This window comes from Marivita cryptomonadis, assembly GCF_002115725.1.
GTDB lineage: Bacteria > Pseudomonadota > Alphaproteobacteria > Rhodobacterales > Rhodobacteraceae > Marivita > Marivita cryptomonadis.
Map to the genome: position 1 here is coordinate 1 of NZ_JFKD01000003.1, position 115,343 is coordinate 115,343.

The window sequence follows — 115,343 nt, forward strand, 5'->3', positions numbered from 1 at the left end:
ATGCACGATCTCGAAGGGTTTCACCGCGTTGCCGCAGGCGTCGCATTTCACGGCGTCCTGACCGATCCCCTCGACATGGGTTTCCGGCCAGACCGTGTCGCAGACCGGGCAGCGCGCCGCGACATAGGGGTCTCCCAGACAGAACCCCTCGGGCGAGCTGTCATGCCCCGAGGCGGTCGCGATCGAGGTCACGGTGATGTCCCGGATCCGGATGGCCACGGCATCGCCCACCTCGGCCCCCTGCACGAAGACAGGCGTCGTCACCTCATGCCCGCCACGCAAGCGCGGCGTAATCATCGGGCCCCAGCAGCCCGGGGCCGTGTTGGCGATAATCGTGCCGCCGTTCTCGATCGGGCCCAACATAGGGGCCTGTGGGTCTAGAACCGAGTTCGTGAATTCCGAAACGACAACGCTTCTGCGTGACGTGGGCGTGCTGCCATCGGGCATGGGTGTCTCCCTTTTGTTGTTCTTCATGGATGCGAAAAATTTAGCGTGAGATCAGAGGCCTGCAAGGACAATCCCGATCACCGCCTGTAATTGGTAGGCCCCCTCCGGATAGGCCGCACAAGCGGATATGCCCGTCTCCTGCGGGACCAAATCCACACGCGCCGAGCTTCCCAGTGACGAATCAGTAAGGCCAAAACCGAGGCCATCAGCCTCGGATTCCCACCATCAGTTGACAGACAGCCCCGGACCTTGTCTGCGAAACCCAACCCGAGTTCCGCTTTCGCTCCGGAAATAGCCACCCCGGCGGCCGCGCCTCTAGGGGCATCCTCGTTTTTCGGATCACCTAACATGCTAACCTGGCTGGCAACTCGCCCTGAGGATGCGGCCTGTGGGACCTGCGGAAATCAGAAGACTAGCCAATGGGTTTTTATTGTTTCACATCAGATACTTATGAATAGATTCCGGGTGGCGCATGCCAGCCCGATCCTGTATTCCTTGGCTCAACCGAAGGAGAACGTAATGCGAACCACAACCCTGCCTCACGGACCATGATCCGCCTCCCGTCAGTTCAGGCCCGGACACAAACCCGGACCTCCTGACGGCACTGAACCTCACCTGCATCGATACCCCACAGGAACGCGCCTTGGCGCGACCGATCCCCTTTTTTTTTCGCAAGGAGCCGCCCATGATCCAGACACCATTCCAAGCGCAGCCCTCGGGCTTGCCCTATCACGGAGGCGGTCATGGATAGCGCCCGCCCCACACCCGGACTTCATGAAGCGCTGGCGTATCTGGACTCACTTAGAGCGGGCGACCTGGCCCCCCAGGCAGATGTCCCTGAGGACGACGAGGACGCGTCCTATGATACCCTCGACGCGCTCGTCGATCAGCAGGACGCGAAGCCCACGCTTCGACCTAGCCCAGATGAGGCGTTGACCGCGATTGCGATCATGCGCCTGTGCCACGCCGCAGAAAGCGCCGGGCCGGACCTTCTTTGCCCCAGGCCGGGCCTTCTGTCTTTGCTCTTTGTCTCATCTCACGAGGATAGGAACCGGGTCGCGCGGCGACACCCGGATCTTTGGCGACGACTATCCTTGCCGTTCCCTGCTCTCATGATCGAGGATCCCCTGGGCCGGGTCGGGGCAGCGAAAGATTTTCATGCCAGGCTGGCAGGAAGGCTCCTGTCAGGCAACGGGGTGCTCGCCATTGTCTCAGGTATGGCGCAGCTCCCGCCCGAACTGGAGACGCTGGTCACAGCGCGCGCGACCCTGCCACCCATTACGCGGCGCATGCTTGCCCTGATCCTTGAGTATCTTCACCCGGGGCACGATGTGGATCTCCCGATATCCGAAAATCAGCTCGGCAAGCTGGCCCCAGTCGCGCTGGCCCCCGTGCTCGCCGCCGAGACCCTCGACACAGCCCTCACCCAGCTTCGGCGCCTCGAGGATGTCGCACGGTCCCCCAACGGCGGCCCCGGCCTCGATGACGTCTATGGTCAACCGGAGGCGGTGGATGCCCTGCGCCAGGTCGTGTCAGATCTGGACGCCTGGCGGGCTGGAACGCTGCCGTGGCGCGAGGTCACGAAGAGCTTCCTGCTGACGGGCCCACCCGGCACCGGCAAGACGATGCTGGCAGAGGCGCTGGCCCGATCCGCCGGTATCACCCTCGTGAAGACGTCTTATTCCGACGTTCAAAAAGCGGGGCATCAGGGCGACGCACTGAAGGCGCTCAATGCCGCTGCCGAGCAGGCTAAGACAGGCAGTCCATCGGTGTTCTTCATAGATGAGATAGACAGTTTTTATAATAGAAATCAATCTAGTAACGGATACATCCTCGGCATGGTGAACGGGTTGCTCACGCTCATTGACGCCCTCTCTGCGACCGAAGGCGTGGTTCTCGTAGCCGCGACCAACGATCGCGCACGCGTGGATCCGGCCATCGTCAGACCCGGCCGCTTCGATCGACACATCCGGGTAGGTCGCCCGATCCGGTCCGGCATCACGGCGATGCTGTCAGCCGCCGTGGCGGACGTGATCCCGGGACCGGACCTCGACCGCGTGTCCGAACAACTTGTCGGCCTGTCCGGGGCCGAGGTCACGGCTCTTCTCCGTGAAGCCCGTACCGCTGCGCGCAAGGCGGGGCGAGATCTCGCGCTCGAGGACCTTCAAGCTGCGGCCGACCGCGTACAGCCTCAGCTCGGCGACGCGCTGATGCGGCGCATCGCGCTCCATGAAGCGGCCCATGTGGTCGCCGGTCACGCGGTTGGTCTTCCCGCAGCTACGCTGGCACGGATCAGCCCTCGCGGCGGAGAAGTCGTCCGGCCGCATCTGAATGCGATGACCGCACGGGACATAAAGGGGATGATCGCTGCGGTCCTCGCCGGGCGGGAAGCCGAGGACATCTTCTTCGGCGACGTGACCAGCGGAGCCGGGGCTGGCTCTAACAGCGACCTTGCACAGGCCACCTCCCTCGGCATCCGGGCGGAATGCGCTTTCGCCTTCGGCCCGTCCTTGTCCTGGATCTCCCCGGACACCCCGCCAACCCTGCTGCCGACTGAGGTCCGGAACCGGGTCGAAGCCCGGCTCCAGGCCGGGCAGGAGGAAGCGCGTAAGATCATCGTTCAACATCGCGGGGCGGTCGAGCGGATCGCTGCCGCGCTCCTTGAACACCGCGAACTCGATGGCGCCGCCTTGGCGGGGCTGCTGGACGGTGTGGAGGTCCAGGCTGACGGCGCGGTGCAGCATGTAGGTGGTCACGATGCGTGATCGGGTCGCCCACCCCAGGAAAACTTCGGGAGCGAACGGCTCGGAATCTGTTGAAGCCGGGCGTTCGCCTCGGGGTGTTCGAATACACCTGCGGCATCACCCTGCCGGTCGGCGGGTGGTCAAGCCCCGGAGTGCGCCTGATGCGGGTCAAGGTGAGCGTCACGTTGAGCAGCCACCTCGTGGATGAAGCCCGTCGCCTCGGGCTCAACATGTCGCGCATCATCGAAGCCGGCCTGCGCCTCGAAATGACGGCCGAACGCTTCCGGCGACAAGCCGACCGGGCCGGGGACCGAGAAGGCGACGGGACAGGATCCGGCACCGGGGAGACGTAGCCGACCACGCGCCCGCGTACGCTGCGGTCGCTTCCGTTCACCGACGACCAGGCCCGGTTCGACCATTCAAACGAAAAGTCGCAACTGAGGTTCTCTATTATACATCGATAAGCAGCCCACGGAGGCCAACATGTCAGACCTGTTCAAAAACCGCGCCGCAGCGAAAGCCCGGTCCCGCGAAAGGGACGAAGAGCGCCTTCGCCGAGGTGAGGTCACCCCCTCCCAGCTCCACCAGGAGAACCTGGTGTTCCGGGGGTTCAAGAAGGGAGAGATCGGCCTAAAGCCGAAATACATGCGGAAGATCAAGCAGCAGTACGAGAATGTCAGGGGTAATACCTCAAAAGATTGATACGAAACTGCAGGGCCAGTAGGGTAAACAAGTATTTTCGATTCAGAAAAGCTTGAATGGCATGAGTAGTGGTAAAGTACGCCGCCGTGGGGCATCGAGATGACCACCCTGCCCATTTCAAGCCCCACTCCTATGCCGCGGGAGACGCTTTATTCCTATCTGTCGCGACTCGCGGCATTCTGGCGCACAGATGTCCCGGAGTTCGCCTATGACATGGGCGCACCGTTCAGGCGGCTGTTGGAACAGGATGAGGCGCTCGAAACCTTTGCCAATTGGGCGAAACTCTCCCCTGATCGCATGGACGAGTTGCTGTCCTGGACCGGTACTCGGACAGGGAACGTCCGGATGGAATTCCGAGGCGAGATCTATGTTTCAAGAGCGCTTCGCAACCCGATCATGCGCGGATGCCCCGTCTGCCTGCGCGAGGACGCCGCGGGAACGACGGGGCCGGCCTATGCCGCGATGATCATGCGGGGGGACTGGCAGTTGCGCGAGGCGACGCTCTGCGTGCGCCACCGCCACCCGCTGGTACCTCTCTGGCAGGCCACCGCCCCTCGAGATCGCTTCGACATCGGCGCCCGCCTGCGCGAGATTGAGGCGGATATCCTGTCTGGGACGTTAGACCGACCGCTGCGGGACCCATCCGCCTACGACCTCTGGCTCGATCGGCGGCTTCACGATGGAACGGACACCACATGGTTCTCGGATCACACCGTTTATATCGTGACCACCCTGTGCCGCCTGCTTGGGCTGGCCCTGCTGAAAGAGGATACCCTCGAGGATGATCAGGTGTCCGACCGGGCGCATGCGGCCGGCTTCGATGTGGCGGTTGCAGGAGAGGCGGCGATCAGGGCCGCTCTCGAACATATGGCGGCGCGGGCAACCGGCGCTTTGGATGAAGCTGGTAAGGCCTTCGGACCGCTCTATTCGCGGCTGAACCGGGACTACCTTAATGATCCGGGGTTTGACCCGTTTCGCAACATTCTGCGCGAATGCGTCCTGGAAAACTGGCCCATAGCGCCCGGGGAGATGGTTCTGGGTCAGGTGGTTTCGGAAAGGCGCTTATATTCCGTCACGACGGCGGCGACGGAGATAGGGATCGGCACGAAAGTTCTGGAGCATTTCCTTGTGGAGGTCGGGGCCATCGCGGCCGATGATCCGCGACCCCAGAGCCGGAGGTTGTTCGATGCCAAGGCCTATGCCGGGCTTATGGCGGAAATCCCCACCCTTGTCGGGCCGATCGCTATGCGGACCGCGATGGGGGCCACCCGGATGGAGCTTGCTGCCCTGGCCGAGGAGGGACTGCTCATCCCCCGGACCCGGGTCGAGAAGGTGAAGAACCCGTGGCGCGTCTCGGACGGGATCACCTTTGTGGCGGAGCTATCCGCCGGGGCCCGCCATGTCACTGAGGATGACAAGGAATGGGAGACCCTGCTTCTTGCATGTCGGCGCGCCGGGGTCCCCTTGTCGGAGCTGATACGGGCCATTGGCGACCAGCGTCTGACCGTCGGACAGCGCGCAGGTGTGACCGGCTTCCATGGGATCGTCGTACCGAAATCCGAGGTGGACGTGCTGGCCGCTCCGGCCCGGACTGTCCGGGATGAGTTTCTGGAGGAGGTTCCGGGCAGCGTCACCGCGGCAGAATTCGGACGATCCGTCGGGCTACGCGATGGCGGGGTGTTTCAGGCCATGATCGGGGCCGGTCATGTGAGCGCCTATCGGATCATCAATCCCCGGACGGGTCGCCCGCAACACCGGATGACGCCGCAGGATATGGCGGCGTTTCACCTCCGCTTCATGACCCTGACGACCCTGTCCGCCGAGACGGGTCAGCATCGCAATACCCTGAAAGGCCTTCTCGCCGCCCGCAGGATTTCCCCGTTCGCGCCCGATGGGCAGGATTTCGGCGCGGTTTATCTGAGGGCGGATGTCGCGGCGATCATGCGATGACCAGCCCTCAAGTTAAAGGTCAGCCTTGGATGGCTTACCTCGATCAAATTCCCGACTTTTGCCGAAAAGTCGGCGTTTGCGCGCCTGACGACACCTGCTTGGAAAAATGGCGTTTGGCGATCCCTGAAGGACTCGAACCCTCAACCTGCTGATTAGAAGTCAGCTGCTCTATCCAGTTGAGCTAAGGGACCGCTGCGCGTTATTTGCAGGTTTTGTCCTTGCGGAGCAAGAGAGGGTCATAGAGTTCGTGTCATAAAAACGCTGAGCGGGTCTTCTGCGTAGCCGCCAAAAGGGGGGCAGTAGGTGAACCCATGACGTTCGTAAAGCCGCCGCGCCGTCGCGAACGGTGCTTCAGAGCCCGTCTCCAGACTGATCCGGGACATTCCAAACTCGGTTGCTTCCGTCAGCATTTTTTGCATCAACGCTGCGCCAACGCCTCTGCCCCGCGCTTCGGTACGGGTGTGCATGGACTTCAACTCACCATGGTGCGAGTCCAGCGGCTTGAGCGCGGCGATACCCAGAATAGACGCGTCATCACGCAAAGCGTATACTCTCGCGCCTGCGGCAAATAAATCGTCGGCGCTCATGACATGGCAGCTTTCGGACGGCGTCTGAGCGCGCATCAGGTCGAGATGCCGATGGACAAGCTCTGCAACATCCCAAGTCAGCGCAACGACCGGCTCAATCCGAAAACCCGAGGTCACGTAGCTGGGCAAAGTCGTCTCCAGACACCTGAATTTCAAATTCCAAAACCAGAACACAAAGCTATCGCAGGTTGGTTTCGGAGTAAAGGCATGGCGACAGCCGGGACAGGTTTCGCCCTTTCAGAACCTACCATTTGTGCCCTTCCAATTGCCGACTGGCGTAAGTCGTCAATAGTCACATCATCAGAGCCAACCGTACTTTCCAGCCCTGGCTCAATGACCAGTGCGTGCAGATTGCTTACACAACATCCGCGACGCGTTCCCAGAATGACGCTTTGCGGGCGTGATTTGTTTTCAGTCGGTTGAGGTATTCCTCGTGTATCGGGTGCACTCCATAGTCCGGTATCGCCATATCCACTGAGGTACAGGACGCGAGGTGGCGGGCGGCGTGGCCGTAGCGGCCTGAGCGGGCTTTGGTAAGGGAGAAGTCAATCATTGACCGCCAGAGGAGGACGGCAGCAAGGGGGTGCGTTGCCACCAAAGCATCTGCCAGCGGGGTCAGGATGTCGTAGGCCTCGCCGTCAATCTCGGCATGGCGGGACAGGACCAGCTGGGACGCGAGGGACATGTCCTGAACTTGCAGACAGTAGGCCAAGGCTGCGTCGATCACCGGAAATGCGAGCACATGCTGGCGGGCGGCGTCTTCGGCCTCGATGTCCTCGAAATCCGGCAAGAGCTTGAGGTGCCGGCGCAGCGCGTCCGGGCAGAGGCGCGTTTCGAACCGCGCCCACAGAGCATTGCGGAGGTCGTCCTTGCGGCCCAGCGCCTCAAGGCAGGCGAAATGCGCCTCGTCAAGATCGGCGGTGTCGAACCAATGATCGTTCGGCAGGGCACCTTCGACAAGCCCAAGCGCCTCTTCGGCGCGGCCGGCGGCCAGAAGGCGTGTCGCGGCCTCGGGGGCGATGGTGTGGAAGGTCAGTTGCTCGGGCGTGTAACGGGCCAGCCAAGCGTCTACGTCGCCTTGCAGATCGGCGACGTCCTGCAGGATCATCTCGACAGTCCGGTCGCGGGCGACCCGAGCGCGGTCTTCGCGCTGTGCAGGGTCGGTGATGAACGCGTAGAGGATCAGATCGGACTCGGTCAGCGGGGCAGACCGCGCAGCCTCCGACTTTAACTTGAGATGCGCCAGTCCGACGTCACCCAACGCCTCTGCCACGGCGTGGACGGCGTGATCGAACGCACCATAACCATCGACAGAGATCGCATCGAACACATCTTCTGCGAGACCTTTCGGGTCTTTGGTCATGGATGGCGCAAGACGAGCGATCGCCTCCATCGCATCCCGCATTGCGTCACCGATCGTGCCCCAACTGTCGTCGGTGCGCTCGTGGATGCTCGCCGCGAGTTGAAGTTGCGCCCAAAGCAGGTCGAACGCGAGGTCCGGCGCATCAGGCGCGATGCCCGTCTCAATCAGCTGCGTGAGATCGGACAGTTCCTTGGCCAGCGTCTTTTGCGCCTTGCGGGAGATGAAGCTGCGCCCCCGCCGGACCTGCGCAAACCGTTTGCGTACGTCCGCGGCGATGGTCTCGGGTCCCTGTTCCGCGACAAGCGCCATGCGCACGCGCCGTTGGCGGGCAGCGTCACCCTTGACGCTTTCCAAGAGCAGGTCGGCCAGAACATCCGCACCAAGGGTCAGCAAGTTCGCCTTGTTCAGAGCTTTTCCCGCCATCTGGGCACTCCTTTGCCTCAAGTCTCGACCAGACCCCAAATATAGAAAAGGCGCCCATTGGGCGCCCCATATCTAGCTCAAACCATCGTCTTCGCGAAATCTTGGCCCGATTCCGTGCTAACTTTGCCCCGATTTACAAGTTCAATGCGTCCAAGCACCCTTGCGATCCACCGCAAAATTCTCGGCGTAGCCACGGGCGCGGATGTTAGGTTTACGCTTGTTGGGCGCGAACTGAAGCACCTCGATGCCATGATCCTTGGCATAGGCCTTGGCGGCGTCTAGCGTGTCGAACTTAAGTCGCACCTGGCTTTGCGTGTCGGAGGACGACGTCCAGCCCATCAACGGATCAATCTCGCGCGGGCTTTCGGGCGCAAATTCCAAAATCCAGTGGCGCGTTTTCGCAGTGCCAGAAGACATGGCGGTTCTTGAGGGCTGATAAATCCGGGCGCGCATGGGTCTCACCTTTATGGTCTGTGGTGCAGATATGCTCAAAAACGACCCGATCCGCAAGGTCACGATAGTGTCGCAGGGTTTGGACAATCAGTGCAAGCAGGGCCTTATTCGCCAACAAGAAGCGGGGAGCGAGGGGTGGGTGTGTGCCTCCCGAAACCGAATGAAGCCAACTGCTTGCACGATTAAGGTACTTATTTCGCACAGCTTTGGAAGAAAAAAAGCAGCGGCTGCAGATGACCCCCGAAAACCGGAAAAAGCCACCTTGGTGAAATGTAATGAATTCAAGACACTATGGTGTAAACTTTGGTATATACGACCATGGTTGCATTTCCGGCCGCAACCGCCCATTTTGACTTTCCCCCTTTCGACTGCACCTCTTGGCGCAGCAACCGATTCCTTCAGGTGATCCATGTCCGATATTCAGATTCTTCACGCACCTGCCCCGGAAGTCCCTGCCCGCGAAAAGCTGGAAGGGGGCATTCGCTTTCGAATGAATACCGAGTTCGAACCCGCGGGTGATCAGCCGACCGCCATCAAAGAACTATCTGCAGGCGTCTTGGGCGGTGAGCGCGACCAGGTTCTGCTGGGTGCAACAGGGACCGGCAAGACCTTCACCATGGCCAAGGTGATCGAAGAAACCCAGCGTCCAGCGATCATCCTTGCGCCGAACAAAACGCTGGCGGCGCAGTTATACGGCGAGTTCAAGGGCTTCTTCCCCGACAACGCGGTCGAGTATTTCGTCAGCTACTACGACTATTACCAGCCCGAAGCCTACGTTGCGCGCAGCGATACATATATCGAGAAGGAATCGCAGATCAACGAACAGATCGACCGGATGCGCCACTCGGCCACCCGGGCGCTGCTCGAACGCGATGACGTGATTATCGTGGCGTCGGTGTCATGCATCTACGGTATCGGCTCGGTCGAAACCTACGGGGCGATGACGCAGGATCTGCATATCGGCAAAAGCTATGACCAACGCGCCGTTATGGCCGATCTGGTGGCGCAGCAATACCGCCGCAACGATCAGGCATTCCAGCGAGGATCGTTCCGGGTGCGGGGTGACAGCCTCGAGATTTTCCCGGCGCACCTTGAAGACCGGGCGTGGAAGCTGTCGTTCTTTGGAGATGAATTGGAAAGCATCACCGAGTTCGATCCGCTGACCGGCGAAAAGACCGACACTTTCGAACGTATCCGCATTTATGCCAACAGCCACTATGTGACGCCGAAACCGACCATGCAGCAGGCGATGATCGGGATCAAAAAGGAATTGCGTCAGCGGCTTGATCAGTTGGTAAATGAAGGCAAGCTACTTGAAGCGCAGCGGTTGGAGCAACGCACGAATTTCGATCTCGAGATGCTTGAGGCGACGGGCGTGTGCAACGGGATCGAGAACTATTCACGCTATCTGACCGGCCGCGCACCGGGCGAACCCCCACCCACCCTCTTCGAATTTATCCCCGACAATGCCATCGTGTTTGCGGATGAAAGCCATGTATCGGTCCCGCAGATCGGTGGCATGTACAAGGGCGACTTCAGACGCAAGATGACGCTGGCTGAACACGGGTTCCGTCTACCCTCTTGCATGGACAACCGCCCTCTCAAATTCGAAGAGTGGGACGCGATGCGCCCGCAATCGGTCTTCGTGTCTGCCACCCCAGCCAAATGGGAGATCGAGCAAACCGGCGGCGTGTTTACTGAACAGGTGATCCGGCCTACCGGGCTTTTGGATCCGATGGTCGAAATCCGGCCTGTTGAAATGCAGGTTGATGATCTTCTCGACGAAGTGCGCAAAGTCGCGGCTGACGGCTATCGCATATTGGTCACCACTTTGACCAAGCGGATGGCCGAAGATCTGACCGAATACATGCATGAACAAGGCATCCGCGTGCGCTATATGCATTCGGATATCGACACGATCGAACGGATCGAGATCCTGCGCGACTTGCGTCTTGGGGCCTTTGACGTGCTGATCGGGATCAACCTGCTGCGCGAGGGTTTGGACATTCCCGAATGCGGTTTGGTCGCCATTCTGGACGCGGACAAGGAAGGCTTCCTGCGCTCTGAAACCTCACTGATCCAGACCATCGGTCGTGCGGCACGGAACGCCGAAGGCCGCGTGATCATGTATGCCGACCGGATCACCGGGTCGATGGAGCGAGCGCTGTCCGAGACCGACCGCCGCCGCGCCAAGCAAATCGCATATAACGAAGAGCACGGCATCACGCCCGCAACGATCAAAAAGAATGTCGATGACATTCTTCAGGGTCTCTACAAAGGCGATGTGGACATGAACCGCGTCACTGCCAAAGTCGACAAGCCATTGGCTGGCGCGAACCTGCAAGCGGTTCTGGACGGGTTGCGCACGGACATGCGCAAGGCAGCCGAGAACCTCGAATTCGAAGAGGCAGCGCGGTTGCGGGATGAGGTCAAGCGGCTTGAAGCGGTCGATTTGGCGATATCCGACGATCCGCTGGCGCGTCAGTCAGCAGTTGAGGCAGCGGCAGATGCGGCGGTGAAGTCCTCGGGGCGATCCACGGCCGGGCGACCGGGCCAGCGTGGTGGGAATGTGCAAAGGCGCAAGAAAAGGTAACGTCATGCGACTGCCGATCCCTCTGCAATAACGATTGAGGCCTGTCTCGGTCCGGAGTAGTCCTATCCCAACGCCGCACGGTCCATTCGGCCGATGCTTGAAATCAAGGTGATCCTTCATGCGACGTTTTCTGTCGTGCCTCGCCGCAGCCATTCTATCGGTGGCCTCCAGTAGTCCCAGTGCGCAAGCACAGAATTGGAGCCAACGCGCGACGACCCTGAGTGACAGTCTTACCAATGAGGTGGTGCGCCGCTTGCGAAACGATTTCCGGCAATGTGGCGAGCTTCTTAATGTCTATCGCTATGATTGTTACAGTAAAAGTTATCGGAACGCGGCCATCAAACTCTCTGGCATTCCAGATTATGGACCAGCACATGATGCCCTGCGTCTTGTCGAAACGCGCATCGTCGCGGTGATCGACGCCAATCTGGACCCGACGCGCCCAGCGCTGCGCCAAGGCTTCAGGAGTTTCGACGCGGTCACCGAAGCCGCACTTCCCGAGGTGAAGCGCGAAACGCTCCGCGCTATGGAAGACGCGCAGACAATCCTCTTGCGGTCACCCTCAGCGAGCCAGCAGACACACTTCGCAAGGATCGCCGCTGTTATCGACTCGAACAAAGTATTGTTGCGGTCAGCGTTATTAAAGTTGGGTCATGGAGTGACACAGTTCGCTGGCCTGCTGGGCCTCAAGCGGACATACTGATCGGCATGCCGCAATCAAGCGTCAGATGAATGGCACAAACGGCACGCCACAGGCGCTCAAAGCCAACAAACTTGCAATCGAAATCCACACACGCATAACGCCTCCTAGTGCCGGACGGTTTCGTACGGCCTAAGGGATGCAGGATCAGAAGTCGAACAGGTCTTCCAGAAACCCACCGCGTTTCTTTTTTTTGCCGTAACCTGTGTCCTGATAACCCATGGCGTGACCGCGTGTGGGTTGAGGTGTCGCCGGCGGGGGCGGTGGCGGCGGAGCGTAACTGGCGCTGCGTTCGATGATCTTGTCCAGCTCGCCGCGATCCAGCCAGACACCCCGGCATTGCGGGCAATAATCGATCTCGACACCAGAGCGTTCGGCGATCACCAGAGCAGTTCCGTCGATGGGACATTTCATTAGGCCGTCTCCTTGCGTTGGGCCACCACGACATATGCACTCTGGGTCAAATATCATCCCCGGTGCGACCGTTCTTCCTAATCCGACTGGCACAATGCGAACCGTACGCTACCATACGGTCATGCGTACGGTTGCTTTTGCCTTTGCCCTTTTGACTGCGCCACTCTCTGCAGCGGCGTGGGAGTTTTCACCCGTGCCGATCTGCACTTTGTTCCACCAAGATGCGGATGTGGCGGTCATGGTCACCTATGACCCGGCTACCGGGGAATATGCGATCCAACTGTCGCGCGAAGGTGGTTGGCCGGATGCTGCCGTGTTTTCCATGCGGTTCGAGGGCCAACGCGGATTGACCATTTCGACCACGCGGCATGTGATCGAAGTCGAAGACACACGCACCCTCACCGTCCGAGACCGCGGCTTTGGGAACGTTCTAAACGGGCTCAACTTCAATCAGCGTGCAGTTGCCGTTCTGGGCGATCTGGAAGTGCCCGTCTCGCTGGACGGCGCAGCCCCCGCGGTAGAGGAGTTTCGCGCCTGTCCGACAGATCAATTTGTACGCAGTGCGTGGACAGCTGCGATACAGGCTTCCTGACCGCCGCTTGCGGCGTGTGGGCAGACAGGCTTAGAAGACGCAATGACCCGCCTGCCCATCGACCCCGTTCTCCCCGAACTCATCGCGCATTTGCGTGACCACGGTCGTGCCGTTTTGCAGGCCCCGCCCGGTGCGGGGAAAACCACGCGCGTGCCGCTTGCCATGCTCGACGCTGGATTGACCACACAGCGCATTGTCATGCTCGAACCACGCCGCCTCGCTGCGCGTGCTGCAGCCGAGCGGATGGCCGAAAGCCTTGGCGAGACCGCAGGACAGACGGTTGGGTACAGGGTGCGGGGCGACAGCAAAGTGTCGGCCAAAACCAGGATCGAAGTGGTGACCGAAGGCATCCTGACACGGATGATCCAGTCGGACCCCGAATTGTCTGGCATCGGCGCAGTCATCTTCGACGAATTCCATGAACGTTCCCTGAATGGCGACCTTGGTCTTGCCCTGTGTCTTGAAATCCGTGGCGTGCTGCGGGAGGACCTGATCCTTCTTGCGATGTCCGCAACCTTGGACGCTGAACCCGTCGCCCGGCTCATGTCCGCGCCGATCGTGACATCGGAAGGACGCAGCTTTCCCGTAGAGACCCGCTGGTTAGACAAACCGATCAGCAAGTCCATCCGTTTCGAGAACGCCATGGCGGACCTGATCAGCCATGCGACCAAGGCTACCGAGGGCGGCGTTCTGGCGTTTCTTCCCGGAGAGGGCGAAATCCGACGCGTTCAAGCAGCCCTTGCCGGGCGTTTACCGAAAGACTGCCAGCTTCAGCCGCTCTTCGGCGCGTTGCCTTTCAAGGCACAACAAGAGGCCATCCGACCGCAAAGATTAGGGCGCAAGGTTGTGCTGGCCACGTCGATCGCGGAAACTTCGCTGACCATCGAGGACATTCGAGTTGTGGTCGATGGCGGGCTGGCGCGGCGATCACGGTTTGATCCGGGGTCTGGCATGTCGCGGCTGGTGACCGAGAAAGTGACCAAGGCCGAAGCCACCCAACGCGCCGGGCGCGCCGGACGGGTGGCAGAGGGCGTGGCCTTTCGACTTTGGACCAAGGGCGAGGATGGGGCTTTGGACGCATTTCCCCCGGCCGAGATCGAAGCTGCAGACCTTGCCGGGCTTGTTCTTGAACTTGCCCTGTGGGGCGCGCAACCGGGCGACCTGTCCTTCCTGACGCCCCCACCCGAAGGCGCGTTTGCCGAAGCGCGATCCCTGCTACGCATGCTAGGTGCTCTGGACCGCGAGAACCGCATCACAGAGCATGGACGTACGCTGGCCGCCTTGCCCCTTCACCCCCGTCTGGCGCATATGATCGGCATCGCCGGGCAAGACGCCGCACCGCTAGCCGCTTTGCTGTCCAACCGGGATCCGGTGCAAGGTGCCGGGGTTGATCTGGCCTTAAGGATCGAAGCCCTGCGCGCACAGGCGCGGTTCGAAGAGCGCCGCAACGCTGTCCTCAACCGTGGCGCGATGGATCGCATACGCGACGAAGCCAAACGTTTGACTCGTGCCGCCCCCAAGACGGGGGCCAGCGAACTGAGCATCGCGGAAATGACGGCACTTGCCTATCCCGACCGGATCGGATTGCGGCGTAACGGTGACGCCCCGCGGTATCAATTGTCTGGGGGCAAAGGTGCGGTGATGGACAGCACAGATGCTTTGGCCGGGGCGCGACTGATCGTGGCAACTGATCTTGATGGAAATCCACGTGAGGCGCGTATTCGGCAAGCCATTCAGATTTCCGAAAGCGCTGTGCGGGCCTTGTTTCCCGACCAGATCGCTTGGGTCGACATCTGCGAGTGGTCAAAACGCGAGCGCCGCGTGGTGGCACGCCAGCAGGAAAAGCTTGGTGCGATTGCGCTGGACGACCGGGTGTGGAAAGACGCTGCGGCAGAGCAGATCGCGTTGGCGATGCTGGACGGTGTGCGCGACTTGGGGCTGCCCCCCGCGATGAGCGATGCCGCGCGTCGGTTCACAGCCCGTGTGCGCCTTGGTTGTGCGGCCGGAATGGCCTTGCCGGACATGTCAGACCCTGCCTTGATGAGCAGCCTTGGAACATGGCTCTTGCCGCATCTGGGCTCTGTGCGCAGTGCCGATGATTGGAAGCGGTTCGATCTCTTGCCGGCTCTTCGCGCAATGCTGGATTGGGGACAGATGCAAGATCTGGATCGGCTTGTTCCCGGCAAGTTCACAACACCTTTGGGACGCGAAATTCCCATCGACTATTCAGGCGAACATCCGGAAATCTCGTTGCGCCTGCAAGAGTTGTTCGGTCAGAAGACGCACCCGCGTGTCGGCAAGACGCCGCTGCGGGTCACCCTGCTGTCCCCGGCGCACCGTCCGGTTCAAACGACGCTTGATCTGCCCGGTTTTTGGGCGGGCTCTTACGCAGATGTGCGCAAGGACATGCGCGCGGCCTATCCAAAACACCCCTGGCCCGAAGACCCGACCCAAGCCGACCCAACTTTGCGAGCCAAGCGCAAACACAAAACCTGAAAGCTGCGGACCTTACACGCGATGCTTGCTGAACCGCGCGATCCGCCGTACATGCCGCTCATGCTTGATGATGCTGACGACATACACCCTCTGTTCTACGGTGCGCCAAAAAGCACCGAGTTCAAAAAGCTGCGTAAACGCATCGTGCAAAATGTGCGCGAGGCTGTCGAGCATTATGGCATGGTTACGCGCGACCCCGAGAGAACGCCGAAATGGCTGGTGTGCCTGTCCGGGGGCAAAGACAGCTACACGCTTCTTGCGGTGCTGTACGAATTGAAGTGGCGCGGATTGCTGCCCGTGGATTTGCTTGCGTGCAATCTGGATCAAGGGCAACCGGGCTTTCCTGCGACAGTTCTACCAGATTTCCTTGAAAAGATGGGCGTTCCGCACCGGATCGAATACCAAGACACCTACTCCATCGTGATGGACAAGGTGCCTCAGGGCCGAACCTATTGTGCGCTGTGTTCCAGATTGCGACGCGGAAACCTGTACCGCATCGCCCGCGAAGAAGAGTGCGATGCCGTGGTGCTTGGCCATCACCGCGATGACATTCTCGAGACCTTCTTCATGAACCTGTTCCACGGGGGGCGCCTTGCGACAATGCCCCCGAAACTGGTGAACGAGGACGGGGATCTTTTTGTTTATCGCCCGCTTGCCCATGTGGCCGAGGCCGATTGCGAGAAATTCGCCCGTGCGATGAAGTATCCAATCATTCCCTGTGACCTCTGCGGCAGCCAGGACGGGCTTCAACGCCAGCAGGTGAAAGCCATTCTGGACGGCTGGGAAAAAAACAGCCCCGGTCGGCGCCAGGTGATTTTCCGCGCCCTTACAAACGCGCGTCCTTCGCATTTGTTGGACAGCGAGCTTTTTGATTTCAAAGCACTTTCGACGCGACTGGCTGACGATGGTGAAAATTCTTCGGACATTCCGAAGCTGCGTTAAACCTCCGCTTACCTAAATTGCGCGATCCTGCCCGAAACACATCTTTTGGGCGGGCCTTCAATGCGACCGAATTTGGATTTCTCCGGCTTTTGGCCTGCACTGAAAAAAGGGGGGACCGGCGCGCAAATGCTGGCGTTTCTGCCAGCGCTGTGCCTTTCAGCATTTTGGATCGGGGGAGAGGCGTTTTTGGTCTTTTTTTCGATTGCAATTCTTTTGGCTTACGCAGCTTTCGGGGGTGTTGGTCGCCATTTCGATCCTGGCAGCAACGAACGTCTGGCTGCGCCTTCGCTCTTGGGCGTTGCGCAGGAGTTTCTTGAAATCGCACAGCATAATGGACAGACAACCGCCTGTTTTCAGTTCGTGGTTCCCGAACTGGATCAGATATCCAAACGCTTCGGTGAAGAAAGGGCTGCGGATGCACGCGCCTTAATGGTATCGCGGCTGCGGTCTTCGCTGCGCGCAGCGGACCATGTGTTCCATGATGAAGGGTCTGGGTTTACAGTCTTGATTGCGCCGGGTTTTCGATTGCGTCTCGACGACCTTCTCGGCCTCGGAAAACGCCTGCGCTCTGCAGTGGAAACGCCTTTGGCAATCGAAGGTGTATCGCACGCATGCTTGGCGTGTATTGGAATTGCGTCTTCGCTGAACTTCGGGCGCAATGTGACGGCCGAGACGTGGCTCCTTTCGGCAACCGAAGCCGTGGAAGAGGCAAGAGTGTCCGGGCTTGGCACAACACGTCTCTGGTCAGACCGGTTGTCTCGCCACCACAAGTCTCGACATACCTTGCAGGACGAAATCTCGGCAGCCTTGGATCAGGGGATGATACAGGCGGTTTTTCAGCCACAGGTCAATCTGCGCACAGGTGACGTGATCGGGATGGAAACGTTTGCCCGCTGGGATCACCCCACCCGCGGCGTCCTTACTGCCACAGAATTTCTGTCGGCTGCCCGAAACAGCCAGCAGATGTCACGACTGGGTCGCACGATTTTTTTGCAGGCAATGACCGCCTTGTTGGATTGGGACGCCTCCGGGTTCGACATAAAGACCATCAGCGTAAACCTTTCCGAAGACGAATTGCGCGATCCAGACCTTGCCGCGCGCATCAAAGGGGATCTTGTCCGCGTCGGACTGCCATCGACCCGCATGATCCTCGAAATTTGTGATCGAGTCTTGGCGGCAGAACGCGACGCCGTTGTTGAACGCAACCTCCGCGAACTGCACGCGCATGGTTGCGCGTTCGATCTTGACCGGTTCGGGGCAGAAGATTGCGGCATCGTCGCGCTTCAACAGGTGCCGCTGATGCGCGTCAAACTCGACAGCGATCTTGTTAGAAATGTCGATCTATCTGATGAAAAAAGGCGCGCGGTTTATGCGCTGCTTGGTCTGTGCGAACGGCTGGACATCCCAGCCGTCGCCACCGGAGTGGAAACGCTACAAGAGCAAGGTGTTTTGCGTGATCTCGGCTGCACCTACGCACAAGGCAACGTGTTCACCACTCCCGCAAGCGCTTCGGAGATTGGTCACTGGCTGGCCGGACGGCAAACCAAAAACCAGAGCGCGACCCGGGGGTGATTCACCGCATCAAATAAATGCGCAAACCGAAACACGACCTGTCACAAGCTGCTGAACAAATGCCGCACCGCACCGGTCTTTACTGTGAATCCGCTTGACGTTCAGGCACAGTGCCTGTTGAACGCAGCGGTAATCCAAAAACCACAGGCGGCGGCCCCTATGGACGATCAGAACAAGAACCTTTTAGTCGCAACAGCGCTGAGCTTTGCGGTAATTCTGGTATGGTTTGTCTTGTTTCCGCCGCCCGAACCGACGGTCAATCCGGATGCAGCCGTGCCCACCGCAACCGAGGGCGCGACACCGACGATTGCAGCAACCCCGGACGCCGCACCCGGAAGCACGGGCGCCACCACACAGGCAAGCCCAACAGTTGTCGAGGACGCACCTCGCGTTCCTATCGAGACTGATCGCGTTGTGGGTTCGATTTCGCTTGTCGGCGGGCGGATTGATGACCTGTCCCTCAAAAACTACCGAGTGAGCCTTGCCGAAGATGCGGATGTTGTTCATCTGCTCAACCCCGTCGGATCCGAGCGCCCCTACTATGCTCTTTTCGGCTGGGCCCCCGGCGGCGGGCTGACCTTGAACGACGTGCCCAGTGTCACCACGAACTGGAGCGTCGAATCCGGCGATACACTGAACGCGGACAGCCCCGTGACACTGCGATGGGACAGCCCGAACGGGACCGTGTTCCGCCGCACCATCGAAATCGACGAAGATTTCATGTTCACGGTGACCCAATCGGTCGAAAACACCAGCGGCGACGCCCTGACCATGGCCCCCTACGGCCTGATTGCACGGCATGGGGAACCGGCCGATCTGAAGAATTTCTTTATTCTGCACGAGGGTGTTGTCGCGATGGCGGACGGCACTCTGGCCGAGATCGATTATTCCGACATGACCGACTTTGCCGTTGATCCCGCTGAGGGAGCCCGCGCAGAGGTCACGCAGGTTGCTGAAAACGGCTGGATCGGTTTCACTGATCATTACTGGATGACGACGATCATCCCTGAAAACGGGACCGCGTTCCGGCAGGTTGCGAAATACAGCGACGCCAGCAACATCTACCAGACCGAGGCCGTCCAGCCCACAATCACAATCGGCCCCGGCGAAACGCGCGAAGTGTCCACGCAACTGTTTGCCGGTGCGAAAGAATGGGAAACCATTCGCGAGTATCAGCAATCCGGCGTGGATCGATTCATCGACGCGATTGACTGGGGTTGGTTCTTTTTCCTGACCAAGCCTATCTTCTGGCTGCTGCACCATCTGAACGTGCTGATCGGCAACATGGGCTGGGCGATCATTGGTCTGACGCTGATCATCAAGGCCGTGCTGTTCCCGCTGGCCTATAAATCCTACGTCTCGATGGCGAAGATGAAAGAACTTCAGCCCGAGATGGAGAAGATCAAGGAACGAGCGGGGGACGACCGTCAAAAGCTCCAGCAAGAAATGATGGAGATGTACAAGAAGGAAAAGGTGAATCCGGCCTCTGGCTGTTTGCCGATCCTGCTTCAGATCCCGATCTTCTTTTCGCTCTACAAGGTGATCTTCGTCACGCTTGAACTGCGTCACGCACCATGGCTGGGCCCGTTTCAGGATTTGTCCGCGCCTGACCCGACATCGATCATGAACCTGTTTGGCCTTTTGCCATGGGCCGCACCGACACCCGGATCCCTTTTGGCGCTGGTCTTTATCGGCATCCTGCCTCTGCTTCTAGGAATCTCGATGTGGTTGCAGCAAAAGCTCAACCCCGCACCCACGGATGCGACCCAGGCGATGATCTTTGCGTGGATGCCTTGGGTGTTCATGTTCATGCTTGGCGGTTTTGCCAGCGGTCTCGTGGTTTACTGGATCGCCAACAACACGATCACCTTCACCCAGCAGTATCTTATCATGCGGTCGCAGGGCTATAAGCCGGACGTGTTCGGCAACATCAAATCTGGCGTCAAGCGCAACCCGAAAACGGGCCAAAAATGACAGCAACGGTAACCGAGATCTGGCGACACCCGATCAAGAGTCACGGTCGGGAAAAGCTGGACTCGGTGACGGTTCAAGCTGGTGGAACGCTTCCATTCGACCGACTTTGGGCCGTGGCGCATGACAGGTCCAAGGCTGATGGGTCAGAATGGGTGAGTTGTGGCCATTTCTGTCGGGTTGCAAAGCTGCCCAGCCTGATGGCGATCAGCGCTAAGTTCGACGCAACATCCGGGCGTGTCACACTCAGCCACCCAGACGCGGATGATCTGACTTTCGATCCTGATACGGACAGCGAAGAGTTCATCGCGTGGACCAAAAGTCTGGTGCCGGAAGATGCCTTGCAACCTGCGCGACTGGTCAAGGCCCACGCGCAGGCGTTCACCGACAGTGATTTTCCCAGCATCACGCTGTGCAATCACGCATCGCACCGGGCCGTGGAGCAACGTGTCGGTCAGCCCTTGTCACATCTTCGGTGGCGCGGGAACATCTGGATCGACGGTCTCGCCCCATGGGAAGAATTCGATTGGGATGATCGCGAAATCCGCATCGGCGAGACGATCGTCAGAGTTCGAGAAAGAACCGATCGGTGCAAATCGACCCACAGCAACCCTGAAACCGGCAAGCGCGACGCCGATGTCCTGTCTGCATTGGCAAGCTGGGGGCATCAGGATTTTTCAGTACGAGCCGAGGTGATCAACGGTGGCGAGATCAAAGCCGGTGATGAGGTGGCCCGTGTCTGAGATGAAGTTACCCTTCCCACTGGCAGAAGAGCCAGACGAGATCCTCCGCGAAACCGGGCGCAAGCTTTTCGCGGGCGAAGTCGACTTTCTCAAGGGTGTCGTTGCAATGTCCGGCCTCCCGGCTGATGACCGGATCGAGGTTTGCTTTGCGGGACGGTCGAATGTTGGAAAATCGTCGCTGATCAATGCGATCACAGGGCGCAAGGCTTTGGCCCGCGCATCGAACACGCCGGGACGCACGCAGGAAATCAACTATTTCACGCTGGGCGAGGAACGGTATCTCGTCGACCTTCCGGGCTATGGCTATGCCAACGCTCCGGTGAACGTGGTTGAGAAATGGCAAGCGCTTCTCAAGCAGTACCTGTCCGGACGCGCCAGCCTGCGCCGGGCGTTTGTGCTGGTCGACAGCCGCCATGGCATCAAGACCGTCGATGAAGAGATCATGACTCTTCTCGACAAGAGCGCTGTCGCCTTTCAGGTTGTTCTGACAAAGGCTGACAAGATCAAGCCGTCGCAATATGATGGACTGCTGGCGCAGGTGCGCGAAAAGCTGGCCAAGCACCCCGCAGCCTATCCCGAACTGGTCCTGACAAGCAGCGAAAAAGGCGATGGCATCGCAACCCTGCGCAGCATCATCGCCGGGATCGGCTGAGCGCAAAACGGCTTGCCTCGGGGGAAGCCATGTCGCACACAAGGTAAGCGCCGGACACAGGTCCGGTTTGGATCGAGAACAGGCATGAAATCCCGAGATATGAACCACGATTGGATCGCAACCGCCCGCACCCTCTCTGAAGCTCTGCCCTTCATGCAGCGCTATGCGGGGGCCGTTGTGGTGGTCAAGTTTGGCGGTAACGCCATGGGCGACGAAGACGCGATGGCTGAATTCGCGCGCGACATTGTTCTAATGCGTCAGGTTGGAATCAACCCGGTGGTGGTGCATGGCGGCGGTCCGATGATCAACGACATGCTGACCAAGCTAGGCATCAAGTCCGAGTTCGTGCGAGGCAAGCGTGTGACCGACAAGGCCACTGTGGAAGTGGTCGAGATGGTGCTGACCGGACTTGTGAACAAGCGGATCGTACAGGCGATCATGGACGAAGGCGGCCGCGCGGTTGGTCTGTCGGGCAAAGACGACGACCTTATGGTGTGCGAAGCGGATGACCCCGAACTGGGCTTTGTCGGCCGCCCTGTGGAGATGAACCCGCAGGTTCTGCGCGATCTGTTCAAGGCTGGGATCATCCCGGTGGTGGCCCCAGTGGCAACAGGGATGCAGCCCAATGAGACCTTTAACGTAAACGGCGACACGGCAGCCGGTGCAATTGCAGGCGCGTTGCAGGCCGACCGGCTTTTGCTGCTGACCGATGTCAGCGGCGTGAAGGATGCAAGTGGTAACGTCATGACAGCAATGACCCCGGAAGAGGTCAGCGCGATGATTGAGGATGGGACCATCGCCGGTGGTATGATCCCAAAGACGGAAACCGCGCTCAAGGCCATCGAAGAAGGTGTACGCGCAGTGGTTATCCTTGATGGACGTGTGCCAAATGCCTGTCTGCTAGAGCTCTTTACCGAACACGGCGCAGGATCGCTGATCCGACCGAAGCGGTGACCCTCGACCAGCTTGATGCGGCTGCCCGCGCAGTTGGTTTGGCGCTGTGCGGAGCGTTGCATCCCAAACCGGAAGATTCTGCGCCAGACGGCACACAGACGCTTGTTCTTCTTGGCCCTGACGAACCCCGGTTCTGGGACATCTTCATCGCATCGCCTGAATATTGCGATCGCCAGCCGCATCCATTGGACCGCTGGTCGAAGCGGGTCGTAGCGACGGTTTCGGCCCCTCTTAACGGGACGGCAATCTTTCCCTACGACGGTCCGCCCTATGCGCCTTTCCTACGGTGGGCTGAACGCAGCGGGGCAAGCTGGTCTTCCCCCATTGGATTACTCGTACACCGCCGGGCAGGACTGTTCATCAGCTTTCGGGCGGCTCTTGCGTTACCCGTGAGGTTCGACCTTCCTGCCGCAGAGGTTAGCCCCTGCCAGACATGCGACACGCGCCCCTGCGAGACAGCCTGCCCTGTTGGCGCGCTTGCCCCCGGACAAGAGTACGACGTCCCCGCTTGCGTGGCACATATCCGGTCGCCTGAAGGAGCGGCGTGCCGCGAGGGGTGCCTTGTCCGCAGGTCCTGTCCGATCTCAGCAAAGTTCGGACGTCGCGCGGAACAATCCGCTTTCCACATGCGTGCATTTTTGGGAGAGTGACCCGCACTCAAGGAAAGGCCAGCCCCACGTGAAACGACTGATCCTCATGCGTCATGCCAAATCGGATTGGTCAGCTTCGGGCGATGATCACAACAGACCTCTCAACGCGCGTGGAGCGGAGAGTGCGCCAGCGATGGGACGTTGGCTGGCAAATCAAGATTGGTTGCCCGATACGGTCCTTTGCTCGACCGCAACGCGCACACGGCAGACATTGGACCTTTTGGATATCCCTGTGGTTCCCACATTGTTCGAACGCGCGCTTTATCTGGCCGAGGCTGACGAGATCATTGAGACCGTGCGAAGTGCCACGGGTGACACCCTTCTGCTGTTAGGTCACAATCACGGAATTGCGGAATGCGCACAGGGCTTGGTCAAAGAGTGGCCAGATCACCCGCGTTTTGCGGATTATCCGACCTGTGCAACCACCCTGATCCACTTTGATATGTCGGCGTGGAGCGATCTTCGCAAAGGCACCGGGAACTGCGCGGGCTTCGCGATCCCACGCGAGATCATATCCGCCGAATAGTCGAACTAAGCCACCACCGCTCCAACATAAAAAAACGCCCCGGACTTGATCCGAGGCGTTGAATGTGTGTTGTGTGACGAACCGTCAATGACCGAGGATTTGGCTCAGGAAAAGTTTGGTCCGTTCGTTCTGTGGATTGTTGAAGAACTCTTCGGGTTCGTTCTGTTCAACGATCTGACCTGCGTCCATGAAGATCACGCGGTTGGCGACCTGGCGGGCAAAACCCATCTCGTGGGTTACACAGAGCATGGTCATGCCCTCTTCGGCCAGTTCCACCATCGTATCAAGCACTTCCTTGATCATCTCGGGGTCGAGCGCCGAGGTGGGTTCGTCAAAGAGCATGATGCGCGGGCGCATGCAAAGCGAACGCGCAATTGCGACCCGCTGCTGCTGACCACCCGAAAGCTGACCCGGGTATTTGTTGGCCTGCTCTGGGATCTTCACCTTTTCGAGAAAGTGCATCGCCGTCTGTTCGGCTTCACGCTTGGGGATCTTGCGCACCCAGATCGGCGCCAACGTGCAGTTTTCCAGAATGGTCAGATGGGGGAACAGGTTGAAGTGCTGGAACACCATCCCGACCTCGGAGCGGATCGTGTCGATGTTCTTGATGTCCGAAGACAGCACCGTTCCATCAACTGTAATCGACCCTTTCTGGTGCTCTTCAAGCGCGTTGATGCAGCGGATGAGCGTGGATTTCCCCGACCCCGACGGGCCAGCGATAACGATGCGTTCTCCGCGATAGACGGTGAGGTCGATATCGCGAAGGACGTGGAACGATCCATACCACTTGTTCATGTTCTGGATCTGGATTGCCACCTCGTCAGAGACGGCCATGGGTGCATTTGCAGATTCAGCCATTGCTAGGCCTCCTTATCGGTGATCGGTGGCAAGCTGACGCTCGAGCCACTGCGAATATTTTGAGATACTGAAGCAGACGATGAAGAACACGAAGACCGCAAAGCCCCAGAGTTCCCAATAGACACCATTCCATTCTGTGGAGGCGAGGATCGGCCCGCGGATCATACCCACAAGATCAAACATCGAAATCACCGACACCAGCGTCGTGTCTTTGAAGAGACCCACCGCCACATTCACGATCCCGGGGATCGAGATTTTCAATGCCTGTGGCAGAATGATGAACCGCATCGACTGAGCATAATCCAGACCAAGAGAGTCGCCCGCTTCGTACTGGCCACGCGGAAGCGCTGCCAGACCACCCCGGATCACCTCGGCGATGTACGCCGAAGAGAACATGGTGATCATGATGATGACGCGCAGGACAAGGTCGATGTTGGACCCCGGCGGGAAGAAGTAGGCAAGAACCACGTTTGCCACGAAAAGCAAGGTGATCAGCGGCACGCCCCGGATGAACTCAATGAAGACCACACACATCCATTTGATGATCGGCATGGACGACTGACGGCCAAGTGCAAGCATGATACCCAAGGGAAGCGACAGCGACACGCAGACCGTCCCAAGGATCATATTGAGCATAAAGCCCCCCAGATCACGCGACGGGATCGCTTGCAGGGCCAGCACGTCGGGCATGGCGGCGGGGATGACGCCACCGGCCCAGATCACAACCACAGTCGCGACCAGCCCCGCCAGCATTCCCATCGCAAAGCTTTGACGCTCGAACTTTTTGAACGCGAAATAGCCTGCGATCAGTCCGACAAGCACCATCAGCGGTGTCAGCAATGTGCCGCCCCAGATGAGCCAGAAGGCAAGGAACGGATAGATTGCCGTGAAGAGCATCAGCTTGCGCGGTGCTTTTGGGTAAAGAACGGGCGCAATCGCGACAAGCAGCAGGACTACCGCCAGTGTCGGACGCCAGTAGGCTTCGGTTGGATAGGTGAACCCGAACAGAAGCTGGTTCCAGCGCTCGGTCAGAACCGAGAAACACGCGCCCGTCATGCCATCGAGCATCTCGCGGCATTCAGCAAGGGAACTGGTGTTCCAGATCCCGTTGGCGAACCATGGGTAGGCACCGCTGACGATCTTATAAATGAAGAAGATCGACAGAAGGGTCAGGATGGAATTGAACCAGCCCTTGAACAGGTTTTCGCGCATCCATTTAATGACGCCGGCTTCAGAAGCGGGTGGCGGTTGCTCAGGCAACATCGTGTCGCGGACGAAAGCAACGGTCTGTGCATGTGTATCTGACATCTCAGCGCTCCTTCAGCTTCACGGCGTTGTTGTAGACGTTCATGATCGCCGAGATCGCAAGCGAGATGGCAAGGTAGAACAGCATGAGCAGAAAGATCGCCTCGATGGCGCGGCCCGTCTGATTGAGCGTGATGCCTCCCAACGTGCCGGTCAGGTCCATATAGCCCACCGCGATCGCCAGCGACGAGTTCTTGGTGAGGTTCAAGTACTGAGAGATCAGCGGCGGGATGATCACCCGCAGCGCTTGCGGAAGCACCACGAGATTCATGATCCGGCCCGGACGCAGCCCGAGTGACGCGGCGGCTTCGGTCTGACCCTTGCTAACGGCAAGGATACCAGCACGGACGTTTTCCGCGATAAAAGCCGCGGTGTAAATCGACAGGGCGAACCAAAGCGCAATCAGCGAGTTGCGCATGAAGATGCCGCCTTGGAAGTTGAAGCCTTGCAGCGACGGCAAGTCCAACGTGATCGGGCGTCCCATGACAAAAAAGGCAAGGATCGCCGGAATAAAGAAAATCGCCAGCGAGGGCCACAGCGTCGGGATCAGTTGCCCACGGTCATAGAGTGCTTTCTTCGCATAATTGCGGAATGCAAAAATCCCTGCAATCGACGCAAGAAACACGGCAACCACAACACCCGAACCCGGACCGAAGACCGGCGCAGGGGAGTAGAAACCGCGACCTGTGAACGCAAAAGCCCCAAAAACCATCGAGGCCGTTGCATCTTCTCCGCGGAAATCACGGGGCTGCGGCAAGACGGCGATAAAGACCGCCATGATGATGAGGATCCAAATCAGAACCGGAACGTTGCGGAAGATCTCGACATAGATCGACATAAGCTGGCGCACGAGCCAGTTGTTACTCAGCCTGAGAACCCCGACCACCACACCGATCACGGTCGCCATGATGCAGCCAAGGAACGCCACCAGAAGGGTGTTCAAAACGCCAACCAAAGATGCGCGCCAATGTGACGACTGGCTCGTGTAATCAATCAGGGTTTGGTTGATATCGTATCCAGCAGGTTCACCAAGAAACTTGTACGAGATATTAAGACCTGCAGCCTGAAGGTTGGCCAGCAGGTTATAGCCCAGATAGGCAAATGCCAGAATGAGCAGGATGAGCGCGATGAATTGAAACGTATAGGACCGGTAACGCGTGTCGTTGATCAGCATCGACAGCTGAAACGACCCCGACGGTGGGTCTGAAATGGTGGACATTGGTTTATCCCTGTTTTTCCGGATTCTCTTGGCGGCGCTTGTCGCGCTCTGATGCCTGATCCGAAGGCTTTTTGTTTGATTTGAAAAAGGGCGCGAAGTGATCCGCGCCCTTTTCCTAAGTCAATGTCTCAGCGGAACGGCGGTGTGTAGAGCAGACCACCTTCGGTCCAGAGCGCGTTCAGTCCGCGCGCAAGTCCGATCGGTGTGTTTTCACCAATGTTCTTTTCGAACAGTTCACCGTAGTTGCCGCCAGCCATGATAGCCTTGACGGCCCAGTCAGCTTCGAGGCCCAGCATCGCACCAAGTGTGCCTTCGGTGCCGAGCAGACGGTTGATTTCCGGGTTGCTTCCTGCAGCCGACGCCAGCTCCGAGACGTTTGCTGACGTGACGCCCAGCTCTTCTGCCGCGATCAGTGCGTTCAGCGTCCAGCGTGCGATGTCGCCCCACTGGTTGTCACCATGACGAACGAGCGGACCAAGCGGCTCTTTCGAGATGATCTCAGGCAGAACGACGTGGTCGCCCGGGTTTTCGAACGCCGCGCGTGTCGCTGCGAGGCCCGACGCGTCTGTCGTGTAGACGTCGCAGGCACCTTCAAGGTACAGCGGCTGCGCTTCGGCATTGGTTTCGATCGGGACCGGCTCGTAGCTGATGTTATTGGCACGGAAGAAGTCCGCGAGGTTCAGCTCGGTGGTGGTGCCAGTCTGGATACAGACGGTTGCGCCATCAAGTTCTTTGGCCGAGGATACGCCCAGCTCCTTGGGAACCATGAAGCCCTGACCGTCGTAGTAGTTGATACCGACGAATTCAAAACCAAGGTCCACATCGCGCGAGAACGTCCATGTGGTGTTCCGCGCAAGCAGGTCGATCTCGCCCGAGGCGAGCGCTGTGAAGCGGGTTTTGCCAGTTGTCGGAACGAATTCGACCGCAGTCGGATCGCCAAGCACGGCAGCCGCAACGGCACGGCAGACGCCGACGTCGAAGCCTTCCCATTCACCGTTTGCATTCGGCGCTGCAAAACCGACGAGACCAGTGGTCACGCCGCAGTTCAGCTTGCCACGTGCCTTGACGTCGTCAAGTGTGGCAGCGGACGCAACACCAGCCGAAAGGCCGGCCACGGTCATCGCGCCAAGAATTGCAATTTTTTTCATGTTTACCTCTTCCTGTTAGCCCGCACCTATCAGTGCGGTTTCTGACGAACGCATCTGCGCTCATACGACGAAAGTAGGGAACCCCTACTCGCGATACCAACGATTTTGTGGGGATTCATTTGCGGAGGTCAAGCCGCATAGCCTATTTTTTGATCAAAACGGCTCTGTTTACCCTGCGTCAGTCAGACGTTTGCACGCTCAACAATCGCATGAATTCACTGGCGTGCAAAAAGGCAGCCTTCTTGTGTTCAGCCATTTCCGTGGCCTCTTCATCTTCGCCCCATTGTTCTTGCTGCCACGTTTCATCAACGCGCGACGCGGCCCAAAGCTCTTCTATAGGTTTGAACTGCGCCTTGGCGGCAAAGCCGATGACGAGGGACCCACTGATGGCGACCAGATCGTGAAATGCAGCGAGTTCGAATTCAGTCAGGGCGTGAACCCTCTTTCGCAGCGCGGTAACTGCGGCAGTGTCCTGCGGAGCGTGCATGACCCCGACCCTTGGCTCGAGACGGGCATTCATTTGTCTTGCCGCCCAATCCAGCAAAGGGTCCCACATGTCGTTTTGCCGCGCCACAAGTTCGTCGGGCGCTTCGGCGCGATAGCACAACAGATCACTGTCCCCATAATCCGCAAGCATGTCCGCCACGTCCGCATGCTGGACCGCCACCTTGTCGACCGCAGCATTCGCCGTTCTTGTGAATGGCATTGTTCGAGGATCGATCCTCTCGTTCTGAGCGTCGAATTCCTGAACGATTCTTTCCGCGATGGAACGACTGGGAACATGCAGAACGGCTTTGGCGGGCGTGCGGACAGGACGGCCATCAAGTACGACGCCGAATCCGTGGTCTGTGATCAGGATGTCTGCGGATTTCCAAAACCGTTTCGGTGCCCATTCGCTCATGTGCGTCCCCCGATCCAATCTGCCAATGCGGTTTGCAATTCGTCCGTGGTGTTCACGATCTTGTCGGCATCTGCAAGCAGGTCGACAGGGTGATTGCCCCAAGTCACGCCAAAGGCATGAAGACCAGCCGCCTTGGCCATGTGCATGTCATAACTGGTGTCACCGATCATGACGGCGTCCTCCGCCTGAACCCCAGTGTCCGACAACGCTGCATAGAGCATGGAGGGATGTGGCTTTGACGGGTGGGTGTCAGCGACCTGCGTCGTCTGAAAATAGCCATCAAGCCGGTGTTGCATGATGATCCTATCCAATCCACGTCGCGACATTCCGGTGGCCGTCGCCATCAGAGTAAAATCATCAGCTCGCAGCCAGTCCAAGATTTCACGAATTCCGGGGAAGAACACCGCTGTATGATCTTGGCCTGTTGCCATGTGACGGGCCAGCGACGCGGATTTGTATCCCTCGGACAGCGTTTGATGAACGCTATGTGGCTGATCCGGCACAAGCTGAGCCATCAATTCCGGCAGTGACAGCCCCACGCCGTGAAGGATCGCCTCGCGAGATGGCACCGGAAGGCCAACTCCGCTGAAGGCGCTCTCCATCGCGTCCACGATATGCGCCCTGCTGTCGACCAGCGTTCCATCGACATCAAACACCACCAACCGCAGACGGTTTGGCATCAATCGACATCCTCGAACGGATCGGCGGGTACGTCGCGCGGATTCCATTGCAGGAATTCCCAAGTGCGTTCCATGTGTTCCGGCAGCGGCGCGGTTATGGTCAACCGCGCACCCGTGACTGGATGCTTGAGCGAAATGGATCGGGCATGCAGGTGCAGCTTGCGGCTGATCCCACCGCCCAGCATCGCGCCCCAGCCATCGCCAAGGTTTTCCTGACCGGATCCGCCGTATTTGCCGTCCCCGATGATCGGATGCCCAAGCTCTGCCATGTGCGCGCGCAGCTGATGGGTCCGTCCAGTGATCGGCACCATCGCAACCCAAGCCGCACGTTTTGCGAGTGCGCTGAGAACGGCATAATCCGTTGTAGCGTGTTTCGCACCTTCGGTGGTCGCGACATCTTTCGGATGCACGGCCCGCATTTTCTCGTTCTCGCCACCCGCGCCATGACCAGGCGCTTTGACAAGACCGAACTTGATTGTCCCCATCTGCGGGAACGGCACACCCGCCACGGCGGCCCAATAAATCTTGCGGGTTTCCCGCGCGCGGAACGCCTCGGTCAGTGCACCGGCGACCGCGCGGGTGCGGGCCAGCAGCAGAACACCCGAGGTGTCTTTGTCGAGGCGATGCACCAGCCTGGGCTTGTCGTCAAAACCAAAGGTCAGCGCCTCAGCAAGACCGTCGACATGGCGAACCTGCTTGCTGCCGCCTTGTGTCGGCAGACCGGGGGGCTTGTTCAGAGCGATGATGTGATCGTCCTTGTAAAGAACAAGCGACTTAATCATCGCGGCGTCTTTGTCGGACACACTGGGCTTGGGACGCGACTCGACCTCACCGGGAGTCGGGAGCGGCGGGATGCGCACCTCTTGTCCCGTGGCAAGGCGCGTGCTGGCCTTTACGCGGCCACCGTCGACGCGCAGTTCACCCTTGCGGCACATCTTCTCGATCCGCCCCTGTGCGAGATGCGGAAACAGCCGCTTGAGCCAGCGGTCAAGGCGCTGATCCGAATCCCCCGGCCCAACCGTGATGATCTGAACCTGACTCATGCAAAGACACCCCTTGCCACCAATAGCCCTAAGGCCAACCCGCCAACGGACAAAACGACCGAAAGCACGACATATAGCATAGCCGACCCCATCTGCCCGCGTTCAATCAACGTAATCGTCTCGAGCGAAAACGCCGAGAACGTGGTGAACCCACCCAAAACACCCGTCATCACAAACGGCGAAAAAGATGTCAGACCGCGATGCGCGGCTGCAGCCGCAAAAACACCCATGAGAAACGAACCAATGATATTGACCGACATGATCGCCACCGGGAATTCCGTTGGTCCGATCAGGCGCAATACACCCACCCCGGACAAATACCGAAGTGACGCGCCGATGGCTCCGCCGAGGGCGACAAGGGACAGGGTGGTGAACATGCAGGCTCTGTCGCGCGGCCTCTGCAAGAAGTCAAGCAATGCCCCATTGCTCTTTGCAGACCGACCACTAAGGTTTTCTAATCAACATTGGAGGAGCCAACATGCAACGTCGTCATTTCTTGGGCACTCTCGCGGCAGTGAGCGTCTTTCCGCATGACGGCTTTGGACAAACCAGTACATCGCGACTGGTCGCCGGTGTGCATCGGCAGCAGGTCTTGCCTGCGGGTTATCCCGGCACCGAGATGTGGAGCTTTGATGCCGCTTTTCCCGGCACTGCGCTACGCGCCCGTCAAGGCGACAGGCTGGCCGTCACGGTGGAAAACCAGCTCCCACAAGCGACGTCTGTACATTGGCATGGTTTGAGACTGGAAAACGGTATGGACGGCGTACCCGGCTTGACCCAAGCCCCCATCGCAAAAGGCGCATCATTCGACTACGACTTCGCCCTGCCGGACGCGGGAACCTATTGGTATCACAGCCATGCCAAGAGCATGGAACAGATCGAGCGCGGGCTTTACGGCCCCTTGATCATCAACGAAATCGATCCCCCCGACGTGGATCAGGACATCACCCTGATGATCGACGACATCCGGCTGGAACAGGACGGCAGCTTTGCCGCCTTCGACAATTTTCATGACCTCAGCCATGCTGGACGGATCGGCAATCTTTGGCTGGCGAACGGCCAGATCGACCCAGCCTATCCTTTGAAGCGTGGTGAACGGGTGCGGGTCCGATTGATCAACGCCGCCAATGCGAGGGTGTTCACCCTTGGGCTGCAAGGGTTTGACGGCTGGGTTGTGGCGCTGGATGGCATGCCGCTCAACGACCCGCAGGCCTTACCCGAGGAGCTTGTTCTTGCTCCGGCACAGCGCGTCGACCTGATTGTCGATGTCACGACCGATGACGAAGAGGCGTTTCTGATCACTTTTGAACGCGACGGCGGATATGCCATCGCGCATTTTCCGGTCTCTGGTCCGTCCAAAGCGGCGCGGTCGGAAAAGGTGATCCTGCCACCAAATCCAGATTTCCCGATTGATCTGGCAAATGCGCGCACCGCAACGCTGTTGATCGAAGGCGGGGCGATGGGTGGCATGCGCGCTGCCCGTCTCGACGGTCAGGAGTTGGGCGCGCGCGAGCTTGCCGGACGTGGCCTCTTCTGGGCTTTGAATGGCGTGGCCGGGCGACCCGAAACACCGCTGCTGGACCTATCGCTTGGCGAAAGCGCCCGGATCGGCATGGCCAACAACACGGCGTTTCCGCACGGGATGCACCTGCACGGGATGCATTTCTCGGAAGTTCTGGCCGATGGCTCACTGGGGCCCTTACGCGACACGATCCTTCTGAACCCGCAGGAAACCCGCGAAATCGCGTTTCAGGCGCACAATCCCGGGGATTGGCTGTTCCATTGCCACATGTTGGCCCATCATCAGGCGGGCATGGGCAGTTGGATCAGAGTCTCGGCCTGATCCGTCAGTCGTTTCTCTTGGCCCGCAGCTTGGCGAAATAGTCGATGCGCTTTTTCAGGTCACGTTCGAAACCACGTTCGACTGGTGCATAGAACTCGGTTCGGCCCATCGACTCCGGAAAATAGTCCTGTCCCGAAAATCCGTCTTCAGCGTCATGATCGTAGGAATAGCCAGTGCCGTAGCCCTGCTCTTTCATCAACTTGGTCGGGGCATTCAGAATGTGTTTGGGCGGCACCAGTGATCCCGTCTTTTTCGCAGCCGCGCGTGCGCCTTTGTAAGCCGCGTAGACCGCGTTCGATTTTGGCGCGAGGGCAATATAAACCAGCGCCTGCGCGATGGCCAATTCGCCTTCAGGGCTGCCGAGACGTTCAAAGGTTTCCCAGCTTTGAAGACAGATCGCTTGCGCCTGGGGATCGGCCAACCCAATGTCTTCGACCGCCATGCGGGTGATCCGTCTGGCTAGGTAGCGGGGGTCTTCGCCCGCATCGAGCATCCGCGCATACCAATAAAGAGCGGCATCCGGGTCTGACCCGCGCACCGATTTGTGAAGCGCCGAAATCAGATTGTAATGCGCATCCCCCGATTTGTCGTACTGCGCCGCGCGTTTCATTAAGCGCTGCCCAAGCGCCGCACTATCAAGCGGTTTGTCGACATGCCACGCCATCACCTGCTCGATCAGGTTGAGCAGCGCACGACCGTCGCCATCGGCCATATCCAGCAAGTTTTCCCGTGCCGAACTATCCAGCGGTAAAGTCCGGTCCAATTCGGCTTCTGCGCGCTGGGCCAGGCGTTCGAGATCGACCAGATTGAGCCGTTCCAAAACCAGAACCTGCGCTCGACTGAGCAAAGCGGCATTGAGCTCAAAAGAGGGGTTTTCGGTCGTGGCGCCAACCAAAAGGATCGTGCCATCTTCCATATGCGGCAGGAACCCGTCCTGCTGCGCCTTATTGAAACGGTGGATCTCGTCCACAAACAGCAATGTGCCCTGACCCGCTTTGCGCCGTTGCTTGGCCGCTTCAAACACTTTGCGCAATTCGGGAACACCAGAAAAGATCGCGCTGATCTGGACGAAATGCAGCTCGGTCTCATCTGCGAGCAGGCGCGCAATCGTGGTCTTACCCACACCCGGCGGCCCCCAGAAAACAACCGATCCAAGGCTGCCCGCCTCAAGCATCACGGTTAGCGGCGCGTCAGGCCCGATGACCTGCGACTGGCCGATCACTTCGGAAAGTTTGCGCGGGCGCAACCGATCTGCGAGCGGTCGAGGCGCCTCTTTGGGCGCGTCACCCGTGTCGAACAGGTCCGCCACCGATCAAGCCCGGAACCGAAGGATCAGGCGTTGTCCGCCTCGTTCCGCTTCGATCGACACGTTTGGGGCGGCCTGTCTAAGGGCAGGGCCAACATCTGATGGTGACTGAATAACAAAGCGATCCACCCGGCGGATTACGTCACCTGTTTGAAGCCCAACGCGACGCCCCAACGGTCCTGCTTCGATCACCACAATGCCATCCTTATTCAACGGCAGACCAAGCTTGGCCGTAACCGCCGGATTGATCCGCGCCACGTGCAGCCCCGTTAAAACCTCTCCCTCGGACAGCACAAGCGCCTCTCGTGGTGGCAGGTCAGGCGGCGCGATAAGGGCGACAGTAGTGCGAAAAAGCTCACCATTTCGAAGGTACACCATCTCGACCTCTTCACCCAGACCTTCGACCGACATGCGGAATAGCATCTCGGCGGGTGTGTTCACCGGCTTTCGCGCAACTTCGACAACGACATCGCCCACGTCAATGCCCGCAGTCGAGAGCGGGCTGGCACGATGCAACGCGGTAATAATGACACCTTCGGGGCGCAGCAAACCAAGCCCATCGGACAGATCGGCATCCACCGATTGCCCGGTCACGCCGGCCCAAGGACGTTCAAAGGCGGTTTTCCCAGCGCGCGCCTGATCCAGAAACTGTGCGACCAATGCGGCCGGAATGGCAAACCCGATGCCGTTCGACCCACCCGACCGTGTCAGGATCGACGTGTTGATCCCAATCATCCGCCCCGCGATATCAATCAGTGCGCCACCGGAATTTCCCGGATTGATCGGCGCATCGGTCTGAATGAAATACCCACGCCCATTCCCGGTGGCCGTACCGGATCGGGCAAGACCAGAGACGATACCGGAAGACACCGTCTGACCCACACCAAAGGGGTTGCCGATGGCCAAAACCAGCTCTCCAACCTCAACCGTATCGCTGTCGCGCAATGTCAGATACGGCATTGCCTCGGTGTCGATCTTGAGAATTGCGAGGTCGGATTCTTCGTCACCGATCAAAACGCGGGATTGGTATTCACGGCGATCGTTCAGCACTACACGAATATCATCGGCCTGCCCGACGACATGGTAATTCGACACGACGAACCCATCCGGAGACACGATAACCCCAGATCCCAGAGAGTTCTGAACCCGAGGGCGCGGCGCACCGAAGTCTCTGAAAAGCCCACCAAAAAATGGGTCACCTTCAAACGGACTACGCTGTGATTGAACAACGCGGCGTGCATAGATGTTCACAACGGCGGGCGCGGCTTCCTTGACCAAGGGCGCAAAAGACAGGCTGATTTCAGCGGCAGAATCCGGCACACGGGCTGTGCTGTCCGATTGCGCAAGGCCCTGCCCCGCAAGCAGGCCGAACATGACGATGCAAAGAACTTTGATCCCAGTCATGGCGTGGATATGTCGCCGGCCAAAGAGTTTTGCAAGACAGCTTTTCGGGAAACACCAGTGGCAGCCCGTAGGGGAATCGAACCCCTCTTTCCAGGTTGAAAACCTGGCGTCCTAACCGATAGACGAACGGGCCACTCTTGGTGAGCGGTGTTTAGGCAAAGCAGCGCGGCCATGCAAGCGGAAATTGGAAGGTTTTTCGCGGTTTTTTCGAACTTGGCGAAATAAATTTGACCATTCGGTAAAGGTTATACTTTTCAGATACTTAAATGGATCACCGCCCTGCACGCGCCGCGTCTTCCAAGCGCAATTGTACAGACCTCTTGCCACCCCATTCGTTGATTTCCAAACGTCCGGCCAAATGGAATCGTGCACCCCCATGCTGTTCGAGTGCCGGACCAAGTGGTCCATCGTATGCTCCGAAGGAAATCGCGTCTATCCGCGCGCCAAGACCGTCGCCAAAACTGATTTTGAGATGCGAACTCCCGACCCGTTTGGCGAATCCAATCTGCATATCCGGAAAAACAAATCTCGGTGCGGCCGCCCCAGCTCCGAACGGTCCAGCCTCTTCGAGTTGTTCGACAAGCTCCGGCGTAGCGGCACCCGGCATCAGTGGGCCATCCAGTCGCAAATCGGATGCACCCAGTTGGTCCGCACCCTGCTTTGCAAGAATCTCTGACAGGCGCATCATCGCCGGTTCCAGCTGCCCACGCGACAGCGACAGGCCAGCCGCCATCTTGTGACCACCGCCCTTTTCCAGATGGCCTTCGGCAGCCAGCTTCTGGATTGCAGCCCCTAGGTCGATTCCGCTGACCGACCGTCCGGACCCCTTGCCCGCATTCCCATCGAACCCGATCACAATGGACGGGCGGTTGGTGCGTTCCTTGAGGCGCGATGCGACAATCCCCACGACACCGGGATGCCAGTCCTCGCCAGCGGCCCAGACAAGCGGCGCGTCAAAGCCACGTTCTTCGGCCTGTTCCAAAGCCTGCGCACGCACAGCCTCTTCGATCTCGCGCCGTTCGGTATTGAGCCCATCGAGACGTTCGGCAATTGATTTGGCCTCGTGCGGATCAGTGGTTGCCAGAAGCCGAGCGCCAAGGTCAGCTTTGCCGATCCGCCCCCCCGCATTGACCCTTGGTCCCAGAACAAAGCCAAGGTGGTACGACTTGGGTGCGGTATCCAGACGGCCCACATCACAAAGCGCCACCAGACCGGGGCGCGCGCGCTGCGCCATCACCTTGAGACCTTGCCGCACAAGCGCGCGATTCACACCTTTGAGCGGTGCCACATCAGCCACTGTCGCCAGCGCCACAAGGTCGAGCATCGACATCAGGTCCGGGCCTTGAGCGCCAGTCTCGCGAATTTGCCGTCCAGCTTCGACCAGTGTCAGGAACACCACGCCCGCTGCACACAGATGGGCCAGGGCTCCGTCCTCATCCTGCCGGTTCGGGTTTACCACGGCGAAGGCCTCGGGCAGAGTTTCTCCCCCAAGGTGATGATCGAGCACGACAACATCCGCACCGCGTGCCGCCGCAATCGGGCCATGCGAGAGAGTTCCGCAATCAACGCAGACGATCAGGTCATGATCCCGTGCCAATGCCTCCATTGCAGCCTCATTGGGGCCGTAGCCTTCGTCGATGCGGTCGGGCACATACAGCGTTGCTTTGCGGTCAAGCTGCCGCAACCAGTCGATCAACAGAGCAGCAGACGCGCCCCCATCCACATCGTAATCGGCAAAGATCGCAATCCGTTCTCGGTTTCTCACCGCCTGCAAGATGCGGCCCGCCGCGTGCTCCATATCACGCAAGGTGCGGGGATCGGGAAGCAGCGCACGCAGGGTTGGTTCAAGGTAGGTGGGCACTTCGTCGGCAACGACGCCCAGACGGGACAATGTCTGGCACAATGCGGGCGGCAAGCCCGTCTGTTGCATCAGCGCTTCGGCATGTCGTGTGATCTCGGGCGCCGGACCGATCCAGCGCCGCCCGGTCAATGACCTGTCGACGCCAAGATATGCGGTCACGCCTGCCCCATCAGTGCATTGGGTTCCGGTAGGTCATCCGCCGGACCGATCCGGTCTTCGAGCGCATCAGCAACGTCTCGGTCGTGTAGAACCCAACCTCTCGCTTGATCCCAGCGAGCAGCGATCCGGTGGTGACACCGGTGGCCGCGAAGATCACGTCCTGAGTGACCATCTCATCGCGGGTGTAGATCTTGTCGAGATCGGTGATCCCTGCCTTTGCCGCGCGCCCTTTTTCGTCGTCATTGCGGAACAACAGACGCCCTTGGATCTGGCCACCCATACATTTCAAAGCCGCTGCGGCCAGAACCCCTTCGGGTGCGCCTCCAGTGCCCATATACATATCGACGCCGGTCTGGGTGGGTTCGGCGCAGTGCATAACACCGGCCACGTCACCATCGGTGATCAGGCGGATTGCAGCACCAGTAGACCGGATCTCGGCGATCATGTCTTCGTGGCGTGGGCGTTCAAGGACGCAGACGGTGATATCCCGCGGACTGCACCCCTTGACCTTAGCCAATGCGGCAACGCGTTCACGCGGCGACATATCGAGGGTTACCAGACCTTCGGCAAAGCCCGGACCAATGGCCAGCTTTTCCATATAGACGTCTGGCGCGTGCAGCATGGACCCGCGCGGCCCCATGGCGATCACAGTCAGCGCGTTGGGCATGTCCTTGGCGGTCAGCGTTGTGCCTTCCAGTGGGTCAAGCGCGATATCGACACCGGGACCATTTCCGGTGCCCACCTCTTCGCCGATAAACAGCATCGGAGCTTCGTCACGTTCACCTTCGCCGATCACAACGACGCCAGCAATGTCCAGCAGGTTAAGCTGTTGACGCATTGCATTCACAGCCGCCTGATCCGCCGCTTTCTCGTCGCCGCGTCCGATCAGGTTCACGGTGGCGATAGCGGCCTGTTCTGCGACCCGCGCCAAACCAAGGGACAACATACGATCATTGAAATCAGCGCGCGCGGTCATGAAACTCTCCAGTCACGAAAATAATTCAGTTGGGAAGCGTGTTAAGCCCGCGCCCCCCTGCTGACAAGGTTGATTGCGCTAAAGCGGTCAGACCTGTTCGATCCGAAGCGCGACAGGTTCGCCTTCGACCACATTCGTACCGACCATAGCGGCCAACGCCGTGTCCAATGCGGCGCGGGTGGTCTTGTGAGTGACAATCAGCACCGGCGCAGTGTTCAGATCATGGCTGCGCTGGCGCATCCTGTTGATCGACACACCGGCTTCGCCCAGCACCGCAGCAACTTTGGCCAGTGCGCCGGGTTTGTCGAGAAGGATCAGTCGTAGATAATAAGGCGCAGGGGTCGCCGTCTGTGCAGGCGTTGCCTTGGCCAACGACGCAGCAGGCTGACCGAAGGTCGACACCCGCGTGCCGCGCGCGATGTCGATCACATCACCCATGACCGCGCTGGCAGTCGGACCTTCCCCCGCGCCTGCACCGCGCAATACGAGTTGCCCCACCTGATCGCCTTCGATCACCACCATATTGGTGCCACCGTCAAGCTGGCCCAAAGGCGATGTTGCCGGGACGAGGCAGGGCGACATGCGCTGTTCAAGCCCACGTCCGGTCATCTGACAAACGCCCAGCAGTTTTACTTTATAGCCCATATCCGCCGCCTGACGGATGTCTTCGATGCTGACTCGCCCGATGCCTTCAAGCTCGACCGCATCGAAAGCCACTTGGGTGCCAAAAGCGATAGAGGCCAAAAGCGACAGCTTGTGACCTGCGTCTATGCCGCCCACGTCAAGGTTGGGATCTGCCTCAAGATAGCCAAGGCCATCCGCTTCGGCAAAAGCCTGATCGTAGGTCAGGCCTGCCGACTCCATGCGGGTGAGGATGTAATTGCAAGTGCCGTTCATCACACCCATCACACGGGTTATGTCATTGGCGGCCAGTCCCTCAGTCAGCGCCTTGACCACAGGGATACCGCCGGCAACCGCTGCTTCGAACCGCAGCACCGATCCAGCCTTTTCAGCCGCGTCGGCAAGGTCTTGCCCGTGATGTGCCAAAAGGGCCTTGTTGGCAGTAACGACATCTTTGCCCGCGCGCAAAGCCGCCTCGGTCGCAGCCTTGGCTGGACCGTCGCTCCCGCCGACCAGTTCTACGAAAACATCCACATCATCCCGCTGCGCAAGGGCCACGGGATCATCCTCCCACGCATATCCATCAAGCGGAACACCGCGATCCTTGGCCCGGTTGCGCGCGCAGACCGCTGAAATAGTGATCGGTCGCCCGCCCCGTGCCTGAAGCAGCGCGGCTTTCTGGCGGACGATCTTGACGACGCCCCCACCGACAGTGCCCAGACCCGCAATTCCAAGACGCAGAGGTTCAGTCATTCAGGCAATCCTTTTGCAGTCGGCAGTGATTTTGCCCGCAATAGCGCCTTGCGTTCTGCGCTGCAACGGCCCTGATCAGGGTTGTGTCACACCATCGTCCATTCGGTCACGGGTGTCGCGGTCGATGACAGGGCCACGCAGCCCATCAGCCCGGTTGCGCAGACCCGCGGCACGGGCCAGCAGCGCCTCATCGTCGGTTTCGCTCAAAGCCGTGTCCTGATCCGGTGCCAATTGTTCGAACGGCAATAAGTCTGGGTAACCAGCATCGGGATCACCGGCCGCAAGAGCCGCATCCACTTCGGGAAACTCCGCACAAGCGGTTACGAGAAAACCAAGGATGATCGCCGCCCGCCACATCAGAACTCTCCTTCTGCCCCGATTGTCATGCCGCAGTGCAGGCAGGGGCGCAACCACAGGCTTGATCTGAACGGGTGTTCAGATAATCTGCCAAGCATGGCACGCACGGCTGGCTCACATTCGGATATCACAGGGCCCAGGGTGCGCGAGGCGGCGCTCTCGCTGTTTGCGCAACATGGCTACGCCGCCGTTTCAATGCGGCGGATCGCGCAGGACGTCGGAGTTCAGGCCGGCGCGCTGTACAACTATACACCGGACAAGCAGTCTCTACTCTTTGACCTGATGCGCGGACATATGGATGATTTGCTGCAGGCAAGAGCGCTTGAACCGCAAAGCGCTACACCTCTGGATTGTCTTGAAGACTTCAGCCGATTTCACATCCGATTTCACCTCGAACGGCCTTTGGCGGTGTTCATTTCATATATGGAGCTGCGAAACCTCACCCCCGAAAACTTTGCCACGATCGAAGACCTGCGTCGCCGCTATGAAAGCGAACTTGAAACGATCCTGCGCGACGGGCGCGATACCGGAGTGTTTGATGTCGCCGATACCAAGATTACAACATTGGCGATCATAGCGATGCTGAACGGGGTGAACACATGGTATCGCAGTGGTGGGCGCTTGTCGCTTCCCGAGGTGGAGGCCATCTATTGGGGCATGGTGCACAAGGCGGTCACGTGAAAAGAGATTTAAATCTCTTGACGTAAGCGCGTTGAAACGCGGTTTGCAAACCGCGTATCAAGGTCTTTCGAAAGATCTTTTCGGCCTCAGACAGACGTCCCCGGCACCCCATTTGTAAACTCGTCATAGGCCTCAAGAGCCTTGGCGCTAAACGCCACCGAAGGTCCCCCACCCATATAGGCGATCATCGCCAGCGCCTCGCAGAACTCGTCGCGGGGCGTCTTTAGCCGCACCAACGATTTGACGTGGAAGGCGATACAACTGTCACACCGGGTCGCAATCGCAATACCCAGCGCGATCAATTCCTTGGTCTTTTCATCCAACGCGCCATTGGTCTTTGCGGCCCGCCCCATTTGGTTGAAGCCTGCGAACGTCTCGGGCGTTTCCTTTTGCAGGACATCAAGACGCCCAACGGTTTCCTTCATGAAGTCCGACCAACTCATCTCAATCTCCATCAACGGCTTTCATCTGCACCCATCTTACGCTCAAGCCACCGCACGAAGAAGCTGATGATGAGAACAAGCACAAGGTATTCGAGGATCAGCAACGAGTAGATTTCGAGTGGCCTGTATTCCGTAACCACCAACTCGTTCGCCCGCCGTGTCAGTTCCTGCATCCCGATGACCGAGGCAAATGCCGACATCTTGACGATGTAAATGAATTGATTGGCCAACGGCGGCAGGATGCGTCGGATCGCCTGAGGCAGGACGACGTAGCGCATCGTCTGGCTGTAGGTCAGGCCAACGGTCCGGGCTGCTTCGGTCTGGCCTTTCGGGATCGACTGGATGCCCGAGCGATAGATTTCAGCCGTGAACGCGCTGTCGGAAATCGCCAATGTGATGATCGCCCCCCAGAACGCATCGATGGTGATTGGAAATCCAAGCGACCGCATCACGACCGGAAGACCGTAGAACACCCAGAACAGCATTGGCAGCAGCGGGATCGCGCGCACAAACTCGATATAGACCCGCGACGGAAGCCGGATCCAGCGGTTCGACGACATACCCGGCAAGGCCACCAGCAGCCCAATCGTCATCGACAACGCCGTGGCGATCAAGGAAAGCTGGATCGTTGCCCAGAAGCCGCCGACAAGGAAACGGATGTTGGTCTGGCCCTGCGCCGTCGACGGGTCGATCACGTACCAGCCCCAAGTGCCGTCTCCGGAACAGGCGGCAAGAAACAGGCAGGCGCCCAGCAGCATCCAGATTTTGAAGAACCGTTTCATCACAATAACCTCAATGCTGCAGGATCTTGTCGAGAAACGACTTGAAGCGTTGCGTCTTCGGGGCTTCGAAAACCTCCGCAGGTGTTCCGGTCTCGACGATCTCGCCACCATCCATAAACACCATCCGGTCTGCGACTTTGCGGGCAAACCCCATCTCGTGCGTGACCACCAGCATGGTCATGCCATCGCGCGCCAGTTCCACCATCACATCCAGCACTTCCGAGATCATCTCGGGGTCAAGAGCCGAGGTCGGTTCATCAAACAGCATGATCTTGGGCGCCATGCACAAGGAACGGGCAATCGCCACACGCTGTTGCTGACCACCGGACAGGTCGCGCGGTCGTTTCTGCGCCTGTTCAGGGATTTTAACCCGTTCGAGATATTCCATGGCCAGCGCGTCCGCGTCCTTGCGAGACAGGCCGCGCGCCTTCATCGGACCCAAGGTCAGGTTTTCGATCACGGTCAGATGTGGAAAAAGATTGAACTGCTGGAACACCATTCCAACCTCTGCGCGCACCCGATCAACGCCACCCGGAGCAGAGAGCGATATGCCATCAACTGTGATTCCACCGGAATCATACTGTTCCAATCCATTGACACATCGGATTAAGGTGGATTTACCCGAACCCGAAGGTCCGCAAATGACGATACGCTCGCCCAGACTGACATTCAGGTCGACATTTGTCAGAACTTGGAAATCCCCAAAGGATTTGTTCAGCGACCTGATCTCTATGACGCGGTCAGCGTTCATGCCACACTCCGATCTACCAGATTTGCTCTCTAGATAGCGCGCATGCCGAAAAAACAGCGTTGCGAGATGGCCGTCGGAGCTTTTGCCGTTATGTAACCCCACGAAGATAGACACGAAAAGGGAAATACCATGCGTTTTCTAAAATCACTTGGCCTCGCGGCTGCCTTTGCGGCGTCGTTCCTGGCGGCACCGGCATCGGCGCAATCCGCGCTTCAGGACATCCTGAGCGGTGGCGTTCTCAAAGTCGGCACAACCGGAGACTGGAACCCGATGTCCGTGCGGGATCCGGCGACCAACAGCTATGTCGGCTACGACATCGACGTCATGACCGAACTGGCAACTGACCTCGGCGTCGAGCTCGAGTTCGTGCCGACCGACTGGAAAACGCTCGTGAACGGGGTCGTTGCCGGGAACTACCATATGACCGGTTCCGCCTCGATCAGCCCAGCGCGAATGAAAGCTGCCGGTTTCTCGGACAGCTATATCTCGGTCGAGATTTTTCCGTTCACCACAGACGATAAGGTTGATCGTTTCTCGGGTTGGGACTCTATCAACTCTGCAGACGTAAAAGTCGGCACCACCTTGGGCACCACGTTCGAAAAACTGGTCAAGGAATGGTTCCCCGATGCCGAAGTGACAGTGGTCGAAGCGCCGGCACGCGGCTATCAGGAAGTTCTGTCCGGGCGCTCGGATGTGTTCATCACATCGAATATCGAAGGCGCGACACTGGTGTCCAAGTTCCCGAACTTGCGCCAGATCGAAACCGATGGTCCACGCGCACCATCGCCCATCGCGATGCTGCTGCCGCAAAATGATCAGGTCTGGATCAACTATGTAAACAGCTGGATCGAACTGAAGAAAGCCCAAGGTTTCTTTGATCGCACAGCCGAGAAATGGGGTCTCTGAGACCAAACCGAAAACTAGAAAAACCGGCGTTAGGCCGGTTTTTTTCTGCCCATCTCAGGGCGCTATTTCTCTCGTATGACATCATGCGGGCCAACCATATCGACCACCTTGATCATCCAGCGTAACACTTCGGCATCCTCATCCTTCACCACCCGAGTCTCGAGAAGCTGTTCTGCATTGAAACGCAGGTTTGGCCATTGCCTGTAGAAGTCGACCGCATCGGTGATCTCAAGCGAAGTAGGCTTTTCGGACATGAAATGGTCCTTTTCTCTTTCCGTTCCCGCAGGTTAGCAAAAGCATGTTGCGACCTACTGTGAAATAAGTGTGAACACCTTGGTTCCAAAGCAGAGCGCGGCTAGCATGATTTAAGATGATGAGAGAGGCTAACGTGGCCACAGCGCTTGAGATTTCCTTGTTCGGATCATGCGTGCTCAGGCGCGCGGATGCGCCTGCGCAAGAGATCACCGGTGCCAAACATCGCGCGTTCTTTGCCTTGCTGGTCACTGCACCGCTCAACCGCCGGTCCCGAAGCTTTCTGCAGGAAACGCTATGGGGCTTTGCCGATTACGAAAGCGGCCATCAGAACCTGCGCCGCGCGCTGTCCGACCTGCGTAAGATCGTCGGGGCCGATTTCGACAAGATTCTAACCGTAACCAACAAAGAAATCGAAATCGACATGTCGCGCGTCAAGGTCATAGGTCATCCCTCGGATGGCCCCTTCCTTGACGACCTCAACGTGCGCGAACCGTCCTTTCTTGCGTGGCGAGACAGCGTCCGCGCCGACCCCAGTTCGATAAAAGCGCTGTGCTTCATGTCGAACAAGCGCGGGCCCGTCCGCATAAGGCCACGTGTCTGTGCCTTGCCTTTGAGCGTGCCGCCGGGGGATGTGGAACTGGCCATCGCAGGCGACTGGATCGCCGAAGAGACCAGCCGGATGATGTCGCGCTCCAGCTTGTTGTCAGTGATCTCTCACCTGTCCGGTCGCGCGATGTCGCAACGCTTCATCGACATCGTGAATGTGCGCGATACGCTGGATGTGGATTACATTTTGACCGGCAGCATGCGGCGTCAGGGCGACATGCTGATCGCAGATCTCGATTTTACGGACGTGCAAAGCGGTACGCTTTTGTGGAACAGGCACCTGTCCTGCAAGATGACACACTTCTCGTACGAAGCCTCGGGCTGGCTTGTCAACGTGGTGCAATCGGTTGGCCGCGCCATCGCGGAAACAACGCTTCACGCAGGACGCCAGACCCCGCTACCCGAACTGCCGGACCACAAGCTGCTGATCGCTGGGGCCACGGCGATGCACCATCCAAAACTGGGTGATTTCCTGCGCGCCCGTCAGTTCCTCGACGAGGCTGCAGCCCGTGCCCCGGCCAATCCCCACATCTTTGCATGGCTGGGCAAATGGTACGTGCTCAGCATCTTCAAGAATTACAGCACCGACCGTCAGGGCGACACCCAAAAGGCTTTGGATTGCACTGCGCGCGCGCTTGATCTTGACCCTCAATCAAGTTTTGGTCTGACCATTGACGGCTTCGTCAACGGCAACATCCTCAAGAACATGGACGTGGCGGAACGACGCTACAGCGCCGCGCAGGACATCAACCCAAGTGAAAGCCTGTCATGGTTGTTGCGCGGGTCGCTCATGGCATTCAGGGATGAAGGGCAATCCGCCATTCGCGCCACAACAATGGCCCGTGACCTGTCTCCAATTGACCCATTTGGATACTATTTCGACAGTCTGGCCAGTTCCGCGCATCTCGCGGGTGGTGACTATACAAAAGCCCTCGAACTTGCCGATCGGTCACTGGAATCAAACGACCGACATATTTCAACTCTGAGAACGCGGATCGCCGCCCTGCATGCGATGGACCGCGGCGCCGAAGCGCGTGAGACGGCCCAAGACCTTTTGCGGCGTTTCCCGTATTTCAGTCTCGAAGATTATCGCAAAACTCACCCGTCCGCCGACAGCAAAACTGGGAAACTGGTGATCTCGGCCCTGTCATCGGCGGGGCTTTCTTAAAATCAATTAAAACAAAGGATACATTTCATGGCTCAGTATGGCGGATTTGGTGGCTTCGGCGGGTTCGGAGGCTTCGGTGGTTTTGGTGGATTCGGCGGTTTTGGTGGCTTCGGAGGGGGCACAAACTTTACCGGACTGGGCGGATTTCTCGGCAGCGAGGACCCCGGCGGCTATGACCCCATGACCACCCACGGTCTTCAGACAACAGCCGAAGGTTTGCGGCACCTGACCGAAGATGGCAGCACACCTACAGACAAGGAACTGGGATTCTCTGATCCCAACAATCTGAACAGTCTGGCGACTTGGGTGCGTGGATCGCTTTATGTCAGCGAATTCCTCGCGGGCATCGGATCAAATGCGGTGGTGGGCACCGGCGGCGCACCCGACCGTGTGGCACTGTCCTTTGATGGCACGACCTGCCTGACGCTTGACCGTCCGGCGACTGACCTCTTGCGGTCGCAATGCCGATTGGTATCGGACTATGCCACCCTGCGCGCCGAACGCAGCGCCGAAATCACATCACAGTTGGGGTTCCCAACACCATATTTCGCGATGATGCTCGGTCTGCACAGCGCACAGAACAAGAAGACCTTTGAACTGATCACCGCCACACAAGTGGCCGCCGCGCACACCGCGATGATTGTCAAGAACCACCTCGCCATCCGCCGCCCCGACCAGTTGGACGCGCGTTTGATGCCGATGATCCCGACGCCGGGCCATGGCAGCTTCCCCTCGGCCCATGCAACCGAGGCCTATGCCGTGCTGACCGTACTGGAAGCACTTGTGACAGCATGGGGCAGCCTGTCCGACGGCGAACAGCGCATAAAGGTGCTGCGCGGTCTGGCAGAGCGGATCGCGGTCAACCGGACGGTTGCAGGTGTGCATTACCCCATCGACAGTTGGGCGGGCGCGGCGCTTGGCCGGATCGTCGGACAGGTCGTACTGAACCGTGCAGGTGCAGGCGCGCCGGTTGCGGAGCTGGCCTATAGCGCTGGGGATCACGACTTCTTCGACGAGGATCAACGCGACCCCGCGATCGCCGCAGCCAAGGGCCTCACCGCGACAGGCGCAACCGCCACACTCTCGGCCAAGCCCGCCTTCTCGTGGCTTTGGTCCGGCGCTGTGGCCGAAGCGCAGAAGGCCTGAGCCATGTTCCCGCACCGCCACGATGATGAACGGATCGACAAGTACACCGGTCCCTATGAACGCTGGATCTTTTCCGAAGATCTGGGGCGCCCCTTTGCCTTCCCGGCCATTCGCAAAGGTCCGTCCAGCCATATCACCGCGCTGATGGAAGGCGAGGGCATGCTTGCCGGGACGGACGATGTCGAACTCCGCATTCCACCACTGTGGAAGGAAAATCCCGACGTCACGCCCTTTGCCATGTGGAACAAATCGGTCGACCCTGACACCGATCCCGTACACGAAGACGTAGAGCTTGCCCGCTGCCTGCACGCATTGAACGGAACACGATATCGGCTCAACATGCCGATCGATCCCGTGACATGGCCCACAAGCTACGACGCGACGGCAACACCCGAAGGTTGGCAAAAGCCCAAGGTCAAACCCCGCGTCATTATTGGCGTGATCGACGATGGCATCCCGTTCCTGCACCGTGCCTTCCGCGATGCAGCGGGCGACACGCGGATCAACCTTTGCTGGCTGCAGGCCGCGCGGGCGGATACCACGGCAGCAGTTCCCTTCGGCTGCGAAATCACAAGCACCCAGATCGACCAGTTGCGCGCGCAATACGGCGATCAGGAGGTCCGCGCCTACAAGGCCGCCCACGCCATCGACGCCGATCTTCCCGAGGTGGACACGGTGCTCATGCATCACGCCACCCATGGCGCGCATATCGCCGGGATTGCCGCAGGGAACGACCCCTTTGTCGGCGCGACCGATCTGCCAGACGACGCGGCAGTGATTGCCGTGCAACTGCCGAACACCATCGCTTGGGACACCTCTGGCTTTGGCAAGGAAATGATGATGCTCAGCGCGATTGAATACATTTTCAACCGCGCCCGCATGATCGCGCAAGCGTATAACTGCCCGGAGATTCCGCTGGTGATCAATTTCAGCTACGGCTGGAGCGCAAATCGCCATGACGGGCAGTCGAGTTTCGAACGGGCGGTCGACGCGTTGATCACCGACCGGCGTAAAGAGCAGCCCTGCACAGAACTGGTCATGCCGACGGGCAACAACTTTGCCAACGACATGCATGCAAGGTTTGCGACCGATGATCTGGGGGATGGCGCTGTAAGCTTTGGCTGGCAGCTCAAACCCGATGACCGCACGTCGAGTTATCTGGAAATCTGGCTTCCACCGGAACGCGACCCCCAAGGCTGGACCATCACCGTGACCCCACCTGCCGGAAGCCCGCCAGAGTTGCAGCAGACGATTTCGGTCAAAGCCAATCCCCTGCTGAAAGACGGCGATCCGCGCCGCTTTGTCGAGATCGAAATCGGTGGCAAGAACATCGGTCAATTGTCCGCAGATAAACATCTGGGCAACCGCTGGCGCGTGATGCTGGCGATGATCCCGACCGCAGGAAACCTCGGTGCCGGACGACGCACGCCGGTTGGGTTGTGGACGATCCACATCGACACTGGACCCGACCCGCTGTGCGAAGGCGAACATATCGACGTCTGGGTGCAACGCGACGACGATCCGACGCAGTTGGGCACAGGTGGGCAGCAAAGCTATCTGGTCGACCTATCCCACCCAACACCGCCTCGCGTGTTCGAACCGCCAACCCTGAACCCGGTGCGCGGATTTGGCTGCCTGAACGGCATCGGCACCGCACCCTCGGTGTTCCGCATCGCGGGTTACATGGAATCCACGCTCAAACCTTCGGGCTACAGCGGTAGCGCGTCGATCAAGTTGGACACGCAGGGCGGTGCAGTTGTCGATGCGAACCTACCTGCTGCGACGGCCACATCCGATCAAGGATGGTTCAGACCCGGCTTGCCCTCTATCGGAGTGCTGTCTGGATCGGGTGCGCGGATCATCGGCACCAGTGCTGCGGCAGCGACTGCAACGCGGTTGATTGCGCTCAACTTCATTGCAGGTCACCCCGCGCGGCAAGGCTTCACAGAGCTTTATCCCGGCATAACACCCGACGCACGAACGCTTACCAGAACAGGGCCTTACCGCGTGCCACCCGTCTGCGGCGCCGCCCCCAAACAGCCAGGGGAGCAGCCGTTCATCGGGGTGTGAAAAACGCGTTCACAGCGTCCTCACTCACCCTACGTCAACCATCTCTTTACCCTTTGGATCGTGTCGAGCGGCTGCTGCCCCTGCCGCGCACGATCTTTCGGAGTAAAGACGATGACGTTCCAAATGCAATCACACGGTGGGGCGCAGGCGAAACGCGCACCCACCGAAAAACCCCAACTTCTCGAAGCATTGCGTCCCGCCGACGGTGACATCGCCGTCGACGAAGCTGCCGATTTCGGTTTCCTGCTACCCCCCGGTGGCGACGCCAGCCAGTACCTGCCCGATGTGCCCGATGCGGATCTCGACCAACTGGGCGACCTTATGGTGCCTGATGTCGATACGGTGGATGCCACGCCTGATGGCGCGATGGCCCCCGTACTGACCTATTGGGGTCAGTTCCTAGACCACGAATTGACCGCCCGCACCGACCGCGAAAGTGACCTGACCGCCATCGATGATCCGACGCCCAAGGCCACGGGCGAAGAGATCGAACGCCAACTCAAGAACGCCCGCACACCGCGCTTTGATCTGGACTCGGTCTATGGCGGGTTGCCCGTTGGCACATTCTCAGACCCGTCCATTCAACATGCCGCGTCCGTCCTGCGCACCGGCCTGCGCCATCCCGTTCACACCGCCAAGATGCGCGTCGGAACTGCGGTCGAACCGGGCCCCCTGCCCGACGACACGCTGGACCCGCACCGCGATCTGCCGCGCTTTCATCAGGTCGAACAAAAGGTTCGCGATGCCGCGCTCGACATCGCCCGTGCACAGATGAACGACGACGGTTTTGCCAAGTTCGAAGCGGGACTTCCCAAGCGGGCGCTGATCGGTGACATGCGCAACGACGAGAATATCATCATCGCACAATTCCACCTCAGCTTTCTGCGGTTCCACAACAAGGTGGTGGATTTCCTGACCGCGAACGATACCGGCTGGATTGCCGATTTCGACGCCGCCAAGTCCCTCACCAAACTGCATTACCAGTGGCTGGTCGTGCATGGCTATCTCAAGGACATCTGCGATCCGGATGTGGTGAGCCGCATCCTCGACACCCGCAACGCGCATTACGACGCCTTCCGCGCCGACTATGCCGCGCGCAATCCGGGGCGTGTGGTGGGCAACGTGATCCCGCTTGAATTCTCGGTTGCCGCGTTCCGGTTTGGCCATTCGATGGTTCGCAATATCTACGACTACAACCGTACGTTTGGACGTCCGAACGGTACGGCCCCGTTCGACCAGATCTTCGCCTTCACCGGCGGCGGTGGTATCGGCGCGCGGTTCGGGTTGAACCTGAACAACATCCCCAAGAACTGGGTCATCGACTGGGCGCGGTTCGTGACCCCGGATGGCAGCTTTGCCGATGGCGGCCCACAACGTTTGGCCCGCAGGGTGGATACGGTGATCGCACCACCGCTTGGAGATATGGCAAACGAAGGGGGTGAGTTCGACGCAGGCACTCCGGACGGGGCAGCATTGCGCGCGCTCTTCCGCAACCTCGCCCGCCGCAACCTGCGTCGCGGCAAGAGCCTGCGCCTCCCGACTGGCCAAGCCCTGCACGCACATTTGCAAAGCATCGGCGCCGTAACAAGCGGCCCGCAGACCGACGTGCGGGTTTGGCTCGACAACAAACCCGACCTTGCCGCTTTCCTCGATGACCACGCGTTCAACAGCGCGACCCCGCTCTGGTTCTACTGCCTTGCCGAAGCCGAGGGCACACCCGGCCCCGGACTTGGTGAGTTGGGCAGCTGGATCGTTGCCGCGACCTTCATCGGGGCCCTGATGGACGACGCGGACTCGGCCCTGTCGCGGGAATTTTCGCCCGATCAAAGCCCTTTGCGCACCCCCGACGGCGATCCGATCAACACGATCGAACGCTGGATGCGCTTTGCGGCGGTCCTCGCCTGACCGCCTTGGCCGGTCCTTTCCTCCCGGGGACCGGCCACCCTTTCCCTCATGCCACAGGAGCACGCCATGCTGCCCTTTGATGATTTTCAGGTTGAGACCTTTCTGCGCACGGGTGAACACGAAGCGGCTCTGCGTGCTGAATTTGGCGACGCGCTGTACGAGGATCTTGCCAATCTGGCACAGAGCGCCGCCCGCGAAGCTCCATTGCTAGAAGCGCGGCGACGCAAGGTTTTCATCCTGCCTGGCATCATGGGCAGCCGTCTGAGCGCAATCCGCAACGGACAAGCTGATCTGGTCTGGGTGCATCCGTCTGACCTAGCGACAGGCGGCATTGCCAAGATCAAATGGGGTGCCTCGGTTGCGGCAACAGGCACGATACTCGCACCTTATCTGCGCATGAAATTACGCCTGACACTGGCAGGTTTCGATGCCGAGTTCATGCCCTTCGACTGGCGGCAATCGCCAGCGGTTGCTGGCAAGATGCTGATCGACCGTATCCGAAATCGCGGTCTGACCAACGTGTCACTTGTCTGTCATTCGATGGGCGGGCTGGTCGCCCGGCAGATGGCGGCAGAGGATCATGACCGCTCACTGATTTCTCGGGTTGTGACCATCGGCACGCCGAACCACGGCTCATATGCCCCGGTGCAGGTGTTTGACCTCAGCCATGATATGCTTGGCCCATTGGGTTTTGCCGATCTGACCCATGACCGCAAGAAGATCGTCGACAAATTCCTGCGCGGCTTTCCCGGGCTGGTCGAGATGATGCCAGACCCAGACAAGCGGCCAGATCAGACTTTCTTCACACGCAGCTTCTGGCCGAGCGGCGCGGTGCCTCCGACCGCCAACAGCCTGCGCGCCGCCAGACTGGGGCGCGGTGACCTTCCCGCACCGGATGCCCGCTTTCAACAGATCATCGGCACAGGCGAAGACACGGTTATTGGCGCTGACAAAACAGCGAATGGGTTTGTGTATCACCGTTCTTTCGATGGCGACGGAACCGTGCCTCGCGATCTGGCGGAAATGGGCGATGTCTCGCGCTACTATTGCGAAGGCGCACATGGCTGGCTCTGCAACCGTTCCGACGTGATCGCGGCAACGATTGACCTAATCGGCACAGGTGCCACCCACGCTTTGGACGACACACCCCGCATCCGTGCGGTCGAAACTGGGATGCCCGACGTCATCAGTGCCGATCTACGGCTAGAGACCTTGTCAGCCCTTCCGCCGCTCAAGGAAACCGATTTTGCAGGTGCGTTCCTGTCAGGTCAGGCTGATATCGAACAACCTGTTGGTGCGGTCATCTCGGACGCGCCCGCGACCGATCAAAGCGCCTATCCCCGCGCCATCGTTGATGCGGCAAGCCTGCGCTGGAAAGCGTCGGACGCCGAGCGCAAGACCGTGCTCCAATCGCAGCACGAAGCCCGCCCCTTGAGCGCTGAAACTCCGGAACGGATCGACGCCTACACCCGTCGTCTGCTGACGATGGTCGATGCCGCCAGTGCCAATGGACAGGGCCGCAAACTCAGCCGCGAACTTGAGACCGCGTTGGAAGGTCTGGAAAAAGCGAAACCCGGTGTTCAGCCTCCAACCGGCGCGACAGCCGCAATCCTCGAACGGGTGATTGGCGAGGCCGAGGAATTCCTTTCGGTTATGTTCATCAAACGCGCCTTGGTCGCAGCCCGTTCGGTTGGGCGGATCGTGTCCACATCAACCGGACAAGGCTTTGGCACTGGGTTCATGATCGCGCCGGGTGTTTTGATGACCAACCACCACGTTCTGCAAAACAATTTTGCGGCAAGCCGCGCGTCCGTGCAGTTGCGCTACGAGTTGGAGATCGACAGCCGCCAAACAACCGGCCATTGCTTTGCCCTTGAACCCCAACGATTGTTTCATGCCAATGAACGCCTGGACATGGCCATCGTCGCGGTCGCCCCAATCAGTGAAGACGGTGTAGACCTGTCCGATTTCGGGCATCTGCCGCTGATCGGCGTCGAGGGCAAGATCCGCAAAGGCCAGCCCGTCAACATCGTGCAGCACCCTCTGGCAGGTCGCAAACAGGTGGTGTTCCGCGAAAGTCTGCTAACCGCCCTGCCACCCGACAACGACCATGTCGCGCATTACACCGGCGACACACAGCCCGGATCATCCGGCGCGCCTGTCTTCAGCGATCTGTGGGAGGTTATCGCACTGCATCACTCTGGTGTGCCCGACCAAACCCAGTCCGGACATTACGTGACCGTGGATGGCGGCATCTGGAACCCGTCTGCCGACCCTGAGATGAAAACCGTCAAATGGATCGCCAACGAAGGCATCCGCGTGTCGCGCCTTGTGGCGCATCTCAAGACGGTGGCGGACCGCATGTCGCGTGATGGAACTCCGGGGGCTGATCTGGTCGAAGAGGTCTTGGCCATAGGCCGCGATGCGGCGCACACTGGTGGGTTTAAGATGCCGCCCGGGAACCTGCAGGAACGCACGCCAACTCGCAGCATTGCGTCAACGCCGGTGGCCCCGAACGTGGGCCAAACCGCCAGCATCACGATCCCGCTGCGCTTGGACATTTCTGTCGGAGCTTCGGACAGCCCCCCTTTTTCGAACTCGTCCTAGGGGCGGCGCCTCTGGCTGGCGGGCGACCGGGCCAGGTTGATCCATTTCGGGCCAACGCACCGGTCGCAATTTCAGAACTTATTTCAACAAGGATTTTAGACATGGCTAAATCAAAGAAAGAGGGCGTCGGCCACGTGCAGGACAGCCCGAATGATCCGGTTTTCGTTCCAAATTTTGAGGACATCGAAAGCCTGAAGAAAAAGATGACCCAAGAGTCGCTCACCCCCGACAGGCTTGAGTATGGCGACATTCGCGAAACGATATGCGGCACCACCGACGACAGTCAGCCGGTCGAACAATATGACGGCAGCCTTGGCGTGACCCGCGCCTTTGTGGACACCCATCAGGCGCCTGTTGGTGTGCTGCGGTGGCACACCAATCTGGCCAGCATCTACACCAATCCCGGCAACGTCGCGGGGCATCGTTGGTGCACAGGTACGCTAATCGCGGACGACCTGTTCCTGACTGCTGGCCATTGCTTTGACCAGACCGGCGGTGGCTGGAATCGGCCGCGCATTAATGGTACCAGCAACATCATTTCCTCGCAGGAAATCGCGACGCGGATGAACGTGGAGTTCAATTTCCAGGTCGATAGCAACGGTGTGCAGCAAAGCCCGGTGTCCTTTGCCGTCGAAGAGCTGATTGAATACCGGCTTGATGGTCTCGACTTTGCCATCGTGCGCTTGTCCGGCAATCCGGGTCAGCAGTTCGGCATCACCCGTTTGGCCGAAGACGACGGCAATCAAGGTGACATGATCTGCATCATCGGCCACCCCGCCGGGCAGCCAAAGCGGATCGAAGCGGGCCCGATCACAAGCTTCGAGGATTTCCGCGTCCGGTACAACGACATCGACACGCTTGGGGGCAATTCCGGGTCGGGCATCTTGCGGGCCAGCGATGGTTGCATCGTCGGCATCCATACCAATGGCGGCTGTAACGCAGCGATGACCGGGTCTAACTTCGGCCTTCGCATCACACGCCTACGGGCGGCCTCACCCACCGTTCAAAGCTTGGGTGCGCATACCAACACGATCCGCGATATCCTGACCAGCACGGTTGCGGACCGGATCACCACAGTCCAGTCGGATCGTCTGACCACCATCCGCGACGACCAGATCCATTCGCTGCCACATCTGGATCGCCCGCCGACGAATGTTATCCTCGACAAGCGCCCGACGAACATCATCGACGATCGCGGCCCGACCAATATCCTGCGCGACTTGCGACCAACCTCGATCATTGATGATCGGGGGCCGACCAACATCCTTCTCGACCGGGGTCCGACCAGCATCTTGGATGATCGCGGACCGACGAATGTGTTGATGGACCAAGGGACCAACATAATCGCTGATCGCGGCACCAGTGCCATTCTGGATCAGGGCACCGATCCTATCGGCGACCGCAAGGTCAGCGGGCTCGACAAGCAGTTCTCGGATCGTATCCCGGACCGGTTCGGCGGATTGCGCGGCGGGCGTTTTGGCGAAGCGGGGGCGATGCCCTTTGTCATGGCAACGCCACATCACGCATCGGGTGCAATGGCGGGTCTTCAACAGACTTACTCCAGCGATGCCGAGGCACAGCAGATCGAAGAGCTTGTCCTCTACTACGAAGAGCTGTCGGCGATGGCGGAACAGATTCTGTCTGAGATGGCTGAGATCGAAGCGCTGTTTGACGATCCACAAGACTGATCGCCTCAGGAAAGGGCCAACCCGGCCCTTTCCGACGCCCTTAATCGGAGATTTCCCATGATCCTCATTCTTTCCAGTGACGACGATGTTCACGCCCACCACGTGATGCAGCACATCGCTCAACGCGGTCACAGCGCCACGCTTCTGAACCTTGCCGATTTCCCCAAGGACGCGCATTTGATCTTCGAAGCGGGTCAACCGTCGTCCCGGCGTTTGATGCAGTACCGGGGGCAAACGATTGACCTGTCGAAAGTGTCTTCTGTTTGGTGGCGTCGTCCGCAACCCTACGGGATGAACCCGGACGTGACCGATCCCGTGCTCGACCATTTCGCCATCCGCGAGGTGGACGAGGCCATTCAGGGGCTGTGGCTCACCCTCGATGCAGACTGGATCAACGTTCCCGGCCGCGATCAGGACGCAAGCCGCAAGGCATGGCAGTTGGACGTGGCGCGAGCCGTTGGCCTGACAATGCCCCGCACGCTGATCACCACAGATCCAGATGCCGCCCGCGCCTTTGTCGCCAAGGAAGGCGTAGACCGGACCATCTACAAACCGTTCCAAGGCAGTGAGGATGCGTGGCGCGAGACACGGCTGCTCAAGGCCGAAGAGTTGGACAAGATTGACGCGGTGAAATACGCGCCGGTGATTTTTCAGGAATACATCGAAGCCACCTGCGACCTGCGCGTGACCGTCGTTGGCGACCAGATCTTTGCTGCTGCCATCGACAGCCAGAAAGCCGCTTATCGCGTCGATTTCCGCATGGACATGAACGTGACAATCACACCAACCACGCTGGCACCGGAAACTGTGGCGGGCATCCGCAAGCTGATGAAAGCCCTCGACTTGACCTACGGTGCCATCGACTTCCGCCGGCGGCCAAACGGCGAGGAGGTGTTCCTTGAGATCAACCCCGCTGGGCAATGGCTGTTTGTCGAAGACCAGACCGGCCAATCGATCAGCAAGGCTGTTGCGGACTGCCTGATCGACCGGGCCAGAACGGACAATATTCCGCGCTTGACCCACCCTTTGCTCAACACAATTCCAGGACCGCAACCTGCTCCAGCGGTCAGATCAGACCAGACCGTCGCCGCGAGATGACGACCAGCATCAGGATGGTGACCAGATACGGCAAACTCGACAGCACTTGCGAGGGCAGTCCCACGCCCATCGCTTGGGCTGTCAGCTCGCCCAAGGACAGGATCCCGAACAGCAATGCACCAAACGCCACACGGCCCGTTTGCCACGTCCCGAAGACCACCAGCGCCAACGCGATCCAGCCACGTCCAGCGATCATGCCATCGGCCCAGAGCGGAGTGTAGACCGTAGAGGCATAGGCCCCGGCCAACCCACACATGGCACCGCCAAAAGCGACGGCGATCAGACGGATCATCACCACCGGATACCCGATGGATCGGGCTGCATCGGCGTTTTCGCCAACTGCTGCAATGATAAGGCCCAGCTTGGTCCGATTCAGCACCCACCAGAGCGCGACCGTGCCAAGAATGGAAAGCCAGACAACGATGTCCTGCGTTAGCAAAGTCGGTCCAATGACGGGAATGTCCGAAAGAATTGGGATGTCGATCTTGGGAAGGCCTTTGATCGTCAGGCTTTCGTAGGATTTGCCAAAAAGCGCTGACAAGCCCAGCCCCAAAACACCAATCGCCAGACCCGCTGCCACCTCATTGGCCTTTACACCGATCACGAGGATCGCAAACAGCATCGCCACGAAAGTGCTCATCAACGCTGCAGCCGCAAAGCCCAGCAGATGTGACCCCGTATGGTAAACGCAGATAAAGGCTATCGCGGCCCCGATGGCCATCATCCCCTCAAGCCCAAGGTTCAGCAGCCCGGTCTTTTCCACGACCATCTCGCCCAGTGCGGCAAGCAGCAATGGCAAGGAGGCGGCAAGAGTTCCCGCCAACAGAAACTCCAATCCGCTCATGCAGGCACCTTGCGATCGATCTCGATCCGGAACCGGATCAACGTGAAGGTCATCAGATAGAAGAACAAGAGCAAGCCCTGAAACACCTCGACCGCCGCGACGGGCAATCCGGCGGACACCGTCGCACTGTCCCCGCCGATATAGATGACCGAGATCAGAAAGCTGGACCCGATGATCCCCAGAGGATTCAGCCCGCCAACGTAAGCCACAATGATCGCGGCATACCCGTAGCCCGATGTAACCGAACGCTGCAATTGACCCAAAGGCCCCGCGACCTCGCTCGCCCCGGCGATCCCGGCGGCCAAGCCGCCAAGGCCAAGGCCCAGCCACACCATGCGCGGAGCTGAAAATCCGGCATAAAGCGCTGCACGCGGCGCAAGGCCCGCCGTGCGCAACTGGTAGCCTCGGAAATGATGTTGCATCATCAGGTAAGCAAAGACGCTCGCCAGCAAAGCAAAGATCAAAGAGATGTTCGTGCGCGTCCCGTCGAACAGGATCGGCAGCATCGCATTGTCAGGGAACATCACTGTCTGCGGAAAATTGAACCCGCGCGGGTCTTTCCATGGCCCCAGCAACAGGTAATTCAGGATTTGCACCGCGATCAGCGCCAGCATCAGCGTGACAAGGATCTCGGACGCCCCGAAGCGCGTGCGCAAGGCGGCCGCGATCAAGGCATAGACCGTGCCGCCCAAAGCGCCGAAGGCGATCATCGCGGGGAGCATCAATGGGAAATCCCCGTCCGGGAAATAGACCGGCAAGGCCGACGCACAGAGTGCGCCGACGATGAACTGACCTTCCGCCCCGATGTTGAACACGTTGGCGCGGAAGCCGATGGCCAAACCTTGGGCGATCAGCAACAGTGGCGCCATCTTCAGCAGGACTTCGGAAAAGCTGTACCAGCTCAGGAACGGCTTGAGCAGCAACGCATGCAGCGCCGCACCCGCCGGTTTGCCAAGGGCCGCGAACAGAACAAGGCTTGCCAGACAGGTGAGCACAAGCGCCAGCACAGGAGCTGTGAGCATCGCAAGGCGCGAAGCGGAGTCTCGGCGGATCAAGCGTATCTTCACGTCTCGGCCCCAATCATGTAGCGGCCGATCTCTTGCGGCGTTGTCTCTGCCGCTTCAAGCGCTGGGGACAGCCGACCATTATGCAGGACATGCAGCTTGCTGCACAGTTCGAACAATTCGTCCATTTCTTCAGAGATCACCAAGATCGCACAACCCTGATCGCGCATGTCGAGCAGGCGCTTGCGAATGGCCGTGGCCGCCCCGATATCGACACCCCATGTGGGTTGTGACACCAGCATCACATCGGGATTCAGCATGATCTCGCGGCCCAGAATGAATTTCTGTAAATTTCCACCCGACATTGCGCCAGCCTCGGCATCGGGTCCGGGCGTGCGCACATCAAAGGCTTCGATACATTCGCGGGTAAAGGCGCGTTCCACGCTGCGCCGGATGAACCCGCGCGACAGCATGCTGCGACTATGGGCGGTCAGCAGGCTGTTGTCGGCCAGCGACATCTCCGGCACCGCCCCGCGCCCCAACCGTTCCTCGGGCACAAAGGCAAAGCCCAGCTTGCGCCGCGCCATCGGACCAAGGTGGCCGACCTTCTTGCCCATAATCTCGATCATGCCGGGTTCCTGCGCGCGGCTCTCGCCCGAAATCAGCGCGGCCAGCTCCTGCTGCCCATTGCCGGAAATACCCGCAATCCCGACAATCTCACCGCTGCGCAGTTTGAGGTCGATGCCGTCCAGCGTGGTGCCAAACCGGCTGGCCCGCGGATGGCCAAGCGCGTTCAGCCGCAGGCGTTCGGCCCCCGGTGGCTGTGGCGCGGCATGGGCCACATTCGGCATTTCGCGCCCGATCATCAGTTGCGCCAAGGACCGCGCATCATGTTCACGCGGATCAACCCGCCCCGTCACCTCGCCGCCGCGCAGCACGCTGGCGGTGTCACACAGCTCGCGGATTTCATCCAGCTTGTGCGAGATGAACAGGATCGCCATCCCGTCTGCCTGCAACTTGCGCAGCGTCTCAAACAGGCGGCGCACGTTTTGCGGTGGCAGGACCGAGGTCGGTTCATCAAGGATCAACAGCTTGGGATTGAGCAGCAAACAGCGAATGATCTCGACACGTTGGCGTTCGCCCACCGACAGGCGATGCACCATCGCGTGCGGATCGACGGACAGCCCGAACTGGTCCCCCAGATCGGTGATCTTCTGCGCCAAATCCGCCGGTTTTCCGGGGATCATCAGGGATACATTTTGAACGACGCTCAAGGTCTCGAACAGCGAGAAATGCTGAAACACCATACCGATGCCCAGCGCCTGCGCGTCGGAGGGTCGGGCAAAATGCACCTCTTGCCCGTTCCAGCGGATATGGCCCGAATCCGGTTGTTCGACCCCGTAGATAAGCTTCATCAGAGTCGATTTCCCGGCCCCGTTTTCGCCCAACACGGCATGGATCGACCCCGAATGAACTTCGAGGTCGATTTCGTGATTGGCCTGAACAGTGCCATAGCGCTTCGAAACTCCAGCGAGTCTCAGCAGCGCGGGCTGGCTCATGAAGGCAGTGGCGTGGTGACGCCTGCGACGTGCCAATCCATGCTGATGATCTCGTCATCGGTCATGGCAACTCCATCCGCCACACGTTCCGCACCCGACTGATCGGTCAGCGGACCTTGGAAGACGACAAAGTCACCGGTTGCGATTTCCGCCTGCTTGGCTTCGATTTGCGCAATCATGTCGGCTGGGATGTCCGGGTTCCAGTCTGCGGTGAAGACCACATCGTCTTCCATACCGAGCCAGTAATTGGCGCTTGGGAAATCGCCCGCGACGTGTCCATCGACCAGACGCTTGAAATGCGGACCCCAATCGGTGCCGACAACGCCAAGATATTTGGTGGGCGCGTATTTCTGCATGGATGAGTTGAGGTTGTAGGCATACACGCCCGCCTCTTCCGCAACCGCGATCACCGACGGTGTGTCCTGCGCGTTCGAGAACAGGATATCCACATCCTGCGAAATCAGGGCTTTGGCCGCTTCCTGTTCGGATGCCGGGTCAAACCAGCTGTTTACCCAGACAACGCTCATTGTGATTTCCGGATCAACCGACAGCGCACCCAGCATGAAGGCGTTGATCGAGGTGATCAGTTCCGGGATCGCGAACGCGCCGACGCAGCCGATCTTCTTGGTCTTGGTCAGTGATGCCGCAGCCATACCCATCAGGTAGGTGCCCTGCCAGTATTTGGCGGTGAAGGGAGAGAAATTCGGTTCGACCATAAAGCCCGAGGCGTGGATGATCGACACATCGCGGTTGCGCTTGGCGATCTGAATGCCACCGTTCTGGTATCCGAACGAGCCGAGCAGCAGAACATTGTGGCCTTCCGCGACCAGACCGTTCGCGATGCGGTCCGCGTCCGGGCCTTCTGCGATGTTTTCGAGAACGGTCACTTCCAGCTTGTCGCCATAGGCCTCTTTGACAGTGTTCACGCCTTCCATCAAAGTGTGTGACCAACCCACATCAGCAGCAGGCGATGGCAGCACAACGCCCATCTTGAGAACCTCTTGCGCATGGGCGCGCATCGGCAAGGCAAGAGCCGTTGTGGCGGCAAGTGTGCCTTTCAGAAAACTGCGGCGTTTGAGTGTGTCAGACATGGTTATCCCCGTTGGTTGTGTTTGGCAGAATGGTGTGAAGTGTCTCTTCGGCGGCCGCGAACAGCGCGCCTTCGTCGATTCCTGGAAATTCGCCTTTGTGCCAGACGATGCGTCCGTTGATCATGGTCAGGTCCGTGGGCGCACCAACGCCGACCTTGGCCAAAAGGCTGATCGGATCGTGGCGCGTGCCCACGAAATCAAGCTTGCGGGTGTCGATGGCGAACAGGTCCGCCGCCATACCGGGGCGTAGCGCACCGATGTCGGTGCGCCCGAGCAGCGAAGCACCGCCCTCGGTCGCATAGTGCAGGAACCGTCCGGGCACAGGCACGCCGTCTTCCCGGGATGAGGCGACAAGGCATTGCAGCATGTAGCCGGAATGGATGCAGTGCATCAGGTTCGAATTGTCGTTCGACGCCGCCCCATCGCAGCCAAGGCCCACCCGAACGCCCAGCGCGTCCATGGCCGGAATGTCGGTGACTTCGGCCCCGACCAGATAGACGGGCTCTGGGCAATGCGACACGCCCGTGCCAGATGCAGCCAGTTTGGCCAGTTCGGCGCGCGTTAGTTCCCATGCGTGGGCATAAAACACGTCCGGCCCGGCAAACCCGATCTCTTCGCAGTAATCGACTGTACGCTTTCCGTGCACCTGTTCGATCACAGGGCTTTCGCCTTCGCCTACATGGCTGTGCAGGATCACGCCCTTGTCCCGCGCCAGCGCCACGGACTGCTCGAATGTCTCGCGATAACAGTTCACTGGCTGGCAAGGCGCAACTGCCACCTGCCGCATCGAAAGCGGTGCGGGATCGTGAAACGCGTCAATCGCGCGTTCACAGGCGCTGATGAATTCGTCAGTGGATTCCAGCATCTCGTCCGGGATCGTGCTGCCTTCGGATTTGGGCAACGTGTTGCCCCCACGCCCCGCGTGAAAGCGCATGCCCAGAAGCTCTGCCGCTTCGAACTGTCGGTCGATGATGCGCGACCCGGCATGGCGGGGGAAACAATACTGATGGTCGAACGCCGTGGTGCAGCCATGCTTGATCAGCTCGGCCATCGCCACGACAGAGCTGTGGTAGAAACAGTCCTCGGTCAGGCGCGAAAAGATCGGGTAAATGCGGTCCAGCCATTCGATCACTGAATAGCGCGTCCAGTCCAATTCGGCGCGATTGCGGACGAAGCATTGGAAGAAATGGTGATGCGTGTTGACGAGGCCCGGATAGATGAAATGCCCCGTGGCATCGATGATGTCGGTCCCCTCGGGCGCTTGTCGGGACAGGTCAGGACCAATCGCGGTGATCGCGCCGTTTTCAGACAGGATGTCTTGGTGCCGCAAAACCGGAGCACTGGCCGAGGTGACAATCGCCTCGCAGTTCGTGAGAAGGATCGCGGTCATGCCGGGTGCGCCAGTTCATGTAGGCGGTGAATGCCGGGCATTTCGATGAAGCCCGGCAGCGATCGGATGGCCCGCATCCAAAGGCGTACAGATGGATACGGATCAAGGCTCACACCTCCATCCGGGGCCAAAGCGGTGTTCGGGAAGCACGCAATGTCCGCAATTGTGGGGGTCTTGCCAGTCAGGAAGATCAGGCCGTCGAAGCGCTGTTCGGTCAGATGCGCCTCTAGCTTGCGCAGAGCCGCAACGCCGGCGGCACGGGCTTTTTCGATGTCTGCCTCGTAGCTGATCACATCATGCAAGCGGGCAAGTCCAAGGCTGTTGTTGAGGTCGGACGCAAAGGCCAGCCAGCGGTCGTCTTCTGGGCTACGCCATTCAGGATGCTCCGCCGTCAGATGCCGCAGGATGTCGGCGCTGTCGGTCAGCACCGTGTCGCCGTCTTGCAGGATCGGCAACGTGCCCTTGGGGTTCAGCGCCAGCATCTCGGGGGATTTGTGCTCCTGCGCGGGATGAAAATTCACCGCATGCAAGCTGAGCGTCTTGCCAATCAGCGCCGCCATCAGGCGGACCTTGTAGCAACTGGCGCTGAGGACATAGTCGTAAAGGATCATGCAGCCACCAATTGCGCGCCGTAGGTGTAGCCGATCTTCTTGAGCCAGCGGCGATAGGCGACCGAGGTCATGTCGGCTTGTGTCGGTACCTCCATCCCCGGATCAAGCGGCAGTTTGCGCGGCAACTGGTTTTCGAGGATCGAGCGGTCCTGCATGAAGATCAACTGTTGGAAGCTGACCATTTCGGACATGGTTGAATCATCGTCATAAAGCGCCATCCACGGCCAAACCTCGCACCATTCATCGGTCAGCGGCTGCACAAAAAGCGTGATGACGTCCCATTCACCGGGACGCGGCGGGCAGGTTTTGTAGAGCACCGAACAGGTTGGGGCTGGCACGCGGTACATGTATTCCGTGGTGATCCCGCCCTCTGCCGATTTGGCTGCCTGCGGTTGGAAGAATTTGACCTTGGTGGCCCAGACCTCGTCCACCTCTTCGCGGATCTTGACGTCGTAACGGTCGACCTCGGTATGAGGTTCCGCCCCCAGAATATCGGTATGCACAAATGGAAAATGTGCGATGTCGAGGAAGTTCTCGACCGCGCGCAGGGGCGAGCATTTGACCTTGACCGATCCGACATCGACCAAGCGGCGACCGGGGCTGTCGGCTTCGGGGATGGTGAAAAGATCGCGATTGGGCTGGCCGGGGCTGGTCCAAAGATGGCCGAAGCGTTCGACGGTAGGCAGCGCGTTTCCCGACGCGTCCTTGACCCAACAAGTGCCACGTTCGCGGCCCACAGTAATTTTTTTACCAAGCAGTAAAGTTTCACGCGGTGCTTGGATGCCCGAGATCATGGCGACCGGATACCAGTGATTGTCGATGGTCGCGGTCATGACGGCATCCCTTCCAAAGTTGCGCGCAAATCCTCCAACCACCGCGACACGGTGGTTCGATCCTTATCGGGCGAGGCAAGCACATGGGCCATACACGCGTTATCCGTACACGGCTGTACGGCAATCAACACATCATGGTCGGACACCACGGCAATCGTGGTGTAATCTTCCGCGCCAAAATGCGCGGCAAGGTCATTTGCAGACAGGTTGATCGGCAGGGACCGGACAGGCTTACGCCCACCCAACGCGGGCAGCGCGCTGTCCGTCTTGTTAAGCGACACCCAAATCACGCCGCCCGCTTCGGTGCAGGTATAGGTGGGCACGCAGATCGTGTCAGGCGGGGTCAGTTTGGGGTGCGCCGGAATGTAATCACAGGCCCCCTCTTCGTTATACTGCCAGCCGTGATAAATACAGGCAAGCGTGTCGCCACGGACAAACCCGTGCGACAAACGCATGCCGCGATGCGGGCAACGGTCGGACCATGCGTGGTAACGGCCAGACGGCGTACACCAGATTGCCAAATCCGTGTCTTCTATGCGGCTTGGGATCACGACGCCCGGGGGGACGTCTTCCGTCAAAGCCACTGCAACCCAGTTCATAGTTTCTCCGTCGAAGTCGGACAGAGTAAGACAGACCAGATCTCGGCGATCAATAAGACTGGCAGCCGGAAGTGCCAGAAATCAGAGATATTTGCACAATTATTGCACTAAGCGATGAAATTGTGATCGCAGGTTTCGTCAACTGCACGCAGCGGTTGTGATATCCATCGTTTCGACCAGAACGCTCTCCGGTCCGAGACTCGCCCCAAGAGCAAGCGCTTGCAGCATTTCTTCTGCACCCTGAGCAGTCACTTCCAAACCTGACGGCACCCGCTGGGTCGTTACGTGATCAAGGCCCAACTTATGGGCATGACGGGCGATCCATTGGGGAAAATCCGCGCTGTGAACATCGCCTGTCAGGTAAATGCGTGCGGACATCTTTTCGGACATGCGGGTCGCCTTGTGGTTTGCTTATGCGAGATGGGATTTCGACATCATCATGTGAACACCCTTTTCGCGGTTGACGGATTGGGTGATGCGTAGGTCACCGGCAAGTGAGCAGAGCATATAGGCTTCGGCACGGGTGATCCCCACGCGCTGTGACACGACGCTGATCATGCGGCGCAGGGCGATCTCGACGCAGACATCCAGATCGGGATGCATGCCCATTGTTATATAGTGCGTTGGCGTTTCGGCCTCGGGATAGGTGATGTCCAAATCCCGGCGGGTCGTAAGGCGGAACCGGCCCTGTAACGCCGTTTCAATCGCGGTGACACAGACCTCTCCATCGCCCTGTACGCCGTGCCCGTCGCCGCAGGAGAACAACGCGCCTTCGGTGTGGACCGGCAGATAAAGCGTGGTGCCCGCCACCAGTTCTTTGTTGTCAAGATTGCCACCATGCGCGCGGGGTTCGATGGTCGAGATGCGGCCCCAAGCGGGAGGCGGGGCGACGGCCATGACACCGAAAAACGGCGCAAGACGGAGTTTGAGGCCCCAAGGCATCGTCGCTTCATTCCGGTCGCGATCCAGCGGGATGATGACCTTGTGCGTTTCGTCAAAATCCAGCGGCAACGTGCCCGACAAGGGGCGGATGAAATTGTATCCCCAGTCCTGACGCAGTTGCACATCAAGAATGTCGACCTGAAGGACATCGCCGGGCATTGCGCCATCGACGGCCACAGGCCCGGTCAGGATATGTCCGGGTGCTGTGGGTTCGCCTGCGGCCTGCAACGCCAAAAGCTCAGGCGGGACATGAAACCCCTCGCCGGGCAGCATGGCCTTGCCACCGGACACGGAGTTCATCGTGACCTCCGAACCACTGGCCACGGTTGCCACCGGGTCAAGCGATGCATCGAAATATCCCCAGTGACAGCTTTGGAGGCCAGCCTCGATAATCATGCCGGAAGCCTCTGTTCGGCCAGCGCCACCCAATAGGAGCAACCGGTCGGAATCACGTCATCGTTGAAGTCGTATTGCGGGTGGTGCAGTCCCGGCCCCTGCCCAATTCCAAGCTGGATATAGGCACCGGCACAGGCCTGCAGCATGTAGGCGAAATCCTCGCCGCCCGTGGTGCGCGGTGCATCGTCGATGCAGCCTCCGGCCACGTCCCTGGCGGCGCGAATGCAGTGTTCGGTTTCTACGTCGTGATTGACCATGACGGGATAAGGTTCTTCATCAAAACCCAGTTCGGCCTCGGCGCCATAGCTTTGCGCGGTGAGTTCCGCGATGGCCTTGATCCGCTCCAGCGTTTTGGCGCGTACATCCATGTCAAAGCTGCGCACTGTGCCGCGCAGGACGGCATGCTCAGGGATCACATTAAACGCTTCGGATTCCGTTCGGAACGACGTGACCGACACGACAACGGCCTGTTGCGGATCGGTGTTGCGCGACACCACCGATTGCAGCGCCATCACGATGGCCGACGCGGCGAGCGTCGTGTCCACGGTGTTGTTCGGGCGTGCGGCATGCCCCCCCTTGCCGCGCACGTTGATGTGGAAGCTGTCGACAGCGGCATAGAACGCGCCGGGACGGATTGCGAATTGACCCAAAGGCAAAAGCGGCGAGTTGTGCAGACCGTAGATTTCCGAGATGCCGAATGTGTCGATCAGCCCGTCCTGCACCATTGCTTCGGCGCCTGCGCCGCCCTCTTCGGCGGGCTGGAACACCACAGCCACCGTGCCGTCGAAATTGCGCGTCTCGGCCAGGTATTGCGCCGCACCCAGCAGCATCGCGGTGTGGCCGTCATGACCACAGGCGTGCATCTTGCCCGGCGTTTTCGACGCATGGGCCGCGCCTGTCGCCTCGTAAATCGGCAGGGCGTCCATATCAGCGCGAAAGGCGATGGTTTTGCCGGATGCGTTGGTTTTGCCGTGGATCAGCGCCACAACCCCGGTGCGCCCGATCCCTTCTACTACGCTGTCGCAGCCGAACGCCCGCAGTTTGTCCGCCACGATCCCTGATGTGCGTGGCAGGTCGTATTGCAGTTCCGGGTGTTCGTGTAGATCCCGCCGCCATGCGGTGATTTCCGGGTGCAATTCGGCGAAACGATTGCGGATGGGCATAATGACTCCCGTGCCTGAACTGAGTGGTTGGCTGCATCAGACCTCAGAACGACAGCAGTGGCAAACGGGAAAGGCGCCTAGCGCCCGATCGCGTAGGCTTGCATCATGCGTGGGGTCGCTGCGGCCCGCAACATGCCGTCCGGTTCGCGCAAAGCTGCGGTCAGTCGGCCCACAGTCCACGGCTCGGCCACTGTCACGATATGCCCACGTTTGCGCAAATCGGCGATCACGTCTTCACCCACATTGGGTTCGATCATCATCTCGCCCGAGCGCACTTCGCGCGGGAAGAAGGAGCCTTGAAAGTGCATCGAATGGAACAGCGGCTGATCCATACATTCCTGCAAGCCCATCCCGAAATGCACAAAGCGCAGGAACCAGATCAACTGCCACTGATCCTGCTGATCTCCCCCCGGTGTGCCAAAGACAAGCTGACACCCGTCCTTTTCGGCAAGGCTGGGAGTCAGGGTGGTGCGTGGCCTGCGCATCGGGGCAAGAGATGTAGGCAAACCGTCCTCGAGCCAGAACATCTGGGCGCGGGAATTGAGAGGAAAGCCAAGTCCGGGAATGACCGGATTGCTTTGTAGCCAGCCGCCCGAGGGCGTGGCCGAGACCATGTTGCCCCAACGGTCGATGATATCGAGATGCACCGTATCGCCACGCTTTTCGGTGAGATGCGACATGGTCGGTTCCTGCGCGGCGACCGGGCCAACATTGAAATCCCGCTGCGCGCGCTCGACACAGGCATCGGCCAGATGTTCAAAGCCGGGAACGCGACCAGGGCGCTGGTCAAGCGATGCGCTGCCATCAATCAGCTTGCGCCGTTCGGCGTTGTACGTTTCGCTGAGCAGTACATCCATCGGGATTTCGCTGAAATCCGGGTCGCCATAATAAGCTTCGCGATCCGCATAGGCGAGCTTCATCGCTTCGATCACGGTATGGACAAACTCTGCCCCGTTCGGGTTCATCGACCCAAGATCGACACCCTTGAGGATCGCCAGCGTTTGCAACAGCACCGGCCCTTGAGACCAAGCTTGGGTCTTGTGGACGGTCCAGCCGTGATACTCATAGGTCAAAGACGCTTCATAGCTGGCGCGCCAGTCGGCCATGTCCGAAGGAGCAAGAACCGCGGAGTGCTTTGCGTCCGAGACATCCATCACCTGCGCATCTGCGAGGTAGTCAAAGATGGCCTGTGCCACGAACCCTTCGCGCCATTCATGCCGCGCCGCGTCGATCTGATCTTCGCGGGTGGCCCCTGCACTGTTGGCCAGACGGTCATAGGTCGCCGCAAGATCGGGATTCTTGAACAGCGCGTGCGGCTGCGGTGCCGCGCCATCGGGCATCCAAACCGCAGCCGAGCTTGGCCATTCAGTTTGGAAAAACCCGGTCAAGCCGGCGATGGTTTGCGCGACACGTGGCAAGACAGGGTGACCATCGCGCGCATAGTCGATCGCGGGCTGCATAACGTCGCGCAACGTCATCGTGCCATGATCGCGCAGCATCAACATCCACCCGTCAAAGGCACCGGGCACCACGGTCGACAGCAATCCCGACCCCGGAACAAGCGTCAAACCCTGCGAGCTGTAGTGTTCCACCGTTGCGGCTGCGGGTGCCACACCTTGCGCACACAAGACATCCACGCGACCCGTGTCGACGGAATAGAAGATCGCTGGCATATCCCCTGCCGGACCGTTCAAATGCGGCTCCACCACTTGGAGGGTCAACGCCGTCGCCACAGCAGCATCAAACGCGTTGCCGCCTTTCTCGAGGATACTCATGCCGACAGCAGAGGCGATCCAATGCGTCGAGGTCACAACCCCAAACGTGCCTCGGATCTCTGGGCGGGTGGTGAAATCAGACATGGTGCCTCCGGACTGATCAAACTGCGGGATGGCGCGTTTCGCTGGCTGCTGCCAAGTCTGGTGCGGGCGGTGGGACTCGAACCCACACGGCGCTAAGGCCTTCGGATTTTAAGTCCGATATGTCTACCATTCCATCACGCCCGCTTCGTGCTATCCCTAGCCGGGGGATCGGGCGAAAACAATGGTTTGGATCGGTGATTTGCGGGCATTCCCAATTTCAGTGACACAAGGTCAAAGATCGTCGCCCTCTGGTTGCTTGATCAAGGCCCGTTCACCCAGCCACGGGTTTAGCGAAACCGCTTCCTTGAGGACCGGCTGGGCCTCATCTTCCCGGCCCATCGCGATCAGGGTCAACGCCTTTCCTGTCAAAGCCCCCGTATGACGCGGGCTGAGTGCAATCGCTTGATCGAGGTCGGGCAGAACCGCAGGATAATCCCCCCGCAGATAATTCAGGAAAGCGCGCTGGTTGTAGCCTTCGGCATAGAACGGGCAGTAGGACACAAGTGTGTTCAGCCGGTTATTGGCCCGTAGATAGTCGCCGATCCGCATGGCGCGCAGGGCTTCGTCCAACATCATCTGCGAAGGCTCATCCGGCGCTTCGAGCCACAGTTCCCACATCTGGCTGGAAAAATTGCGCGCGATCATCTCGTTCGGCGCGCGCTGCACCTCGGCGTAGAGCCCATCTAGGGCCGCAGTGTGATCGGGTGCCACGGGACATCCATCAGCAACCGCACTCTGCGCCGCAACAACGGCAAGGACTGAAATCAAACGTCGCATGGGTGCATTTGGCCGCGCCCGACCGGATCGGTCAAGTCACGTTCCCGAAAGTGTCTTCCTTTACCGCCTGCATCGCAACATAGGTCGACGTGGCCGCGACATGCGGCAGCGTCGAGATCTTTTCGGCCAACACTTTGCGATAGCTGCGCATATTCGCGGTGCGCACCTTGAGCAGATAGTCGAAATTTCCGGCGATCAAATGCGCCTGCTCAATCTCGGGGATCTTGGCCACTGCTTCGTTGAACGCAGCCAAGGCGGCCTCGCGGGTCTGGGTCATCTTGACCTCGACAAAAGCGATATGATCGAGTCCCAGTCTTATCGGGTCAAGCAAGGCGCGGTAGCCTTGGATTGCACCCACTTCCTCGAGCCGCCTCAAACGCGCCTGCGTGGGAGATTTCGACAAGCCAATCCGCCGCGACAGCTCGGTGATCGACACACGTCCATCGCGTGCCATCTCCTGCAAAATCGCCCGGTCGAATCTGTCCAGATCTGAGATAATCAATTCGCCTGCCTTTCCTGCCAAAATCAGTTCATTTGACGTGCCGAAATTCGATAATCCGGCACTTACCCTGCATCTTCAGCGGTATTGTAGGGGATATGACTGGAGATCGCCATGCCCCGTGATGAGCTGCCCAACCTACGCCCCTTGATAGACGACAACACCTATGCCGATGAAACGCAAAAGGTGGACAGCCTGCGCACCGCCGCGCAACTGACCCAAACGGACCGCGACGCGATCAAGGCCCGCGCAACCAAGCTGGTCACGGCGATCCGCGAAGATTCGCGCCCCGGTCTGATGGAAGTATTCCTGAGCGAGTACGGTCTGTCGACCGAAGAAGGCATCGCCCTGATGTGTCTGGCCGAAGCGTTGTTGCGGGTGCCCGATGCCGCAACCATCGACGCACTGATTGAAGACAAGATCGCGCCATCGAACTGGGCCAGCCATTTGGGCGAAAGCACGTCGCCTTTGGTCAACGCTTCTACATGGGCGCTGATGCTGACGGGCAAGGTGCTCAAGGACGAACAGCCCGGTCCCGTTGGCCATTTGCGCGGCGCGATCAAACGACTGGGTGAGCCGGTGATCCGCACCGCCGTGGGCCGCGCGATGAAGGAAATGGGGGCGCAGTTCGTTCTGGGCGAGACCATCCAATCCGCGATGACCCGTGCCGCCAAGATGGAAGCAAAAGGCTACACCTATTCCTACGACATGCTGGGCGAGGCCGCGCGCACGGAAACCGACGCGCGCCGCTATCACCTGTCTTATTCTCGCGCCATCAGCGCCATTGCCGAAGCCGCGAAGTCCAAGGACATCCGCGAGAATCCAGGTATTTCGGTCAAACTCTCTGCGCTTCATCCACGCTATGAAGAGGCGCAACAGGACACCGTGATGAACGAGGTCGTGCCGCGTCTGCGCACGCTGGCGCAATTGGCGCGGTCTGCGGGGATCGGGCTCAACATCGATGCAGAGGAGGCAGACCGCCTGTCAGTCTCTCTCGACGTGATCGAAACCGTGCTGTCTGAACCGTCACTCAAGGGATGGGACGGATTCGGCGTGGTTGTGCAGGCCTACGGGCCGCGTGCGGGGCATGTCATTGACTGGCTCTACAATCTGGCCGAACGGCTTGACCGCAAGATCATGGTCCGGCTGGTCAAGGGCGCCTATTGGGACACCGAGATCAAACGCGCACAGGTGGCGGGCTTACCGGAGTTTCCGGTATTCACAGCGAAACATCATACCGACATCAGCTACATCGCTAATGCGCGCAAGCTGCTGGGAATGACCGACCGGATCTACCCGCAATTCGCGACGCACAACGCACATACCGTGGCCGCGATCCTGCATATGGCGCAGGACCGCTCGTCGTTCGAATTCCAGCGTCTGCATGGCATGGGCGAAGCGCTGCACGACATCGTCAAGGACGCCGAGGGCACCCGCTGCCGCATCTATGCTCCGGTCGGGGCGCATCGCGATCTGCTGGCCTATCTTGTGCGGCGTCTGCTGGAGAACGGCGCGAACAGTTCTTTCGTGAACCAGATCGTCGACACGGATGTGCCGGCCTCGGAAGTGGCCTCTGATCCGCTCGACGCCCATGCCGTGCCAAAGCTGCCAACCGGACCTGAATTGTTTGCGCCGGAGCGCTCGAACTCCATGGGTTGGGACCTTACCCATCGTCCGACCCGTGCTTCGATCGAAGCGGCGCGCAAACCGTTTGCTATGGTACAGTGGTCCGCCGAACCGATGGTGGCAAGCGATCCCGAAATCGGTGCAACTGACCCCGTGATCAACCCCGCGCGCCCCGGCGACACAGTGGGATCGGTGACTTGGGCCACGACCGACACTGTCGCCGCAGCTTGCGCCGCAGCCAAGCCGTGGGACGCCCCCGCAGCAGAACGTGCTGCGGTTCTGAACAAAGCGGCCGACCTTTACGAGGCGCATTACGGCGAAGTGTTCGCACTCTTGGCCCGCGAGGCAGGCAAATCGATACCGGATGCTGTGGCCGAATTGCGCGAGGCGGTGGATTTCCTGCGCTATTACGCTGCCCGCAGCGAAGGCCCAGACCCGCAAGGGGTCTTTGCCTGCATCAGTCCGTGGAACTTTCCACTGGCGATCTTTACCGGGCAAATCGCGGCAGCCCTTGCCACTGGCAATGCCGTGTTGGCGAAACCTGCCGAACAGACGCCGCTGATTGCACATCGCGCCGCGCAATTGTTGCACGAGGCAGGGGTGCCGAAAACAGCGCTGCAACTGCTGCCCGGTGCCGGCGATGTCGGCGCGGCCTTGACATCGAACCCGGCGGTCAAGGGCGTTGCCTTCACCGGCTCGACCGAAACTGCGCAGATCATCCATCGCAGCATTGCCAAACATCTTGACCCCGGCACGCCGTTCATCGCTGAAACCGGCGGTCTGAATGCAATGATCGTCGACAGCACGGCGTTGCCCGAACAGGCGGTTCAGGCGATTGTCGAATCCGCGTTCCAGTCCGCCGGTCAGCGCTGTTCTGCGCTACGCTGCCTCTACGTACAGGAAGATATCGCCAAGGGGTTTACCGAGATGCTGACGGGTGCCATGGACGCGCTGGTGATTGGCGATCCTTGGATCTATGGCACCGATGTCGGTCCCGCCATCGACGTCGAGGCGCGTGACGGTATCATCTCTTATGTCGATGCAGCCGAGGCCGAGGGCCGTGTGCTTCACCGTTTGCCGCTGCCCGGCGGCGGCACGTTTGTGCCCCCCACCCTGATCAAGGTCTCTGGCATCAAGGACATGGAGCGCGAGATTTTCGGCCCCGTCCTGCACATCGCGACGTTCAAATCCAAGGACATCGACAAGGTGATCGACGCGATCAATGCAACCGGGTACGGGCTGACCTTTGGTTTGCAAACCCGGATCGACGACCGCGTGCAGCATGTCTCGGAACGGATCGAGGCAGGCAATATCTATGTGAACCGCAACCAGATCGGCGCGATCGTGGGAAGCCAGCCGTTTGGTGGTGAAGGACTGTCGGGCACCGGACCCAAGGCGGGCGGGCCGAATTATCTGGCACGTTTCCGCAAGCATCCCGCACCTAGCGGGGCTGAAAGCTGGGATGGACAGGACAGCAAGGATCGCTTGGCCAAAGAATTGGCAGCCAAGTCAGCGAAACACACGGTTAAAAAGACGACTTTGCCCGGGCCGACTGGGGAATCCAACGTGCTGACTGCGATGGCGCGAGGGCCGATCCTTTGCCTTGGGCCAGGTTTTTCGACTGCGACAGCGCAGGCAAAGGCGGTCGAAGCTTTGGGTGGGAGAGCCATCGTTGCTGAGGGCAGTATTGACGCCGCATGGGTGTCCGATCTGCCTGCAGACGGTATGCTTTGGTGGGGCGACGCCGAGACCGCTCGCACACTGCGTTCTGCTTTGGCCGACCGCTCAGGGCCGATCCTGCCGCTGATCACCGGGATGCCGGATACCGGTCATGTCTGTCACGAACGTCATGTCTGCGTCGACACCACGGCCTCGGGCGGAAACGCACAGCTTCTGAGCGGCGCGGCTTGACGCGCCGCCGCTTTGCGCCAACTGTCGCGGCATGTTTCCAATCCGCGATCACAACCCGTCGGGCCGCACGCCCTTTGTCACATACGCGCTGATTGTCGCGAATGTCGGCATCTTCCTGAGCTATTGGCCGCTGATGCAAAGCGACCAAGAGATCATGCGCTTTTACTTTGACTATGCGCTGATCCCGGCGCTTGTCAGCGAAGGCCAGGGGTTCAGCGGGTTTCTCACTTCCATGTTCCTGCATGGCGGCTGGATGCACCTGATCGGCAACATGCTGTTTTTGTTCATCTTCGGCGACAATATCGAAGATGAGATGGGGCATATCGGTTTTATCCTCTTCTATCTTGCTGCCGGATTGGGCGCGGGGTTCATCCATTACATCAGCGCGCCGGGATCGCCTGTGCCCACTGTCGGGGCATCCGGCGCGATTGCCGGGGTGATGGGCGGCTACCTTTTGCTGTTCCCCAAGGCCAAGGTCGATATTCTGATCATCATCGTGATCATCTTCCGCATTTTCCCTATCCCCGCCTGGATCATGTTGGGCCTCTGGTTCGCCTTCCAAGTCTTTGGTGGATTCGGCACGGCAGCTGATGAAGGTGGCGTGGCCTATTGGGCGCATGTCGGCGGCTTTGTCATTGGGCTTGCACTTACGCTCCCGCTCTGGCTGCGTCTGGGTGGGCCGCAATACTGGACACGCACCGAAGGCCATCCGCCACACCCCGAAGCCAAGTACCAGCTTTCCCGGTCACGCGTTCCGTCGGTACGTCGGAAATGACCGCTGAACTCAAGGTCAGCTGCCATTGCGGTATCGTCGAACTGTCGGTTCGCCTAAAAGACAGCCTTGAAAATGCGCGGCGCTGTGATTGTTCCTATTGCCGCCGCCGGGGGACCCCGACCGCCAGTGTTCACAGGGATGATCTGGATATCGTCAAAGGCGCAGATAGCCTGACACTCTACACCTTTGGCACACACACAGCGAAACACTATTTCTGCAAGATATGCGGAATCTACAGGCATCACCAACGCCGATCCGATGCAGAGGAATACGGCGTGAACATGGGATGCATAGAGGGCGTGAATCCCAAGGACTTCGAACCAATCGGTTGGCATGACGGTGTGAATCACCCTTCAGATCAATAATCCATAGAGCCTAGCCGCCAATTCCAAACAAAGCCTGAACACGCGTGATTGCACGGGTCCGCCTGCGCGTGTATCCCTCGGCAAAATCGAAATTCAAAGGAACGCGATCATGGCAGCCTATCAGTATGTCTATCACATGAGCGGGGTCTCAAAGACGTATCCCGGCGGCAAGAAGACGTTCGAAAACATTCACCTGAACTTCCTTCCCGGGGTCAAAATCGGGGTCGTCGGCGTCAACGGCGCAGGTAAGTCGACCCTGCTCAAAATCATGGCCGGGCTCGACAAAGACTTCTCGGGCGAGGCGTGGTCTGCCGAAGGTGCAAAAGTGGGTTACCTGCCGCAGGAGCCACATCTTGATCCCGCGCTGACCGTGCGTGAGAACGTGATGCTGGGAGTGGCGGAAAAGAAAGGCAAGCTGGACCGTTTCAACGAGCTTGCGATGAACTACAGCGATGAAACCGCTGATGAAATGGCGACATTGCAAGACGAGATCGACGCCAACAACCTGTGGGATCTGGACAGCCAGATCGACGTCGCAATGGAAGCCCTGCGCTGCCCTGCGGACGACGCCGATGTCACGACTCTGTCGGGCGGCGAAAAGCGCCGCGTCGCGCTCTGCAAGCTGCTGCTCGAAGCGCCGGACATGCTGCTGCTCGACGAACCGACCAACCACCTCGATGCCGAGACCATCGCCTGGCTGCAGAACCACCTGATCGAATACAAGGGTACGATCCTGATCGTCACCCACGACCGCTACTTCCTCGACAGCATCACCGGATGGATTCTCGAACTCGACCGGGGCCGCGGCATTCCCTACGAGGGCAATTATTCCAGCTGGCTGGACCAGAAAGCCAAGCGTCTTCAACAGGAAGCGCGCGAGGACAAGGCCAAGCAAAAGACGCTGGAGCGCGAACTGGAATGGATGCGGCAGGGCCAGAAGGCGCGGCAGGCCAAGTCCAAGGCGCGTATTCAGGCCTATGAAGAGATGGCGGGCCAGTCCGAACGCGAACGCGTCGGTCGGGCGCAGATCATTATTCCCAATGGTCCACGGCTTGGTTCAAAAGTCATTGAAGTCAACGGCTTGAAAAAGGCGATGGGCGACAAGCTTTTGATCGAGAACCTGTCCTTCAGCCTGCCGCCGGGCGGCATCGTCGGTGTCATTGGCCCCAACGGCGCCGGCAAATCGACGCTGTTCAAGATGCTTACCGGGCATGAACAACCCGATGAAGGCGAGGTTTCGTACGGCGACACCGTGCAGTTGGCCTATGTCGACCAGTCGCGCGATGACCTGAATGCGGGCGATACCGTTTGGGAGGCCATCTCGGGCGGGGCGGAAATCATCAAACTGGGCGATGCCGAGGTCAACTCCCGCGCCTATTGCGGGTCGTTCAACTTCAAAGGGGGCGACCAGCAGAAGAAGGTCGGCCTGCTGTCGGGTGGTGAACGCAACAGGGTCCACATGGCGCGCCTGCTCAAGGAGGGCGGCAACGTTCTGCTGCTCGACGAACCGACCAACGACCTTGACGTGGAAACGCTGCGCGCACTGGAAGACGCCATCGAAGATTTTGCAGGCTGCGCCGTGGTCATCAGCCACGACCGTTTCTTCCTCGACCGTCTGTGTACGCATATCCTCGCCTTCGAAGGTGATGCCCATGTCGAATGGTTCGAGGGCAACTTCGAAGACTATGAAGAAGACAAGAAGCGGCGTTTGGGTGCGGACGCGCTTGAGCCGAAGCGAGTGAAGTTCAAGAAGTTTGTGAGGTAAACCTTGGAGCAGCGTAGGCCGGGCTTCAGCCCGGCAGCATACCGTTACAGTAAACCGGGCTAAAGCCCGGCCTACACAGAGCATCACCGGCATAGTTGGGTCGCACAAACTTGGAAAATCGCGCTTTTATTGTGCCCCATCGTTCGGATTAATTCGTGTCGTCCAACGGCAATGTCCAAATGGCATGCACGTGATCAGAAAGCGCGACCCAAGCGTCGATAAAAAACGGGCGTCGGGCGTGGGTTACATGAATAGCGTCGAGGAGAACGTCGATTTCCTCCTCTAAAAGCCGTGCGCCCCGCTGGGCGAGGCCGGCTGTACAGAACACGGGAACACCGCGCAGCCGGGGCGCAAATAGATGGACATGCGTGACGGTTGGTCAGATCAGGTAAAGGCTAGGTTACCTCACCCCACCCAGCCAACGATCTGATCCGCCCGCATGGCGCCTGACTGCCGCGCGCCTTCACGGCCACCGACAAAGCGGATCATCGTCGGAATTCCCCGGATGCCATAGGTCTGGCCGGATTGCGGGAAGTCTTCTGTATTGAGTTTCACCAAGCGTGCCCGGCCCTTGAGTGTCGCCGCCGCCTTGGAAAACTCAGGCCCCATCATCTTGCAGGGTCCGCACCACGGTGCCCAGAAATCGACCACCAAGGGCACCTCATCATTGCGCGCAGCCTTTTGCAGCGTGCTCCAATCCAGTTCGACGGCTTTACCCGGCATAAGGCCTGAGCCGCAGGTCCCGCATTTCGGCCCCGCATCAAGCCGGTCTTCGGGCACGCGGTTGACCTGACCGCAGTCGAGGCATGTAATTTTCTTGCCGGACATGGACGTCCTCCCAGATATTCGCAAAGCGACATATGTAGAAAGTGACCTATGGGCAAGTCCTTGCCAGCACCAGCTATCAAAAGAGAATCCTCTTGTCTCAGATGCGGCAACCTGTCATAGGCGAGGTGCTAACGATCTTCTACTCGACCTACTGTTTTCCGACACCGGCACGCAGCTTTCGATCCAGACGTGACTTTGCCGGGTTGCCGCATAAAGCGGGCAACGGAACACAAAAGGATACTTCACATGGCCACTGGCACAGTGAAATGGTTCAACACCACCAAAGGTTACGGCTTCATCGCACCCGATGGCGGCTCCAAGGACGTTTTCGTCCACATCTCCGCCGTTGAGCGTTCGGGCCTCACCGGCCTGCGCGATGATCAGAAAGTGACTTTCGACATCGAAAACGGCCGTGACGGCCGCGAAAGCGCGATCAACCTCGCGCTGGCGTAAGCCACAGCGATTCTCGATCTAGGACCGCCCGGTGCCACATGCGCCGGGCGGTTTTTCTTTGGCGGCACCGCACGAGGCCGGGCGCGCGCCACATCCCATGCCGCCTGACCTTGTGTCCTTTCTGTCGCAACTGCCTTGGACGCGTGACGGACAAATGTGCAATTAAGCTTGTTTTCGCCTAAAGCCTTGGCAACATCTTTTTCAGACTTCGTTTGTACGAGTTCAGAACAACAAGGAACAGTGCTGCCCATGATTTCTAGACGTCACTTCCTCGCCGCCACCGCTGCTGGTCTGGCTGCCCCGAGTATCGCCTCTGCGCAAGCTTTCCAAATCGACCCGATCTACCGCCCCCAAAACGTCAGGATCAAAAGCGATGTGGTTCCGGGCCAGATCCTGATCCTTCCTCGCGCGCATTTTCTGTATCATGTCACCCAACCCGGCGTCGCCCGCCGATACGGTGTTGGTGTGGGCCGCGCCGGTCTTGAATTCACCGGGACGGCCGAGATCTCGGTCAAAAAGGAATGGCCGACCTGGCGTCCGACCCAGGAGATGATCGAGCGCGAGCCCAAGACCTACTCCAAGTTCGTGGACAACGACTATGTTCAGCCCGGTGGCGCCGACAACCCGCTGGGCGCGCGTGCGCTGTATCTTTTTCAGAACGGACGCGACACGTTTTTCCGCATCCACGGAACGACGGCGCCTCGGTCGATCGGGCAATCCGTTTCAAATGGCTGCATCCGCATGTTGAATGAGCATGTAACTGACCTCTATGAACGGGTGCCGATCGGGACGGTCGTCACGGTGCTGTAAAGCCAAAAGATCAGCACACCGGAGGCGCATCTGCACACGTCTCCGGTTTGCCCTGCCGCTGCCACAATTCGAGCGTTTTCGACAGCCATTCACGGCTTGTTAAGACTTGAGACGCATCAAGGTGCAAAGGGACAGGACATGGCGGCAATTGCGCTTATAGCAGGAAGTGGTCTTGGCTGGATCGTAGCGGGTATTGCGCTTGCAACAGGGGCCATGCTGTCCACTGCAATGTTGTTGTTCCTTGCCGTAAGCTTGAGCGTTTTGGCGATCGGTATATTTGCATCAGGCCAAAACCAGTTTGATCCGTCCTGAACAAAAGGCGCGACCACGCCAAGCGGTCGCGCAAAAAACTGCTTAAATCTGCGTGGTGTTACAGAAGTACGTGAATAACCAGCAGGTTCGGAATGATGAACGCCGCTGCGATGCAAAAGAGCTTTGCCAAATGCGACGCTGTCTTAAACAGGGTGTTCTCTTCCAACGCATCTCCATAGGCCATGGCCGCAAACAAGAGAGCGCCGGATTGTCCGTTTTCGATCAACCGGTTACGCTCAATATCTGCGCGAGCCTCGGCGTAGCGCTTATCCAGCATCTGTTGTTCCGTTTTGGCGGCCACGCGGACGTCCATGCCTGACATGTTCACTCTCCCTGAAGTCTAAGACCGACTAAAGATGGGGCGCGCTGCGCTCAAGGCAAGCCGATTTCACAGGAAAGAGAAGCCTCGGCTTTTTTCTTGCGTCCTATTTGGAATCACCTGAAAACTTGCATTGCAAAGTTACCATATTCGACCACTGCTCCGACACGGCTCAGTTAAGCGAATTTGACTGACCGCGCCCGTCGCATCGTCTTGTGCGGCGGAAGACATGACAGACAGGAGTAGAACGGATGGCCACTGGCACCGTCAAATGGTTCAACACCACCAAAGGATACGGGTTTATTGCACCGGATAACGGCGGCAAAGACGTATTTGTCCACATCTCGGCCGTAGAACGGTCTGGACTGACAGGTCTCGCTGACAATCAGAAAGTGACCTTCGACCTCGAGTCAGGTCGCGATGGTCGCGAAGCGGCAGTGAACATCTCGCTCGCCTGACCGGGCACTGGGCTGGTGTCAGCCCATTCCTTTGATCCCGGCAGTCATCATTTGGGTATGGCCTCTGGGATGAACATGCAGACGGGCGACATTCACGTCGCCCGTTCGCCAAATTTTACATTTTGAAAAGACCCTCTGAACACCGCAGTTACTCTGCTGCGCGTTGCTCTAATCTGATGCCCGTTTGACCAATGCGGCGACCGCAGGACCCATCTCCGCAACGATCAGATCCACCCCTTCTGCATTCGGGTGGATGCCATCCATCTGCATCACATCCCGCAATTCCGCTGGAGTGCTGCCGACGCTGTAGAGCCCTTCAAAGAAACGCGGAAAGTATAATGCGCCGTATTCTTTGGCCAATTCGGGATACATCGCATCGAACTCGGCCTTGTAGTCTGGACCATAGTTACCCGGTGCTTCCATCCCGACGATCAACACATCAAGTTCTTTGTCTCGTGCAACCTTAAGAATGCCTTCGAGGTTTGCCCGCGACACCGCCGGATCAAGGCCGCGCAACAGGTCATTGCCGCCCAAAGCGACGATCAGCGCTTCGGTGGCTGGGGTCAGCGACCATTCCACACGCGACAGGCCACCTGCCGTCGTGTCGCCCGACACACCTGCATTGACCAGACGCACATCAAGCCCCTGCTCTTTCAGCCACAACCGCATCTTGGGCACAAAGCCTTCTTGGTCGATCAACCCGTAGCCCGCTGTCAAACTGTCGCCTAACGCCAGAATTTCGACCGGTTCGGCCTGCGCGGCTGTGACTGTGCACAGGCACACAGCTGTCACGCGCACCTTGCTCAGAACCCATGACGCCCCATATGTGAAAGAGTGAAACATGATAAAGCTCCGTATCCAATGACCCAGCCAGTTCTAGACCTCAAAGATGTCACGCTCAGCCTCAAGGGCAATGCCGGAATGGTCGAGATCCTACATGGGATCAGCCTTTCTGTTCACAAGGGCGAGACATTAGGACTGATCGGACCGTCGGGATCGGGCAAGTCTTCGTTGTTGATGGTGATGGGCGGGCTTGAGAATGCCAGTTCGGGCAGCGTGGTTGCACTCGGTCAGGACCTTACCGCGATGGACGAGGACAAGATGGCGCGCTTTCGGCGCGATCATATGGGCGTCGTGTTCCAGTCGTTTCACCTGATCCCAACCATGACGGCGCTGGAAAACGTCGCTACACCGCTGGAACTGGCTGGGGAAAAGGATGCCTACGACCGCGCCCAAGCAGAGCTTGAAGCAGTAGGCCTTGCCCACCGAGCGGATCATTACCCGGCGCAGATGTCAGGCGGCGAACAGCAGCGCGTCGCGCTGGCCCGAGCCTCGGTCACGCGTCCGGAAATCCTGCTAGCGGATGAACCAACAGGCAACCTTGACGGTGTAAATGGTCAGGCGATCATTGACCTATTGTTCGATCTGCGCGACCGCCACGGCGCAACATTGGTGCTGGTCACCCACAGCCGCGAACTGGCCGCGAAATGCGACCGGGTGATCCGGCTGACGGATGGGCACATCTCGGACAACCAGTTGAAGGCTGCAGAATAATGGCGCTAAGCACGGCTGCCCGCTTCGCCCGCCGGGAACTGCGTGGCGGTCTCAAAGGCTTTCGTATTTTCCTTGCGTGCCTCGCACTTGGCGTGGCCGCGATCGCAGGCGTTGGCTCTGTCCGCTCCGCGATCCAGTCGGGACTTGAAGCACAAGGGTCGATCCTCTTGGGCGGCGATGCATCGGTGGAATTCACCTACCGCTTTGCAGAACCAGAAGAACGCGCCTATCTCGAAAGCATCTCGGCCGGCATTTCCGAAATCACCGATTTTCGCTCCATGGTGGTCAAAGACCCCGAGGGCCTGGCAGAACGTGCGCTGACGCAAGTCAAATCCGTTGATGACGCTTACCCGCTTACAGGCGAGGTTGTGCTTGATCCGGTTATGCCTTTGTCAGAGGCTTTGGCGGGCGATGGCACCCAGCCCGGTGCAGTCATGGCCCCGTTATTGGCAGATCGTTTGGGCCTTGTGGCCGGCGACAGCTTTCGGCTTGGCACCCAAGATTTCACGCTTTCCGCGATCCTTGTCACTGAACCAGACAGCTCTGCCTCCGGCTTCTCATTGGGCCCGCGTACACTTGTTACCACAGACGCGCTTCGCGAGGCCGGTTTGCTGCAAACCGGCACACTCTACGAAACCGAATATCGTCTACTCTTGCCGCCAGACAGCGATCTCGACGCACTGGAAACTGCAACCGAGGCTGCGTTCCCAAGCAGCGGTCTGCGCTGGCGAGACGCACGTAATGGTGCACCGGGCGTGGCGAGGTTTGTCGAACGGCTGGGCGCGTTCCTGATCCTGGTGGGTCTTTCAGGTCTTGCGGTAGGAGGTATCGGTGTGTCCGCAGCCGTCCGCGCCTATCTCGCCAGCAAGACCAGCGTGATCGCCACGCTGCGCACCTTGGGGGCAACCCGCGCGACGATCTTCCAGACGTATTTCCTTCAGATCGGTGCACTCAGCCTGCTTGGTATCGGCATTGGCCTTGTCTTGGGCGCGCTTGTCCCGATCCTCTTTGGCCCGCTGATCAGCGCTTCATTGCCGGTGCCCGCAATCTTCACCATCCACCCGGCCCCGCTTATCGAAGCCGCGCTTTATGGCATCCTGACAGCGTTGGTGTTCACCCTCTGGCCGCTCGCACGGACCGAAGACATCCGCCCCGCGATGCTGTTTCGAGATGCTTTGGACGGGGGTAAAATGCTGCCCGCGTGGCGCTATGTGATTGCGACGCTCGTCCTGTTGGGCCTGCTTGTCGGTGTGGCCTCGCTTTTTTCCGGCAGCCCCTTCCTCACTCTTTGGACTGCCGGAGGGCTGATCGGCGCGCTGATTGTGCTGGTCTTGGCGGCCATCGCTATCCGCTGGATCGCCAAACGCTCAACCAAAGCCACGCGCGGTCATCCGGTCTGGCGGTGGGCACTGGCCTCGATTGGTGGCCCGCGGGATGCGGCAGCTCCTGTGGTTCTTTCCCTCGGACTGGGCCTTTCGGTTTTGGCGGCAGTTGGTCAGATCGACGGCAACCTGCGCACCGCAATTGACCGTGACCTGCCCGAGATTGCGCCCGCCTACTTCTTTGTCGACATCCAACCCGACCAGATGCCGCAATATACCGAGATGCTCGAGAACGACCCGGCAGTCGCCCGCATCGATACGGCGCCCATGCTGCGCGGCGTACTGACCCAGATCAACGGTCGACCGGCCCGCGAAGTCGCAGGCGATCACTGGGTGGTCACTGGCGACAGAGGCATCACCTATGCTGCTCAGCCTGACGCCAACACGCGGGTCGTCGCAGGCGAATGGTGGGAGGCCGACCATGACGGCCCCGCTGAGGTCAGCTTTGCCATTGAAGAGGCCGAAGAAATGGGTTTGTCGCTGGGCGACACGCTCACCGTCAACATACTGGGGCGAGACATCGGCGCCACAATCACCAGCTTCCGTGATGTGGATTTTTCGACCGCCGGCATGGGCTTTGTGATGACGCTCACACCCAACGCGCTACAAGGTGCGCCGCATACCTTTATCTCGACGGTCTATGCGCCCGCCGAAGACGAGGCCCGCATCCTGCGTGAACTGGCGACCGCGTTTCCGAATATCACAGCGATCAGCGTCCGCGATGCTATCGACCGAGTCAGCCTCCTGCTCGAAGGCATTGGCGCCGCCGTGCGCTGGGGGGCTGCGGCCACCCTGCTTACCGGGTTTCTTGTATTGATCGGCGCTGCCGCCGCAGGCGAAGGGGCACGCACCTATGAAGCTGCCGTGCTGAAAACACTTGGTGCCAGCCGCGCACGTATTCTGCAAAGCTTTGCCCTGCGCTCTGCGCTTTTGGGCGGCGGTGCAGGTCTGGTCGCCTTGGGCGCGGGCATCCTAGGCAGTTGGGCAGTAATGACCTTTATCATGGACAGCAGCTTTGCCGTGGTCTGGCCATCCGCCCTTGGCGTCGTGGTGGGTGGTGTGATGGCAACACTGCTTGCCGGCCTGATTTTCGCATGGCGCCCCCTTGCGGCACGCCCAGCCCAAGTGCTTCGGGCGCGGGAATGATCTGCGTGACGTGGGCCGAAAGACCCAATGAACGGCAATATACCACCTTGCCCTGAGGCCAATCCCTTGGCATGCCCCGGACAGCCCATCACAAGAAATCGAGTCGCCCGATGTCCGATAGCCTTCCCATGACAATCCCAGCCCCGCTGACCCCGGCCCAGCGCACGCAGATCATCAACCTCGTGCGCCGCGCCGCGCGGGCCGAAATTCTGCCGCGCTTTCGGACGCTGGGCACCAGTGACATCGACCAGAAATCAGGACCGATGGATGTGGTCACTGCGGCCGACAAGGAAGCGGAAAAGATGATCGTGCGCGGTTTGCTTGCGATGTTCCCCAACGCTTTGATGGTCGGTGAAGAAAGTGTGACTGATGAAAAAGTCGCGGCGCTTGCCGATGCGGAAATGGGCTTTACCATCGATCCCGTTGACGGCACTTGGAACTTTGCGCATGGGTTGGCGACCTTTGGCGTGATCCTGTCGATGACGCGCTTTGGTGTGCCCGTGTTTGGCCTGATCTATGACCCCATCACAGACGAAGTTCTGATTGCAGACGAGACAGGCCCCGCGCAAGTGATGGCACCGCGCCGCCCCGCCCGCAACGTTTCAGTGTCCAAAGGCGGGCCGGTTGAATCGCTTAGCGGCTTTGCCTCGGTGTACAATGTCCCGGACGACAAACGCACCGACCTGATGGGTCTCATGACACGGTTTCAACGGCTCTACATGCTGCGCTGCGCCGCGCATGAATTCCGTATGGTGGCCTTGGGGCATATGGACTTTGTGCTTTGCTCGAACCTGACACCTTGGGACCATGCCGCAGGGGCTTTGATCGTCCAGCGCGCCGGTGGCCACGTCGCCTGTCTTGACGGATCAGAGTATCGCGCGCAGATGCGTGAAGGCTATCTGCTCTGTGCGTCGGATGCAGCGACTTGGGGCCGGGTGCGTGACGCCATGTCGTTCCTGTTGGACGACACCGCCAAAGCCTGATTTTCAGCGCGTCAGCACAACATCCGCTTTGACGTCCAACCCCTGCTCGACCGCGTCGATCAGATAATGCGCCACGCTGGACCGGGAAATCAGCCCGTTGCGCCAAGTCTTGGGGTCCCGCAAGGCGCGATACGCATCGGTGCGTGCGCCCTTGGTCAGGATCACCGGACGGGCAATTGTCCAATCCGTCGCTGACGCCATGATCAGGTCTTCCTGACGGTCTTTGTCGGCATAGGGCTTACCAAGGATGGCGCGATGACCCGTCCTTTCGACCCAACTCATTGCCGTCTTGCTGCGTCCTGCGCCAAATCCAGTGACAACCACAAGCCGCGATACATCCGATGTTGCCATTGCCTCTAGCAACACCCGTGTTGTTTCCGAAAAGAGGGTCTCTTCTTCCCACAACATGGCCAGGCGCTCGGTGATACCAAGCGCATAGACGACGGCTTGCGCACCGCTTAAGGCCCGCGCCACATCCTCTGCCGATGTCGCATCGCCCTTGAACGGCTCGACAAGGTCGGTCGCGTCAAGGCTGTCAGCGCTTCGGGCAAAGGCGCGCACGGGCAAACCGCGTCGCACCGCCTCGTCCAGTGCGGAGCGCCCAATGCCAGAGGTCGCCCCCATAATCAGGATAGGTTTGGTCAATTCTGAAGATCCTCGAAATGCGCCGTATACCGACGATGCTGCGCCCGATCATGTTTCAGCGCCAAATCGCCGCGATAGGCGGACACGGTCACGACCGGGATCGCCTTCTGCTCATCAGCGAGCGTCTTGGGCCTGATGTGACCGAACCATGTTCTCAACTTCTGCAAAAGGTGTCTCATACCCAAGCAACGTAGCGCTGTCCGATTGGTTGCAACGCCCTCGCCAGTTTTTTCCGATTGCGACACGCTTCAACGAAACAGGCCGGGCAAAGAACCCGGCCTGAACTCTCATAGGCGCACTGTCGCGCCTGTGGCCCAGCAGTTACTCGGCCGCCTCGGCATAGTCCTCCATCGGCGGGCAGGTGCAGACCAAATGCCGATCGCCATAGGCGTTGTCGACACGGTTGACCGGCGGCCAGTACTTGTCGACCCGGAACGCGCCTTTGGGAAAACAACCCTGCTCACGGCTGTAAGGCCGATCCCAGTCGCGCACGAGATCTTCCATCGTATGCGGAGCAAGCTTCAACGGGTTTATTTCGCGATCCATCTCGCCCGCTTCGATCGCTCGGATCTCGTCGCGGATTGCCAGCATCGCATCACAGAACCGGTCCAGCTCGGCCTTGGTTTCCGACTCCGTCGGCTCCACCATCAGAGTACCCGCAACAGGCCAACTCATGGTCGGCGCATGGAAGCCCGCATCCATCAGACGTTTCGCAATGTCTTCCACTGTGACGCCAGCAGTTTTCTCGAACGGACGCACATCAAGAATACACTCATGCGCCACGCGCGCTTTATCGCCACGGTACAGCACGTCAAATGCCCCTTCGAGCCGTGTCGCAATATAGTTCGCGTTCAGGATCGCCACGCGCGTCGCCTGTGTCAGGCCTTCGCCCCCCATCATCAGGCAATAGGCCCACGAGATCGGCAAGAGCGACGGTGACCCAAACGGCGCCGCACTGACAGCCCCCTCACCCGACACCGGATCACCCGGAAGGTGCGGGATCAGGTGCGCTTTCACACCAATCGGCCCCATGCCCGGCCCACCGCCACCATGCGGAATGCAGAATGTCTTGTGCAGGTTAAGATGGCTCACATCTCCACCCAGATCGCCGGGCCGCGACAGACCGACCATGGCGTTCATGTTGGCTCCGTCGATATAGACCTGACCGCCGTGCTCATGGGTGATTGCGCAGACGTCCTTGACCGTGCCTTCGAACACGCCATGGGTCGACGGGTAGGTGATCATCGTCCCGGCAAGGTTCTTGGAATGCTGCTCCGCCTTGGCGCGGAAATCCTCAAGGTCGATCGAGCCGTTGTCGTCGCACTTCACCGGCACCACTTTCCAACCGACCATCTGCGCCGAGGCAGGGTTGGTCCCATGCGCATTGACCGGGATCAGGCAAATGTTGCGATGCCCCTGCCCATTTGCGCGGTGATATCCGGCAATCGACAAAAGCCCTGCATACTCCCCCTGCGCGCCCGAATTGGGCTGCATGGAAATCGCGTCATAGCCAGTGATTGTGCACAGCTTTGCGTTCAGATCCCCGATCAGCGCATGATACCCACGCACCTGATCGTTGGGCACATAAGGGTGAATATCGGCGAACTCGCGCCAGCTCACCGGCATCATCTCGGCCGCTGAATTGAGCTTCATCGTGCACGACCCAAGCGGGATCATCGCGCGGTCCAGCGCCAGATCGCGGTCCGCAAGACGGCGCATGTAGCGCATCATCTCGGTCTCGGCCCGGTTCATGTGAAACACGTCATGTTGCAGATACTCGGAGGTGCGGATCAACCCGTCGGGCAAGCGATATTCCGGTGTTAGCTCATCATCCGATTTGAGCAGACCAAAGGCCCGCCATACCGCCTCGATGGTCGCTGGGCGCGATTTCTCGTCCAGGGTGATACCGATCTTGGTCTTGCCAACGGCCCGCAGGTTCAACCCCTCGCGCACCGCCGCCTGCAACACGCCGCGCTGCAGGAGCCCCACATCCACGGTGATCGTGTCAAAATAGGCTGCGGGCTCGACCTTGAAACCGGCAGCTTCCAACCCCTTGGCCATACGCACTGTCTTGCGATGGATGCGCTGCGCGATCGCCCGCAAGCCTTTGGGTCCGTGGAACACAGCATAGAACCCAGCCATCACAGCCAACAGCGCTTGCGCCGTGCAAACATTCGACGTCGCCTTTTCCCGGCGGATGTGCTGCTCGCGGGTCTGCAAGGACAACCGGTAGGCCTTGTTGCCATGGCTGTCGATGGAGATACCGACGATCCGACCCGGCATTGCGCGCTTATAGTCGTCCTTGGTCGCCATATAGGCCGCGTGTGGACCACCATAGCCAAGGGGAATCCCGAACCGCTGGGTTGATCCCACAGCAATATCCGCGCCCATCGCGCCCGGCTCTTTCAGCAGACACAGCGCCATCGGATCAGCAGACATGATGGCAATCGCGCGGGCACCATGCAGCCGCGCAATGTCATCAGTGAAGTCCCGCAGGTGGCCATATGTGCCCGGATACTGGAAGATCGCCCCGAACACCGCCTCGGGGTCCATGTCAGCCACATCCCCAACAATCACCTCTATGCCCAAAGGCGCCGCGCGCGTCTTTATGACCGAGATGTTCTGCGGGTGACAGTTCTCATCTACAAAGAACGCTGTGGCCTTCGACTTGGCCACACGCTGCGCCATGGTCATCGCCTCGGCACAGGCCGTCGCTTCATCCAGCAGTGATGCGTTCGCAATCTCCAGTCCAGTCAGGTCGCTGACCATGGTCTGGTAATTCAACAGCGCCTCAAGCCGCCCTTGGCTGATCTCGGGCTGATATGGCGTATAGGCCGTGTACCAGGCCGGGTTCTCAAAAATGTTCCGCTGAATCGCAGGCGGAGTGACCGTGCCGTGATACCCCATCCCGATGAGCGAGGTCAGAACCTCGTTCTGCGACGCGACCTCGCGCATGTGGTACAACAGTTCCCGCTCTGACAGCGCTTTGCCAAAATCCAACGGTTCGGCCTGACGGATGTTTTCGGGCACCGTCTGAGCAATCAGATCGTCGAGCTTTGACACCCCGACCGTGGCCAGCATCTCGGCCATCTCCGCAGGGGATGGGCCAATGTGACGCCGGTTGGCAAAATCATACGGCAGATAGTCGATGGGATCATAACCCATGTCGCTCTCCTTGCGGTTCGGAACGGCGCACCGTCCCCTGCTTCTTCTTTTTCCAAATATGCCAGCGCCACGGCAGCCAAAGTGTCGTCCAGCCGGGGCGATGCGAAGGGCGGACAACTCCGCCCCTCAGACGATCAGCCGATGTATTTCTTGTACGCGGCCTCATCCATCATGTCGTCCAGCGCCGACATGTCTTCGATCTTCAACTTAAAGAACCAAGCCTCGCCCTCAGGGTCTTCGTTGACCTTGCTCGGTTCTTCGACCAGCGCTTCATTCACTTCAGTGATTTCACCGTCGAGTGGCGCAAGAATGTCCGACGCGGCCTTGACCGACTCGATCACAACAATCTCGTCATCCTTGCTGACAACCGTGCCTTCCTCGGGCAGTTCAATGAACACCACATCGCCCAATTGTTCGGCGGCGTGTGCCGTGATGCCAACAACCACTTCATCGCCTTCGACGCGCAGCCATTCATGTTCTTCGGTAAATTTCATGTGGTCCCTCTTGGTATGATTATCGTTTGAACCCTGCCGCCACGAAGGGCAGTTTGGCAACAGAAACAGGAAGCCGTTTGCCCCGGACTTCGCCAAAAAGATTGGTGCCGATTTCAGCATGGGCAGCGTCGACATAGCCCATCGCAACAGGGGCGCCGACAGTTGGGCCAAACCCGCCCGATGTGACGGTGCCAACCGGAGTTTCTGCATCGGCCACGGCAAAAAGCACAGTGCCTTCACGCATCGGTGCACGGCCTTCAGGAAGAAGTCCAACGCGCTTGCGATCGGCCCCCTTCTGCATCTCGCTTAGAATACGATCATCGCCAGGAAACCCGCCTTCGCGGTCGCCACCAGACCGGCGCGCTTTCTGGATGCCCCAGGTCAATCCGCCTTCGACCGGGGACGTTGTGTCGTCGATGTCATGGCCATACAGACACAGCCCCGCCTCAAGGCGGAGCGAATCCCGTGCGCCAAGACCGATGGCCTCCACATCCTCGTGGGCCAGCAACGCCTGAGCCAGTTCTTGGGCCGCCGCCAAAGGCACGGATATTTCATATCCGTCTTCGCCGGTGTAACCGGACCGCGACACCCAGCATTCGGCCCCCGCAATCGGGACAGTGGCTACATCCATAAACCGCATCTCGGCCACTGACGGGTGATGTTCTGCCAACACGGCTTCGGCCTTCGGGCCCTGCAACGCCAAAAGCGCGCGGTTCTCCAAAAGCTTGACTGTCACATCCGGCTCTAACCCGGCGCGCATGCGTGCCACATCCGCATCTTTGCAGGCCGCATTCACGACGACGAACAGGTGATCACCCCGATTGGCGAACATAAGATCGTCTTCGATCCCGCCTGCATCATTGGTGAAAAATCCATAGCGCTGGCGGCCTTCGCCCAGTCCCAGCACATCCTGCGGGATCAACCGCTCCAAAGCAGCTTTGGCGACCTCAGGGTTGTCGGCCCGCAAAATGACCTGCCCCATATGGCTGACATCGAAAAGCCCCGCGGCCGCTCGGCAATGAAGATGTTCCTTCATCACACCTGCCTTGTACTGCACCGGCATTTCGTATCCCGCAAATGGGACCATCTTGGCGCCCAGCGCAACATGCAGATCGTATAGCGGTGTGCGTTTCAAATCGCTCACGCGGCATCCCTTCGTGTCAGACCGGGCGCATGTGATACGACAACCGGCATATTCCAAATCGCGCAAAATGCGCGTTCGTCCTATGCCCCCTCTGTCCTTTTGCCTGAGATCGTTATCCCTTCGGCGTTCCGGGTCACGCCCGAAATCTCTCCAGAGTTTATGTCCGCGACGGTCCTTCGGCCTGAGAGTTTCCGGGGGCGGTTGCTCCTTCGGCACCGGTCGAACCGGTTCTCCCATCGTGGATGACGCGAGTGGTAGACCGTTTTCGCAACGGCCTCAAGTCTCAAACTGCGAGCGCGGCTTCTCTGGCAGCGCAAGCGCGTTCGGGGTTCAAGATGTCCAGAAGGTCGGCATTGGTGCACACAAGCGCGTCCAGCGTGATCGGATCAAGCGATAGATAGAACGCCTCGACCGCGTCGGTCAAAGCCGTCCGCAGACGACACGCATCTTTCAGCGGACAGGTGTTGTCGACATCGGCAAAACACTCGGCCAGCGGCACCGGTGCCTCGAGCACGCGGAACACGTCGCCGATCCTGATCTGATCTGCCGGACGCCCCAACTCCAAACCGCCATTGCGCCCGCGTTGGGTGTGAAGGAACCCAAGTTGCCCAAGTTGGTTGATCACCTGAGCTAGGTGGTTTTCCGACGCATTACAGCGTTCCGCAATTTCTGCCTTGGTCACAAGACGCCCCGTATTGGCGGCGCAGAACATGAGGACACGCATCGCGATGTTGGTTCGTTTGGTGACACGCAAGGCAGTCATCCTTTCAGATCGGTTGGCCAAACCTACCGGATCATGCAAAGCTGTCTTTGATATACATCAACCATTCGTGAGCAGATAGCCCCGTGAAGCACCCGCATTTTTTCGGCTACGGATCACTGGTGAACCGGAACACCCACAGCTTTACCCCACTTCATGCCTCGCACATCACCGGTTGGCGGCGCGTCTGGCAACGTGCGCCGAACCGCCCAGCAGCCTTCCTGTCTGTGATTGCCGAAGCCGAAAGCGTCATCGACGGAGTCATCGCCCCCGTTCCCAACGACGACTGGGTCGCTCTGGATGCGCGGGAGTTTTCCTATTCCCGCCTTGCTGTCACCGACGCGGTTCAGCACACAGCGCAGGATGTACGTGACATCTCGATCTACGCCATCCCGCCGGGTAATGCGGCGCCACCGGACAAGGATCACCCGATCCTGCTCAGCTATGTCGATGCGGTTCTGCAAGGGTATCTGCGTGAATTCGGCGAAGCCGGGGCTGAAAGGTTCTGCGCCACCACCGAAGGCTGGAACACCCCCGTACGCAACGATCGCAGCAATCCAGTCTATCCTCGGGCGCAAAAGCTCTCCGCAGCAGAACAAGCCTTTGTCGATGACATGTTGCTGACCCTGCGCGCCAAGGTGTTTGCCTGATGCGCGAACGCATCTGGCTTTGGCTGACCCGGCTTTGGCGGCGCCCCGGCATCCGAATTTCAGCCTTTGGCAGCGCAGCCTTGCTGGTGGCACTGTTCGCACCGCTGTTTGATCAGTTCCTGCCCGACTCACTGGCCCAACGCTTCTCACGCGACGCGGTTCTACCGATTCTGAACATCCTCGCCTCGTCGATGCTGGCGGTCACCACCTTTTCACTGGGCATCATGGTGCAAGCGTTTCGCTCGGCGGCAGGTCAGGCAACGCCGCGTGTGTACCGGCTATTGATGCAGGATATGACGACCCTCAACGTCATGTCGGTCTTTGTGGGCGCGTTCCTCTTCTCGCTCGCCTCCATCGTCATGTTCCGCGCCGGGTTCTACGGCGACTCCGCTGCTGTGATCGTCTTCGGTCTGACCATGGTCTGCATCCTGATGATCGTTGTCGCGATCCTGCGCTGGATCGCCCATCTCAGCCAATTGGGCAGCCTGCACCACACCCTGACCTTGGTGGAACAATCCGCGACGCAACCGCTGGAACGGTTGGCCAAAACCCCCAACCTAGGCGCCCGCCCCGCGAGCGATGCACCGCGCGCACCGGACAGCTCAAAAGCACTCCTCTCACCGAGATCGGGCTATGTGCAATTCATCAGCCTGGCCGAACTCAACGAACAGCTCGAAAAACAGGACGCGACGCTTTGGGTGTACACCCCCCCCGGCAGTTGGGTGCTCAAGGATACGCCAATGGCCTATGTCGATGGCGAATGCGATTTGGACGCGCTGCTTGAAAACTTCACTCTGGGGGATGAACGCACCGTCGAACAGGATGCCCGCTTCGGCCTTGTGATCTTGTCCGAAGTCGCCTCGCGAGCACTGTCACCCGGTGTGAACGATCCCGGCACTGCCATCGACGTGATCCACCGCATCGAACGCATCTTGTGGTCGCTGGGCCAGGGCATGAGCGACCCAGAGCGTGACGCCAAACCCAAGTTCGACAGGGTCATCATCGGCACGGTGTCAGCGAACGATCTTCTGCATGACGGGTTTGCCAGCCTGATGCAGGACGGTGGCGACCGGTTTGATGTGATGGCGCAGATGCTTAAAGCTGCGAACCGGCTCAGCAAAAGCGACTGGTCGGATTTGGCGAATGCCGCTGAAGAGACCCGCGCTGCCACGCTAGGGATCATCGACCGCCGGATCGACGACCCCGACGCGGTCAAAGCTCTGCATCAAAAAGCCAAAGAAACTTAGGCTTTCGCGAGTTTGCGTGCTGGAATGGTTTGCAACACGGGTAGCAGATCGGCCATTTCCGGCCCCCGCTCTTGCCCGGTCAGCGCCTTGCGCAGCGGCATGAACAGACCCTTGCCCTTGCGGCCTGTCGCCTCTTTCACGGCGCTGGTCCAACTGCCCCATGCATCCGGGCCAAGTGGGCCCTCGGGCAGCAGAGCCATCGCTTCTGCAATGAATTCTGCGTCTTCATCCGCGACCATCGGCTCCGCGCCCTCGGCACAGAGCGCCCACCATTTGGCGATATCGTGGCGCGTGGTGATGTTGTCGCGTGCCACGTTCCAAAACGCTTCGGCCTTGTCAGCCGGAACGCCCAGCGCATCCAGATCGCCTTTGACGGCCGTCACATCCAGCCCGTGCAACTTGCGCGCGGTCAGCGGGAAAAGGTCCTCAAAATCGAACTTCGTCGGCGCAGAGCCAAACTGGCTTAGGTCAAACCCATCCGAGATCTCTTCGAGCGACAATCGCAATTCCACCGGCTGTGACGAACCCAGCCGCGCCATCAGGCTCAGCAATGCCTCTGGCTCAATGCCCTGCTCGCGCAGATCGCGCAGCGCCAGTGTGCCCAGGCGCTTGGACAGCGACTCGCCCTGCGGCCCCGTCAGCAGCGAATGATGCGCAAAAGACGGCACGGTGCCGCCCAGCGCGCGGATGATCTGGATCTGCGTTGCGGTGTTGGTCACGTGATCGGACCCGCGCACGACGTTGGTCACACCCATCTCGGTATCGTCTACAACCGACGCAAGCGTATAAAGGATCTGCTTATCCGCCCGGATCAGCACCGGGTCGCTGACGCTGGCCGCATCAATTGAAATGTCGCCAAGGATGCCATCGGTCCATTCGATCCGTTCCTGGTCCAGCTTGAACCGCCAGACGCCATCGCCCCGCTCGGCGCGCAGTTTGGCCTTTTCATCTTCGGACAAGGCAAGCGCCGCACGATCATAAACCGGCGGTTTGCCCATGTTCAGCTGTTTCTTGCGCTTCAGGTCCAATTCGGTCGGTGTCTCGAACGCCTCGTAGAAACGCCCCATCTCGCGCAGCGTGTCGGCTGCCGCGTGGTACTGGTCCAACCGCTCGGACTGCCGCTCAACACGGTCCCATGTCAGGCCCAACCACTCCAGGTCATACTTGAGCGCATCGACATATTCTTCCTTTGACCGCTCCGGGTCGGTGTCGTCGATCCGCAGGATGAATGTCCCACCGGACTTGTGGGCGATAAGGTAGTTGAACAAGGCGGTGCGCAGGTTGCCGACATGGATGTAACCAGTGGGTGACGGGGCGAAACGGGTGGTTGTCATGGACTGTGTCTCCTGTTGACCGCGCTTTCACACAAAGGGATGCTTTTGTCCAGAAAGCCCCGCACCAATGCTCTGCACGATTGCACAGTCACGAAGCCGTGAATGAACAAGCTTTGGTCGGTTTTGCAGCTACACTCCTTCCCAGATAAAACAGGGGAGCGATCAATATGTCCGAATTTTCCATGTCACGCCGCAGCCTTCTTGCCGGGGCCGCCGCCCTTCCGATGGCAGCAGGTCTTGGCATCACCAAGGCAAGCGCCGCCGGTCACATGCAAGGGGCTCAGATCCCCCGCGTAAACCGTTTCGGCGTCGGCGATTTCGAAGTCACCACGATGCTCGTTGGCAGCCGCACAGTGGAAGAACCGCAAACGATCTTCGGTATGAACGTCAGCGCCGAAGAATTCGCAGCCGCGTCAGCCGAAGCGCGCATTCCGATCGACAAGGCGCAGTTCTTTTTCACGCCGACTCTTGTCAACACAGGCGCTGAACTGATCCTGTTCGACACCGGCCTCAACGGGGCAGCTACCGCGCAGGCGGTAGAAATGGCAGGCTATACCGCCGATGCCGTAACCCATGTCGTTTTGACCCACATGCACGGTGACCACATCGGCGGCCTGATGACCGACGGTGCAGAGACTTTCAGCAACGCCGCCTACATCACCGGTCAGGCGGAGTTCGACCACTGGTCGGGCACCGACAACGAAGGCTTTGCCAACAACGTCAAACCGCTGGCGGAAAAAATGTCCTTCCTTGGCGATGGCGACAGCGTCACCTCGGGCATCACGGCGATGGCCGCGTTTGGGCATACGCCGGGTCACATGACCTTCATGCTCGACAGCAATGACCAGCAGCTTCTGATCCTTGCCGACCTGACCAACCACTATGTCTGGTCTCTGGCACATCCCGATTGGGAAGTCCGTTTCGACATGGACAAAGCCGCCGCTGCTGCATCGCGCCGCAATGTTCTGGGCATGCTGGCGACAGACGCGGTTCCGTTCATCGGCTACCACATGCCTTTCCCGGGTGTGGGCTATGTCGAAACACGCGGTGACGGCTTCCACTATGTGCCACACAGCTATCAGCTCTTGCTCTGATCTTGGCTTGACGCGGTCAACTTGTGCGGTGCTGATACACGGATGACCGCACAAGACGATATCGACGACATTACACGCTATGCCGAGGCAGCCCTGAACGGGCTGCCTTTGCCGTTTCGGGACCTATGCCAGGACGTTCTTCTTCAGGTCACCGACTGGCCACCCGACGATGTTCTGGCCGATCTGGAGATCGACGATCCGCTGGAACTGACCGGGCTCTATGACGGCATCCCCCTGACCGAGAAATCCGCCGGTGATCCGTCGCCCTTTCCCGATCAGGTTTGGCTTTATGCCGAACCCATCCTTGCCGAATGGCGCGACCGAAAATCAGTGACGCTTCAGGATTTGGTAGCCCATATCGTCGCGCATGAAATTGCGCATCACTTTGGCTGGACCGATGACGAGATTGCCGAAGTGGACCGCTGGTGGGAATAGCCCGGCCAAAGTTTGCAAACCCGCGCACCGAGTTTGCAAACACTCACATCACCCGTCCGTCAAAGCCCCGTTGATCCATTCACCCGTGGCGGTTTCACCCGAGCCATAGCGCATCGTGCCAGTGCCCTGACGTTTGCCGTCTAGGAACGTGCCCTCGTAGACATCGCCATTGGCATAGGTCGCGGTCCCCTGACCGCTGATCTCGCCATTCTGCCAGTCTCCGACGTACTTGAACCCGTCGGCCATGGTGATCTCGCCCTGCCCATGACGCTGCCCGTCCGCAAACTGACCAACATAGAAGGTGCCATCAGTGTAGGTCGCTGTGCCCTGCCCGTGGCGCTGCCCGTCCAGCCATTCGCCTTCGTACTTGTAGCCGTCAGGGTATGTCATGACGCCATAGCCGTGGTTGCGTGCGTTCTTGAAGTCGCCCTCATACACAAGCCCATTGGCATAAACCGCACGGCCCTTGCCGTCGATCACACCATCGATCCAATCGCCTTCGTAGGTCGACCCATCCGGATAGGTGATCTTGCCCTCACCATTGGCAAGATCGCCCCGGAACTGGCCTTCGTAGACAGAGCCATCGGGATAGGTGACCTTGCCGATCCCTTCGATCTGCCCAGCCACCCATGCGCCTTCGTAACGGTAGCCGTCGGTGCCAACGAACATACCTTGCCCGTGGCGCAGGTCGTCCTTGAACTCTCCTTCGTAGACATCGCCGTTGGCATAGCGCACCGTGCCCTGCCCGTCGCGGCGTCCAGCGACAAGCTGGCCTTCGTAGACATCACCGTTGGATTGGGTCAGCGTGCCGATCCCGTCGATCTGCCCGTCTTTCCACATTCCGTCATAGACCAGACCGTCTGGCATGGTCAGTTTGCCCTGCCCTTCGCGGTCACCATCCGCGACGCGGCCCTCATAGGTCGACCCATCGGGATAGGTGATGGTCCCGTTGCCTTCCTTAACACCATTGATCCAGTCGCCTTCGTAGACATAGCCACCCGGGCTTTGCATCGTGCCACGCCCGTGATGCAGCGCATTGCGGAACGATCCTTCGTAGCGCACGCCATTGGCATAAAGCGCCACGCCCTGCCCGGTGATCTTGCCGTCGAGCCACGATCCTTCATAGGTCGACCCATCTGCAAACACGATCTTGCCGATGCCCTCGGGCTTGCCCTTGGTGAACTGGCCTTCATAGACCGAACCGTTCGGGAACCGCGCCACACCGTCGCCGCGAATCTCGCCCTCGACCCAGTCGCCGGTGTATTCATAGCCGTTCGGCAAACGGTAGGTGCCGGTGCCATGTTGCAACCCGTTTAGGAACGTCCCCTCGTACACGCCCCCATCATCGTATTGCTTGGTCTGCACCTCGCCGTCCTGCGCCACAGCGCCCTGTGCGAGGATAAGTGCGACGGCCGCACCCAGAATGACTTTGCTGCCCGGTCTCATTTGTTCGCTATCCCACTCATGTCCGTTGCCATGACCCTGTCCCCGAAACCTATGCGAGCAGGCGGGGTCAGACAATGTCTTATCCCACAAGTGGCTTTCCCTCGCGCGGGGTTCTGCTATGTCACCCGCGATATCGGCAAAGGAAGGACCGCCCCATGTCGGATCGGTTTCGCATCACTCTGGCGCAGTTGAACCCCACCGTGGGCGATCTTGCCGGCAACGCCGCCAAGGCCCGTACGGCATGGGAAGAGGGCAAAGCGGCCGGGGCCGATATTGTCGCGCTACCCGAGATGTTCCTGACCGGGTATCAGGCCCAAGACCTGATCGTGAAGCCCGCCTTCGTGGCCCATGTGCAATCCGAACTGACCGCACTGGCCGAGGCCTGCACAGACGGACCCGCACTTGCGATTGGTGGTCCAAGCGTTGGCGAAGACCTCAAGCTGCACAACAGCTACTTCGTCCTGCAGGGCGGCAAAATCGCCTCGACCGTGCACAAATACTTCCTGCCGAATTTCAATGTCTTCGATGAAGTGCGCCTGTTTTCGCGCGACATGATGCAGGGGCCGGTGGCGGTGAACGGTGTCCGGATCGGCATGCCGATTTGCGAGGACGCATGGTATCCAGACGTGGTCGAAGCGCACGAGGAAAGCGGCGCGGAATTCATCCTTGTGCCCAATGGGTCCCCCTATTTCCGCGACAAGTTCGAGACCCGCCTGAACCACATGGTCGCCCGCGTGGTCGAATGCGGATTGCCGCTGATTTACCTCAACATGGTCGGTGGACAAGACGATCAGGTCTTCGACGGCGGATCGTTTGTGCTGAACCCCGGCGGTGTGCCCGCGGTGCAATTGCCGACCTTCGACGAGGTCATCAGCCATGTCGACCTAGAGCGCACCGACAATGGCTGGCGCGCGTTGGATGGCGATTTCACCCAGCATCCCGATGCGATGGAACAGGATTACCGCGTCATGGTCACCGCGCTGCGGGATTACATGGCCAAGACTGGATTCAAGAAGGTTCTGCTTGGCCTGTCCGGCGGGATCGACTCTGCCATCGTCGCGACCATTGCAGTAGATGCTTTGGGCGCAGAGAATGTGCGTTGCGTGATGCTGCCATCCGAATACACGTCGCAAGGATCTTTGGACGATGCAAAGGCAGTGGCCGAAAACTTGGGCTGCCAGTACGATTTTGTACCAATTGGTAAAACTCGCGATGCTGTCACCAAAACGCTCGGCCCATTGTTCGAAGGCACGAAGCCCGATCTGACCGAAGAAAACGTCCAGTCTCGCATCCGGGGTCTGCTGCTTATGGCGCTGTCCAACAAGTTCGGTGAGATGTTGCTGACCACCGGCAACAAGTCCGAAGTCGCAGTGGGCTATGCCACGATTTATGGCGACATGGCGGGTGGCTATAATCCGATCAAGGACATGTACAAAACCCGCGTTTTCGATTGCTGCCGCTGGCGCAACGCCAACCATCGCGCTTGGATGATGGGGCCAGAGGGCGCTGTGATCCCCGAGGCGATCATCACCAAGCCACCTTCCGCCGAACTACGCGAGGATCAGAAGGACAGCGACTCCCTGCCCGACTACCCGGTGCTGGATGGTATCCTGCAAATCCTCGTGGACGAAGACGGCTCCATCGCGGATTGCGTCGCCGCCGGGTATGACCGCGCCGATGCCAAGCGGATCGAGCATCTGCTTTACATCAGCGAATACAAACGATTCCAGTCCGCCCCCGGCGCGCGCCTGTCGAAACGCGCCTTCTGGCTGGACCGACGCTATCCCATCGTGAACCGCTGGCGCGACCCAAGCTAGGGGCCGCGCCGCATCAGTCAGCTTGCCTTGAGAACGCCGCGTTCGATCTGGTCGGCTTCGATGCTTTCGAACAGGGCTTTGAAGTTGCCTTCGCCGAACCCATCATCGCCCTTGCGCTGGATGAATTCGAAGAAAATAGGCCCGATCACGGTTTTCGAGAAGATCTGCAGCAGGATGCGGGTCTCACCTCCGCCGACCACACCTTCGCCGTCGATCAGGATGCCGTGTTTCTGCATCCGGTCGATCGGCTCTTCATGGCCGACAACGCGGGTTTTGCTCAGCTCGTAATAAGCCTCCGGCGGAGCCGGCATGAATTTCAGGCCACGATCCGCGATCTCGTCCACCGCGTCATAGATGTCGTGGGCGCCCACAGCGATGTGCTGGATGCCTTCGCCCTTGTAGCGTTTGAGGTATTCCACGATCTGCCCGGTCTCACCCCGGTCCTCGTTGATCGGAATACGGATGCGTCCGCAGGGCGAGGTCAGCGCGCGACTTAGGAGGCCGGAAAACTTGCCTTCGATGTCGAAGAAACGGATTTCCTTGAAGCCGAAGATTTTGCCGTAGAAGTCGAACCACGTGTCCATATTGCCCTTGTGGACATTGTGGGTCAGGTGATCGAGGTAATGGAATCCCACACCTTCGGGATTGGCGGTGGAGACCCAGTTGAATTCGTCATTATACGGGTTCTGGCCGTAGTATTTGTCGATGAAATAGATCAGCGACCCGCCGATCCCGACAATCGCAGGCACATCCATCGCCTTGTCATCGCCATCATAGGGCGTGGCGCCCAGCATCACTGCGCGATCATAGGCGTGTTTCGCGTCAACCACGCGCCATCCCATCGATGGGGCGCAGGGGCCGTGTTCTTCCACAAAGCGCATCGCATGACTGCCGGGTTCGTTGTTGATGATGTAGGTGATGTCGCCCTGCTGCCACAACTCGATCTGTTTGGTCTTGTGCGTGGCGGTGTGGGTGTAGCCCATCTTGGTAAAGAGCGCCCGGAGCGCGTCGGGGTCGGGGTGGGCAAATTCGACGAATTCGAACCCGTCGGTCCCGGCGGGGTTTTCGTTGGTGATCGTTGCTTTCGGCGCATTGTGCGGGAACGGACCCATGGCATCCTCCTTGTTTTCACAAAGATTACGGCGTCAGACATGCGTCGTGCGCTCATAGTTGCACGCGCTTGATGTTAATTACGCGCTGATCTTGCATGATTTCACCAAAAGATGCAGATTTCTCGCATGAATTCGCTTGACCCCAAAGACATCAAACTTCTTGCCCGGTTGCAAAGGGACGGCCAAACTTCGGCGCAGGACTTGGCCGAAGACCTTGGCATGTCGGCATCCCAGATCAGCCGACGACGCCAGCGGCTCGAAGCCGAAGGCTATATCATGGGCACGCCATGCCGTTTGAACCCCGCACGGCTTGGCCTGACGGTGCAGGCGTTTATTCAGGTAGAGACACGCGCCCAGAGCAACGGCACTCATCAATCCATCAAACGACTGGTTGCCACGACACCCGAGATCGTCGCGGCGTGGACGCTGACCGGAGAGGCCGATTACATCTTCCGAGTTTACTGCTTGGACCTTTCCGCGCTCAACCGGTTGGTGCAGGAGGTTCTCTTGCCGCACGACTCGATCGGGCGGGTGCACAGCCAAATCGTGATGGATCAGGTTAAAGACGACACCGCTCTGCCCTTGCCGCGCTGACCGGGGTACTGGGCACGCCTTTTACAAAAGGCGTACAGGCTTTTACGGAAAAGCCTTACACGGCCTTTCGAAAGGCCGTGCCCTTCAATCCACTTTGATGAACCGCGCCCCGCCTGCGCGTTCGCCGACACTAACGCGCCGGGCCCCTGCGGTCACCGGCGCGCGCGCCGCATCATTGCGCATGTCGCGCATCATGGCGCTGACAGCGACAGGCAGCGACATGCCAATGGCCTCTTTCTCGGCATTGGGCGCGGTGGACATCATCGACACCACCGACACGATGCGCAGCCGCCCCTGATCGTTGACAAAGACCGGCGCACCGGATGACCCGAAGGTGACATCGCAGTCAAAGCTCATCAGACCACCCCGGTAGGTCTGCTTGTGGCGACAACCCGATTCACGCTGAAGCGACGTGTTTCGACCCCTGCCATAGGATACAAGGATCACAGAACCCGCATCCATCGCGCGGTCGTGTATGCGAAATGGTTCGGCCTCGGTGCTGAAAATCGGACTGTCGAGACGCAGCAGCGCAAGATCGGTGCGCACCTGCTCGGTCAGGGAAGCGTCCAGAGACTCAAGGTAGCCGTGGGACAGAACAATCCGGGTGACCCCCCGGATAGCTGCTGTGAAGTCATGGGTCAGGCCCGCACTAAAGCGCATGCGGTCTATTGGCAGCACGGTACGGGTGGCCTCATCAACCACGCAATGAGCCGCCGTGAGAACCAAGTCGCGGGCGATGAGCGTGCCGGTGCAGGTGCCGATTGACGTGTCGAGCCGACCAACGCCTTCCCATCCCAAGACCTCGCCCCGGTGATCCAGACGGTCGCGTTCCTGCGCTGCAGCTGCAGTGGGAAGACACATCAGCGCCGCCAGAAACAGAATGTGAAGACCCCGCATGTTCCATGCCTTTCACCGTTGACCCCTGTGCAAGGTAGCGACCGGAGATGGCACAAGATGGGCGGTTTTGCGACGCGGTTGGGCCTTAGACGAACTGCTCGCGGATCAGCCGTTCCTCGAGCCCGTGGCCCGGATCGAACAGAACCCGGTGTGCGATCGAGGGTTCTGACCGGATTTCGACCCGCACGACGTCACGCACGGCACGGGCGTCGGCTTCGGCCATGACTGGCCGCTTGTCAGGGTCAAGCACTTCGAAAGTGACCTCGGCCGTCTTGGGTAAGAGCGCGCCGCGCCACCTGCGGGGCCGGAATGCGGCCATTGCGGTCAGTGCCAGAACGTCGGAGCCAATGGGCAGGATGGGACCGTGGGCGGAGTAGTTGTAGGCGGTGGATCCAGCAGGGGTGGCAACCAGAGCGCCATCACAGACCAGTTCGGACATGCGGACCTTGCCATCGACACTGATCCTCAATCGCGCAGCCTGTGGCCCTGCCCGCAACAACGAGACCTCGTTGATCGCAAGCGCCCGTTGTGTGCTGCCGTCCTGTCGCGTGGCCAACATCGAGAGCGGGTTGATCACCTCTTCCTGTGCCTGCTCAAGCCGCTCTTCCAGATCGTGTTCAGAGTATTCGTTCATCAGAAAGCCGACTGTGCCGCGATTCATCCCGTAGACCGGGGCGGGCAGGTCTTGTGTCCTATGCAGGGTTGCCAGCATGAACCCGTCGCCGCCCAGTGCAACGATCACGTCTGCACCGTCTTCGTTGTGGTCGCCATAGCGGCGGGTCAGCCCCGCTTTGGCCGATTGGGCAATCGGAGCAGAGCTGGCGGCAAAGGCGATGCGCAGGGACATATGTTCGGGTTCCTATCGGGGTCGTGCCGTTCCGAAACAAGCACAAACACCTGCCGCACGCCAGACATGGCGCAGCTTTGTGTCGTGTGGTCGCTTTCCAACCTTTGCCTTTTGGCGCGACTCCTATACGTAACCGCCAAAGATTGACCCGCTTCAAGGAGGCCCTGCCCATGAACGCTCCGCACCGTGACACCGGATTTTTCTCCAAATCGCTGGCCGACAGCGACCCGGACCTGTTCAAGTCGATCACAGATGAGCTGGGCCGCCAGCGCGACGAGATCGAGCTGATCGCCTCGGAAAACATCGTCAGCCGTGCCGTGATGGAAGCGCAAGGCTCGGTGATGACGAACAAGTACGCCGAAGGCTATCCGGGCCGTCGCTACTATGGCGGGTGTCAGTTCGTCGACGTGGCCGAAAACCTTGCTATCGAGCGCGCCTGCCAGCTGTTTGATTGCGGCTTTGCCAATGTGCAGCCGAACTCCGGCTCTCAGGCCAACCAGGGCGTGTTCACCGCGCTGTTGCAGCCGGGTGACACGATCCTCGGCATGAGCCTTGATGCCGGTGGTCACCTGACGCACGGTGCCGCCCCAAACCAGTCGGGCAAGTGGTTCAACGCCATCCAGTATGGCGTGCGCCAGCAGGACAACATGCTGGATTACGATCAGGTTCAGGCACTGGCCAACGAGCATAAGCCCAAGCTGATCATCGCCGGTGGTTCCGCCATCCCGCGCCAGATCGACTTTGCCAAGATGCGCGAAATTGCCGACAGCGTGGGTGCGTACCTGCATGTAGACATGGCGCACTTTGCCGGTCTGGTGGCGGCGGGCGAACATCCCAGCCCGTTCCCGCACGCACATGTGGCCACCACCACCACGCACAAAACCCTGCGCGGTCCGCGCGGTGGGATGATCCTGACCAATGACGAGGCACTGGCCAAGAAGTTCAACTCGGCCATCTTCCCCGGCATTCAGGGCGGTCCGCTGATGCATGTGATCGCCGCCAAGGCCGTGGCCTTTGGCGAGGCGCTGCGCCCCGATTTCAAGATCTACCAGCAGAACGTCATCCGCAACGCCCAAGCGCTGTCGGATCAGTTGATCAAAGGTGGTCTGGACACGGTGACCCACGGCACAGACACACATGTCGTGCTGGTTGACCTGCGCCCCAAGGGCGTGAAGGGCAACGCGACGGAAAAGGCACTGGGCCGCGCGCATATCACCTGCAACAAAAACGGTGTGCCGTTTGACCCGGAAAAGCCGACGATCACGTCCGGTATCCGTCTTGGGTCGCCCGCAGGCACGACACGGGGCTTTGGCGAGGCCGAGTTCCGCCAGATCGCAGATTGGATCATCGAGGTAACCGATGGTCTGGCTGCCAATGGCGAAGACGGAAATGGCGCTGTTGAGGACAAGGTCCGGGCCGAGGTCGCAGAGATGTGCGCCCGTTTCCCGATCTATCCCGATCTCTAAAATTTACCGGGGCGCCTAAGTTCCTTCGTACGAAGACTCTTTGGCCAAACGGTGACTATTCCGATGACGAAAATGCGCAGCCTCCCACAGCTGCGCATTTTTTCATTCGACGGGTTTTCTTTCAAAAATTGCTGCGTATAGTCGCCCGCATGACACGTTTGGCTCATATCGCAATCTGCACGCGCTTTTCCGCGCCTCTTGCGCTGGCCACCCGTCTTCTCCTAATCCGCCTCTGAGCGCGGCCTTTCCGGCGCGACCGCTCAGAGGATGACCGTGACGCGCCGACGGATTTGGACAAGACAAGAAAGACCCTAACCATGACAAGCACTGAAAAAGACCGCGTGGTGATTTTTGACACCACCTTGCGCGACGGCGAACAATCTCCCGGCGCAACCATGACCCATGACGAAAAGCTCGAGATTGCCGAGCTTCTGGATGACATGGGTGTCGACATCATCGAGGCCGGGTTTCCGATTGCCTCCGAAGGCGATTTTCGCGCGGTGAGCGAGATCGCGCAGCGCTCCAAGAACGCGGTGATCTGCGGGCTGGCCCGCGCGCAACTGCCCGATATCGACCGCTGCTGGGAAGCTGTGCGCAACGCTGCAAAGCCGCGCATCCACACGTTCATCGGCACCTCGCCGCTGCACCGAGCGATCCCGAACCTCACGCAGGACGAGATGGCGGAGCGGATCGAACAGACTGTGACCCACGCCCGTAACCTTTGCGACAACGTGCAATGGTCGCCAATGGATGCCACGCGCACGGAATGGGATTACCTGTGTCGGGTGGTTGAGATCGCGATCAAGGCGGGTGCCTCCACGATCAATATTCCGGACACTGTTGGCTATACCGCGCCGGTGGAAAGCGCTGATCTGATCCGTCGCCTGATCGAAACCGTGCCGGGTGCCGATGAGGTGGTCTTTGCCACCCACTGCCACAACGACCTTGGCATGGCGACGGCGAACGCTTTGGCCGCCGTGCAGGGTGGCGCGCGCCAGATCGAATGCACAATCAACGGCTTGGGCGAACGCGCGGGCAACACCGCTTTGGAAGAGGTGGTGATGGCGCTCAAGGTGCGGGGCGATATCATGCCCTACACCACCAGCATCGACACCAAGAAAATCATGCATATTTCCCGCCGCGTGGCGACGGTCTCGGGTTTCCCGGTGCAGTTCAACAAAGCGATTGTAGGCAAGAACGCATTTGCGCACGAGTCGGGAATCCACCAAGACGGGATGCTTAAGAACGCCGAAACGTTCGAGATCATGCGCCCCGAAGACGTGGGCATTGCGGGCACATCCCTGCCCTTGGGCAAGCATTCGGGCCGTGCCGCGTTGCGCGCGAAGCTGCGGGAATTGGGCGTCGAAGTTGGAGACAACCAACTCAAGGACATCTTTGTTCGGTTCAAGGATCTCGCTGATCGCAAGAAAGAGGTTTTCGACGACGATATCCTCGCGCTGGTGACAGCAACGACCGAAGGCGATGACGCACTCCAGCTTGTGAACCTCAAGGTGGTCTGCGGCACTGGTGGCCCGGCAGAGGCCACGCTTGAGATGGAGATCCACGGCGAGGACATGTCGGCGGTCAGCGAAGGCGACGGGCCAGTGGATGCGACCTTCAAGGCGATCCGTATGCTGCATCCAAACAAGGCGCGGCTGCAGCTTTATCAGGTGAACGCCGTGACCGAAGGCACCGACGCTCAGGCTACAGTCAGTGTGCGCCTTGAGGAAGACGGCATGATCGCCACGGGGCAATCTGCAGACACCGATACGGTTGTGGCTTCGGCCAAGGCCTATATCCACGCCCTGAACCGGCTGATCGTGCGGCGTGGCAAGACGGGCAAGGACGTTAAGGAAATCTCGTATCGGGATGTGACCTAAGACGCCGTGCGTGCAAGCACACACCCTACGTAGGGCGCCGTGCTTGCACGCACCGTTTTCAATAGGGCACCCGCCATTTCGGCTTGCTCGGCTGCGCCTCGACCTGCGCCAGACCGCTGGTCTCCATCAGGCGCGTGATCTCTTCTTCCAGCAGGCGTTCATCCGCCAGGCCGCGCACGGGCACTCGACCGGGCTCGAGAAAGAGTGGCGCGGCAAGCGGGGTCACCCGATCAAGGCGCAGCAGGTCGATGCGGTCGCCCACGCGCTCGGCCATTTCGCGGATGCGGGCGAAATCGACCAATCCGCGCATCGCCTCTTCACGGGTGATCTTCATCAGCAGATGGTCAGGGTCGTATTTGAGCAGTGTGTCATACAAGATGTCGGACGACATCGTCGCCTGCCGCCCGGTCTTGCGTTGCCCCCCAAGATTGCGTTCGATCAGCCCAGCGATGGTGGCCGACGCGCGGAAGGTGCGTTTCATCACCGCGTTGCCCGCAAGCCAGCCTTCCAACCCGGCCTCCAAAGCCGCCAGATCGAATAGCGGCGCGGGGTCGATCACAGCATCCAGCCCCCAGATCAGCACCGCGTAATCGGTAGCAACGAACCCCATCGGCGCAAGGCCTTCCTCCTCCATCCGCTTGGTCAGCAAAAGCCCAAGCGTCTGCATCGCGTTGCGCCCGGCAAAGCCGTAGGCCACGAGCTGTTCACGGCCATCATGCGGGAAACTTTCAATCAACAGCCGCCCTGGTTCGGGAAGACGACTGACACGGCGCTGCATCTGCAACCAGTCGCGCGTGTGACGCGGCAGGTCGGGCCAGTCGTCCTGTTGGAACATCCCTAGAATACGATTCGACAATTGCGTAGACGTGGCGAATTTGGTGCCCATGAACGTGGCGATCTTGGGTTTGCGCCCGGGGTCGCGGGTGACTTCGACCGTTAGCTCCCGCAGGCCCTCGTAGCGTACAATCTGCCCGCCAATCAGAAAGGTATCGCCACATGTCAGGGTCGCTGCGAACCCCTCTTCGATCTCGCCCAGTGGCGCGCCACCCCGGCCCCGCCATTTGACCTTGAGCGTATCGGTGTCCTGAATCGTGCCGATATTCTGACGGATGCGCGCGGCGGAACGTGGGTCGCGGAGTTGCCAGCGCCCATCCGGCAATTGCTTGAGCCGTTGCCACTGGTCATAGGCGCGCAGAGCATAACCACCTGTGGCACAGAAATTCAGGCAGGCGTCGAACGCGTCGCGGCTGAGATCCGCATAGGCCCCGGCCGCTGTCATCTCGGCATAAAGCGCATCAGCGTCGAACGGCCCGGAACAGGCGGCGATCAGAATGTGCTGGCACAGCACGTCACGCGGCCCGCGCCCGCGCCATTCGCCGTCCAGATCATGCGCCTTGACCGCCTCGAGTGCGGCCACGCATTCGACCACTTCAAACCGGTTGGCTGGCACCAGCAACGCCTTTGACGGCGCGTTGTAGCGGTGGTTCGCACGACCAATCCGCTGCACCAGACGTTTGACGTTCTTAGGCGCGCCGATCTGGATCACCAGATCCACATCACCCCAGTCGATACCAAGATCCAGACTTCCAGTGCAGACAATTGCCCGCAAGTCACCGCGCACCATCGCGGCTTCGACCTTTTCGCGCTGTTGCCGGTCGAGTGATCCGTGATGAATACCGATGGGCAAAGCGTCTTCATTGGCGAGCCAGAGGTTGTGGAAAAAGATCTCGGCCTGCGCACGCGTGTTGTGGAAGATCAATGTCGTCTTGTGCTGTTTGACCTGTTCCAGCACCGCAGGAATGCTGTATTTTGCACCGCCACCAGACCAAGGCGGGGCTTCGTCGGTGACCAACATTGCGATGTCAGGCTCTGGTCCCGGATCGGCGAGGACAATTTCGCAGGGATCGGGATGACGAGCCAAAAGCCGTGCGATGGCAGCCGGATCGTCGACCGTCGCCGACAACCCAACGCGGCGCAGATCGGGGCACATGGCCTGCAATCGCGCCAGCGCCAACATCAGCTGATCGCCGCGTTTCGATTCCGCAAGCGCGTGGATTTCGTCGACCACCACCCGCTGCACGCCCTTGAACATGCGGGGTGCGTCTTCATAGCTGGTCAGCAGGGCAAGCGATTCAGGCGTGGTCAGCAAGATATGTGGCGGGTCAGCGCGTTGACGTTTCTTGATATGTGCAGAGGTGTCGCCGGTGCGGTCCTCGACCCGGATTGGCAGGCCTGCATCGTCAATCGGGGTACGCAGGTTACGCTTGATATCAGCGGCCAACGCTTTGAGCGGGCTGACATACAGCGTGTGCAACCCGTCGCGCGGTCTCTGAGCGAGGTCTACAAGCGTCGGCAGGAACCCAGCCAATGTCTTGCCGCCCCCCGTAGGCGCAATGAGCAGCAGGCAGGGGTCGGCGGCGCGGTCCAGCATCTGTTGCTGGTGCGGATGGATCGCCCATCCGCGCGTGTCGAACCAGGTTTGAAGGGAGGCGGGCAAAGCGGTCATGCTTTGTACATATGTCGCCCCGGGGCAAAGAAAAACGCGGAACGCGCATTGCGGGCAGGATCGGCATCACAGATGGTGCGCTTACTTCTGAAAGGCCCCCTATGCGCACCCCTCATCCGCTTTTGTTGACCTTGACGCTTTATCTGGCGGGACTTGGCGCAGCAGGGCAGTTTTCCAAACTGGCGGTGAGTTTCGTCACTCTGACGCAGGTCTATTCGGGGAAAAGCGAGGCGATCCTTGGTCTTGCCGTATCGCTCATCAGCCTTGTCGGCCTCATCCTCGGGCTGGTGGCAGGGATTGTCGTGTCGCGCATCGGTGCGCGCCGGGCGCTGGTCGCAGCTTTGGCCTTGGGGGCGGTCATGTCGCTTTGGCAAGCCACCCTGCCCAATTTGTCGGTGCTGATGCTGAGCCGTGTTCTGGAAGGTGCGTCGCACCTATTGATCGTGGTCGCCGCGCCAACCCTGATCGCCGAAGCGGTGCCAGACCGATATCGCCCTGCCGCGCTTACACTTTGGAGCACGTTCTTCGGGGTGGCCTTTGCGCTGACAGCGATCATCGCCCCTTGGGTGATCGCACATGGTGGGTTGTCCCTGCTGATCGGAGCACACGGTGTGTGGATGGCCGTAGCCTGCGCAGCTATTCTTCTGGTCTTGCCGCATCCCGTGATACCGCCCGCGCCAGCCGCGCGGATATCCGTACTGCGCCGTCATCTGACGGCCTATGCGACACCGGGCATCGCCACCCCGGCTTTGGCTTGGCTGTGCTATACCCTAACCTTCGTATCTGTCCTGACAGCGTTACCGCTGCTGACCGGTGGTGCCGCCCCGACATGGCTGGCCGCGATCGCACCTTTGGTGTCCATCGCTGTCGCGCTGACAGTTGGGGTTGCCATCTTGTCGCGCCACCCGGCGCAGCCCGTTGTGACGCTGGGCTTCGCGCTGTGTGCCGGGGTGGCTGTGGCAATCCTTGGGGTGGGCTTTACGACGGTGACGGTATTGGCGCTCTTTGCAAGCATGGCCTTGGTGCAAAGCGCGGGCTTTGCTGTGGTGCCACAGATCAACGCCGATGCGCAATCGCGGGCCATGGCGAACGGCGCGCTGGCGCAGATGGGAAACCTTGGAAACCTGAGTGGCACGCCGCTGCTGATTGCGTTGTACCAGGGGGCCCCGCTGTTCGGGCCGTTTCTGTTTCTGATCACGGCCTATGGTGGTGGTGTGCTGATCACGTGGGTTCTCGGGCGCCGTGCTGTTGCGGCGATGGCCGAGGGGCGTGTTTCAGTCGACTGAACCACCGAACGCGTCGACGCGTTCGTTACCCCTGCATTTCGGCAAGCCGCGCCACATAACGCGCAAGAGTGTCGATCTCGAGGTTCACCTTGTCGCCCACCTTGGACGCGCCCCAGGTCGTGACCTCTTGCGTGTGGGGAATGATGTTCACACCGAACTGCGTGTCATCGACTTCGTTCACTGTCAGGGACGTCCCATCCAGCGCAACCGACCCCTTGGGTGCGATGAACCGCGCAAGGCTGCGAGGGGCATCGAACGTATAGCGGACGCTGTCGCCTTCGGGCCGCATCTCGACGATCTCGGCCAGACCATCGACATGACCCGACACGATATGCCCGCCCAGCTCGTCGCCCACTTTGAGCGCCCGTTCAAGGTTGATCTTTTGGCCCTCAACCCACTGGCCGATATTGGTCTTGTCCAGGGTTTCCGCGCTGATCTCGACATCAAACCAGTCGGGGCCAAGCTGCACCACGGTCAGGCAAACGCCGCTGCACGCGATGGAGGCACCAATGTCGATGCCCTGCGTATCGTAGCGTGTCCCGATCCGGGCGCGCAGATCGCCGCGCCGTTCAAGACTGCGGACATCTCCGATGTCGGTCACGATCCCGGTAAACATGAACTCGCCCTCGCTATCGTCACCCGCGCAAAATCTGGCGGATTTTGATTCTCAGAATGCTGCCTGTTGTGTTAGTCTTCAGGCAGTCTGAGGGATACTGCGCCGACATGACAAACACAACGGGCAAGCCCAAGACCACCCAACCGCGCGTCTTTCTGTTTTTGCAAGGACCGCACGGTCCGTTCTTCAGCGAATTGGCCAATCGGCTGCGCGAGACCGGTGCCACCTGTTTTCGGGTGGCATTCAACGCAGGCGATGCGGCACGCTGGAAAGATGCGGCTTCGCTGCTGGTGTTCCGAGACCCGGTCCCCGCATGGCGCGATCAGCTCACTCGCTGGATTGATGCAACACAAGCCTCCGATCTGGTCCTTTACGGCGATGTCCGCAGGCATCATGCCGAGGCGATCCAGATTGCCAAAGCCGCCGGTTTGACCATTCACGTGTTCGAGGAAGGCTATCTTCGCCCCTACTGGGCCACGTATGAACGGGATGGGTCAAATGGTAATTCGAAGCTGATGCAGATCAGTCTGGAGCAGATGACAAACGCTCTGAACCGCACCGCGGATGTACCGGCGGTGCCGCCGGATCGCTGGGGTGACTTGCGGATGCACATGATCCACGGCGCACTTTACCATTGGCATGTTCTGTTTCGAAACCAGCGGTTTCCACACTACCAGCCACACCGCGATCAAACAGTTGCCGAAGAATTCCGTCTTCAGGTTCTGCGGCTTTTGCGGCGGCCACGGCACATGGTGGAACGCTGGATCACAACCCGGCGCATCCGGGCTGGTGGCCGTCCCTACCACGTCGTACTGCTGCAATTGGAACATGACGCCAGCTTTCGGGCTTTTTCCGATTTTGCGTCGCAGACCGAATTTGTCGACATGGTCATTGCGGGGTTCGCCGGCGGTGCGCCACAGCATCATCGGCTGGTGTTCAAAGCACATCCTCTGGAGGACGGGCGCGCGCCGCTGGACCGGACCATTCGCGATACCGCGCGGGCACGTGGCGTATCGGACCGTGTGCATTTCGTACGCGGCGGCAAGCTGGCCTACCTCCTGCAAGCTGCACGCTCTGCAGTGACGGTGAATTCGACTTCGGCGCATCAGGCCTTATGGCGCGGGCTTCCTGTGCGCAGTTTTGGTGTCAGTGTTTATGACAAGCCCGGCCTCGTGTCGGACCAGCCCTTGCCCGAATTCTTCGCTGATCCCATGCCGCCAGACCCGAATGCCTATGCGATCTACCGGCAATTCCTTCTGGAGACGAGCCAGCTTCCTGGCGGGTATTATTCATCGAAAGGTCGCGCCCAGCTGCTTCGGCACGTGGTGGATCGGATGGTGTCGACCAATGACCCCTATGATCTGAGGTTGCAGTCACGCGAGACCGCAGCGCAACAGTTGCGTGTCGTTCGCTGAGAAGCACCAGCCCTAGTACTGGCCAAACTCACTGGATTCCGGTAACTTACCGAAAAAATATAAACCGAGGCAGTCAATAACTGGTCGAGGAGACCAAGCAGTGTTCAGTTCGAAATTCCGGTGGGCGCGGCCCATCGCTGTGGTGCTTTCGGCATCGGTCCTCGCGTCCTGCGGCTTGCCGGGTGTGGGCCCTACGAAAAACCAGATCTTCGCAGGCTCCGTGCAGCGTGAAGGCGATGCATTCGTTGTTGCGATCAATGATCGCGTCACCAGAGCGACTGCCTTTGTCCCAGCCCTTGGATTTTCAGATAAGCTGAAGAGTGCAGGCATCCAAAGCGCTGATATCATCCGCCCCGGCGACGTGCTTGGGCTGACAATCTGGGAAAACGTGGATGACGGTCTTTTGGCCGGGGCTACATCCAACGCAACCGCACTCGAGAACGTTCAGGTCGACGGATCAGGCTTTATCTTCGTGCCCTATGCCGGGCGGATCAAGGCAGCAGGCAACACCCCCGAGGCCATCCGTCGGATCATCACGGAAAAACTTGAGGACCAGACTCCTGACCCGCAGGTAGAAGTTCGCAGGACCGCTGGCGACGGGGCCAGCGTGTCGATCCTTGGCTCCGCCGGCGTGCAGGGCATCTTCCCGATCACCCGCCCGACCCGTACGCTTGCCGCCATGCTGGCCAATGCCGGAGGGGTTGGCGAAGTGGCCGAGATTGCACAGATCACGCTCACACGTGGCAACGTCAGCGAAACAATCTGGTTCGAAGACCTGTATGACCATCCCGAATTGGACATCGCTTTGCGCGATGGTGACCGCATTCTGATCCAAGCGGATCAACGGTCGTTCACGGCGCTTGGTGCAGCTGGCGCGCAAACCCGCCTGACCTTCGAGTCGCAGACCCTGTCGCTGGTCGAAGCACTTGCGCAGCTTGGCGGATTGAGCGCGAGCACTGCCGACCCAACCGGTGTCTTCGTGTTCCGCAATGAACCTGCCGAGATCGCGAACGCGGTGCTGGGCCGAACTGATCTCGTTGGCGCGCAACGCTTGATTTACGTGATGGACCTGACGGAGCCCAATGGGTTGTTCATGGCACGTGATTTCCTGATCCGCGATCAAGACACGATCTATGTGACCGAAGCTCCAATCGTTCAGTGGAACCGCACGATCGCGTCGATCACGGGGACGCTGGGCGGCGCGCAGAGTTTGGGAAGCGTGGCGACGGGCGGAACGGTTACCGAGTAACGGGGCAATGCAACCTCCGAGTTCACTGGAAAACGCCGGGGCAGAGATGTCCCGGCGTTTGTATGTCTACAATTCCGGCTTTCTGACCCAAGCCCGCGTCAAACGAATTTTGCAGCTTGCGGGATGGTCAGTGACACTCGGGCGACCGTCAAAGGAAGACTGGGTCGGCGTTTGGGGGGCGGCCCCCAGTGCAGAGCGTGGCCTTGCCGTGGCAGATGGCCGGGACGCCCAGGTCCTTCGGGTAGAGGACGCGTTCTTGCGATCCCTTCATCCAGGCCGTGTATCCGGCGAACCACCACTTGGACTGGTTCTGGACCGAACCGGGCTGCACTTTGATGCTTCCCGCCCGTCCGATCTCGAGACGCTGCTGATCAACGATCCGTTGGACGATAGCGCGCTCTTGAATTCTGCACGGGATATGATGGCGCGCTGGCAACGGGCGCGACTGTCCAAATACAGCGCTTATGAACCCGACCTGCCGCTTCCCGAGCCGGGGTACGTGCTGGTGATAGATCAGGCCGAGGGGGATGCCTCGGTTCTTGCGTCGGTGCCGGGGCCTGACATGGCGCGCGCCAGATTTGCAGAGATGCTGTATTTTGCACAGACCGAGCATCCCACTGCGCGCATTCTGATCCGCTCGCATCCGGAAACGCAGGCCGGGAAACGGGCCGGGCATTATTCCAAAGATCAGGCACAGGGTCGCGTTTCCTTTGTCGACGGGGCGTTTGCACCCATGGATCTTTTGGACGGCGCAATCGCCGTCTACACCCTGTCGTCGCAAATGGGATTCGAAGCGATCCTTGCAGGCCACAAACCGCGCGTGTTCGGAACGCCGTTTTACGCAGGATGGGGGCTAAGCGAGGACGAACATCAGCTGATCCGCCGCCAGCGCAAGCTGACCCGCGCGCAGCTTTTTGCAGGCGCAATGATGCGCTATCCAGTCTGGTACGACCCCTATCACGACCGCCTGTGTGCGCTGGAGCGTGTCATCGGGACGCTGGAAGCAACCCAGCGCGCTTGGATCGAGGATCGCCACGGCTGGGTCGGACGCAACATCCGTCTTTGGAAACGTCCGCACATGCAAGCGATGTTCGGGCACCAGAAACCCATGCGGTTCGGGACTGCGCAATCGAAAGCCGATGTTCGGGTGATGGCGTGGGGCCGTGCCGCGCAGACGGGCGACGTATGCGTCGAGGACGGTTTCATCCGCTCGCAAGGATTGGGAGCACACCTTGTTCCCCCGCTGTCTCTGGTTCTCGATGAAACGGGCATCTATTTCGACCCGACGCGGTCGTCACAGCTTGAGGCCCTGATTGCAAAAAGCACATCGCTGCCGGACCATGCGCTTGCGCGGGCCCGACAGATCATGCGCCGCCTCGTGTCCGAACAAGTCACCAAATACGCATCCGGCGCGCAAAGTCCGCAGCTTGAGCCTTTTGAAAAAGGGCCTGTGCTGCTGGTTCCGGGGCAGGTGGAGGACGATGCGTCGGTCGTCCTTGGCAGCCCAGAAATCCAAACCAATGCGGCGCTTCTCAAACGAGTGCGCGATGCCAATGCAGACGCCATGATCCTGTACAAACCGCATCCCGATGTCGTCGCAGGTCTGCGGCCCGGCATTGTGGAAGACGCCCTCCAATGGGCCGATAGGGTGATCACAGACATCCCGATGGCCAGTCTGCTACCACAAGTGAATGCGGTCTGGACCATGACCTCACTTGCAGGGTTCGAAGCATTGTTGCGTGACGTGCCGGTGACAACGCTGGGTTTGCCGTTTTATGCTGGATGGGGTTTGACGACCGACTTGTGCCCAACGCCGCCGCGCCGCGGTCAGGTGGTCTCGCTCGAGATGTTGGTACATGCGACGTTGATCGACTACCCGCGCTATTTCGATCCTGTTACGGGACAGGCCTGCCCCATCGAAATTGTGCTGGACAGGCTGCGCGATGGTGAAGTGCCCAACGCCAAAGGATTGCGGCTTCTGGCCAAGGCACAGGGGATACTGGCCAGTTACGCGTCGCTTTGGCGGCGCTGACGCATCCAGCTTTGCACAACGTCATCGCCACTTTGCCGAACGGATTTCAGCGCGAAACGCGGAGCTTCCGACAATCGGTCAAGGCCAAGCGCACCCAGCGCAGGCCGCCCCTCTGCGCCAATGACGACACCGCCCATATGCAAATCCAACTGGTCGACAACATCCGCCGACAGCAGACTGGCGGCCAATTCGCCGCCACCTTCGCAAAAGACGCGGGTTAAGCCCTGAGCGCCCAGCGCCTGCATCAGTGCCGGGATTTCCACTTGTCTGCCTTGCAAGGGCACACGGATCAGCTTTGCGCCCCGCGTTGTCCATGCTTCCCGAAGGTCGTCGGGCGCGTCATCTGCGTGACACAACCAAAGTGGTGCGATGTCGAGGGTGCGCGCCAGATTGCCATCCACCGGAAAATCCAACTTGCGGGATACCACGATGCGGACAGGTTGCCGAGGCACATCAAACCCGCGCACCGTCAGCAGCGGATCATCCGCGCGCACCGTGCCTGCACCGACCATCACCGCATCATGTGTTGCGCGCAGGCGATGCACAAAAGCACGGGTCTCAGCGCCCGTGATCCATTGACTGTCCCCACTGGCGGTAGCAATCCTGCCGTCGAGGCTTGTTGCAAGCTTGAGTGTCAGTGACGGCCGTCCGGTTTCGATACGACAGAAGAACCCGGCATGATCATCCGCCGCGTCATCGGCACAGACACCCGTTACCACCTCGACACCCGCGGCGCGGAGGTGATCAAAACCTTGACCGGACACGCGGGGATCAATGTCGGAAAACGGGGCCACGACGCGCACGATGCCCGCCGCGATCAACGCATTTGTGCAGGGTGGGGTCAGCCCGTGATGTGAACAGGGCTCCAGCGTCACATACGCAGTTCCGCCGCGTGCTGCTTCGCCCGCCTGCTCCAATGCTTCGGTTTCGGCATGTGGACGACC

The 115,343-nt window shown here is 59.6% G+C and carries 102 protein-coding genes, 3 tRNA genes and 2 riboswitches (1 of these 107 running past the window's edge); of the genes, 48 read left to right on the plus strand and 57 right to left on the minus strand.

Annotated features, from left to right (window positions below):
• Positions 1-447, minus strand: a 447-nt coding sequence (locus MCRY_RS03835) for an acetamidase/formamidase family protein (RefSeq protein WP_176234492.1), incomplete at its 3' end; no start/stop codon positions are given.
• Between the two features lie 743 nt (positions 448-1,190).
• On the opposite strand from MCRY_RS03835, the gene MCRY_RS03840 reads away from it, so the two are divergent.
• The 4 genes from MCRY_RS03840 (at position 1,191) to MCRY_RS03855 (ending at position 5,843) form a co-directional block, all read left to right on the plus strand.
• A complete protein-coding gene (locus MCRY_RS03840; RefSeq protein WP_085628174.1) occupies positions 1,191-3,212 on the plus strand; it encodes an AAA family ATPase in 2,022 nt (673 codons plus the stop codon).
• A gap of 74 nt (positions 3,213-3,286) precedes the next feature.
• Positions 3,287-3,544 (plus strand): type II toxin-antitoxin system CcdA family antitoxin, encoded by a 258-nt coding sequence (locus MCRY_RS03845; RefSeq protein WP_139834088.1) that lies wholly within the window; start codon positions 3,287-3,289, stop codon positions 3,542-3,544.
• Positions 3,545-3,674: 130 nt separating this feature from the next.
• Positions 3,675-3,893 carry a hypothetical protein gene (locus MCRY_RS03850; RefSeq protein ID WP_085628176.1) on the plus strand — a complete coding sequence of 73 codons (219 nt, stop codon included), beginning with the start codon at positions 3,675-3,677 and terminating at the stop codon, positions 3,891-3,893.
• Positions 3,894-3,992: 99 nt separating this feature from the next.
• Complete coding sequence (locus MCRY_RS03855; RefSeq protein WP_085628177.1) at positions 3,993-5,843, plus strand: TniQ family protein; 1,851 nt, start codon at positions 3,993-3,995, stop codon at positions 5,841-5,843.
• A 114-nt stretch (positions 5,844-5,957) separates the two neighbouring features.
• Here MCRY_RS03855 and MCRY_RS03860 read toward each other — a convergent pair.
• The 4 genes from MCRY_RS03860 to MCRY_RS03875 all read right to left on the minus strand — a co-directional run bounded on the left by MCRY_RS03860 (position 5,958) and on the right by MCRY_RS03875 (position 8,669).
• A tRNA-Arg gene (locus MCRY_RS03860) sits at positions 5,958-6,034 on the minus strand.
• 45 nt (positions 6,035-6,079) lie between these two features.
• Complete coding sequence (locus MCRY_RS03865; RefSeq protein ID WP_238939410.1) at positions 6,080-6,559, minus strand: GNAT family N-acetyltransferase; 480 nt, start codon at positions 6,557-6,559, stop codon at positions 6,080-6,082.
• Positions 6,560-6,785: 226 nt separating this feature from the next.
• Positions 6,786-8,216 (minus strand): DUF6880 family protein, encoded by a 1,431-nt coding sequence (locus tag MCRY_RS03870; protein WP_085628178.1) that lies wholly within the window; start codon positions 8,214-8,216, stop codon positions 6,786-6,788.
• Positions 8,217-8,357: 141 nt separating this feature from the next.
• Complete coding sequence (locus MCRY_RS03875; protein WP_085628179.1) at positions 8,358-8,669, minus strand: ETC complex I subunit; 312 nt, start codon at positions 8,667-8,669, stop codon at positions 8,358-8,360.
• A gap of 409 nt (positions 8,670-9,078) precedes the next feature.
• Between MCRY_RS03875 and uvrB the strand changes: the two genes are divergently transcribed.
• Both uvrB and MCRY_RS03885 read left to right on the plus strand, forming a co-directional pair.
• Positions 9,079-11,262 (plus strand): excinuclease ABC subunit UvrB, encoded by a 2,184-nt coding sequence (gene uvrB / locus MCRY_RS03880; protein ID WP_085628180.1) that lies wholly within the window; start codon positions 9,079-9,081, stop codon positions 11,260-11,262.
• Positions 11,263-11,380: 118 nt separating this feature from the next.
• Positions 11,381-11,965, plus strand: coding sequence for a hypothetical protein (locus tag MCRY_RS03885; protein WP_138488043.1), 585 nt, complete (start codon positions 11,381-11,383; stop codon positions 11,963-11,965).
• A gap of 144 nt (positions 11,966-12,109) precedes the next feature.
• Here the strand turns inward: MCRY_RS03885 and MCRY_RS03890 are convergent, their stop codons facing one another.
• Positions 12,110-12,376 carry a TFIIB-type zinc ribbon-containing protein gene (locus MCRY_RS03890; RefSeq protein WP_085628182.1) on the minus strand — a complete coding sequence of 89 codons (267 nt, stop codon included), beginning with the start codon at positions 12,374-12,376 and terminating at the stop codon, positions 12,110-12,112.
• A gap of 121 nt (positions 12,377-12,497) precedes the next feature.
• Between MCRY_RS03890 and MCRY_RS03895 the strand changes: the two genes are divergently transcribed.
• From MCRY_RS03895 to MCRY_RS03940, 9 genes are all read left to right on the plus strand, one after another.
• On the plus strand, positions 12,498-12,968 hold the full coding sequence (locus MCRY_RS03895) for a hypothetical protein (protein WP_085628183.1): 471 nt from the start codon (positions 12,498-12,500) through the stop codon (positions 12,966-12,968).
• 42 nt (positions 12,969-13,010) lie between these two features.
• A complete protein-coding gene (gene hrpB, locus MCRY_RS03900; protein WP_085628184.1) occupies positions 13,011-15,464 on the plus strand; it encodes an ATP-dependent helicase HrpB in 2,454 nt (817 codons plus the stop codon).
• 60 nt (positions 15,465-15,524) lie between these two features.
• Positions 15,525-16,406, plus strand: coding sequence for a tRNA 2-thiocytidine(32) synthetase TtcA (gene ttcA / locus MCRY_RS03905; RefSeq protein ID WP_085628467.1), 882 nt, complete (start codon positions 15,525-15,527; stop codon positions 16,404-16,406).
• Positions 16,407-16,592: 186 nt separating this feature from the next.
• Positions 16,593-17,978 carry a bifunctional diguanylate cyclase/phosphodiesterase gene (locus tag MCRY_RS03910; RefSeq protein WP_176234493.1) on the plus strand — a complete coding sequence of 462 codons (1,386 nt, stop codon included), beginning with the start codon at positions 16,593-16,595 and terminating at the stop codon, positions 17,976-17,978.
• A gap of 159 nt (positions 17,979-18,137) precedes the next feature.
• The gene (yidC, locus tag MCRY_RS03915; protein ID WP_085628186.1) at positions 18,138-19,952 is read left to right on the plus strand and encodes a membrane protein insertase YidC; all 1,815 of its coding nucleotides are present in this window, start codon (positions 18,138-18,140) and stop codon (positions 19,950-19,952) included.
• Positions 19,949-20,692, plus strand: coding sequence for an MOSC domain-containing protein (locus MCRY_RS03920; RefSeq protein ID WP_085628187.1), 744 nt, complete (start codon positions 19,949-19,951; stop codon positions 20,690-20,692). Before yidC ends, MCRY_RS03920 begins: the two co-directional genes overlap by 4 nt.
• A gap of 1 nt (position 20,693) precedes the next feature.
• Entirely contained in the window at positions 20,694-21,344 is a 651-nt protein-coding gene (yihA, locus tag MCRY_RS03925) for a ribosome biogenesis GTP-binding protein YihA/YsxC (protein WP_085628188.1), read from the plus strand.
• 84 nt (positions 21,345-21,428) lie between these two features.
• Positions 21,429-22,298: an acetylglutamate kinase gene (gene argB / locus MCRY_RS03930; RefSeq protein WP_085628189.1), complete on the plus strand. Its 870-nt coding sequence runs from the start codon at positions 21,429-21,431 to the stop codon at positions 22,296-22,298.
• Positions 22,299-22,976: 678 nt separating this feature from the next.
• The gene (locus tag MCRY_RS03940; RefSeq protein ID WP_085628191.1) at positions 22,977-23,474 is read left to right on the plus strand and encodes a SixA phosphatase family protein; all 498 of its coding nucleotides are present in this window, start codon (positions 22,977-22,979) and stop codon (positions 23,472-23,474) included.
• An 84-nt stretch (positions 23,475-23,558) separates the two neighbouring features.
• Here the strand turns inward: MCRY_RS03940 and MCRY_RS03945 are convergent, their stop codons facing one another.
• From MCRY_RS03945 to crcB, 8 genes are all read right to left on the minus strand, one after another.
• The gene (locus MCRY_RS03945) at positions 23,559-24,308 is read right to left on the minus strand and encodes an amino acid ABC transporter ATP-binding protein (protein ID WP_203275998.1); all 750 of its coding nucleotides are present in this window, start codon (positions 24,306-24,308) and stop codon (positions 23,559-23,561) included.
• A gap of 36 nt (positions 24,309-24,344) precedes the next feature.
• Entirely contained in the window at positions 24,345-25,640 is a 1,296-nt protein-coding gene (locus MCRY_RS03950; RefSeq protein ID WP_085628193.1) for an amino acid ABC transporter permease, read from the minus strand.
• A 1-nt stretch (position 25,641) separates the two neighbouring features.
• Positions 25,642-26,856, minus strand: a complete 1,215-nt coding sequence (locus MCRY_RS03955; protein WP_085628194.1) for an amino acid ABC transporter permease — start codon at positions 26,854-26,856, stop codon at positions 25,642-25,644.
• 128 nt (positions 26,857-26,984) lie between these two features.
• Complete coding sequence (locus MCRY_RS03960; protein WP_085628195.1) at positions 26,985-28,004, minus strand: amino acid ABC transporter substrate-binding protein; 1,020 nt, start codon at positions 28,002-28,004, stop codon at positions 26,985-26,987.
• Positions 28,005-28,182: 178 nt separating this feature from the next.
• Entirely contained in the window at positions 28,183-28,905 is a 723-nt protein-coding gene (locus tag MCRY_RS03965; protein ID WP_085628196.1) for an ATP12 family chaperone protein, read from the minus strand.
• Entirely contained in the window at positions 28,902-29,585 is a 684-nt protein-coding gene (locus MCRY_RS03970) for an HAD-IA family hydrolase (RefSeq protein WP_085628197.1), read from the minus strand. Before MCRY_RS03970 ends, MCRY_RS03965 begins: the two co-directional genes overlap by 4 nt.
• Positions 29,585-30,628 (minus strand): RluA family pseudouridine synthase, encoded by a 1,044-nt coding sequence (locus MCRY_RS03975; RefSeq protein ID WP_085628198.1) that lies wholly within the window; start codon positions 30,626-30,628, stop codon positions 29,585-29,587. The genes MCRY_RS03970 and MCRY_RS03975 overlap by 1 nt, the downstream gene beginning before the upstream one ends.
• Positions 30,625-31,005 (minus strand): fluoride efflux transporter CrcB, encoded by a 381-nt coding sequence (gene crcB, locus MCRY_RS03980; RefSeq protein ID WP_085628199.1) that lies wholly within the window; start codon positions 31,003-31,005, stop codon positions 30,625-30,627. Before crcB ends, MCRY_RS03975 begins: the two co-directional genes overlap by 4 nt.
• A gap of 101 nt (positions 31,006-31,106) precedes the next feature.
• Here crcB and MCRY_RS03985 point away from each other — a divergent pair, with 101 nt between their 5' ends.
• A complete protein-coding gene (locus tag MCRY_RS03985; RefSeq protein ID WP_085628200.1) occupies positions 31,107-32,471 on the plus strand; it encodes a multicopper oxidase family protein in 1,365 nt (454 codons plus the stop codon).
• 4 nt (positions 32,472-32,475) lie between these two features.
• Here the strand turns inward: MCRY_RS03985 and MCRY_RS03990 are convergent, their stop codons facing one another.
• The 7 genes from MCRY_RS03990 to MCRY_RS04020 all read right to left on the minus strand — a co-directional run bounded on the left by MCRY_RS03990 (position 32,476) and on the right by MCRY_RS04020 (position 39,908).
• Positions 32,476-33,780 (minus strand): replication-associated recombination protein A, encoded by a 1,305-nt coding sequence (locus MCRY_RS03990; RefSeq protein WP_085628201.1) that lies wholly within the window; start codon positions 33,778-33,780, stop codon positions 32,476-32,478.
• A 3-nt stretch (positions 33,781-33,783) separates the two neighbouring features.
• Positions 33,784-35,181, minus strand: a complete 1,398-nt coding sequence (locus tag MCRY_RS03995; protein ID WP_171046117.1) for a trypsin-like peptidase domain-containing protein — start codon at positions 35,179-35,181, stop codon at positions 33,784-33,786.
• 58 nt (positions 35,182-35,239) lie between these two features.
• Positions 35,240-35,314 (minus strand) — tRNA-Glu (locus MCRY_RS04000).
• Positions 35,315-35,452: 138 nt separating this feature from the next.
• A complete protein-coding gene (gene recJ, locus MCRY_RS04005) occupies positions 35,453-37,201 on the minus strand; it encodes a single-stranded-DNA-specific exonuclease RecJ (protein WP_244897878.1) in 1,749 nt (582 codons plus the stop codon).
• 10 nt (positions 37,202-37,211) lie between these two features.
• Positions 37,212-38,177, minus strand: a complete 966-nt coding sequence (gene glpX / locus MCRY_RS04010) for a class II fructose-bisphosphatase (RefSeq protein WP_085628202.1) — start codon at positions 38,175-38,177, stop codon at positions 37,212-37,214.
• 87 nt (positions 38,178-38,264) lie between these two features.
• Positions 38,265-39,551, minus strand: coding sequence for a homoserine dehydrogenase (locus MCRY_RS04015; RefSeq protein WP_085628203.1), 1,287 nt, complete (start codon positions 39,549-39,551; stop codon positions 38,265-38,267).
• 75 nt (positions 39,552-39,626) lie between these two features.
• Positions 39,627-39,908: a hypothetical protein gene (locus MCRY_RS04020; RefSeq protein ID WP_085628204.1), complete on the minus strand. Its 282-nt coding sequence runs from the start codon at positions 39,906-39,908 to the stop codon at positions 39,627-39,629.
• 96 nt (positions 39,909-40,004) lie between these two features.
• Between MCRY_RS04020 and MCRY_RS04025 the strand changes: the two genes are divergently transcribed.
• Positions 40,005-40,589 (plus strand): TetR/AcrR family transcriptional regulator, encoded by a 585-nt coding sequence (locus MCRY_RS04025; protein ID WP_085628205.1) that lies wholly within the window; start codon positions 40,005-40,007, stop codon positions 40,587-40,589.
• A gap of 86 nt (positions 40,590-40,675) precedes the next feature.
• Here MCRY_RS04025 and MCRY_RS04030 read toward each other — a convergent pair whose 3' ends face one another.
• Genes MCRY_RS04030 through MCRY_RS04040 form a run of 3 tightly spaced genes read right to left on the minus strand, consistent with a single transcriptional unit; the run spans position 40,676 to position 42,565 of the window.
• Entirely contained in the window at positions 40,676-41,032 is a 357-nt protein-coding gene (locus tag MCRY_RS04030; protein ID WP_085628470.1) for a carboxymuconolactone decarboxylase family protein, read from the minus strand.
• Between the two features lie 11 nt (positions 41,033-41,043).
• Positions 41,044-41,814 (minus strand): amino acid ABC transporter permease, encoded by a 771-nt coding sequence (locus tag MCRY_RS04035; protein WP_085628206.1) that lies wholly within the window; start codon positions 41,812-41,814, stop codon positions 41,044-41,046.
• 10 nt (positions 41,815-41,824) lie between these two features.
• Positions 41,825-42,565: an amino acid ABC transporter ATP-binding protein gene (locus tag MCRY_RS04040; protein ID WP_085628207.1), complete on the minus strand. Its 741-nt coding sequence runs from the start codon at positions 42,563-42,565 to the stop codon at positions 41,825-41,827.
• Positions 42,566-42,694: 129 nt separating this feature from the next.
• Here MCRY_RS04040 and MCRY_RS04045 point away from each other — a divergent pair, with 129 nt between their 5' ends.
• A complete protein-coding gene (locus MCRY_RS04045; protein ID WP_085628208.1) occupies positions 42,695-43,471 on the plus strand; it encodes a transporter substrate-binding domain-containing protein in 777 nt (258 codons plus the stop codon).
• 62 nt (positions 43,472-43,533) lie between these two features.
• Here the strand turns inward: MCRY_RS04045 and MCRY_RS04050 are convergent, their stop codons facing one another.
• The gene (locus MCRY_RS04050) at positions 43,534-43,725 is read right to left on the minus strand and encodes a hypothetical protein (protein WP_085628209.1); all 192 of its coding nucleotides are present in this window, start codon (positions 43,723-43,725) and stop codon (positions 43,534-43,536) included.
• Positions 43,726-43,841: 116 nt separating this feature from the next.
• Between MCRY_RS04050 and MCRY_RS04055 the strand changes: the two genes are divergently transcribed.
• The 7 genes from MCRY_RS04055 to MCRY_RS04085 all read left to right on the plus strand — a co-directional run bounded on the left by MCRY_RS04055 (position 43,842) and on the right by MCRY_RS04085 (position 56,014).
• Complete coding sequence (locus tag MCRY_RS04055) at positions 43,842-45,500, plus strand: hypothetical protein (RefSeq protein WP_171046118.1); 1,659 nt, start codon at positions 43,842-43,844, stop codon at positions 45,498-45,500.
• Between the two features lie 27 nt (positions 45,501-45,527).
• The gene (locus MCRY_RS04060; protein ID WP_085628211.1) at positions 45,528-46,646 is read left to right on the plus strand and encodes a phosphatase PAP2 family protein; all 1,119 of its coding nucleotides are present in this window, start codon (positions 45,528-45,530) and stop codon (positions 46,644-46,646) included.
• A gap of 3 nt (positions 46,647-46,649) precedes the next feature.
• Positions 46,650-48,716, plus strand: coding sequence for a S8 family serine peptidase (locus MCRY_RS04065; RefSeq protein WP_085628212.1), 2,067 nt, complete (start codon positions 46,650-46,652; stop codon positions 48,714-48,716).
• A gap of 111 nt (positions 48,717-48,827) precedes the next feature.
• Positions 48,828-50,621 (plus strand): peroxidase family protein, encoded by a 1,794-nt coding sequence (locus MCRY_RS04070; protein WP_085628213.1) that lies wholly within the window; start codon positions 48,828-48,830, stop codon positions 50,619-50,621.
• A 66-nt stretch (positions 50,622-50,687) separates the two neighbouring features.
• On the plus strand, positions 50,688-53,228 hold the full coding sequence (locus tag MCRY_RS04075; RefSeq protein ID WP_171046119.1) for a trypsin-like peptidase domain-containing protein: 2,541 nt from the start codon (positions 50,688-50,690) through the stop codon (positions 53,226-53,228).
• A 101-nt stretch (positions 53,229-53,329) separates the two neighbouring features.
• The gene (locus MCRY_RS04080) at positions 53,330-54,916 is read left to right on the plus strand and encodes a trypsin-like peptidase domain-containing protein (RefSeq protein ID WP_085628215.1); all 1,587 of its coding nucleotides are present in this window, start codon (positions 53,330-53,332) and stop codon (positions 54,914-54,916) included.
• A 57-nt stretch (positions 54,917-54,973) separates the two neighbouring features.
• On the plus strand, positions 54,974-56,014 hold the full coding sequence (locus tag MCRY_RS04085; protein WP_085628216.1) for an MvdC/MvdD family ATP grasp protein: 1,041 nt from the start codon (positions 54,974-54,976) through the stop codon (positions 56,012-56,014).
• Here the strand turns inward: MCRY_RS04085 and MCRY_RS04090 are convergent.
• The 15 genes from MCRY_RS04090 to MCRY_RS04160 form a co-directional block, all read right to left on the minus strand.
• Entirely contained in the window at positions 55,983-56,858 is an 876-nt protein-coding gene (locus MCRY_RS04090) for an ABC transporter permease (RefSeq protein WP_085628217.1), read from the minus strand. The two genes, MCRY_RS04085 and MCRY_RS04090, sit on opposite strands and share 32 nt — an antisense overlap.
• Positions 56,855-57,925, minus strand: coding sequence for an ABC transporter permease (locus tag MCRY_RS04095; RefSeq protein WP_244897879.1), 1,071 nt, complete (start codon positions 57,923-57,925; stop codon positions 56,855-56,857). The genes MCRY_RS04090 and MCRY_RS04095 overlap by 4 nt, the downstream gene beginning before the upstream one ends.
• Positions 57,922-59,421: an ABC transporter ATP-binding protein gene (locus tag MCRY_RS04100; RefSeq protein ID WP_085628218.1), complete on the minus strand. Its 1,500-nt coding sequence runs from the start codon at positions 59,419-59,421 to the stop codon at positions 57,922-57,924. Before MCRY_RS04100 ends, MCRY_RS04095 begins: the two co-directional genes overlap by 4 nt.
• Positions 59,418-60,512 carry a BMP family ABC transporter substrate-binding protein gene (locus tag MCRY_RS04105; protein ID WP_085628219.1) on the minus strand — a complete coding sequence of 365 codons (1,095 nt, stop codon included), beginning with the start codon at positions 60,510-60,512 and terminating at the stop codon, positions 59,418-59,420. Before MCRY_RS04105 ends, MCRY_RS04100 begins: the two co-directional genes overlap by 4 nt.
• A complete protein-coding gene (locus MCRY_RS04110) occupies positions 60,505-61,902 on the minus strand; it encodes an amidohydrolase (protein WP_085628220.1) in 1,398 nt (465 codons plus the stop codon). The genes MCRY_RS04105 and MCRY_RS04110 overlap by 8 nt, the downstream gene beginning before the upstream one ends.
• On the minus strand, positions 61,899-62,513 hold the full coding sequence (locus MCRY_RS04115) for a glutathione S-transferase family protein (protein ID WP_085628221.1): 615 nt from the start codon (positions 62,511-62,513) through the stop codon (positions 61,899-61,901). The genes MCRY_RS04110 and MCRY_RS04115 overlap by 4 nt, the downstream gene beginning before the upstream one ends.
• Positions 62,510-63,346 carry an aromatic ring-hydroxylating oxygenase subunit alpha gene (locus MCRY_RS04120; RefSeq protein WP_085628222.1) on the minus strand — a complete coding sequence of 279 codons (837 nt, stop codon included), beginning with the start codon at positions 63,344-63,346 and terminating at the stop codon, positions 62,510-62,512. The genes MCRY_RS04115 and MCRY_RS04120 overlap by 4 nt, the downstream gene beginning before the upstream one ends.
• Entirely contained in the window at positions 63,343-63,945 is a 603-nt protein-coding gene (locus MCRY_RS04125) for a Rieske (2Fe-2S) protein (RefSeq protein ID WP_085628223.1), read from the minus strand. The genes MCRY_RS04120 and MCRY_RS04125 overlap by 4 nt, the downstream gene beginning before the upstream one ends.
• A 138-nt stretch (positions 63,946-64,083) precedes the next feature.
• Positions 64,084-64,335, minus strand: a complete 252-nt coding sequence (locus tag MCRY_RS04130) for an acylphosphatase (RefSeq protein ID WP_085628224.1) — start codon at positions 64,333-64,335, stop codon at positions 64,084-64,086.
• A gap of 21 nt (positions 64,336-64,356) precedes the next feature.
• Positions 64,357-65,283, minus strand: a complete 927-nt coding sequence (locus tag MCRY_RS04135) for an acetamidase/formamidase family protein (RefSeq protein WP_085628225.1) — start codon at positions 65,281-65,283, stop codon at positions 64,357-64,359.
• Entirely contained in the window at positions 65,280-66,446 is a 1,167-nt protein-coding gene (locus MCRY_RS04140) for a M20 aminoacylase family protein (RefSeq protein ID WP_085628226.1), read from the minus strand. Before MCRY_RS04140 ends, MCRY_RS04135 begins: the two co-directional genes overlap by 4 nt.
• 77 nt (positions 66,447-66,523) lie before the next feature.
• Positions 66,524-68,305, minus strand: coding sequence for a gamma-glutamyltransferase family protein (locus MCRY_RS04145; protein ID WP_085628227.1), 1,782 nt, complete (start codon positions 68,303-68,305; stop codon positions 66,524-66,526).
• A gap of 58 nt (positions 68,306-68,363) precedes the next feature.
• Positions 68,364-68,449: transfer RNA gene (locus MCRY_RS04150), tRNA-Leu, on the minus strand.
• A gap of 87 nt (positions 68,450-68,536) precedes the next feature.
• Complete coding sequence (locus tag MCRY_RS04155; protein ID WP_085628228.1) at positions 68,537-69,082, minus strand: tetratricopeptide repeat protein; 546 nt, start codon at positions 69,080-69,082, stop codon at positions 68,537-68,539.
• Positions 69,083-69,113: 31 nt separating this feature from the next.
• Entirely contained in the window at positions 69,114-69,584 is a 471-nt protein-coding gene (locus tag MCRY_RS04160; RefSeq protein ID WP_275296607.1) for an Lrp/AsnC family transcriptional regulator, read from the minus strand.
• A gap of 111 nt (positions 69,585-69,695) precedes the next feature.
• Between MCRY_RS04160 and putA the strand changes: the two genes are divergently transcribed.
• The 4 genes from putA (at position 69,696) to ettA (ending at position 76,023) form a co-directional block, all read left to right on the plus strand.
• Complete coding sequence (putA, locus tag MCRY_RS04165; protein WP_085628229.1) at positions 69,696-73,118, plus strand: bifunctional proline dehydrogenase/L-glutamate gamma-semialdehyde dehydrogenase PutA; 3,423 nt, start codon at positions 69,696-69,698, stop codon at positions 73,116-73,118.
• A gap of 31 nt (positions 73,119-73,149) precedes the next feature.
• Positions 73,150-73,893 carry a rhomboid family intramembrane serine protease gene (locus MCRY_RS04170; RefSeq protein WP_085628230.1) on the plus strand — a complete coding sequence of 248 codons (744 nt, stop codon included), beginning with the start codon at positions 73,150-73,152 and terminating at the stop codon, positions 73,891-73,893.
• A complete protein-coding gene (locus MCRY_RS04175; RefSeq protein ID WP_085628231.1) occupies positions 73,890-74,258 on the plus strand; it encodes a GFA family protein in 369 nt (122 codons plus the stop codon). Before MCRY_RS04170 ends, MCRY_RS04175 begins: the two co-directional genes overlap by 4 nt.
• A 109-nt stretch (positions 74,259-74,367) precedes the next feature.
• Positions 74,368-76,023 carry an energy-dependent translational throttle protein EttA gene (gene ettA, locus MCRY_RS04180; RefSeq protein ID WP_085628232.1) on the plus strand — a complete coding sequence of 552 codons (1,656 nt, stop codon included), beginning with the start codon at positions 74,368-74,370 and terminating at the stop codon, positions 76,021-76,023.
• A 405-nt stretch (positions 76,024-76,428) separates the two neighbouring features.
• On the opposite strand, the gene MCRY_RS04185 is transcribed toward ettA, so the two are convergent.
• Positions 76,429-76,851 (minus strand): thioredoxin family protein, encoded by a 423-nt coding sequence (locus MCRY_RS04185; RefSeq protein ID WP_085628233.1) that lies wholly within the window; start codon positions 76,849-76,851, stop codon positions 76,429-76,431.
• Positions 76,852-77,097: 246 nt separating this feature from the next.
• On the opposite strand from MCRY_RS04185, the gene MCRY_RS04190 reads away from it, so the two are divergent.
• From MCRY_RS04190 to MCRY_RS22795, 3 genes are all read left to right on the plus strand, one after another.
• Positions 77,098-77,304: a cold-shock protein gene (locus MCRY_RS04190; RefSeq protein WP_085628234.1), complete on the plus strand. Its 207-nt coding sequence runs from the start codon at positions 77,098-77,100 to the stop codon at positions 77,302-77,304.
• A 249-nt stretch (positions 77,305-77,553) separates the two neighbouring features.
• Positions 77,554-78,114, plus strand: coding sequence for a L,D-transpeptidase (locus MCRY_RS04195; RefSeq protein WP_085628235.1), 561 nt, complete (start codon positions 77,554-77,556; stop codon positions 78,112-78,114).
• 138 nt (positions 78,115-78,252) lie between these two features.
• Entirely contained in the window at positions 78,253-78,426 is a 174-nt protein-coding gene (locus tag MCRY_RS22795; RefSeq protein WP_171046120.1) for a hypothetical protein, read from the plus strand.
• 58 nt (positions 78,427-78,484) lie between these two features.
• Here MCRY_RS22795 and MCRY_RS04200 read toward each other — a convergent pair whose 3' ends face one another.
• Positions 78,485-78,748 (minus strand): hypothetical protein, encoded by a 264-nt coding sequence (locus MCRY_RS04200; protein ID WP_085628236.1) that lies wholly within the window; start codon positions 78,746-78,748, stop codon positions 78,485-78,487.
• A 248-nt stretch (positions 78,749-78,996) separates the two neighbouring features.
• Between MCRY_RS04200 and MCRY_RS04205 the strand changes: the two genes are divergently transcribed.
• On the plus strand, positions 78,997-79,203 hold the full coding sequence (locus MCRY_RS04205) for a cold-shock protein (protein WP_085628237.1): 207 nt from the start codon (positions 78,997-78,999) through the stop codon (positions 79,201-79,203).
• Positions 79,204-79,371: 168 nt separating this feature from the next.
• Here the strand turns inward: MCRY_RS04205 and MCRY_RS04210 are convergent, their stop codons facing one another.
• Positions 79,372-80,046, minus strand: coding sequence for an arylesterase (locus MCRY_RS04210; RefSeq protein ID WP_085628238.1), 675 nt, complete (start codon positions 80,044-80,046; stop codon positions 79,372-79,374).
• Between the two features lie 18 nt (positions 80,047-80,064).
• Here MCRY_RS04210 and MCRY_RS04215 point away from each other — a divergent pair, with 18 nt between their 5' ends.
• The 3 genes from MCRY_RS04215 (at position 80,065) to MCRY_RS04225 (ending at position 84,268) form a co-directional block, all read left to right on the plus strand.
• Positions 80,065-80,757: an ABC transporter ATP-binding protein gene (locus MCRY_RS04215; RefSeq protein ID WP_085628239.1), complete on the plus strand. Its 693-nt coding sequence runs from the start codon at positions 80,065-80,067 to the stop codon at positions 80,755-80,757.
• Entirely contained in the window at positions 80,757-83,285 is a 2,529-nt protein-coding gene (locus tag MCRY_RS04220) for an ABC transporter permease (protein WP_085628240.1), read from the plus strand. The genes MCRY_RS04215 and MCRY_RS04220 overlap by 1 nt, the downstream gene beginning before the upstream one ends.
• A 110-nt stretch (positions 83,286-83,395) precedes the next feature.
• On the plus strand, positions 83,396-84,268 hold the full coding sequence (locus MCRY_RS04225; RefSeq protein WP_085628241.1) for an inositol monophosphatase family protein: 873 nt from the start codon (positions 83,396-83,398) through the stop codon (positions 84,266-84,268).
• Between the two features lie 3 nt (positions 84,269-84,271).
• On the opposite strand, the gene MCRY_RS04230 is transcribed toward MCRY_RS04225, so the two are convergent.
• From MCRY_RS04230 to MCRY_RS04255, 6 genes are all read right to left on the minus strand, one after another.
• Complete coding sequence (locus tag MCRY_RS04230; protein WP_238939408.1) at positions 84,272-84,913, minus strand: NAD(P)-dependent oxidoreductase; 642 nt, start codon at positions 84,911-84,913, stop codon at positions 84,272-84,274.
• Positions 84,910-85,080 (minus strand): hypothetical protein, encoded by a 171-nt coding sequence (locus tag MCRY_RS22800; RefSeq protein ID WP_176234494.1) that lies wholly within the window; start codon positions 85,078-85,080, stop codon positions 84,910-84,912. The genes MCRY_RS04230 and MCRY_RS22800 overlap by 4 nt, the downstream gene beginning before the upstream one ends.
• 154 nt (positions 85,081-85,234) lie before the next feature.
• Entirely contained in the window at positions 85,235-88,078 is a 2,844-nt protein-coding gene (gene gcvP / locus MCRY_RS04240) for an aminomethyl-transferring glycine dehydrogenase (RefSeq protein WP_085628243.1), read from the minus strand.
• Between the two features lie 134 nt (positions 88,079-88,212).
• Positions 88,213-88,572 (minus strand): glycine cleavage system protein GcvH, encoded by a 360-nt coding sequence (gene gcvH / locus MCRY_RS04245; RefSeq protein ID WP_085628244.1) that lies wholly within the window; start codon positions 88,570-88,572, stop codon positions 88,213-88,215.
• A gap of 19 nt (positions 88,573-88,591) precedes the next feature.
• Complete coding sequence (gene gcvT / locus MCRY_RS04250; protein ID WP_085628474.1) at positions 88,592-89,716, minus strand: glycine cleavage system aminomethyltransferase GcvT; 1,125 nt, start codon at positions 89,714-89,716, stop codon at positions 88,592-88,594.
• 89 nt (positions 89,717-89,805) lie between these two features.
• Positions 89,806-89,872, minus strand: a riboswitch (glycine riboswitch).
• A 3-nt stretch (positions 89,873-89,875) separates the two neighbouring features.
• A riboswitch (glycine riboswitch) is annotated at positions 89,876-89,962 on the minus strand.
• A gap of 37 nt (positions 89,963-89,999) precedes the next feature.
• Complete coding sequence (locus MCRY_RS04255; RefSeq protein ID WP_085628245.1) at positions 90,000-90,470, minus strand: RrF2 family transcriptional regulator; 471 nt, start codon at positions 90,468-90,470, stop codon at positions 90,000-90,002.
• A gap of 92 nt (positions 90,471-90,562) precedes the next feature.
• Here MCRY_RS04255 and MCRY_RS04260 point away from each other — a divergent pair, with 92 nt between their 5' ends.
• Both MCRY_RS04260 and MCRY_RS04265 read left to right on the plus strand, forming a co-directional pair.
• Positions 90,563-91,126, plus strand: a complete 564-nt coding sequence (locus MCRY_RS04260; protein ID WP_085628246.1) for a gamma-glutamylcyclotransferase family protein — start codon at positions 90,563-90,565, stop codon at positions 91,124-91,126.
• Positions 91,126-92,373 (plus strand): DUF2254 domain-containing protein, encoded by a 1,248-nt coding sequence (locus MCRY_RS04265; RefSeq protein WP_085628247.1) that lies wholly within the window; start codon positions 91,126-91,128, stop codon positions 92,371-92,373. The genes MCRY_RS04260 and MCRY_RS04265 overlap by 1 nt, the downstream gene beginning before the upstream one ends.
• On the opposite strand, the gene gltX is transcribed toward MCRY_RS04265, so the two are convergent.
• Complete coding sequence (gene gltX / locus MCRY_RS04270) at positions 92,370-93,707, minus strand: glutamate--tRNA ligase (protein ID WP_085628248.1); 1,338 nt, start codon at positions 93,705-93,707, stop codon at positions 92,370-92,372. The two genes, MCRY_RS04265 and gltX, sit on opposite strands and share 4 nt — an antisense overlap.
• Before the next feature lie 167 nt (positions 93,708-93,874).
• Between gltX and MCRY_RS04275 the strand changes: the two genes are divergently transcribed.
• Positions 93,875-94,801 (plus strand): MBL fold metallo-hydrolase, encoded by a 927-nt coding sequence (locus MCRY_RS04275; RefSeq protein WP_085628249.1) that lies wholly within the window; start codon positions 93,875-93,877, stop codon positions 94,799-94,801.
• Positions 94,802-94,843: 42 nt separating this feature from the next.
• Complete coding sequence (locus MCRY_RS04280; protein WP_085628250.1) at positions 94,844-95,236, plus strand: metallopeptidase family protein; 393 nt, start codon at positions 94,844-94,846, stop codon at positions 95,234-95,236.
• A gap of 48 nt (positions 95,237-95,284) precedes the next feature.
• Here the strand turns inward: MCRY_RS04280 and MCRY_RS04285 are convergent, their stop codons facing one another.
• Positions 95,285-96,682, minus strand: coding sequence for an MORN repeat-containing protein (locus MCRY_RS04285; protein ID WP_085628251.1), 1,398 nt, complete (start codon positions 96,680-96,682; stop codon positions 95,285-95,287).
• A 155-nt stretch (positions 96,683-96,837) separates the two neighbouring features.
• Here MCRY_RS04285 and MCRY_RS04290 point away from each other — a divergent pair, with 155 nt between their 5' ends.
• Positions 96,838-98,499: an NAD+ synthase gene (locus MCRY_RS04290; RefSeq protein WP_085628252.1), complete on the plus strand. Its 1,662-nt coding sequence runs from the start codon at positions 96,838-96,840 to the stop codon at positions 98,497-98,499.
• A gap of 17 nt (positions 98,500-98,516) precedes the next feature.
• Here the strand turns inward: MCRY_RS04290 and hppD are convergent, their stop codons facing one another.
• On the minus strand, positions 98,517-99,611 hold the full coding sequence (gene hppD / locus MCRY_RS04295) for a 4-hydroxyphenylpyruvate dioxygenase (protein WP_085628253.1): 1,095 nt from the start codon (positions 99,609-99,611) through the stop codon (positions 98,517-98,519).
• A gap of 126 nt (positions 99,612-99,737) precedes the next feature.
• On the opposite strand from hppD, the gene MCRY_RS04300 reads away from it, so the two are divergent.
• A complete protein-coding gene (locus MCRY_RS04300) occupies positions 99,738-100,205 on the plus strand; it encodes an Lrp/AsnC family transcriptional regulator (protein WP_085628254.1) in 468 nt (155 codons plus the stop codon).
• Positions 100,206-100,289: 84 nt separating this feature from the next.
• Here MCRY_RS04300 and MCRY_RS04305 read toward each other — a convergent pair whose 3' ends face one another.
• A complete protein-coding gene (locus MCRY_RS04305) occupies positions 100,290-101,102 on the minus strand; it encodes a trypsin-like serine peptidase (protein WP_238939407.1) in 813 nt (270 codons plus the stop codon).
• An 85-nt stretch (positions 101,103-101,187) separates the two neighbouring features.
• Positions 101,188-101,949, minus strand: coding sequence for an NAD kinase (locus MCRY_RS04310; RefSeq protein WP_085628255.1), 762 nt, complete (start codon positions 101,947-101,949; stop codon positions 101,188-101,190).
• 170 nt (positions 101,950-102,119) lie between these two features.
• Here MCRY_RS04310 and glyA point away from each other — a divergent pair, with 170 nt between their 5' ends.
• The gene (gene glyA, locus MCRY_RS04315) at positions 102,120-103,415 is read left to right on the plus strand and encodes a serine hydroxymethyltransferase (RefSeq protein WP_085628256.1); all 1,296 of its coding nucleotides are present in this window, start codon (positions 102,120-102,122) and stop codon (positions 103,413-103,415) included.
• A 317-nt stretch (positions 103,416-103,732) separates the two neighbouring features.
• The gene (locus tag MCRY_RS04320) at positions 103,733-105,295 is read left to right on the plus strand and encodes a 2-isopropylmalate synthase (protein ID WP_085628257.1); all 1,563 of its coding nucleotides are present in this window, start codon (positions 103,733-103,735) and stop codon (positions 105,293-105,295) included.
• A 58-nt stretch (positions 105,296-105,353) separates the two neighbouring features.
• Here the strand turns inward: MCRY_RS04320 and MCRY_RS04325 are convergent, their stop codons facing one another.
• Positions 105,354-107,801 carry a ligase-associated DNA damage response DEXH box helicase gene (locus MCRY_RS04325; RefSeq protein WP_085628258.1) on the minus strand — a complete coding sequence of 816 codons (2,448 nt, stop codon included), beginning with the start codon at positions 107,799-107,801 and terminating at the stop codon, positions 105,354-105,356.
• Between the two features lie 101 nt (positions 107,802-107,902).
• On the opposite strand from MCRY_RS04325, the gene MCRY_RS04330 reads away from it, so the two are divergent.
• Complete coding sequence (locus tag MCRY_RS04330; protein WP_171046121.1) at positions 107,903-109,087, plus strand: MFS transporter; 1,185 nt, start codon at positions 107,903-107,905, stop codon at positions 109,085-109,087.
• A gap of 25 nt (positions 109,088-109,112) precedes the next feature.
• On the opposite strand, the gene MCRY_RS04335 is transcribed toward MCRY_RS04330, so the two are convergent.
• Positions 109,113-109,703 carry a riboflavin synthase gene (locus MCRY_RS04335; protein WP_085628260.1) on the minus strand — a complete coding sequence of 197 codons (591 nt, stop codon included), beginning with the start codon at positions 109,701-109,703 and terminating at the stop codon, positions 109,113-109,115.
• A 107-nt stretch (positions 109,704-109,810) separates the two neighbouring features.
• Here MCRY_RS04335 and MCRY_RS04340 point away from each other — a divergent pair, with 107 nt between their 5' ends.
• The 3 genes from MCRY_RS04340 to MCRY_RS04350 all read left to right on the plus strand — a co-directional run bounded on the left by MCRY_RS04340 (position 109,811) and on the right by MCRY_RS04350 (position 114,399).
• Positions 109,811-111,118 (plus strand): capsule biosynthesis protein, encoded by a 1,308-nt coding sequence (locus MCRY_RS04340; RefSeq protein ID WP_085628261.1) that lies wholly within the window; start codon positions 109,811-109,813, stop codon positions 111,116-111,118.
• Positions 111,119-111,218: 100 nt separating this feature from the next.
• Positions 111,219-112,367, plus strand: coding sequence for a polysaccharide biosynthesis/export family protein (locus MCRY_RS04345; RefSeq protein ID WP_085628262.1), 1,149 nt, complete (start codon positions 111,219-111,221; stop codon positions 112,365-112,367).
• A 46-nt stretch (positions 112,368-112,413) separates the two neighbouring features.
• Positions 112,414-114,399 (plus strand): capsular polysaccharide biosynthesis protein, encoded by a 1,986-nt coding sequence (locus MCRY_RS04350; RefSeq protein ID WP_238939406.1) that lies wholly within the window; start codon positions 112,414-112,416, stop codon positions 114,397-114,399.
• Here MCRY_RS04350 and ribD read toward each other — a convergent pair.
• On the minus strand, positions 114,375-115,343 hold the 3' portion of the coding sequence (gene ribD, locus MCRY_RS04355; RefSeq protein WP_085628264.1) for a bifunctional diaminohydroxyphosphoribosylaminopyrimidine deaminase/5-amino-6-(5-phosphoribosylamino)uracil reductase RibD. The gene runs 144 nt beyond the window's last position; only the last 969 of its 1,113 coding nucleotides appear in the window; its start codon lies off the right edge, out of view — the gene reads right to left on this strand; it ends in the stop codon at positions 114,375-114,377. The genes MCRY_RS04350 and ribD overlap by 25 nt on opposite strands.

Bases quoted from the DNA above. Each gene is read 5' to 3' on its own strand.
- MCRY_RS03840 (WP_085628174.1), top strand. From the start codon at position 1,191: ATGGATAGCGCCCGCCCCACACCCGGACTTCATGAAGCGCTGGCGTAT.
- MCRY_RS03850 (WP_085628176.1), top strand. From the start codon at position 3,675: ATGTCAGACCTGTTCAAAAACCGCGCCGCAGCGAAAGCCCGGTCCCGC.
- MCRY_RS03855 (WP_085628177.1), top strand. From the start codon at position 3,993: ATGACCACCCTGCCCATTTCAAGCCCCACTCCTATGCCGCGGGAGACG.
- MCRY_RS03870 (WP_085628178.1), bottom strand. From the start codon at position 8,216: ATGGCGGGAAAAGCTCTGAACAAGGCGAACTTGCTGACCCTTGGTGCG.
- MCRY_RS03875 (WP_085628179.1), bottom strand. From the start codon at position 8,669: ATGCGCGCCCGGATTTATCAGCCCTCAAGAACCGCCATGTCTTCTGGC.
- uvrB (WP_085628180.1), top strand. From the start codon at position 9,079: ATGTCCGATATTCAGATTCTTCACGCACCTGCCCCGGAAGTCCCTGCC.
- MCRY_RS03885 (WP_138488043.1), top strand. From the start codon at position 11,381: ATGCGACGTTTTCTGTCGTGCCTCGCCGCAGCCATTCTATCGGTGGCC.
- MCRY_RS03890 (WP_085628182.1), bottom strand. From the start codon at position 12,376: ATGAAATGTCCCATCGACGGAACTGCTCTGGTGATCGCCGAACGCTCT.
- MCRY_RS03895 (WP_085628183.1), top strand. From the start codon at position 12,498: ATGCGTACGGTTGCTTTTGCCTTTGCCCTTTTGACTGCGCCACTCTCT.
- hrpB (WP_085628184.1), top strand. From the start codon at position 13,011: ATGACCCGCCTGCCCATCGACCCCGTTCTCCCCGAACTCATCGCGCAT.
- ttcA (WP_085628467.1), top strand. From the start codon at position 15,525: ATGCTTGATGATGCTGACGACATACACCCTCTGTTCTACGGTGCGCCA.
- yidC (WP_085628186.1), top strand. From the start codon at position 18,138: ATGGACGATCAGAACAAGAACCTTTTAGTCGCAACAGCGCTGAGCTTT.
- MCRY_RS03920 (WP_085628187.1), top strand. From the start codon at position 19,949: ATGACAGCAACGGTAACCGAGATCTGGCGACACCCGATCAAGAGTCAC.
- yihA (WP_085628188.1), top strand. From the start codon at position 20,694: ATGAAGTTACCCTTCCCACTGGCAGAAGAGCCAGACGAGATCCTCCGC.
- argB (WP_085628189.1), top strand. From the start codon at position 21,429: ATGAAATCCCGAGATATGAACCACGATTGGATCGCAACCGCCCGCACC.
- MCRY_RS03945 (WP_203275998.1), bottom strand. From the start codon at position 24,308: ATGGCCGTCTCTGACGAGGTGGCAATCCAGATCCAGAACATGAACAAG.
- MCRY_RS03950 (WP_085628193.1), bottom strand. From the start codon at position 25,640: ATGTCAGATACACATGCACAGACCGTTGCTTTCGTCCGCGACACGATG.
- MCRY_RS03955 (WP_085628194.1), bottom strand. From the start codon at position 26,856: ATGTCCACCATTTCAGACCCACCGTCGGGGTCGTTTCAGCTGTCGATG.
- MCRY_RS03960 (WP_085628195.1), bottom strand. From the start codon at position 28,004: ATGAAAAAAATTGCAATTCTTGGCGCGATGACCGTGGCCGGCCTTTCG.
- MCRY_RS03965 (WP_085628196.1), bottom strand. From the start codon at position 28,905: ATGAGCGAATGGGCACCGAAACGGTTTTGGAAATCCGCAGACATCCTG.
- MCRY_RS03970 (WP_085628197.1), bottom strand. From the start codon at position 29,585: ATGCCAAACCGTCTGCGGTTGGTGGTGTTTGATGTCGATGGAACGCTG.
- MCRY_RS03975 (WP_085628198.1), bottom strand. From the start codon at position 30,628: ATGAGTCAGGTTCAGATCATCACGGTTGGGCCGGGGGATTCGGATCAG.
- crcB (WP_085628199.1), bottom strand. From the start codon at position 31,005: ATGTTCACCACCCTGTCCCTTGTCGCCCTCGGCGGAGCCATCGGCGCG.
- MCRY_RS03985 (WP_085628200.1), top strand. From the start codon at position 31,107: ATGCAACGTCGTCATTTCTTGGGCACTCTCGCGGCAGTGAGCGTCTTT.
- MCRY_RS03995 (WP_171046117.1), bottom strand. From the start codon at position 35,181: ATGACTGGGATCAAAGTTCTTTGCATCGTCATGTTCGGCCTGCTTGCG.
- glpX (WP_085628202.1), bottom strand. From the start codon at position 38,177: ATGACCGCGCGCGCTGATTTCAATGATCGTATGTTGTCCCTTGGTTTG.
- MCRY_RS04015 (WP_085628203.1), bottom strand. From the start codon at position 39,551: ATGACTGAACCTCTGCGTCTTGGAATTGCGGGTCTGGGCACTGTCGGT.
- MCRY_RS04020 (WP_085628204.1), bottom strand. From the start codon at position 39,908: ATGTGGCGGGCGGCGATCATCCTTGGTTTTCTCGTAACCGCTTGTGCG.
- MCRY_RS04025 (WP_085628205.1), top strand. From the start codon at position 40,005: ATGGCACGCACGGCTGGCTCACATTCGGATATCACAGGGCCCAGGGTG.
- MCRY_RS04030 (WP_085628470.1), bottom strand. From the start codon at position 41,032: ATGAGTTGGTCGGACTTCATGAAGGAAACCGTTGGGCGTCTTGATGTC.
- MCRY_RS04035 (WP_085628206.1), bottom strand. From the start codon at position 41,814: ATGAAACGGTTCTTCAAAATCTGGATGCTGCTGGGCGCCTGCCTGTTT.
- MCRY_RS04040 (WP_085628207.1), bottom strand. From the start codon at position 42,565: ATGAACGCTGACCGCGTCATAGAGATCAGGTCGCTGAACAAATCCTTT.
- MCRY_RS04045 (WP_085628208.1), top strand. From the start codon at position 42,695: ATGCGTTTTCTAAAATCACTTGGCCTCGCGGCTGCCTTTGCGGCGTCG.
- MCRY_RS04050 (WP_085628209.1), bottom strand. From the start codon at position 43,725: ATGTCCGAAAAGCCTACTTCGCTTGAGATCACCGATGCGGTCGACTTC.
- MCRY_RS04055 (WP_171046118.1), top strand. From the start codon at position 43,842: ATGATGAGAGAGGCTAACGTGGCCACAGCGCTTGAGATTTCCTTGTTC.
- MCRY_RS04060 (WP_085628211.1), top strand. From the start codon at position 45,528: ATGGCTCAGTATGGCGGATTTGGTGGCTTCGGCGGGTTCGGAGGCTTC.
- MCRY_RS04065 (WP_085628212.1), top strand. From the start codon at position 46,650: ATGTTCCCGCACCGCCACGATGATGAACGGATCGACAAGTACACCGGT.
- MCRY_RS04070 (WP_085628213.1), top strand. From the start codon at position 48,828: ATGACGTTCCAAATGCAATCACACGGTGGGGCGCAGGCGAAACGCGCA.
- MCRY_RS04075 (WP_171046119.1), top strand. From the start codon at position 50,688: ATGCTGCCCTTTGATGATTTTCAGGTTGAGACCTTTCTGCGCACGGGT.
- MCRY_RS04080 (WP_085628215.1), top strand. From the start codon at position 53,330: ATGGCTAAATCAAAGAAAGAGGGCGTCGGCCACGTGCAGGACAGCCCG.
- MCRY_RS04085 (WP_085628216.1), top strand. From the start codon at position 54,974: ATGATCCTCATTCTTTCCAGTGACGACGATGTTCACGCCCACCACGTG.
- MCRY_RS04090 (WP_085628217.1), bottom strand. From the start codon at position 56,858: ATGAGCGGATTGGAGTTTCTGTTGGCGGGAACTCTTGCCGCCTCCTTG.
- MCRY_RS04100 (WP_085628218.1), bottom strand. From the start codon at position 59,421: ATGAGCCAGCCCGCGCTGCTGAGACTCGCTGGAGTTTCGAAGCGCTAT.
- MCRY_RS04105 (WP_085628219.1), bottom strand. From the start codon at position 60,512: ATGTCTGACACACTCAAACGCCGCAGTTTTCTGAAAGGCACACTTGCC.
- MCRY_RS04110 (WP_085628220.1), bottom strand. From the start codon at position 61,902: ATGACCGCGATCCTTCTCACGAACTGCGAGGCGATTGTCACCTCGGCC.
- MCRY_RS04115 (WP_085628221.1), bottom strand. From the start codon at position 62,513: ATGATCCTTTACGACTATGTCCTCAGCGCCAGTTGCTACAAGGTCCGC.
- MCRY_RS04120 (WP_085628222.1), bottom strand. From the start codon at position 63,346: ATGACCGCGACCATCGACAATCACTGGTATCCGGTCGCCATGATCTCG.
- MCRY_RS04125 (WP_085628223.1), bottom strand. From the start codon at position 63,945: ATGAACTGGGTTGCAGTGGCTTTGACGGAAGACGTCCCCCCGGGCGTC.
- MCRY_RS04130 (WP_085628224.1), bottom strand. From the start codon at position 64,335: ATGTCCGAAAAGATGTCCGCACGCATTTACCTGACAGGCGATGTTCAC.
- MCRY_RS04135 (WP_085628225.1), bottom strand. From the start codon at position 65,283: ATGATTATCGAGGCTGGCCTCCAAAGCTGTCACTGGGGATATTTCGAT.
- MCRY_RS04140 (WP_085628226.1), bottom strand. From the start codon at position 66,446: ATGCCCATCCGCAATCGTTTCGCCGAATTGCACCCGGAAATCACCGCA.
- MCRY_RS04145 (WP_085628227.1), bottom strand. From the start codon at position 68,305: ATGTCTGATTTCACCACCCGCCCAGAGATCCGAGGCACGTTTGGGGTT.
- MCRY_RS04155 (WP_085628228.1), bottom strand. From the start codon at position 69,082: ATGCGACGTTTGATTTCAGTCCTTGCCGTTGTTGCGGCGCAGAGTGCG.
- putA (WP_085628229.1), top strand. From the start codon at position 69,696: ATGCCCCGTGATGAGCTGCCCAACCTACGCCCCTTGATAGACGACAAC.
- MCRY_RS04170 (WP_085628230.1), top strand. From the start codon at position 73,150: ATGTTTCCAATCCGCGATCACAACCCGTCGGGCCGCACGCCCTTTGTC.
- MCRY_RS04175 (WP_085628231.1), top strand. From the start codon at position 73,890: ATGACCGCTGAACTCAAGGTCAGCTGCCATTGCGGTATCGTCGAACTG.
- ettA (WP_085628232.1), top strand. From the start codon at position 74,368: ATGGCAGCCTATCAGTATGTCTATCACATGAGCGGGGTCTCAAAGACG.
- MCRY_RS04185 (WP_085628233.1), bottom strand. From the start codon at position 76,851: ATGTCCGGCAAGAAAATTACATGCCTCGACTGCGGTCAGGTCAACCGC.
- MCRY_RS04190 (WP_085628234.1), top strand. From the start codon at position 77,098: ATGGCCACTGGCACAGTGAAATGGTTCAACACCACCAAAGGTTACGGC.
- MCRY_RS04195 (WP_085628235.1), top strand. From the start codon at position 77,554: ATGATTTCTAGACGTCACTTCCTCGCCGCCACCGCTGCTGGTCTGGCT.
- MCRY_RS22795 (WP_171046120.1), top strand. From the start codon at position 78,253: ATGGCGGCAATTGCGCTTATAGCAGGAAGTGGTCTTGGCTGGATCGTA.
- MCRY_RS04200 (WP_085628236.1), bottom strand. From the start codon at position 78,748: ATGTCAGGCATGGACGTCCGCGTGGCCGCCAAAACGGAACAACAGATG.
- MCRY_RS04205 (WP_085628237.1), top strand. From the start codon at position 78,997: ATGGCCACTGGCACCGTCAAATGGTTCAACACCACCAAAGGATACGGG.
- MCRY_RS04210 (WP_085628238.1), bottom strand. From the start codon at position 80,046: ATGTTTCACTCTTTCACATATGGGGCGTCATGGGTTCTGAGCAAGGTG.
- MCRY_RS04215 (WP_085628239.1), top strand. From the start codon at position 80,065: ATGACCCAGCCAGTTCTAGACCTCAAAGATGTCACGCTCAGCCTCAAG.
- MCRY_RS04220 (WP_085628240.1), top strand. From the start codon at position 80,757: ATGGCGCTAAGCACGGCTGCCCGCTTCGCCCGCCGGGAACTGCGTGGC.
- MCRY_RS04225 (WP_085628241.1), top strand. From the start codon at position 83,396: ATGTCCGATAGCCTTCCCATGACAATCCCAGCCCCGCTGACCCCGGCC.
- gcvP (WP_085628243.1), bottom strand. From the start codon at position 88,078: ATGGGTTATGATCCCATCGACTATCTGCCGTATGATTTTGCCAACCGG.
- gcvH (WP_085628244.1), bottom strand. From the start codon at position 88,572: ATGAAATTTACCGAAGAACATGAATGGCTGCGCGTCGAAGGCGATGAA.
- MCRY_RS04265 (WP_085628247.1), top strand. From the start codon at position 91,126: ATGCGCGAACGCATCTGGCTTTGGCTGACCCGGCTTTGGCGGCGCCCC.
- gltX (WP_085628248.1), bottom strand. From the start codon at position 93,707: ATGACAACCACCCGTTTCGCCCCGTCACCCACTGGTTACATCCATGTC.
- MCRY_RS04275 (WP_085628249.1), top strand. From the start codon at position 93,875: ATGTCCGAATTTTCCATGTCACGCCGCAGCCTTCTTGCCGGGGCCGCC.
- MCRY_RS04280 (WP_085628250.1), top strand. From the start codon at position 94,844: ATGACCGCACAAGACGATATCGACGACATTACACGCTATGCCGAGGCA.
- MCRY_RS04285 (WP_085628251.1), bottom strand. From the start codon at position 96,682: ATGAGACCGGGCAGCAAAGTCATTCTGGGTGCGGCCGTCGCACTTATC.
- MCRY_RS04290 (WP_085628252.1), top strand. From the start codon at position 96,838: ATGTCGGATCGGTTTCGCATCACTCTGGCGCAGTTGAACCCCACCGTG.
- hppD (WP_085628253.1), bottom strand. From the start codon at position 99,611: ATGGGTCCGTTCCCGCACAATGCGCCGAAAGCAACGATCACCAACGAA.
- MCRY_RS04300 (WP_085628254.1), top strand. From the start codon at position 99,738: ATGAATTCGCTTGACCCCAAAGACATCAAACTTCTTGCCCGGTTGCAA.
- MCRY_RS04305 (WP_238939407.1), bottom strand. From the start codon at position 101,102: ATGCGGGGTCTTCACATTCTGTTTCTGGCGGCGCTGATGTGTCTTCCC.
- MCRY_RS04310 (WP_085628255.1), bottom strand. From the start codon at position 101,949: ATGTCCCTGCGCATCGCCTTTGCCGCCAGCTCTGCTCCGATTGCCCAA.
- glyA (WP_085628256.1), top strand. From the start codon at position 102,120: ATGAACGCTCCGCACCGTGACACCGGATTTTTCTCCAAATCGCTGGCC.
- MCRY_RS04320 (WP_085628257.1), top strand. From the start codon at position 103,733: ATGACAAGCACTGAAAAAGACCGCGTGGTGATTTTTGACACCACCTTG.
- MCRY_RS04325 (WP_085628258.1), bottom strand. From the start codon at position 107,801: ATGACCGCTTTGCCCGCCTCCCTTCAAACCTGGTTCGACACGCGCGGA.
- MCRY_RS04330 (WP_171046121.1), top strand. From the start codon at position 107,903: ATGCGCACCCCTCATCCGCTTTTGTTGACCTTGACGCTTTATCTGGCG.
- MCRY_RS04335 (WP_085628260.1), bottom strand. From the start codon at position 109,703: ATGTTTACCGGGATCGTGACCGACATCGGAGATGTCCGCAGTCTTGAA.
- MCRY_RS04340 (WP_085628261.1), top strand. From the start codon at position 109,811: ATGACAAACACAACGGGCAAGCCCAAGACCACCCAACCGCGCGTCTTT.
- MCRY_RS04350 (WP_238939406.1), top strand. From the start codon at position 112,414: ATGTCCCGGCGTTTGTATGTCTACAATTCCGGCTTTCTGACCCAAGCC.